106 protein-coding genes and 6 rRNA genes (2 of these 112 cut by a window edge) are annotated in these 113,816 nt (G+C 63.5%); 37 read left to right on the top strand and 75 right to left on the bottom strand.

Annotated elements, in window-relative coordinates:
- The 15 genes from QN084_RS11575 to lysS all read right to left on the bottom strand — a co-directional run.
- Positions 1–68, bottom strand: the 5' portion of a protein-coding gene (locus tag QN084_RS11575) for a VOC family protein (protein WP_069695986.1). 295 nt of this gene lie to the left of the window's left edge; 68 of the gene's 363 nt are visible here — the first part of the coding sequence; it begins with the start codon at positions 66–68; the stop codon falls past the left edge of the window.
- Between the two features lie 4 nt (positions 69–72).
- The gene (locus QN084_RS11570) at positions 73–333 is read right to left on the bottom strand and encodes a DUF4235 domain-containing protein (protein WP_021471348.1); all 261 of its coding nucleotides are present in this window, start codon (positions 331–333) and stop codon (positions 73–75) included.
- 84 nt (positions 334–417) lie between these two features.
- Positions 418–594: a CsbD family protein gene (locus QN084_RS11565; RefSeq protein ID WP_069695985.1), complete on the bottom strand. Its 177-nt coding sequence runs from the start codon at positions 592–594 to the stop codon at positions 418–420.
- An 89-nt stretch (positions 595–683) separates the two neighbouring features.
- Positions 684–1,358, bottom strand: a complete 675-nt coding sequence (gene dhaM / locus QN084_RS11560; protein WP_021471350.1) for a dihydroxyacetone kinase phosphoryl donor subunit DhaM — start codon at positions 1,356–1,358, stop codon at positions 684–686.
- Positions 1,355–2,008, bottom strand: a complete 654-nt coding sequence (gene dhaL / locus QN084_RS11555) for a dihydroxyacetone kinase subunit DhaL (RefSeq protein ID WP_069695984.1) — start codon at positions 2,006–2,008, stop codon at positions 1,355–1,357. Before dhaL ends, dhaM begins: the two co-directional genes overlap by 4 nt.
- Positions 2,009–2,011: 3 nt before the next feature.
- Positions 2,012–3,013, bottom strand: coding sequence for a dihydroxyacetone kinase subunit DhaK (gene dhaK / locus QN084_RS11550; protein WP_069695983.1), 1,002 nt, complete (start codon positions 3,011–3,013; stop codon positions 2,012–2,014).
- Between the two features lie 86 nt (positions 3,014–3,099).
- A complete protein-coding gene (locus QN084_RS11545) occupies positions 3,100–3,285 on the bottom strand; it encodes a hypothetical protein (RefSeq protein WP_021471353.1) in 186 nt (61 codons plus the stop codon).
- 9 nt (positions 3,286–3,294) lie between these two features.
- A complete protein-coding gene (locus QN084_RS11540) occupies positions 3,295–4,683 on the bottom strand; it encodes an FAD-binding oxidoreductase (protein ID WP_264398791.1) in 1,389 nt (462 codons plus the stop codon).
- A gap of 206 nt (positions 4,684–4,889) precedes the next feature.
- Positions 4,890–5,399 carry an amino-acid N-acetyltransferase gene (locus QN084_RS11535; RefSeq protein WP_021471355.1) on the bottom strand — a complete coding sequence of 170 codons (510 nt, stop codon included), beginning with the start codon at positions 5,397–5,399 and terminating at the stop codon, positions 4,890–4,892.
- A 252-nt stretch (positions 5,400–5,651) separates the two neighbouring features.
- Positions 5,652–7,754, bottom strand: coding sequence for a S9 family peptidase (locus QN084_RS11530; protein WP_170828574.1), 2,103 nt, complete (start codon positions 7,752–7,754; stop codon positions 5,652–5,654).
- Positions 7,755–7,819: 65 nt separating this feature from the next.
- Positions 7,820–9,034 (bottom strand): glycosyltransferase, encoded by a 1,215-nt coding sequence (locus tag QN084_RS11525; RefSeq protein ID WP_069695980.1) that lies wholly within the window; start codon positions 9,032–9,034, stop codon positions 7,820–7,822.
- Positions 9,035–9,150: 116 nt separating this feature from the next.
- Complete coding sequence (locus QN084_RS11520) at positions 9,151–11,643, bottom strand: ATP-dependent Clp protease ATP-binding subunit (RefSeq protein WP_021471358.1); 2,493 nt, start codon at positions 11,641–11,643, stop codon at positions 9,151–9,153.
- A 175-nt stretch (positions 11,644–11,818) separates the two neighbouring features.
- On the bottom strand, positions 11,819–12,145 hold the full coding sequence (locus QN084_RS11515) for a histone-like nucleoid-structuring protein Lsr2 (protein ID WP_062094561.1): 327 nt from the start codon (positions 12,143–12,145) through the stop codon (positions 11,819–11,821).
- A 127-nt stretch (positions 12,146–12,272) separates the two neighbouring features.
- On the bottom strand, positions 12,273–12,446 hold the full coding sequence (locus QN084_RS11510; protein ID WP_168529695.1) for a hypothetical protein: 174 nt from the start codon (positions 12,444–12,446) through the stop codon (positions 12,273–12,275).
- 2 nt (positions 12,447–12,448) lie between these two features.
- Positions 12,449–13,978: a lysine--tRNA ligase gene (gene lysS, locus QN084_RS11505; protein ID WP_062094559.1), complete on the bottom strand. Its 1,530-nt coding sequence runs from the start codon at positions 13,976–13,978 to the stop codon at positions 12,449–12,451.
- A gap of 56 nt (positions 13,979–14,034) precedes the next feature.
- Here lysS and QN084_RS11500 point away from each other — a divergent pair, with 56 nt between their 5' ends.
- Genes QN084_RS11500 through QN084_RS11490 form a run of 3 tightly spaced genes read left to right on the top strand, consistent with a single transcriptional unit; the run spans position 14,035 to position 16,682 of the window.
- Positions 14,035–14,925 carry an alpha/beta fold hydrolase gene (locus tag QN084_RS11500; RefSeq protein WP_062094557.1) on the top strand — a complete coding sequence of 297 codons (891 nt, stop codon included), beginning with the start codon at positions 14,035–14,037 and terminating at the stop codon, positions 14,923–14,925.
- Positions 14,926–14,935: 10 nt separating this feature from the next.
- A complete protein-coding gene (locus QN084_RS11495) occupies positions 14,936–15,790 on the top strand; it encodes an alpha/beta fold hydrolase (RefSeq protein WP_069695979.1) in 855 nt (284 codons plus the stop codon).
- A 58-nt stretch (positions 15,791–15,848) separates the two neighbouring features.
- Complete coding sequence (locus tag QN084_RS11490) at positions 15,849–16,682, top strand: alpha/beta fold hydrolase (protein ID WP_062094554.1); 834 nt, start codon at positions 15,849–15,851, stop codon at positions 16,680–16,682.
- Between the two features lie 120 nt (positions 16,683–16,802).
- Here QN084_RS11490 and rrf (QN084_RS11485) read toward each other — a convergent pair.
- From rrf (QN084_RS11485) to QN084_RS11470, 4 genes are all read right to left on the bottom strand, one after another.
- Positions 16,803–16,919: ribosomal RNA gene (gene rrf, locus QN084_RS11485) — 5S ribosomal RNA — on the bottom strand.
- A gap of 141 nt (positions 16,920–17,060) precedes the next feature.
- A 23S ribosomal RNA gene (locus tag QN084_RS11480) occupies positions 17,061–20,222 on the bottom strand.
- A 561-nt stretch (positions 20,223–20,783) separates the two neighbouring features.
- Positions 20,784–22,312, bottom strand: a 16S ribosomal RNA gene (locus QN084_RS11475).
- Together the 16S, 23S and 5S rRNA genes form the textbook arrangement of a ribosomal RNA operon.
- A gap of 405 nt (positions 22,313–22,717) precedes the next feature.
- A complete protein-coding gene (locus tag QN084_RS11470) occupies positions 22,718–23,611 on the bottom strand; it encodes a helix-turn-helix transcriptional regulator (RefSeq protein ID WP_021474818.1) in 894 nt (297 codons plus the stop codon).
- A 130-nt stretch (positions 23,612–23,741) separates the two neighbouring features.
- Here QN084_RS11470 and QN084_RS11465 point away from each other — a divergent pair, with 130 nt between their 5' ends.
- From QN084_RS11465 to QN084_RS11450, 4 genes are all read left to right on the top strand, one after another.
- Positions 23,742–25,115, top strand: a complete 1,374-nt coding sequence (locus QN084_RS11465) for an MFS transporter (protein WP_069695445.1) — start codon at positions 23,742–23,744, stop codon at positions 25,113–25,115.
- A gap of 29 nt (positions 25,116–25,144) precedes the next feature.
- Positions 25,145–25,576, top strand: coding sequence for a (R)-mandelonitrile lyase (locus QN084_RS11460; protein ID WP_021474816.1), 432 nt, complete (start codon positions 25,145–25,147; stop codon positions 25,574–25,576).
- Positions 25,577–25,584: 8 nt separating this feature from the next.
- Positions 25,585–26,442, top strand: a complete 858-nt coding sequence (locus QN084_RS11455) for an aldo/keto reductase (RefSeq protein WP_069695444.1) — start codon at positions 25,585–25,587, stop codon at positions 26,440–26,442.
- A 90-nt stretch (positions 26,443–26,532) separates the two neighbouring features.
- Positions 26,533–26,856 carry a carboxymuconolactone decarboxylase family protein gene (locus QN084_RS11450; protein WP_128397145.1) on the top strand — a complete coding sequence of 108 codons (324 nt, stop codon included), beginning with the start codon at positions 26,533–26,535 and terminating at the stop codon, positions 26,854–26,856.
- Positions 26,857–26,987: 131 nt separating this feature from the next.
- Here QN084_RS11450 and rrf (QN084_RS11445) read toward each other — a convergent pair.
- The 14 genes from rrf (QN084_RS11445) to ftsH all read right to left on the bottom strand — a co-directional run bounded on the left by rrf (QN084_RS11445) (position 26,988) and on the right by ftsH (position 43,722).
- Positions 26,988–27,104: ribosomal RNA gene (gene rrf / locus QN084_RS11445) — 5S ribosomal RNA — on the bottom strand.
- Between the two features lie 141 nt (positions 27,105–27,245).
- Positions 27,246–30,407 (bottom strand): 23S ribosomal RNA (locus tag QN084_RS11440).
- Between the two features lie 561 nt (positions 30,408–30,968).
- Positions 30,969–32,497, bottom strand: a 16S ribosomal RNA gene (locus tag QN084_RS11435).
- A 725-nt stretch (positions 32,498–33,222) separates the two neighbouring features.
- Positions 33,223–34,701, bottom strand: a complete 1,479-nt coding sequence (locus QN084_RS11430) for a DHA2 family efflux MFS transporter permease subunit (RefSeq protein ID WP_062094552.1) — start codon at positions 34,699–34,701, stop codon at positions 33,223–33,225.
- 102 nt (positions 34,702–34,803) lie between these two features.
- Positions 34,804–35,706: a pantoate--beta-alanine ligase gene (gene panC, locus QN084_RS11425; RefSeq protein ID WP_021474244.1), complete on the bottom strand. Its 903-nt coding sequence runs from the start codon at positions 35,704–35,706 to the stop codon at positions 34,804–34,806.
- A 5-nt stretch (positions 35,707–35,711) separates the two neighbouring features.
- Entirely contained in the window at positions 35,712–36,638 is a 927-nt protein-coding gene (locus QN084_RS11420; RefSeq protein WP_021474243.1) for a Rossmann-like and DUF2520 domain-containing protein, read from the bottom strand.
- Positions 36,631–38,172: a PH domain-containing protein gene (locus QN084_RS11415; RefSeq protein WP_069696654.1), complete on the bottom strand. Its 1,542-nt coding sequence runs from the start codon at positions 38,170–38,172 to the stop codon at positions 36,631–36,633. The genes QN084_RS11420 and QN084_RS11415 overlap by 8 nt, the downstream gene beginning before the upstream one ends.
- Entirely contained in the window at positions 38,169–38,681 is a 513-nt protein-coding gene (locus QN084_RS11410; RefSeq protein ID WP_069696653.1) for a PH domain-containing protein, read from the bottom strand. Before QN084_RS11410 ends, QN084_RS11415 begins: the two co-directional genes overlap by 4 nt.
- Positions 38,662–39,186: a DUF3180 domain-containing protein gene (locus QN084_RS11405; protein ID WP_021474240.1), complete on the bottom strand. Its 525-nt coding sequence runs from the start codon at positions 39,184–39,186 to the stop codon at positions 38,662–38,664. The genes QN084_RS11410 and QN084_RS11405 overlap by 20 nt, the downstream gene beginning before the upstream one ends.
- A 3-nt stretch (positions 39,187–39,189) precedes the next feature.
- Positions 39,190–39,729 (bottom strand): 2-amino-4-hydroxy-6-hydroxymethyldihydropteridine diphosphokinase, encoded by a 540-nt coding sequence (gene folK, locus QN084_RS11400; RefSeq protein WP_021474239.1) that lies wholly within the window; start codon positions 39,727–39,729, stop codon positions 39,190–39,192.
- The gene (gene folB, locus QN084_RS11395) at positions 39,726–40,085 is read right to left on the bottom strand and encodes a dihydroneopterin aldolase (RefSeq protein WP_021474238.1); all 360 of its coding nucleotides are present in this window, start codon (positions 40,083–40,085) and stop codon (positions 39,726–39,728) included. The genes folK and folB overlap by 4 nt, the downstream gene beginning before the upstream one ends.
- 11 nt (positions 40,086–40,096) lie before the next feature.
- Positions 40,097–41,002: a dihydropteroate synthase gene (gene folP, locus QN084_RS11390; RefSeq protein ID WP_021474237.1), complete on the bottom strand. Its 906-nt coding sequence runs from the start codon at positions 41,000–41,002 to the stop codon at positions 40,097–40,099.
- A 7-nt stretch (positions 41,003–41,009) separates the two neighbouring features.
- Complete coding sequence (folE, locus tag QN084_RS11385; protein WP_062098928.1) at positions 41,010–41,642, bottom strand: GTP cyclohydrolase I FolE; 633 nt, start codon at positions 41,640–41,642, stop codon at positions 41,010–41,012.
- Between the two features lie 10 nt (positions 41,643–41,652).
- Positions 41,653–43,722 carry an ATP-dependent zinc metalloprotease FtsH gene (ftsH, locus tag QN084_RS11380; protein WP_021474235.1) on the bottom strand — a complete coding sequence of 690 codons (2,070 nt, stop codon included), beginning with the start codon at positions 43,720–43,722 and terminating at the stop codon, positions 41,653–41,655.
- A gap of 484 nt (positions 43,723–44,206) precedes the next feature.
- Between ftsH and QN084_RS11375 the strand changes: the two genes are divergently transcribed.
- Positions 44,207–45,220 (top strand): type IV toxin-antitoxin system AbiEi family antitoxin domain-containing protein, encoded by a 1,014-nt coding sequence (locus tag QN084_RS11375; protein ID WP_069696652.1) that lies wholly within the window; start codon positions 44,207–44,209, stop codon positions 45,218–45,220.
- A gap of 146 nt (positions 45,221–45,366) precedes the next feature.
- On the opposite strand, the gene hpt is transcribed toward QN084_RS11375, so the two are convergent.
- From hpt to dacB, 4 genes are all read right to left on the bottom strand, one after another.
- Complete coding sequence (gene hpt / locus QN084_RS11370; protein ID WP_021474233.1) at positions 45,367–45,918, bottom strand: hypoxanthine phosphoribosyltransferase; 552 nt, start codon at positions 45,916–45,918, stop codon at positions 45,367–45,369.
- A 29-nt stretch (positions 45,919–45,947) separates the two neighbouring features.
- Positions 45,948–47,006, bottom strand: a complete 1,059-nt coding sequence (gene tilS, locus QN084_RS11365) for a tRNA lysidine(34) synthetase TilS (RefSeq protein WP_069696667.1) — start codon at positions 47,004–47,006, stop codon at positions 45,948–45,950.
- Between the two features lie 80 nt (positions 47,007–47,086).
- The gene (locus QN084_RS11360; protein ID WP_069696651.1) at positions 47,087–48,208 is read right to left on the bottom strand and encodes an Rv3626c family coenzyme F420 biosynthesis-associated protein; all 1,122 of its coding nucleotides are present in this window, start codon (positions 48,206–48,208) and stop codon (positions 47,087–47,089) included.
- Between the two features lie 95 nt (positions 48,209–48,303).
- On the bottom strand, positions 48,304–49,749 hold the full coding sequence (dacB, locus tag QN084_RS11355; protein WP_069696650.1) for a D-alanyl-D-alanine carboxypeptidase/D-alanyl-D-alanine endopeptidase: 1,446 nt from the start codon (positions 49,747–49,749) through the stop codon (positions 48,304–48,306).
- Between the two features lie 212 nt (positions 49,750–49,961).
- Here dacB and QN084_RS11350 point away from each other — a divergent pair, with 212 nt between their 5' ends.
- The 5 genes from QN084_RS11350 to QN084_RS11330 all read left to right on the top strand — a co-directional run bounded on the left by QN084_RS11350 (position 49,962) and on the right by QN084_RS11330 (position 53,732).
- Positions 49,962–50,450 (top strand): inorganic diphosphatase, encoded by a 489-nt coding sequence (locus QN084_RS11350; protein WP_021474229.1) that lies wholly within the window; start codon positions 49,962–49,964, stop codon positions 50,448–50,450.
- A 247-nt stretch (positions 50,451–50,697) separates the two neighbouring features.
- Positions 50,698–51,678 (top strand): hypothetical protein, encoded by a 981-nt coding sequence (locus tag QN084_RS11345; protein WP_069696649.1) that lies wholly within the window; start codon positions 50,698–50,700, stop codon positions 51,676–51,678.
- Positions 51,675–52,445 (top strand): hypothetical protein, encoded by a 771-nt coding sequence (locus tag QN084_RS11340; protein ID WP_069696648.1) that lies wholly within the window; start codon positions 51,675–51,677, stop codon positions 52,443–52,445. The genes QN084_RS11345 and QN084_RS11340 overlap by 4 nt, the downstream gene beginning before the upstream one ends.
- A complete protein-coding gene (locus QN084_RS11335; RefSeq protein WP_069696647.1) occupies positions 52,442–53,023 on the top strand; it encodes a hypothetical protein in 582 nt (193 codons plus the stop codon). The genes QN084_RS11340 and QN084_RS11335 overlap by 4 nt, the downstream gene beginning before the upstream one ends.
- Positions 53,024–53,132: 109 nt before the next feature.
- Positions 53,133–53,732 carry a MarR family transcriptional regulator gene (locus QN084_RS11330; protein ID WP_021474225.1) on the top strand — a complete coding sequence of 200 codons (600 nt, stop codon included), beginning with the start codon at positions 53,133–53,135 and terminating at the stop codon, positions 53,730–53,732.
- Between the two features lie 87 nt (positions 53,733–53,819).
- On the opposite strand, the gene QN084_RS11325 is transcribed toward QN084_RS11330, so the two are convergent.
- Genes QN084_RS11325 through QN084_RS11315 form a run of 3 tightly spaced genes read right to left on the bottom strand, consistent with a single transcriptional unit; the run spans position 53,820 to position 55,887 of the window.
- A complete protein-coding gene (locus tag QN084_RS11325) occupies positions 53,820–54,395 on the bottom strand; it encodes a DUF3618 domain-containing protein (protein WP_021474224.1) in 576 nt (191 codons plus the stop codon).
- A complete protein-coding gene (locus QN084_RS11320) occupies positions 54,392–54,823 on the bottom strand; it encodes a phage holin family protein (RefSeq protein ID WP_021474223.1) in 432 nt (143 codons plus the stop codon). Before QN084_RS11320 ends, QN084_RS11325 begins: the two co-directional genes overlap by 4 nt.
- The gene (locus QN084_RS11315; RefSeq protein WP_069696646.1) at positions 54,820–55,887 is read right to left on the bottom strand and encodes a hypothetical protein; all 1,068 of its coding nucleotides are present in this window, start codon (positions 55,885–55,887) and stop codon (positions 54,820–54,822) included. Before QN084_RS11315 ends, QN084_RS11320 begins: the two co-directional genes overlap by 4 nt.
- A gap of 176 nt (positions 55,888–56,063) precedes the next feature.
- Here QN084_RS11315 and QN084_RS11310 point away from each other — a divergent pair, with 176 nt between their 5' ends.
- On the top strand, positions 56,064–57,143 hold the full coding sequence (locus QN084_RS11310) for an FUSC family protein (RefSeq protein ID WP_210731047.1): 1,080 nt from the start codon (positions 56,064–56,066) through the stop codon (positions 57,141–57,143).
- Positions 57,144–57,202: 59 nt separating this feature from the next.
- On the opposite strand, the gene QN084_RS11305 is transcribed toward QN084_RS11310, so the two are convergent.
- Together QN084_RS11305 and rfaE2 (QN084_RS11300) are read right to left on the bottom strand one after the other, a co-directional pair.
- Entirely contained in the window at positions 57,203–58,237 is a 1,035-nt protein-coding gene (locus QN084_RS11305; RefSeq protein WP_069696645.1) for an NAD-dependent epimerase/dehydratase family protein, read from the bottom strand.
- A gap of 14 nt (positions 58,238–58,251) precedes the next feature.
- A complete protein-coding gene (rfaE2, locus tag QN084_RS11300; RefSeq protein ID WP_069696644.1) occupies positions 58,252–59,790 on the bottom strand; it encodes a D-glycero-beta-D-manno-heptose 1-phosphate adenylyltransferase in 1,539 nt (512 codons plus the stop codon).
- Between the two features lie 167 nt (positions 59,791–59,957).
- Between rfaE2 (QN084_RS11300) and QN084_RS11295 the strand changes: the two genes are divergently transcribed.
- Positions 59,958–61,109, top strand: coding sequence for a glycosyltransferase family 9 protein (locus tag QN084_RS11295; RefSeq protein WP_259362778.1), 1,152 nt, complete (start codon positions 59,958–59,960; stop codon positions 61,107–61,109).
- Here the strand turns inward: QN084_RS11295 and QN084_RS11290 are convergent.
- The 7 genes from QN084_RS11290 to QN084_RS11260 form a co-directional block, all read right to left on the bottom strand.
- Entirely contained in the window at positions 61,078–61,773 is a 696-nt protein-coding gene (locus QN084_RS11290; RefSeq protein WP_069696642.1) for an SDR family oxidoreductase, read from the bottom strand. The two genes, QN084_RS11295 and QN084_RS11290, sit on opposite strands and share 32 nt — an antisense overlap.
- Before the next feature lie 33 nt (positions 61,774–61,806).
- Positions 61,807–63,288, bottom strand: a complete 1,482-nt coding sequence (gene rfaE2, locus QN084_RS11285; protein WP_069696641.1) for a D-glycero-beta-D-manno-heptose 1-phosphate adenylyltransferase — start codon at positions 63,286–63,288, stop codon at positions 61,807–61,809.
- Positions 63,285–63,911, bottom strand: coding sequence for a D-sedoheptulose-7-phosphate isomerase (locus QN084_RS11280; protein ID WP_259363028.1), 627 nt, complete (start codon positions 63,909–63,911; stop codon positions 63,285–63,287). The genes rfaE2 (QN084_RS11285) and QN084_RS11280 overlap by 4 nt, the downstream gene beginning before the upstream one ends.
- 68 nt (positions 63,912–63,979) lie before the next feature.
- Positions 63,980–65,248, bottom strand: a complete 1,269-nt coding sequence (locus QN084_RS11275; protein WP_069696640.1) for a glycosyltransferase — start codon at positions 65,246–65,248, stop codon at positions 63,980–63,982.
- A complete protein-coding gene (locus QN084_RS11270) occupies positions 65,245–66,309 on the bottom strand; it encodes a glycosyltransferase (RefSeq protein WP_069696639.1) in 1,065 nt (354 codons plus the stop codon). Before QN084_RS11270 ends, QN084_RS11275 begins: the two co-directional genes overlap by 4 nt.
- Positions 66,306–67,391, bottom strand: coding sequence for a glycosyltransferase family 9 protein (locus QN084_RS11265; protein ID WP_069696638.1), 1,086 nt, complete (start codon positions 67,389–67,391; stop codon positions 66,306–66,308). The genes QN084_RS11270 and QN084_RS11265 overlap by 4 nt, the downstream gene beginning before the upstream one ends.
- Complete coding sequence (locus QN084_RS11260) at positions 67,388–67,987, bottom strand: D-glycero-alpha-D-manno-heptose-1,7-bisphosphate 7-phosphatase (protein ID WP_069696637.1); 600 nt, start codon at positions 67,985–67,987, stop codon at positions 67,388–67,390. The genes QN084_RS11265 and QN084_RS11260 overlap by 4 nt, the downstream gene beginning before the upstream one ends.
- An 87-nt stretch (positions 67,988–68,074) precedes the next feature.
- On the opposite strand from QN084_RS11260, the gene QN084_RS11255 reads away from it, so the two are divergent.
- Positions 68,075–69,025, top strand: coding sequence for a glycosyltransferase family 9 protein (locus QN084_RS11255; protein WP_069696636.1), 951 nt, complete (start codon positions 68,075–68,077; stop codon positions 69,023–69,025).
- A 73-nt stretch (positions 69,026–69,098) separates the two neighbouring features.
- Here QN084_RS11255 and QN084_RS11250 read toward each other — a convergent pair whose 3' ends face one another.
- Positions 69,099–69,890, bottom strand: coding sequence for a sigma-70 family RNA polymerase sigma factor (locus QN084_RS11250; RefSeq protein WP_069696635.1), 792 nt, complete (start codon positions 69,888–69,890; stop codon positions 69,099–69,101).
- Between the two features lie 165 nt (positions 69,891–70,055).
- On the opposite strand from QN084_RS11250, the gene QN084_RS11245 reads away from it, so the two are divergent.
- Positions 70,056–70,796: a GAF and ANTAR domain-containing protein gene (locus tag QN084_RS11245; RefSeq protein WP_069696634.1), complete on the top strand. Its 741-nt coding sequence runs from the start codon at positions 70,056–70,058 to the stop codon at positions 70,794–70,796.
- A gap of 21 nt (positions 70,797–70,817) precedes the next feature.
- Here the strand turns inward: QN084_RS11245 and QN084_RS11240 are convergent, their stop codons facing one another.
- The 4 genes from QN084_RS11240 to serS all read right to left on the bottom strand — a co-directional run bounded on the left by QN084_RS11240 (position 70,818) and on the right by serS (position 74,438).
- On the bottom strand, positions 70,818–71,213 hold the full coding sequence (locus tag QN084_RS11240; RefSeq protein WP_069696633.1) for a DUF1761 domain-containing protein: 396 nt from the start codon (positions 71,211–71,213) through the stop codon (positions 70,818–70,820).
- Between the two features lie 110 nt (positions 71,214–71,323).
- Positions 71,324–72,163, bottom strand: coding sequence for a helix-turn-helix domain-containing protein (locus QN084_RS11235; protein WP_069696632.1), 840 nt, complete (start codon positions 72,161–72,163; stop codon positions 71,324–71,326).
- A 49-nt stretch (positions 72,164–72,212) separates the two neighbouring features.
- A complete protein-coding gene (locus tag QN084_RS11230) occupies positions 72,213–73,058 on the bottom strand; it encodes an HAD family hydrolase (protein ID WP_069696631.1) in 846 nt (281 codons plus the stop codon).
- Positions 73,059–73,148: 90 nt separating this feature from the next.
- On the bottom strand, positions 73,149–74,438 hold the full coding sequence (gene serS, locus QN084_RS11225) for a serine--tRNA ligase (RefSeq protein WP_069696664.1): 1,290 nt from the start codon (positions 74,436–74,438) through the stop codon (positions 73,149–73,151).
- Positions 74,439–74,493: 55 nt separating this feature from the next.
- Here serS and QN084_RS11220 point away from each other — a divergent pair, with 55 nt between their 5' ends.
- Positions 74,494–75,552, top strand: a complete 1,059-nt coding sequence (locus QN084_RS11220) for a diacylglycerol/lipid kinase family protein (RefSeq protein ID WP_069696630.1) — start codon at positions 74,494–74,496, stop codon at positions 75,550–75,552.
- Here the strand turns inward: QN084_RS11220 and QN084_RS11215 are convergent.
- From QN084_RS11215 to QN084_RS11205, 3 genes are all read right to left on the bottom strand, one after another.
- Complete coding sequence (locus tag QN084_RS11215) at positions 75,549–75,779, bottom strand: hypothetical protein (protein ID WP_062094487.1); 231 nt, start codon at positions 75,777–75,779, stop codon at positions 75,549–75,551. The two genes, QN084_RS11220 and QN084_RS11215, sit on opposite strands and share 4 nt — an antisense overlap.
- A gap of 132 nt (positions 75,780–75,911) precedes the next feature.
- Positions 75,912–76,844, bottom strand: coding sequence for a prephenate dehydratase (gene pheA / locus QN084_RS11210; protein ID WP_069696629.1), 933 nt, complete (start codon positions 76,842–76,844; stop codon positions 75,912–75,914).
- 26 nt (positions 76,845–76,870) lie between these two features.
- Complete coding sequence (locus tag QN084_RS11205) at positions 76,871–77,197, bottom strand: rhodanese-like domain-containing protein (protein WP_062094484.1); 327 nt, start codon at positions 77,195–77,197, stop codon at positions 76,871–76,873.
- A 194-nt stretch (positions 77,198–77,391) separates the two neighbouring features.
- Between QN084_RS11205 and QN084_RS11200 the strand changes: the two genes are divergently transcribed.
- The 3 genes from QN084_RS11200 to QN084_RS11190 are packed head-to-tail and all read left to right on the top strand — an operon-like array spanning position 77,392 to position 81,115.
- Positions 77,392–78,135, top strand: a complete 744-nt coding sequence (locus QN084_RS11200) for a Type 1 glutamine amidotransferase-like domain-containing protein (RefSeq protein WP_069696628.1) — start codon at positions 77,392–77,394, stop codon at positions 78,133–78,135.
- On the top strand, positions 78,128–79,561 hold the full coding sequence (locus QN084_RS11195) for an amidase (protein WP_083262020.1): 1,434 nt from the start codon (positions 78,128–78,130) through the stop codon (positions 79,559–79,561). The genes QN084_RS11200 and QN084_RS11195 overlap by 8 nt, the downstream gene beginning before the upstream one ends.
- 54 nt (positions 79,562–79,615) lie before the next feature.
- A complete protein-coding gene (locus QN084_RS11190; protein WP_069696627.1) occupies positions 79,616–81,115 on the top strand; it encodes a peptide MFS transporter in 1,500 nt (499 codons plus the stop codon).
- Positions 81,116–81,195: 80 nt separating this feature from the next.
- Here QN084_RS11190 and QN084_RS11185 read toward each other — a convergent pair whose 3' ends face one another.
- Positions 81,196–81,822: a DUF4190 domain-containing protein gene (locus QN084_RS11185; protein WP_069696626.1), complete on the bottom strand. Its 627-nt coding sequence runs from the start codon at positions 81,820–81,822 to the stop codon at positions 81,196–81,198.
- 222 nt (positions 81,823–82,044) lie between these two features.
- Here QN084_RS11185 and QN084_RS11180 point away from each other — a divergent pair.
- Together QN084_RS11180 and pgm are read left to right on the top strand one after the other, a co-directional pair.
- A protein-coding gene (locus tag QN084_RS11180; protein WP_206599970.1) for an IS5 family transposase occupies positions 82,045–82,939 on the top strand; the annotation gives its coding sequence in 2 pieces (ribosomal slippage) (positions 82,045–82,389 and positions 82,391–82,939; 894 coding nt in all).
- 40 nt (positions 82,940–82,979) lie between these two features.
- Complete coding sequence (gene pgm / locus QN084_RS11175) at positions 82,980–84,593, top strand: phosphoglucomutase (alpha-D-glucose-1,6-bisphosphate-dependent) (protein ID WP_285751778.1); 1,614 nt, start codon at positions 82,980–82,982, stop codon at positions 84,591–84,593.
- Positions 84,594–84,785: 192 nt separating this feature from the next.
- On the opposite strand, the gene QN084_RS11170 is transcribed toward pgm, so the two are convergent.
- Positions 84,786–85,391, bottom strand: coding sequence for a malonic semialdehyde reductase (locus QN084_RS11170; RefSeq protein ID WP_062094476.1), 606 nt, complete (start codon positions 85,389–85,391; stop codon positions 84,786–84,788).
- 257 nt (positions 85,392–85,648) lie between these two features.
- Between QN084_RS11170 and QN084_RS11165 the strand changes: the two genes are divergently transcribed.
- Positions 85,649–87,004 (top strand): uracil-xanthine permease family protein, encoded by a 1,356-nt coding sequence (locus QN084_RS11165; protein ID WP_069696624.1) that lies wholly within the window; start codon positions 85,649–85,651, stop codon positions 87,002–87,004.
- Between the two features lie 251 nt (positions 87,005–87,255).
- Here QN084_RS11165 and QN084_RS11160 read toward each other — a convergent pair whose 3' ends face one another.
- The 3 genes from QN084_RS11160 to QN084_RS11150 form a co-directional block, all read right to left on the bottom strand.
- On the bottom strand, positions 87,256–87,624 hold the full coding sequence (locus QN084_RS11160) for a nucleotidyltransferase domain-containing protein (protein WP_285751776.1): 369 nt from the start codon (positions 87,622–87,624) through the stop codon (positions 87,256–87,258).
- Between the two features lie 321 nt (positions 87,625–87,945).
- On the bottom strand, positions 87,946–88,167 hold the full coding sequence (locus QN084_RS11155; protein ID WP_021473232.1) for a helix-turn-helix domain-containing protein: 222 nt from the start codon (positions 88,165–88,167) through the stop codon (positions 87,946–87,948).
- Entirely contained in the window at positions 88,167–88,658 is a 492-nt protein-coding gene (locus QN084_RS11150; RefSeq protein WP_069696623.1) for a DUF2975 domain-containing protein, read from the bottom strand. Before QN084_RS11150 ends, QN084_RS11155 begins: the two co-directional genes overlap by 1 nt.
- A gap of 225 nt (positions 88,659–88,883) precedes the next feature.
- Here QN084_RS11150 and QN084_RS11145 point away from each other — a divergent pair, with 225 nt between their 5' ends.
- The 3 genes from QN084_RS11145 to QN084_RS11135 all read left to right on the top strand — a co-directional run bounded on the left by QN084_RS11145 (position 88,884) and on the right by QN084_RS11135 (position 90,526).
- Entirely contained in the window at positions 88,884–89,450 is a 567-nt protein-coding gene (locus QN084_RS11145) for a type 1 glutamine amidotransferase domain-containing protein (protein WP_062094461.1), read from the top strand.
- A gap of 186 nt (positions 89,451–89,636) precedes the next feature.
- Complete coding sequence (locus QN084_RS11140; RefSeq protein ID WP_069696622.1) at positions 89,637–89,963, top strand: hypothetical protein; 327 nt, start codon at positions 89,637–89,639, stop codon at positions 89,961–89,963.
- Positions 89,964–89,974: 11 nt separating this feature from the next.
- Positions 89,975–90,526, top strand: a complete 552-nt coding sequence (locus QN084_RS11135; RefSeq protein WP_062094457.1) for a dihydrofolate reductase family protein — start codon at positions 89,975–89,977, stop codon at positions 90,524–90,526.
- 261 nt (positions 90,527–90,787) lie between these two features.
- Here the strand turns inward: QN084_RS11135 and QN084_RS11130 are convergent, their stop codons facing one another.
- Positions 90,788–90,922, bottom strand: coding sequence for a hypothetical protein (locus QN084_RS11130; protein WP_021473227.1), 135 nt, complete (start codon positions 90,920–90,922; stop codon positions 90,788–90,790).
- A gap of 272 nt (positions 90,923–91,194) precedes the next feature.
- Between QN084_RS11130 and QN084_RS11125 the strand changes: the two genes are divergently transcribed.
- On the top strand, positions 91,195–91,431 hold the full coding sequence (locus QN084_RS11125) for a DUF2630 family protein (protein WP_069696621.1): 237 nt from the start codon (positions 91,195–91,197) through the stop codon (positions 91,429–91,431).
- 3 nt (positions 91,432–91,434) lie between these two features.
- Here the strand turns inward: QN084_RS11125 and QN084_RS11120 are convergent, their stop codons facing one another.
- Together QN084_RS11120 and QN084_RS11115 are read right to left on the bottom strand one after the other, a co-directional pair.
- Positions 91,435–92,577 carry a glycerate kinase gene (locus tag QN084_RS11120; protein WP_069696620.1) on the bottom strand — a complete coding sequence of 381 codons (1,143 nt, stop codon included), beginning with the start codon at positions 92,575–92,577 and terminating at the stop codon, positions 91,435–91,437.
- 219 nt (positions 92,578–92,796) lie between these two features.
- On the bottom strand, positions 92,797–93,759 hold the full coding sequence (locus QN084_RS11115) for a D-2-hydroxyacid dehydrogenase family protein (RefSeq protein ID WP_259362777.1): 963 nt from the start codon (positions 93,757–93,759) through the stop codon (positions 92,797–92,799).
- 151 nt (positions 93,760–93,910) lie between these two features.
- On the opposite strand from QN084_RS11115, the gene QN084_RS11110 reads away from it, so the two are divergent.
- Positions 93,911–95,749 (top strand): glycoside hydrolase family 2 protein, encoded by a 1,839-nt coding sequence (locus QN084_RS11110; protein WP_069696618.1) that lies wholly within the window; start codon positions 93,911–93,913, stop codon positions 95,747–95,749.
- 25 nt (positions 95,750–95,774) lie between these two features.
- On the opposite strand, the gene QN084_RS11105 is transcribed toward QN084_RS11110, so the two are convergent.
- Positions 95,775–96,554 (bottom strand): glycerophosphodiester phosphodiesterase family protein, encoded by a 780-nt coding sequence (locus QN084_RS11105; protein ID WP_083262019.1) that lies wholly within the window; start codon positions 96,552–96,554, stop codon positions 95,775–95,777.
- Positions 96,555–96,612: 58 nt separating this feature from the next.
- On the opposite strand from QN084_RS11105, the gene QN084_RS11100 reads away from it, so the two are divergent.
- On the top strand, positions 96,613–97,464 hold the full coding sequence (locus QN084_RS11100) for an SDR family oxidoreductase (RefSeq protein WP_069696617.1): 852 nt from the start codon (positions 96,613–96,615) through the stop codon (positions 97,462–97,464).
- 4 nt (positions 97,465–97,468) lie between these two features.
- On the opposite strand, the gene QN084_RS11095 is transcribed toward QN084_RS11100, so the two are convergent.
- Entirely contained in the window at positions 97,469–98,278 is an 810-nt protein-coding gene (locus QN084_RS11095; RefSeq protein ID WP_168529561.1) for an HAD family hydrolase, read from the bottom strand.
- Between the two features lie 78 nt (positions 98,279–98,356).
- Here QN084_RS11095 and QN084_RS11090 point away from each other — a divergent pair, with 78 nt between their 5' ends.
- Positions 98,357–99,412 (top strand): glutathione S-transferase family protein, encoded by a 1,056-nt coding sequence (locus QN084_RS11090; protein WP_069696615.1) that lies wholly within the window; start codon positions 98,357–98,359, stop codon positions 99,410–99,412.
- Positions 99,413–99,415: 3 nt separating this feature from the next.
- Here the strand turns inward: QN084_RS11090 and QN084_RS11085 are convergent, their stop codons facing one another.
- Both QN084_RS11085 and QN084_RS11080 read right to left on the bottom strand, forming a co-directional pair.
- Positions 99,416–100,345: a carbohydrate kinase family protein gene (locus QN084_RS11085; RefSeq protein ID WP_069696614.1), complete on the bottom strand. Its 930-nt coding sequence runs from the start codon at positions 100,343–100,345 to the stop codon at positions 99,416–99,418.
- Positions 100,346–100,384: 39 nt separating this feature from the next.
- The gene (locus QN084_RS11080; protein WP_069696613.1) at positions 100,385–101,206 is read right to left on the bottom strand and encodes an alpha/beta hydrolase; all 822 of its coding nucleotides are present in this window, start codon (positions 101,204–101,206) and stop codon (positions 100,385–100,387) included.
- A 111-nt stretch (positions 101,207–101,317) separates the two neighbouring features.
- Between QN084_RS11080 and QN084_RS11075 the strand changes: the two genes are divergently transcribed.
- The 3 genes from QN084_RS11075 to QN084_RS11065 all read left to right on the top strand — a co-directional run bounded on the left by QN084_RS11075 (position 101,318) and on the right by QN084_RS11065 (position 105,355).
- A complete protein-coding gene (locus QN084_RS11075) occupies positions 101,318–102,424 on the top strand; it encodes a GTP pyrophosphokinase (RefSeq protein WP_062094430.1) in 1,107 nt (368 codons plus the stop codon).
- Between the two features lie 6 nt (positions 102,425–102,430).
- Positions 102,431–103,927: a SulP family inorganic anion transporter gene (locus QN084_RS11070; protein WP_069696612.1), complete on the top strand. Its 1,497-nt coding sequence runs from the start codon at positions 102,431–102,433 to the stop codon at positions 103,925–103,927.
- A gap of 174 nt (positions 103,928–104,101) precedes the next feature.
- On the top strand, positions 104,102–105,355 hold the full coding sequence (locus tag QN084_RS11065) for a D-arabinono-1,4-lactone oxidase (RefSeq protein WP_069696611.1): 1,254 nt from the start codon (positions 104,102–104,104) through the stop codon (positions 105,353–105,355).
- Between the two features lie 17 nt (positions 105,356–105,372).
- Here QN084_RS11065 and QN084_RS11060 read toward each other — a convergent pair whose 3' ends face one another.
- From QN084_RS11060 to QN084_RS11045, 4 genes are read right to left on the bottom strand one after another with little or no spacing between them, the layout of a single operon-like run.
- Positions 105,373–107,130 (bottom strand): acetyl/propionyl/methylcrotonyl-CoA carboxylase subunit alpha, encoded by a 1,758-nt coding sequence (locus tag QN084_RS11060; protein ID WP_069696610.1) that lies wholly within the window; start codon positions 107,128–107,130, stop codon positions 105,373–105,375.
- Between the two features lie 7 nt (positions 107,131–107,137).
- Positions 107,138–108,787: a 5-oxoprolinase subunit B/C family protein gene (locus QN084_RS11055; RefSeq protein ID WP_069696661.1), complete on the bottom strand. Its 1,650-nt coding sequence runs from the start codon at positions 108,785–108,787 to the stop codon at positions 107,138–107,140.
- 18 nt (positions 108,788–108,805) lie between these two features.
- The gene (locus QN084_RS11050) at positions 108,806–110,143 is read right to left on the bottom strand and encodes an MFS transporter (RefSeq protein WP_062094420.1); all 1,338 of its coding nucleotides are present in this window, start codon (positions 110,141–110,143) and stop codon (positions 108,806–108,808) included.
- Positions 110,144–110,179: 36 nt separating this feature from the next.
- On the bottom strand, positions 110,180–110,938 hold the full coding sequence (locus QN084_RS11045) for a LamB/YcsF family protein (RefSeq protein ID WP_082694602.1): 759 nt from the start codon (positions 110,936–110,938) through the stop codon (positions 110,180–110,182).
- A 108-nt stretch (positions 110,939–111,046) separates the two neighbouring features.
- Here QN084_RS11045 and QN084_RS11040 point away from each other — a divergent pair, with 108 nt between their 5' ends.
- Positions 111,047–111,745: a GntR family transcriptional regulator gene (locus QN084_RS11040; protein ID WP_069696609.1), complete on the top strand. Its 699-nt coding sequence runs from the start codon at positions 111,047–111,049 to the stop codon at positions 111,743–111,745.
- A gap of 1 nt (position 111,746) precedes the next feature.
- Here QN084_RS11040 and QN084_RS11035 read toward each other — a convergent pair whose 3' ends face one another.
- On the bottom strand, positions 111,747–112,466 hold the full coding sequence (locus QN084_RS11035; protein ID WP_069696608.1) for a LysR family transcriptional regulator substrate-binding protein: 720 nt from the start codon (positions 112,464–112,466) through the stop codon (positions 111,747–111,749).
- Positions 112,467–112,499: 33 nt separating this feature from the next.
- On the opposite strand from QN084_RS11035, the gene QN084_RS11030 reads away from it, so the two are divergent.
- The gene (locus QN084_RS11030) at positions 112,500–112,946 is read left to right on the top strand and encodes a DUF5997 family protein (RefSeq protein ID WP_062094416.1); all 447 of its coding nucleotides are present in this window, start codon (positions 112,500–112,502) and stop codon (positions 112,944–112,946) included.
- A gap of 47 nt (positions 112,947–112,993) precedes the next feature.
- Here QN084_RS11030 and QN084_RS11025 read toward each other — a convergent pair whose 3' ends face one another.
- Entirely contained in the window at positions 112,994–113,374 is a 381-nt protein-coding gene (locus QN084_RS11025) for a VOC family protein (protein WP_031216767.1), read from the bottom strand.
- A gap of 137 nt (positions 113,375–113,511) precedes the next feature.
- On the opposite strand from QN084_RS11025, the gene QN084_RS11020 reads away from it, so the two are divergent.
- On the top strand, positions 113,512–113,816 hold the 5' portion of the coding sequence (locus QN084_RS11020; protein ID WP_069696607.1) for a hypothetical protein. It continues 256 nt past the right edge of the window; the window shows 305 of its 561 coding nt (coding positions 1–305); the start codon lies at positions 113,512–113,514; its stop codon lies beyond the right edge, outside the window.

The following is a 113,816-nucleotide window of genomic DNA, read 5'->3' as shown; positions in this document are numbered from 1 at the left end:
TAGAAGTTGGCCAGGGCGCGCGCGTCCGGGCAATCGATAACAACACTGGGATGCTTCGCTATAGCCATTTCGCTAGACCTCATCTGCGGTTTTCTTCATGCGCTCAATAGCGCTCTTGGTACCTCGCTGGGTAAGGACGTGGACCACGGCTCCTACTGCGGCGGAGGCGACGGCAAAAACAAGAACGCCCGGAAGTGCATCGTCCAGGTCGGTTCCGTCCTTGGGAGCAGGCCTGCCCGTTTTCTTCTCCCAGAGTCCCTCAAGGGTTTTGTTCGCAAGCGCACCGGCTCCGAGGCTGATCACCAGGCCGAAAAGTTTAACCAGAAAGTTCACGGAATCTCCCTCGGGTTCAAAGATCGTCAATGCGTAGAAACACGTCAGGGCCGCTGTGACACAGCGGCCCTGACGATATGAAAATTAGTCCTTCTTGAAGGCGTCTTTTACCTTCTCGCCGGCGCCCTTGAGGTCGCTCTTGACCTGATCGCCCTTGCCTTTGGCTTCGAGGCGCTCGTTGTCGGTCAGCTTACCGGCGGCTTCTTTTGCCTTGCCTGCGATCTTGTCGCCAGCGTTCTCCATCTTGTCATCGGCACCCATGCTTGCACCTCTTTCTTGTAGTGAACCTGTACTACTACAACATCACTAATCAGGATACTTATCAATCTCTTGGCGCAAAATGTCGCGAATTAGAGTTCGCCGAATCCGTCCGCCACCAAGCCACGGACGTAGTCAACGGCCTTCTGCGCATCCTCGCCGCGCGCCTCAACATGGAGCGTGGCACCCTGCCCTGCAGCCAGGGTCATGAGTTCCATGATCGATGCTCCATCGGCGCCGTTGATGGTCACCTCTGCGTCCATCCCGGAAAGTCCTCCGGCGATCTTCGCAGCAGGCCGGGCGTGCATTCCCAGCGGATTGATGAGCTCAAAATCGGCCGTTACGTCCGGTTCCTGCACTCCCGCTGCCTCCGGCGCAGCGACGGCACCTCCGGCCGCTTCAGCGGCCTTCCGCACCTCCTCGACGCCGGCACCGCCCTGGGCAGCGACGGCCGCGGCAACGAGTCCCTCGACAAGGGGCGCGTCAGCCAGGTGCACCGCGTCCGGTTCGCTGGCAAACTCCTTCACCGACTCCGCGGTCATCACCGCCGAACCCAGATCCGTCAGCACCACCACGCCGTCGCCTGCGGCTTCGGCAAGGGACTGCTCGACGGCGGCCAGCACCTTCTCGAAGCTGGTGCCGATCCGCCCGTCGTCAGTTCCCCCGGCGGCGACGAGTCCGACGTCGGACGCCATCTGGGTGGCCAGCTCAACCGCACCCTCAGCGATCTTGCTGCTGTGCGAGACGACCACGATCCCAACCGTCATCCGCCGGTACCGCCGGATGCGCCGTCCGCCGCCGTCGCAGCCGCCCGGAGCAAAAGCGCCGTGGACGCAGCCCCCGGGTCCCGGTGTCCTGCGCTGCGTTCACCCAGGTAGCTGGCCCGGCCTTTGCGGGCGACGAGCGGGTCGGTTGCCGCGGCACCTGTTTCCGCAGCCTCTGCGGCCGCCTGCAGGGCGGACAACGCGTCGTCGCCGTTATCCGCAGCCTTTTGGGCTGCTTCCACGGCCGGCGTCCAGGCGTCCAGCATGGTCTTGTCACCCAATTCGGCCTTTCCGCGCGCCACCACTCCGTCACGGGCAGCCGCCAAGGCGGACGCCACTGCTCCGGCGTCGAGCTCGAACGCATCCCCCAGCGAGGTGGCGGCACGGAGGTAGGCAGTCCCGTAAAGCGGCCCTGCGGCGCCGCCCACCTTGGACATCAGCGCCATGGCCGCAGCCTTCAACGCTGCCCCGGCCGTTTCCGGTGGTGACTCGTTGAGTTTCTGCAGGACTGCCTGGAAGCCGCGGTCCATATTTTCGCCGTGGTCCGCGTCCCCGATTGCCCGGTCAAGTTCAATCAGTTCCACACGATGTTCGGCCATGGCCTCAGCTGAGAGATTCAGCCACTTCACAGCCCAATCAACACCCAACCCCACGTCTCACACTCCCCAACGGAGGGCCGCAGTATGGACGGGAGCGTCCCAAAGGGTGGTCAGTTCATCGTCCAGGCGAAGTACCGACACGGAGCATCCCTGCATCTCCAGGGAGGTCACGTAATTGCCAACCAGCGAACGCTCCACAGTGGCACCCCGTTCGGCGAGCACCTGCGCCGCCCGGCGGTAGACGATGTACAGCTCACTCAGGGGCGTGCCGCCCATGCCGTTGACGAACAGCAGGACCTTGTCCCCGGAGGCGATGGAAAGATCCTCCAGCACAGGTTCCAGCAGCCGGTCGGTGATGGCATCCGCGGGTTCCATGGCAATCTTGTGCCGGCCTGGTTCGCCGTGGATGCCGATTCCGATCTCAATCTCGTCATCAGCGAGTTCGAAGCTCGGCGTGCCCGCGTGCGGGACCGTGCAACCGGAGAGTGCCACGCCCATGGTCCGGACGTTCGCCACCACGCGCTCGGCGATGGCGGCTACGGCATCAAGGTCGTCGCCCCGTTCGGCGGCGGCCCCCGCGATCTTCTCCACGAGGACCGTCCCGCCGACGCCGCGCCGCCCGGCCGTGTACAGCGAGTCCTCCACGGCAACGTCGTCGTTCACGAGCACCGAGCGGACGGCCACGCCTTCGGCCTGGGCCATTTCCGCTGCGGTCTCGAAGTTCAGGACGTCACCGGTGTAGTTCTTCACGATGTGTACGACGCCGGCACCGGAGTCCACCGCGGTGGTCGCCGGGATGATCTGGTCGGGTGTGGGTGAGGTGAACACGGCTCCCGGCACTGCGGCGTCCAACATGCCGAGTCCAACGAAGCCTGCATGCAGCGGTTCGTGGCCGCTGCCCCCGCCCGATACCAAGGCGACCTTTCCCTTCACCGGCGCACCCTTGCGGACGACGAATTTGGGGTCGGGGTGGACGTCCACGAGGTCGGCATGCGCCATACCGAAACCCTCGACGGATTCGTCCACCACCGCACGTGGATTATTGATGAGCTTTTTCATGGTCGATGCTCCTGAGCCTGCAGTGGTCTGGTGCTCTGACCCTACTACCGGCAGCCGCGGCCATGGTAGGCCTCCAAGGGGTCCTCTTAGCCGCCTTGTTTGGCAACGTCGGAGGGCTCCCGATCATGGCTGGCCTGCACGTCGGGCCAGAAGTCGGAGGAGATCTCGTGGGACGGGTGCCCTCCGGACCATCCCGACTCGTGGAGCCAGGAACCGTAAGGGATCTCAATCTGGAACGCGGAGAAGTCCGGGAACGTTACTCGGTCTTGCACGGCGTGTTCCTAGTTGCCCGGCACGGCGTCGCCGCCGGTCGTGACAACGTCCTCGAGCAGTACGGTCTGATCGATGACCGGCAGCCCTACGACATGTCCGAAGCTGAACATGTTGTTCGGGTCGACTTCCGCTTTGGCCCTCTTCAGGCGCTCCCGGATGCGTGGAGCCCAAGCCCGGTCGCGGTCCTCGGCATCAACAAAGTGCCCGTGCAGGTTCACGAAAGTCGAACCGCTGGAGGCCTCGCGCAGATCCTCCTGGACGGCGTCGTACACCTGCGGAAGCAGCTCCGCCAAGGGCGGGACGGCCATCCCTGCCATGAAGAAACTGAATGCCGCGTCGCGGCCGCTGACGCTGTCCTCACCGTCGGCCGAAACCGCCAGGGCACCGCCGAGGAGGCGAAGCTCCGCCATGAGAACGGGACTTTCGACGCCGGGACCGAAGTGCCGCAGGATGGCCTCCTTGACCTGGTGATCCAGCCGGTCCAGCAGGAAACCCCGCTCACGGGCCGGAACCGGTTGGTCCGGGTCCTGGTGGATTGAATCGAACTGCGTGGACTCAAGCGGACCCGTGGCATCCATCATGAAGGGGGCGCACTGGCGCATGGGCTCCAGAAGTTGGGTGGCCACTGCGGCATCACCTTGGTACGCATAACGGAGGTGCACCACGAACTTCCCGCGGAGTGGTTCCGGGATGATGTCCATGTCCGGCAGCCGCAGGAAAGCCAACGACGCCGATGCTTCCGTTGGAAGGGTGTCCACCCACCGGCTGAACTGATCGAGGACTGTTGCCGCATGCTGGCCGTCAAAATAGACGCCGCCGGCAAAGATGTCTTCGCTGGGAAACAGGTGGAACTCGATTGCCGTGACGATCCCCAAGTTGCCCTTTCCTCCCCTGAGGAGGAAGAACAGTTCCGGGTTCTCGTCCTTGGACACGCGTCGTTGGGTGCCGTCGGCCGTGACGAGTTCGAAGGCGATGACGTGGTCGGAAGCGAAGCCGTACTTGCGGCCCATGATCGGCAGGCCGCCGCCAAGCGTGTAGCCCACCACGCCCACGTCCGTGGTGGAACCGCACAGACCCATCAGGCCGAAGGTTGCAGCGTGGTCAACCACCGCCTTCCATCGGACGCCCGCACCAACGCGGGCGGTCCTTTCGACGGGATCTATGCTCAGTTCCAACATCCGGCGGGTGCTGATCAGCAAGCCGCCCTGAATTGCATTGGAGGCACCGTGGCCGGTGGACTGGACGGCAACGGGCATGCCCTGCTCCGCTGCCCATTTCACCGCGGTTGCGACGTCCTCGGCGTCGAGGGCGCCGAACGCAACATCCGGCTGGTGCTGTGTTGAAAGGTTGAAGGCCGCTACTTCTTCAGCGAACCCTGGATCGGTAGGCGTGAACACTGGACCGCGCACGCTGAGTTTGAGTTCTGAAACGCTTGAAATGCCTAGAAAGGACGCGTGGGACTGCATGATCTTCTCTCGATGAACCGATGTGGCGGAAGCTCCCCAGCAAGCCTGAATCAGTTTATCCATCAAATTTAGATAAGAGAAGATACTTTAAATCACCCATAATTCCGGCGCCTGTCCGGGAATTGTTGGAGGTGGGGCTAGAGGTGCTTGATCATACGGGTGTTGCCCAAGGTATTTGGTTTTACCCGGGCAAGATCAAGGAACTCCGCCACGCCTTCGTCATGCGAGCGCAGCAGTTCCGAATACACCTCGGGATCCACGGCGGACTGGTCGGCCATGACTTCGAATCCATGGCGGACGAAGAAGTCCACCTCGAACGTCAGGCAGAATACGCGGCTGACGCCGAGGGTCCGCGCCTTTTCCACGAGGCTTTCCACCAGGACGTGGCCCACGCCTTTGCCCCGCCAGGAGTCGGCGGCCGCGAGAGTGCGGATTTCGGCGAGGTCTTCCCACATGACGTGCAGGGCGCCGCAACCAATAACTTCGCCATCGTCCGACTCGGCGATCTGGAACTCCTGGAGGCTTTCGTAATACGCCACGGTTTCCTTGGAGATCAGGATCCTCTCCTCGGCCAATGGAGCCACGAGCCCCTTGATCGCCGCGACGTCGCTGGTGCGGGCAGGGCGAATGCTGAAGGCGGAATCCACTCCACCATCCTAGCCAGCCGCACAGGTGCCTGTTTCCGCCGCCCGTCATCGGCTGTCATCCGTAACTTAGGCACGACCCAACCAACACTTATGCGGCTAAGTGTTGGTTAGACCCTGATTAACCAACACTTAGGGCCGTAAGTGTTGGTAAATCAGCCTACTCATGAGGCAGCACCCCGGCATCCTTGAGGTCCTCGACGCCTACGCTGCCGGCATTCGCCGCATGTCGCAGGGCTGAGTGCCGGCAGCTCCTTACAGCCCGAGCTCCTCCGGCAGCTCCACGTCGAAGCCCAGCACCTGCTTGGCCAGGAAGTGCTCAACCACCTCGTACCAGATCTTCGTATGCCGGGGTTGGAGTACCCAGTGGTTCTCGTCCGGGAAGTACAGGAAGCGGTGCGGGCTATGGCCATTCCCGTCGGCCGGAAGCTGCGAGGAGGACAGCAGCTCGTACCAAAGCCGCAGCCCTTCCCCGATCGGCACCCTGTAATCCTTGTCCCCGTGGATCACCAACATGGGCGTCTTGATGTTTCCCACGTTGAGGTGCGGCGAATTCTCCATCGCCATCTCCGCCGTCATTTCCTTGAGCCAGTACTGGGCAGCGTCGGTGGTAGGGCCGAATTGGTCCAGTGCCCAGAGGCTTGCGTGGGTAACGATCGCTTTGAACCGATCCGTTTTCCCCGCTACCCAGTTCGCCATGTATCCACCGAACGAGCCACCCATGGCCGCGGTCCGCGTTTCATCGATGTCCGGCCGTGCCACCACGGCATCGGTGATGGCCATCAGGTCCTCGAACGGCCGTTTGCCCCATTCACCCCATCCGCGCTGGATGAAGTCCTGCCCGTAGCCGGTGGACAATGCCGGGTCGGGAAGCAGCACGGCGTACCCCTTGGCCACCATCAGCCACGGGTTCCAGCGCCATGTCCAGGCGTTCCAGGAATTGAGCGGACCGCCGTGGATCCAGAGGAGAAGGGGTACGGGCTGATCACCGGAGGCGTGATCCGGCAACGCAAGATACGCCGGCACCCGCGAACCGTCGGCAGTGGTTGTTGCCACCCGCTCCAGGCGGCCGGGATGCACGGGACGTTCCGCCGGGGCAGGCAGGCGGACCACATCGCCGGTGGCACCATCGATCCGGACTGCTTCGGCCGGGAAGTCATAGGAACTCCGGAGCGCAAAGACGCTCACCCCGTCCGGCGAGGCCACTACGTCCGTGTAGGCCGCTGCGTCCTTCGTCAGGCGCGTCACCGCACCGTCAGCGACGTTGATTCGGAAAACCGGCGACGCGCCGTCGTCGTCCGCTGTCACCAGGACCGCGCTGCCGTCCGGAAGCCAGGCGACCGGGTGCGCCCAGCGGTCCCAGTCGTGGGCAAACGGGATCAGCTCCGTGGTTTCGCCACCTGAAACGTCCAGCAGGTGCAGTTTGACCTGCGGGGCCTGGGTGGGCGTGGTGTCGCTTTCGCTCTGCACAACCAGGGTGCGGTTGTCCGGGCTGACCGGCCCGGGGAAGTAGCTCATGCCTTCGCGGTCCAGCAGTACCTTCACGGCTCCGGTGGCGACGTCGACGGCGGCGAGCACCTCGCGACTGTCGGCCTTGGCGAGCGCCTTCGTGAGGCTCGTGTAGATGGTCTTCCCATCGGGGCTCACCACGGTTTGTGCTTCCCGGAGCGAACCTCCGACGCCGGGGGTCAGGTTCCGCAGTTCGACCGGCGGTTGGGCGTCCACGGTGGAAGGCTTTCCGGGCTCGTTCTGTTCGCCGGGTTCCACAGCGAAGATGCGCGGTTGCGACGGGCCCAGGTCCGCGTCCCAGTATCGGACGGGGTAGCCGCTGTGCAGGATCGCCGAAACTTTGTTGTCCTTGCGGGCTTTCCGCCGCTCCTTGTCATTCTCTTCGTCGGTGGAACCGGCCAGGACATCCCCCACAACGAACGTCGCATCGGCGTCCTTGGCGGCGAGGACTGCATTGACTCCGCCTGCCCGCGAGTGCACCACCCGGGCCTCTCCCCCGTCCGCCGGCAGCAACCACAGGGCGCTGACAGGGTCCTCATCGGGGGTCTCCGGGTCGGGGCGTGCGGACGTGAAGTAGAGGTCGCCGTTGGCTGCGAAGGCGGCGCCCGCCTCTCCCTTGGCACTCCTGGTGATGCGCCTGGCCTGCTTCTCCCCGGCAGGGTCCAGCTCCCACAGAGCCGTGACGTATTCGGTTCTCTTGCCATTGAGGGTGGCAACGGTGGTGACCAGCCGCCTGCCGTCGGGGCTGAGGGTGAGTCCGCCCACGCGGGGAACTGAAAGATAGTGCTCCAGATCATGGAAAGGCGTCTCCGGTTGCGTGCCCGGGGTGTCAGAGTCAGTCGAGTCCATGCTCTGATTCAACAGGGAATGTGCCGCGCATCACAGGGTAGTTCACTAAGAGTGAAACAGTGCTTTCACATACTTTGGACTCTCCGGAGTGCATCCAGCACCGGCGCCACGCCGTCTTCCGCGACGATGCTGGCGGCCAGGACCCGCGCCCGGTCAGCGTACGACGGCGTGCTGACCGCGGCTTTGATTGCCGCTGCGAGGCGCGCCGCTGTCAGTCGCTTGAAAGGGATGGGTCCAGGGCCTGCACCAAGGGCGGCCACCCGGGAGGCCCACAAGGGCTGGTCCGTGAAGACCGGCACGCAGACGGTCGGGACCCCGGCGAGGAGGCCAGCCGCCGTCGTACCTGATCCGGCGTGGTGCACAACGGCCGCCATCCGGGGAAAGAGCCACTCATGGGGCACATCCTCGACGCTGATGGCATCAGGCTCCTGCACGCCCCCGCCCTGCAAGACGGCGCGCGCTCCGGCGAGCCTGACGGCTTCCAGCGCCAGGTCTGCGTCCAGCTGCGCGCCGCTGCCAAATCCCACGTAGACAGGAGGCGGTCCGGCGGCCAGGAAATCCACCAATGAGGAGTCCGGCTTCCACTCCGGCCTTGCCGGCGGCCACCAGTAGCCGCCCATCGTCAGGCCGTCGTGCCAATCCGCCGGGCGCGGCAGGACTGTGGGACTGATGCCATGGAGGATGGTCGCCTTGGTGCGCCGCCGACGTCGGTCAGCGGCCTGGCGCGACAGTTTTGGAAGCCCCAACTCCCGGCGTATGCGAGCACTCGGGGCGTCGTACGGCGCGGGCCCGGAAGCCACCCGTTCACCAATCAGCCTGTTGCCCAGCCGTCCGAGGTGACGTGCGGAGCCCAACATCACCGGCGGATACGCAGCACTTGGCTCAACGGGCTGCAGGTGGGCACCGATGACCGGAATGCCCAGCGCTTCGCCGACGTCATAAGCGTAGGGCGCCACGGAGTTGGCCATGATGAGGTCCGCTCCACGTTCCGCCGCAGCCAAAGTTCCCGTGGCTGCCTGGTCCATGTAGGTGCGCAACCCACGCCAGGATTCAATCAGCCCGCTGACGGCCGGCTCCGCTCCCGCCGCACCGCGTTGGATAATCCGGGTCAGGCTGCCAGGGAGTTCCCTGTACTCGCATCCGGCCGACACCACCACCGATTCGTAGGCAGGATTGCCGGCCACGGCAACCTCAAACCCGCGCTCCTGCAGCTTGCTGCCCAGTCCCGCCATGGGAGCCACATCTCCCCGCGTTCCCGGGGCCACCATCAATACCCGCATCAACCCTCCTGCTGCCTGTTACCCGGGCCCGTTCACTTCTGGATCCCAAACAAGCAAGTGCCCCGCACACTCCTAGGAGAATGTGCGGGGCACTCTGCTTTATGGCGCTTCCACCTTTACGCGGACGGAGCGATCTCCGGGATCCGCGGCTTGGCGTTGCCTTCGAACGTGAACTTGGCGTCGTCACCTTCACCCTCGACGTCCACCACAACGATGTCGCCGGTGTGGATGTCGCCGAACAGGATCTTCTCGGACAGCTGGTCCTCGATCTCGCGCTGGATGGTGCGGCGCAGCGGCCGGGCACCCATTGCGGGGTCGTAACCACGGGTGGCGAGCAGGACCTTGGCGGCCTTGGTGAGCTCGATGCCCATGTCCTTGTCCTTGAGGCGACGCTCCAGGCGGGTGACGAACAGGTCCACGATCTCGATGATCTCGTCCTGCGTCAGCTGCGGGAACACCACGACATCGTCAACACGGTTGAGGAACTCGGGACGGAAGTGCTGCTTCAGCTCTTCCGTGACCCGGGCACGCATCCGGTTGTAGCCGGTCTGGGTGTCCGTGCCGGACTGGAAGCCCGTTGCGACGCTCTTGGAGATATCGCGGGTACCCAGGTTGGTGGTCATGATGATCACGGTGTTCTTGAAGTCCACCACGCGGCCCTGGGAGTCGGTCAGGCGGCCGTCTTCGAGGATCTGCAGGAGCGAGTTGAAGAGATCGGCGTGCGCCTTCTCAACCTCGTCAAACAGCACCACGGAGAACGGACGACGACGGACCTTCTCGGTCAGCTGGCCGCCTTCTTCGTACCCGACGTAGCCCGGAGGGGCACCGAAGAGGCGCGAAACCGTGTGCTTCTCGGAGTACTCGGACATGTCCAGCGTGATGAGGGCGTCCTCTTCACCGAACAGGAACTCCGCAAGTGCCTTGGCGAGTTCGGTCTTTCCGACGCCGGTGGGGCCGGCGAAGATGAACGAACCACCCGGACGCTTGGGGTCCTTCAGGCCTGCACGGGTACGGCGGATGGCCTGCGACAGGGCCTTGATGGCCTCGTCCTGGCCGACGACCCGCTTGTGCAGCTCGTCTTCCATCTTCAGCAGGCGCGAGGACTCTTCCTCGGTGAGCTTGAAGACCGGGATGCCCGTGGAGTTCGCGAGGACTTCTGCGATCAGGTCCTCGTCAACCTCGGAGATGTCGTCCATGCCGCCGGACTTCCAGTTGCGCTCCTTCTCTGCGCGCTCGGCAATGAGCTTCTGCTCCTTGTCGCGCAGCGAAGCGGCACCTTCGAAGTCCTGGGCGTCAATAGCCGATTCCTTCTCCAGCTTCACGTCGGCGATGCGCTCGTCCATGGCCTTGAGCTCCGGCGGAGCGGTCATGCGGCGGATGCGCAGGCGGGCGCCGGCTTCGTCGATGAGGTCGATCGCCTTGTCCGGCAGGAAGCGGTCCGAGATGTAGCGTTCGGCCAGCTGCGCTGCGGAGGCGAGGGCGCCGTCGGTAATCGTCACGCGGTGGTGTGCCTCGTAACGGTCCCGCAGGCCCTTCAGGATCTCGATCGCGTGCGCAACCGAAGGTTCCTTGACCTGGATGGGCTGGAAGCGGCGCTCCAGCGCAGCATCCTTCTCGATGTGCTTGCGGTATTCGTCAAGCGTGGTGGCACCAATGGTCTGGAGTTCGCCACGGGCCAGCATCGGCTTGAGGATGGACGCGGCGTCAATGGCGCCCTCTGCAGCACCCGCACCAACCAGGGTGTGGATCTCATCGATGAACAGGATGATGTCCCCGCGGGTGCGGATTTCCTTGAGGACCTTCTTCAGGCGCTCTTCGAAGTCACCACGGTAGCGGGAACCTGCAACCAGGGAGCCAAGGTCCAGCGTGTAGAGCTGCTTGTCCTTGATGGTCTCCGGAACGTCCCCGCGGACGATCGCCTGGGCAAGGCCCTCGACGACGGCGGTCTTGCCGACGCCGGGCTCACCGATCAGGACCGGGTTGTTCTTGGTGCGGCGGGAGAGGACCTGCATGACTCGTTCCATCTCCTGCTCGCGGCCGATCACGGGATCGAGCTTGTTTTCGCGGGCAGCCTGCGTCAGGTTGCGGCCGAACTGGTCCAGGACCACGGAACCGGCAGGGGTGCCTTCCTGCTGGCCCTGGCCGGATCCCGCACCGGCGGTTTCCTTGCCCTGGTAGCCGGAGAGCAGCTGGATAACCTGCTGGCGCACGCGGTTGAGGTCCGCACCGAGCTTCACCAGCACCTGGGCTGCCACGCCCTCGCCCTCACGGATGAGGCCGAGGAGGATGTGCTCCGTGCCGATGTAGTTGTGTCCGAGCTGAAGGGCCTCGCGAAGGGAAAGCTCCAGCACCTTCTTTGCACGCGGGGTGAAGGGGATGTGACCGGACGGAGCCTGCTGGCCCTGGCCGATGATCTCCTGCACCTGTTCCCGGACGCCGTCGAGCGAAATGCTCAAGGACTCAAGCGCCTTGGCGGCAACACCTTCACCCTCATGGATCAAACCCAAGAGGATGTGTTCAGTACCGATGTAGTTGTGATTGAGCATCCGTGCCTCTTCTTGGGCAAGGACGACCACGCGACGGGCACGGTCCGTAAATCTCTCAAACATTTCGCCACACTCCTAGCTACGACGTACTTTGATGCTACGTGCCGAAGCGGGACTTTTGGAGCGTGTTCGCCACAGGGGAAACATGGACCCCCGCTCCCGCCCGGGAAGCGGGTTCTTGAACGTCCGCGTTAAAGACCAAAGCCCCGGCACTCGGCCGGGGCTTTGAGGCGACGAATCAGGAATTCGCCTTCTGGTACGCTTCCTGAATTTCAGCTTGAATACGTCCACGGCTGTTTACCGTGTAACCGTTGTCACGGGCCCACTGGCGGATCTGCGCGGAATCCTGGTTGCGGGTGGTAGCTGTGCGGCCCCTCGTTGCGCGTCCGGAAGAGGTCTTCCGGGCTTTCGCGACGTAAGGCTCCAAGGCTTGACGCAGGGAAGCAGCGTTGGCCGAGGACAAATCCATCTCGTAGCTCACGCCATCCAGGCCAAAACGGACAGTTTCATCAGCTGCCCCTTCATCCAAGTCATCGACCAGGATGATTTTTACTTTTTGTGCCATGAGTAGCCTCTCTTTTGGAGGGTTGATAATCAGAAATCCCCATGTTGTATTTCTGATTATCGTTCACAGCGAGCATGCGCGTCAAAGGCATATGTGGATAAAACCCCAATGCCGGCCAATTCAGAGGCTATTTAGCCGCGTTGCCTTCGGCATCAGGACCCGAATTACGCAGATTTGCTTCCGTCTGCGCCCGGGCTTCAGCCTCACGCTCGGATTTGTCCGCATTGAATATGGACTTCATGGCAAACCAGAAGATCAAACCAACTACAACAGAGGGCGCCAGGACGGCAATGTACTCCATGATCAGTGCCCCTCAGGCTTCAGCAACGGGAACAGGATGGTCTCGCGGATGCCCACGCCGGTAAACATCATCACAAGGCGGTCGATGCCCAGGCCAATGCCGCCCATCGGCGGAGCGCCGTATTCCAGGGCGCGGAGGAAGTCCTCATCCAACTGCATGGCTTCGTCGTCGCCGGCCGCCGAACGCCGGGACTGCTCCATGAGCCGCTCGCGCTGGATCACCGGGTCAATCAGCTCGGAGAACGCTGTGCCGCGCTCCATGCCGCCGATAATGAGGTCCCAGGCTTCGATCAACCGGCCGTCCTCACGGTGCGGACGGGCAAGGGGCTGCGCCGACGGCGGGTAATCATAAACGAACGTCGGGTTCAACAGGGTCGGTTCGACGATTTCCCCGAACAATTCCACCGCGAGCTTCTCGGCATCCCACTTGGGGTCCACCTTGACGTCGTGCTTGGCAGCAATGTCCCGCAATTCCTCCACCGTGGTGTCCGGGGTAATTTCGACACCCACTGCTTCGGAAAGCCCCGGGTACACCGCAAGCCAGGACCATTCGCCGTCGAGGTTGATCTCGCCGGCTTCCGTCTGAATGGTGCGCGTCCCCACGACGTCAGCCACATTCAGGATGATTTCCTTCATGCGCTCGGCCATGACGAATTGGTCCGCCCAGGCTTCGTAGCATTCCAGGGTGGTGAATTCCGGGCTGTGCGTCGAATCCACGCCTTCGTTGCGGAAAACCCTGCCCATGTCATAAACGCGGTCAATACCGCCCACCACAGCGCGCTTCAGGAAGAGCTCAGTGGCAATGCGCAGCGTCATCTTCTGGTCAAAGGCATTCATGTGGGTTTCGAAGGGGCGAGCCGTTGCGCCGCCATGCACCAATTGCAGCATGGGGGTTTCGACTTCCACATAACCGCGGCGGTCCAGGGTGTCCCTGATGGAACGGGTAATTGCCGCACGCGTGTAAACCATTTCACGGGCTTCGTCGCGGACCATCAGGTCCACGTAGCGCTGACGGACCCGGGTCTCCTCGTTGAGTTCCGCGTGGAGCACCGGGAGGGGCCGGAGGGCCTTGGACGCCATGGACCAGGACTCGGCCATGACGGACAGTTCGCCACGGCGGGAAGAGATCACTTCGCCCTTGATGAACACGTGGTCGCCCAGGTCAACCAGGGCCTTCCACTCGGCCAGGGCTTCCTCGCCGACGTTCGCCAGGCTCAGCATCGCCTGCAGGCGCACGGCCTTGCCGTCCACGCCGCCTTCCTGGAGGGTGGCGAAGCACAGCTTGCCGGTGTTGCGGATGAACACGACGCGTCCGGTCACACCGACGACGTCGCCGGTGGTGTCGTCCGCCTCGAGGTGGGCGTACTTTTCACGGATTTCAGCAAGGGAATGAGTCCGCTCAACGCCCACGGGGTAGGCCTCCGAACCACGCTCAATCAGCTTGGCGCGCTTCTCCATACGGATGCGCATCTGTTCGCTGGCATCGGCAGGCTCTGCGGAGGTGTTCAGGGCGGGGGTGTTTGCGGAAGTCACAGTCCTTAAGTTTACCGCTGATTACGGGCCACTACTTCCGGACATAGACTCGGGCTGTGGAGACGTGGACTGTTGAAACGAACGACGGCGGTGGGCAGCTTGAGGTGCACACCTTCCGACCCCTGTCGAATGCCGCCATTCCGGGCTCGCAGGCACCCGCTGAACCGTCCGGCGTCGTCATGATCCATGGCACCCTGGTGACCGACTCCCTGTACTGGCCGTTCGCGCGGAACCTGAGCCGCATGCTGGGCCGCCCCGTTCACTGCTACAACCGTCGCGGCCGCGGGAGGTCCGCGCCCCAGCCACCGGACTACTCAGTGGAGACTGAGGTAGCCGATCTCGGTGCAGTGATGGACAAGAGCGGTTCCACTGACGTGGTGGCTCACAGTTATGGCGGCTTCGTTGCCCTGAACGCGGTGCTGAAGTCGAAGATAAACCGCTTGGTGACCTACGACGCCGCGGTGTCCCTGTCCGGCAACCTCCACGGCCGGTGGCGCCCGGAGCTGGAAGAAGCCGTCACGGCAGGGCGGCTGGACCAAGCCTGGGCCCATCTGGTCCAGGGCCTGGGCACCGCAGGACCCATTTCCTACCTGCCCATGGGCGCATTGCGAACACTCAGTATCATCTCCGCCCAGACCCGGCTGGGGTTCGAGATGCGCTCGCTTCTGCCCACCGCGGTGACCGAGATGCGCGCGGTCCTGGCAGCGGACGTTTCACTCGACGATTTCCGGTCGCTGCACACACCGACACTCATGTTGAGTGGAGGGTGGAGTCCCTCCTACTTCGCCGAAACCGGGAGAACCCTCGCCAACGCCGTTCCCGCTATCGACTTCGCAATCGTCCCCCTGCAATTCCACGAAGGTCCGCTGCGTCCGGGCCGGCGGCTGGCCTCACGGGTGGCACGGTTCCTCTCCGGAGGTCACGTCCCCGCACCCGTAGGCGCCTAGGATAATCCGGATGAGGGAACAGGACGTCAGAACGCACGACGGCGGCAAACTCGCCTTATACAGCTACGGGACGGTGGACGCGCCCGGGGAACGGCGCGTGATCCTGATCGGCGGGGCGTTCCTGACAGCTTTGATTTACCGCCCGTTCTCCGTGGCCTTGGCGAAGGGACTCGGCGAGGGCTGGGCCGTGGACGTCTATGACCGCCGCGGCCGGGGCAAATCCACAGACCAGCCGCACAATTACTCCATGGCCACGGAGATCGCCGACGTCCGGACCATCATGGACGCCACCGACGCCCGGAACATCCTTGGCCACAGCCTTGGCGGGGCGGTCGCCCTCAACGCTGCACAAGCCTTTGCCGGTACGCGCAATGAGCCGGCCAAGCTCGCGGTCTATGACGCCGCCGTGAACATCGACGGAAGCATGGACACGGACTGGCTGGACGGCTTTGCGGATGCCGTGAATAAAGGCGACGTCAGCCGCGCCATGGCCCGCATGAAGCGGGGAATGAATCCCGGAACCGCGCTTTCCCGCGTGCCCGAGCCCATCCTCGCAGGACTCATGGCAGTGGTCTCCAGGACCAAGGTCAACAAACTGTTCCGTGATCTCCTGCCCTCGGGAGTAGGAGAACTCAAGGCTGCCTTCGAAGCCGACGCCACGCCCCGGGACTTCTCCGTACTCCCGCCCACGACGCACTTCATGGTGGGCAAAAAGAGTCCGCAGTTCTACAAGGTGGCTGCGTCCCGGCTCAACAGGGCGGTCCCGGGCAGCACGCTTGAGGTCTCGCCCAAAGGCTTCCATGGTTCGGTCCCCGCGGCCGTCAAGGAACTGGTCAGCGATATCTCCGAGTACTTCAAGAAGTAGGTTTCAGCGGTCGGTGGACACAGTGTTCGTGTTCAGGTGCCTCAGCTAGGCTCGGTTCATGACGCGCGAGATTATCACCACACCTGACGGCGGACACCTCGAACTCTTCACCACGGGCGGTGACCTGGCAGCGAAAGGGTCCGGCGTCGTCGTCGTGCCCGCCTCCATGGTGACGGCCTCGGACTACACCCGGTTCGCGCAGAAGCTGAGCGAATCCCTCGGCCGTCCCGTTCATACGTTCAACCGCCGGGGGCGCGGCGACTCGTCTCCGCAGCCGGAGGATTACACCCTCGAGGCGGACATCCGGGACCTGGATGCCGTCATGAAGCACACCTCCAGCACCGATGTGTTCGGCCACTCCTTCGGCGGCGCAGTGGCGTTGCACGCCGCTCGGACCCTACCCGTGGAGCGATTGGCCGTCTACGACCCCGCAGTTTCCGTCAACCACAGCGTCAAGGCGGACTGGACACCGGAGTATGAACGCGCGACGGCGGCCGGCGACTATGACCGCGGCCTTGCCGTATTGATCAAGGGAGTTGAGACCGGCGGCGCCTTCTCGCGCATGCCGTTGTCCATGCTGACACTGGCCACCAAGCTGACGGCCGGCACTCCACTGGGTAAGCAAATGCGGGAGTTGATGACCTGTGGCGTGCGCGAGATCAAAGCAGTGATCGCGGCGGACATGCCGGCGGAGCCGTTCCTGGAGTTACCGCTGGAGACGCTCATTGTGGTGGGCGAGAAGAGCCCGGCCTACTTCGGGGTGGCCTGCGGCCAGATCCACGACGTCCTGTCCGGCTCCAGCTACACCATCCTGCCGGGGTTCGGCCATGACGGTCCGAACAGGGCTCCGGACAAGCTGATCACGGAGTTGTCGGAGTTCTTCGCGGGGTAGCCCGTCCGGGTGGTTAAACGTTGAAAGCCCCGTCTGTTGGCGGGGCTTTCGTGGTGTTTTGGTGGTTGATGTGGGAGACCCCCCGACCCGTGTGGGTTGGGGGGTCTCGACCTAATGGTTGTCCGGCGGTGTCCTACTCTCCCACACCCTCCCGGGTGCAGTACCATCGGCGCTGTGGGTCTTAGCTTCCGGGTTCGGAATGGGACCGGGCGTTTCCCCCACGCTATGACCGCCGTAACCTTGTTACCCGTCCCCCCTGTGTGGGGGTGGGAAGTGTGTGTGGTTACAACTGTGGTGCTTGTTTAGTTGTGTTGTTGTGTTGTTGTTCCCGGGTTGTTGGTTGGGAACCACATAGTGGACGCGTGCAGTGTGTTGTGTGTGGTGTAAGTTGTTGGCCTATTAGTACCGGTCAGCTTCACGAGTCTTTAGTCCTCGCTTCCACATCCGGCCTATCAACCCAGTGGTCTGGCTGGGGGCCTCTCACACATAATGTGTTTGGAAATCTCATCTTGAAGCGAGCTTCCCGCTTAGATGCTTTCAGCGGTTATCCCATCCGAACGTAGCTAATCAGCGGTGCACTTGGCAGTACAACTGACACACCAGAGGTTCGTCCGTCCCGGTCCTCTCGTACTAAGGACAGCCCTTCTCAAATTTCCTGCGCGCGCAGCGGATAGGGACCGAACTGTCTCACGACGTTCTAAACCCAGCTCGCGTACCGCTTTAATGGGCGAACAGCCCAACCCTTGGGACCTACTCCAGCCCCAGGATGCGACGAGCCGACATCGAGGTGCCAAACCATGCCGTCGATATGGACTCTTGGGCAAGATCAGCCTGTTATCCCCGAGGTACCTTTTATCCGTTGAGCGACGGCCATTCCACAATGTACCGCCGGATCACTAGTCCCGACTTTCGTCCCTGCTTGAGATGTCTCTCTCACAGTCAAGCTCCCTTGTGCACTTACACTCGACACCTGATTGCCAACCAGGCTGAGGGAACCTTTGGGCGCCTCCGTTACTTTTTAGGAGGCAACCGCCCCAGTTAAACTACCCATCAGGCACTGTCCCTGACCCGGATCACGGGCCGAAGTTAGATGTCCAAAGTGACCAGAGTGGTATTTCAACGATGACTCCACCCGAACTGGCGTCCGGGTTTCAACGTCTCCCACCTATCCTACACAAGCCACTCCGAACACCAATACCAAACTATAGTAAAGGTCTCGGGGTCTTTCCGTCCTGCTGCGCGTAACGAGCATCTTTACTCGTACTGCAATTTCGCCGAGTTTATGGTTGAGACAGCGGGGAAGTCGTTACTCCATTCGTGCAGGTCGGAACTTACCCGACAAGGAATTTCGCTACCTTAGGATGGTTATAGTTACCACCGCCGTTTACTGGGGCTTAAATTCCCAGCTTCGCCCGCAAAGGGGCTAACCGGTCCTCTTAACCTTCCAGCACCGGGCAGGAGTCAGTCCGTATACATCGTCTTGCGACTTCGCACGGACCTGTGTTTTTAGTAAACAGTCGCTTCCCCCTGGTCTCTGCGGCCCACACCCGCTCCACAAAGCAAGTCTGTATCACGGGGCAGGCCCCCCTTCTCCCGAAGTTACGGGGGCATTTTGCCGAGTTCCTTAACCATAATTCTCTCGATCGCCTTGGTATTCTCTACCTGATCACCTGTGTCGGTTTGGGGTACGGGCGGCTAAAACCTCGCGTCGATGCTTTTCTAGGCAGCATAGGATCACCGGATCCCCCCATGCGGGAGTCCCATCAGATCTCAGGATCGTGCTCGAAACACACAGGAACGGATTTGCCTATCCCTGACCCTACATCCTTGGACCGGGGCTACCATCGCCCGGCCCGGCTACCTTCCTGCGTCACACCTGTTAATACGCTTGCCTCCCGGGATCAGGTCCCAGCACCAGCCCAACCATCACACCACAAGTGGCGCAACAAGAAAGACCGGCGGTGGTTAGTATCCCCCGTTCAACATGGGCGGTTTTTCGCCGGTACGGGAATATCAACCCGTTGTCCATCGACTACGCCTGTCGGCCTCGCCTTAGGTCCCGACTTACCCAGGGCAGATTAGCTTGACCCTGGAACCCTTGATCATTCGGCGGACGGGTTTCTCACCCGTCTTTCGCTACTCATGCCTGCATTCTCACTCGTGTAGGCTCCACCGCTGGTTTACACCGCGACTTCACCGCCCACACGACGCTCCCCTACCCATCCACACCCCTGAACCACGAAGGCTAGGGTAATGCGTGAATGCCACAACTTCGGCGGTGTACTTGAGCCCCGCTACATTGTCGGCGCGGAATCACTTGACCAGTGAGCTATTACGCACTCTTTCAAGGATGGCTGCTTCTAAGCCAACCTCCTGGTTGTCTAAGCAACTCCACATCCTTTCCCACTTAGCACACGCTTAGGGGCCTTAGTTGGTGGTCTGGGCTGTTTCCCTCTCGACTATGAAGCTTATCCCCCACAGTCTCACTGCTGCGCTCTGACTTACCGGCATTCGGAGTTTGGCTGACGTCAGTAACCTTGTAGGGCCCATCGGCCATCCAGTAGCTCTACCTCCGGCAAGAAACACGCAACGCTGCACCTAAATGCATTTCGGGGAGAACCAGCTATCACGGAGTTTGATTGGCCTTTCACCCCTACCCACAGCTCATCCCCTCCATTTTCAACTGAAGTGGGTTCGGTCCTCCACGACGTCTTACCGTCGCTTCAACCTGGCCATGGGTAGATCACTCCGCTTCGGGTCTAGATCACGCCACTGAACACGCCCTGTTCAGACTCGCTTTCGCTACGGCTTCCCCACACGGGTTAACCTCGCGACGTAACACTAACTCGCAGGCTCATTCTTCAAAAGGCACGCCATCACACCCATACAACCCCGAAGGGCTGCAGATGCTCTGACGGATTGTAAGCACACGGTTTCAGGTACTGTTTCACTCCCCTCCCGGGGTACTTTTCACCTTTCCCTCACGGTACTGGTCCGCTATCGGTCATTAGGAAGTATTTAGGCTTATCAGGTGGTCCTGACAGATTCACACGGGATTTCTCGGGCCCCGTGCTACTTGGGATCCTCTCCAAAGGCGGTGCCACACATTACGGTTACGGGACTCACACCCTCTCTGGCCGGCCTTTCAAGACCGTTCACCTATACGCGCACCCACACCCCACCGGTCCGGCAGAACCAGCACGGAAAGTCCCACAACCCCGCCCACGCAACGCCCGCCGGCTATCACACATGGAACGGTTTAGCCTCATCCGCGTTCGCTCGCCACTACTAACGGAATCACTCTTGTTTTCTCTTCCTGCGGGTACTGAGATGTTTCACTTCCCCGCGTTCCCCCCACGCACCCTATGAATTCAGGCACGGGTCACACAATCACCTTGCAGCGTTGTGCGGGGTTTCCCCATTCGGACATCCTGGGATCACCGCTCGGTTATCAACTCCCCCAGGCTTATCGCAGATTCCTACGTCCTTCTTCGGCTCCTAATGCCAAGGCATCCACCGTGCGCCCTTAAAAACTTGACCACACAAAACCACAACCCAAACAGGCCGCGGCTGATGCACTCAATCAATTCGAGAGAACCACGACCACAAAAGGGCCAGGTTCATTCATCAAAGAAATTGCTAGAACACACAACCCACACCCCCAAAAAGAGTGCAGGACCATGTGTCCAGATGCTCGCGTCCACTATGTAGTTCTCAAACAACAACCCCGTCAACCACACCCACCCCACACAAACACGAGGGGGTGCCGGCCGCAGGAACAACAAGAAACACCAAGGATTCCCTGCATTGCTGCAAAAAGGCCCTGTTGCCTCAGGACCCAACAGTGCGCCAAACACAACCCGGCAACCAACACCCCGGACCGCTTTCCCAACAACCCCCCCCACACACAAAAGTGCGAAAAGAGGGCCGCCGTACTCACGCCAGGACACCACCACCAACAGGCCATGCCAAAAAACTTGATTTGCTGATATTCCACCCATGAGCACCCACCGCAGAACAGACGCCTGCGCAATGGGCAACACTGACAACCCCGGAACCCGCCCATGCAGGCAGACCCGGACGCCGTTAGCAGCTCCTTAGAAAGGAGGTGATCCAGCCGCACCTTCCGGTACGGCTACCTTGTTACGACTTAGTCCCAATCGCCGGTCCCACCTTCGACGGCTCCCCCCACAAGGGTTAGGCCACCGGCTTCGGGTGTTACCAACTTTCGTGACTTGACGGGCGGTGTGTACAAGGCCCGGGAACGTATTCACCGCAGCGTTGCTGATCTGCGATTACTAGCGACTCCGACTTCATGGGGTCGAGTTGCAGACCCCAATCCGAACTGAGACCGGCTTTTTGGGATTAGCTCCACCTCACAGTATCGCAACCCTTTGTACCGGCCATTGTAGCATGCGTGAAGCCCAAGACATAAGGGGCATGATGATTTGACGTCGTCCCCACCTTCCTCCGAGTTGACCCCGGCAGTCTCCTATGAGTCCCCGGCCGAACCGCTGGCAACATAGAACGAGGGTTGCGCTCGTTGCGGGACTTAACCCAACATCTCACGACACGAGCTGACGACAACCATGCACCACCTGTAAACCGGCCGCAAGCGGGGCACCTGTTTCCAGGTCTTTCCGGTCCATGTCAAGCCTTGGTAAGGTTCTTCGCGTTGCATCGAATTAATCCGCATGCTCCGCCGCTTGTGCGGGCCCCCGTCAATTCCTTTGAGTTTTAGCCTTGCGGCCGTACTCCCCAGGCGGGGCACTTAATGCGTTAGCTACGGCGCGGAAAACGTGGAATGTCCCCCACACCTAGTGCCCAACGTTTACGGCATGGACTACCAGGGTATCTAATCCTGTTCGCTCCCCATGCTTTCGCTCCTCAGCGTCAGTTACAGCCCAGAGACCTGCCTTCGCCATCGGTGTTCCTCCTGATATCTGCGCATTTCACCGCTACACCAGGAATTCCAGTCTCCCCTACTGCACTCTAGTCTGCCCGTACCCACTGCAGAACCGGAGTTGAGCCCCGGTCTTTCACAGCAGACGCGACAAACCGCCTACGAGCTCTTTACGCCCAATAATTCCGGATAACGCTTGCGCCCTACGTATTACCGCGGCTGCTGGCACGTAGTTAGCCGGCGCTTCTTCTGCAAGTACCGTCACCCCCAAAGAGGGCTTCTTCCCTACTGAAAGAGGTTTACAACCCGAAGGCCGTCATCCCTCACGCGGCGTCGCTGCATCAGGCTTTCGCCCATTGTGCAATATTCCCCACTGCTGCCTCCCGTAGGAGTCTGGGCCGTGTCTCAGTCCCAGTGTGGCCGGTCACCCTCTCAGGCCGGCTACCCGTCGTCGCCTTGGTAGGCCATTACCCCACCAACAAGCTGATAGGCCGCGAGTCCATCCAAAACCACAAAAAGCTTTCCACCCCCCACCATGCGATGAGGAGTCATATCCGGTATTAGACCCAGTTTCCCAGGCTTATCCCAGAGTCAAGGGCAGGTTACTCACGTGTTACTCACCCGTTCGCCACTAATCCCCGGCGCAAGCACCGGATCATCGTTCGACTTGCATGTGTTAAGCACGCCGCCAGCGTTCATCCTGAGCCAGGATCAAACTCTCCGTTCAAAAACAAAAAACGAAACACAACCACCCCCACCGGAAATCACGGCAAGAAGCAGCTGCAAATCTGAAACCAGCTGAAAACCAAACCACCACACACGGGGGTGCGCAATGGCCCGGCAAAAATTCAACCAATCAAAAAACAATCGGTATCAACAAACTTGGCACACTATTGAGTTCTCAAACAACAGACCCTCCAAAACATCACCCCGAAGCCACACCACACACAGCAGCGGAACCCAACCAGGGCCATTGGAAAAGAAGAGTTATTTTTGACCGCCTGCCCGAACCGTACACACCTTCCGGCTTTCCGTTTCGCTCCCGGCGACTCAGAAAACAATACACGCCCCCAACCCCCAACGCAAATCCACCCCCAAACAGCCAAACGAGGGCTGAAATCACCCCCTGGTACTACGGGCTGTCGCGGCCATTTGGCTCTGCGGGATGGCGCGCAGCGATGTTCCCGTTGCCGGCAGACCAACTGGCGAGGAAGTCGAGTTGGTCCTGGGCGTGGCTGCCCGGCTCGGCTGAGTAGGCGATCAGTATCAGCCCTTCGCCAGGGAGTTCCAGCGCGTCTCCGGTAAGTTCAATCTCTCCGACGAGGGGGTTGCGCATGGTCTTGCGGGCGGTACGGTGAAAGCGGACATTATGGCGCGCCCACCGGGTGGAGAATTCAGTGCTGCCCGCAGCCAGGTCGCCGATAAGGCTGTTGAGCGCGCGGTCGCGGGGGTTCCTGCCGGATTCGGCGCGCATGGCCGACGCAAAGTCATCGGCGAGAGTATCCCAGTCCACAAAGAAGTCCTTGGACCGCGGGTCCAGGAACATGAACCGTGCAAGGTTCACAGGAAGCATCCCGGGGCTGAGGATCCCGGTGTAGAGGGCGAAGCATAGGTTGTTGGCAGCGAGCACGTCGGTGCGGGCGTTCCGGACGTAAGCCGGTGTCCCGGTCATTCCGGCGAGGACTCTTTCGATGCTGGGGCGAACCTCCGCCCGTGCCCGCCGTGGTCCGGACGCGCGGTCTGGCGCGGCGGCCTTGGCCAGATCGAACAGGTGGGCGCGTTCTGCCTCGTCGAGCTGTAGTGCCCGGGCGAGGGAGTCAAGAACGGAGTCCGACACTCCCCGGAGGTTGCCGCGTTCGAGCCGGGCGTAGTACTCGGTACTGACGCCGGTGAGCATGGCGACTTCCTCGCGTTTGAGCCCGGAAACCCTTCGGGTTCCTCCATAGTCGGGCAGCCCTGCCTGGGTCGGGGTGATGCGGGACCTGCGGCTCATAAGGAACTCGCGGACGTCGTTGGTGGTGTCCATGGCTTCTAGGCTACGGCGGGGCGTGATGGTCTAACAGGAACTGCCAGTACACCGCACAACAGACACTCCCGCGCGAATGAGGGGGCTGGTTTTCTTGAATCAGACCGTCCCCCCTCATCGAAAGGACACCATGTCCGTGTCTACCGACAACCGCCCGGCAGTGGATGCCCGGCCCAGGGCCTCCCTGGCCGTGGCGATGCTCGGGTTCTTCGTTGTCGCCCTAGATGCCCAAATCGTCAACGTCGCACTGCCCGCGATTCGCAACGACCTCGGCGGGGGCCTGTCAGGTCTGCAATGGGTCGTGACCGGTTACACCCTGATGTTTTCCGCCCTCCAACTGTTCGCCGGAACATTCTCTGACAGGGCCGGCGCGCGACGCGCCTACGGGATAGGCATGATCGTCTTCGTGGTTGCTTCCGCTGCCTGCGCGTCAAGCCCTTCGCTCCCGGTACTTGTCGGAGCCCGCATTCTGCAGGGCATTGGCGGGGCGATGATCACCCCGGCGTCCCTGGCCCTGATCCGGGAAGCACACCACGACGCCGCAGCCCGCGGCCGCGCCATCGTGTACTGGGGGCTGGGCGGTTCCGTGGCCGCTGCAGCAGGTCCGGTACTGGGCGGGATACTCACGCAGCTCGACTGGCGGCTGATCTTCTTCGTCAACCTGCCCGTCGGAGCCGTCGCCCTGGGAGCCCTCTCGCGCGTCGCAGTATCGCCCCGCCGGCCGGCACCCTTCGACTGGGCCGGACAGATCAGTGCCGTCGTCGGGCTCGCAGCCGTGACCTATGGCATCATCGAAGGCGCCGAGTCCGGGTATGGAAGTACTGCCATTGTTCTCATGTTCGCCCTCGCCGTCGTGTCCCTTGCCGTTTTCGTCATCGCGCAGACCCGGGGGCAGCATCCGATGATTCCGCTGGACCTGTTCCGCCCCCGCGCCGTGTCCACCGCACTGATCATCGCGGTGGTCACGATGGCCGGTTTCTACGGACTCGTGTTCGTTCAAAGCCTCTACTTCCAGCAGGAACGCGGGGCGTCCGCCCTGGAAACCGGGCTGCTGTTCCTCCCGATGACGGCCCTTGTCGCCATCCTGAACCCTTGGGTTGGCCGTCTCATGACCAGGTACGGGCATGTGGCCATGATCGCCGCCGGCCAAGTGATCATGGCCGCAGGCCTGATCGGACTGTGCCTGCTGCCAGCGGACGCTCCGGTGCTGCTGGTAGCAGCGCTCATGGTCCCGGTCGGGGTCGGCGGGTCCTTCACCGTCCCGTCCATCATTTCCCAGGTCATGGACAACTTCCCTGCCGAACGGGCCGGCACCGCCAGCGGAGTGGCCAACACCGCCCGGCAAGTTGGCGGCTCCCTCGGCGTGGCCATCTTCGGCGCGGTACTCGCCAGCGGCGGGTTCATCACCGGGTTGCGCGCCAGCCTCGGCGCAACCGCGGTGGTCCTCATCGTCCTCGTCACGGCATCCCTGGCATTGCAGCGGCGGCGGCACACAACCGCCTAACAGACCCAACCAGAAGGAAAGGAACAGGCATGCGCCTCGCAGTTCCCGGACCCACGACCAAGGGCCCGGCCGAAAAGTTCACCGGCAACGTATACCTCAACCCACTGCACTCAGCTGCGAGCCCCTCCCGGCTAGGGTTCGCGATGGTCCAGTTCGCCCCCGGCGCCCGGACCCACTGGCACTCCCACCCGCTGGGCCAAACACTGCACTGCACCGGCGGAACAGGACTCGTGACCACCAGGGACGGCAAAGTCATCCTCATGCGCGCCGGAGACACCGTGCATACCCCTCCCGGAGAAGAACACTGGCACGGCGCGACTTCGGAATCCCTGATGTGCCACTTGGCCCTGGTCGAACACGACGACGGCCATACGGCAACGTGGCTCGAACCCGTCAGTGACCAGGACTACCAAGCCGCACACTCCAAAACCCACCCACAACCCACAGCAGAACAACGCTAAGGAAAACCATGAAAAACGTCACCCTCAACAACGGCGTCGAAATGCCGATCCTCGGCTTCGGTGTCTTCCAGATCCCCGAAGAAGAAACCCAGGCCGCCGTCGAAGCAGCCCTCGCCACCGGCTACCGGCACCTCGACACCGCCGCGTCCTACGGCAACGAAGAAGCCGTCGGCGCCGCGATCAAAGCCAGCGGCATCAACCGCGACGAACTGTTCATCACCACCAAGCTCTGGATCCAGCACGCCCCGACCGGCAACGTCTACAACGACACCAAGGAGTCCTTCCAGAACTCCCTGAACCGGCTCGGACTGGACTACCTCGACCTCTACCTGATCCACCAGCCGCTCGGTGACTATTACAGCGAATGGCGCGCCATGCAGGACCTGAACAGGGAAGGCCTTTCCCGGGCCATCGGCGTCTCAAATTTCCACCCGGACCGACTTGTGGACCTCATCGGCCACAATGAGATCGTCCCGGCCGTGAACCAGATCGAAACCCACCCGTTCCACCAGCGTGCCTCCGACCAGGAACTCATGCGCGAACGCGGCGTGCAGATCGAATCCTGGGGGCCGTTCGCCGAAGGCAGGAACAACCTGTTTACCGACCCGGTCCTTAGCGTCATCGCCGACGAACAGGACAAGTCCGTCGCCCAGGTCGTGCTCCGTTGGCTCATCCAGCGCGACGTCGTCGTGATCCCCAAGTCAGTCCGGCCCGAGCGCATGGCCCAGAACCTTGACGTCTTCGACTTCACCCTCACCGAAGAGCAGATGAATCAAATCGCGACACTGGACACCGGCGCCAGCCTCTTCTTCGACCACCGCGACCCCGCCATGGTCAGCTGGCTTGGCAACCGCCGCTACAGCTGAGCACCGCAGGAACCACAGCCTCGGCGCCCGCCCCGTGAGCGGCCTGGGCAACGCAACACTGCACAACAACTCCCTTAGGAAGGACAACCCATGACCGCCCCGCAACAGACCAGGGCCCAACAACTCATCGGCGACTTCGCCCCCAAGCTCGTCGAACTGACAGACGACGTTCTCTTCGGCGACATCTGGGAACGGGCAGAACTCTCCCCCCGCGACCGCAGCCTCGTAACGGTGGCCAGCTTGGTCACCAACAGCAGCACTGACCAGCTCCGTGGACACCTCGCCCGCGCACGAGCCAACGGCTTGACCGAGGCTGAACTCAAAGAAGCGATCGTCCACCTGGCTTTTTACGCCGGATGGCCAAAAGCCATGTCAGCAATCACGGTTGCCAGGGAAGTTTTCGCAGGACCCTGACTGGAGGGTAGCCCGTCCGGGTGGTTAAACGTTGAAAGCCCCGTCTGTTGGCGGGGCTTTCGTGGTGTTTTGGTGGTTGATGTGGGAGACCCCCCGACCCGTGTGGGTTGGGGGGTCTCGACCTAATGGTTGTCCGGCGGTGTCCTACTCTCCCACACCCTCCCGGGTGCAGTACCATCGGCGCTGTGGGTCTTAGCTTCCGGGTTCGGAATGGGACCGGGCGTTTCCCCCACGCTATGACCGCCGTAACCTTGTTACCCGTCCCCCCTGTGTGGGGGTGGGAAGTGTGTGTGGTTACAACTGTGGTGCTTGTTTAGTTGTGTTGTTGTGTTGTTGTTCCCGGGTTGTTGGTTGGGAACCACATAGTGGACGCGTGCAGTGTGTTGTGTGTGGTGTAAGTTGTTGGCCTATTAGTACCGGTCAGCTTCACGAGTCTTTAGTCCTCGCTTCCACATCCGGCCTATCAACCCAGTGGTCTGGCTGGGGGCCTCTCACACATAATGTGTTTGGAAATCTCATCTTGAAGCGAGCTTCCCGCTTAGATGCTTTCAGCGGTTATCCCATCCGAACGTAGCTAATCAGCGGTGCACTTGGCAGTACAACTGACACACCAGAGGTTCGTCCGTCCCGGTCCTCTCGTACTAAGGACAGCCCTTCTCAAATTTCCTGCGCGCGCAGCGGATAGGGACCGAACTGTCTCACGACGTTCTAAACCCAGCTCGCGTACCGCTTTAATGGGCGAACAGCCCAACCCTTGGGACCTACTCCAGCCCCAGGATGCGACGAGCCGACATCGAGGTGCCAAACCATGCCGTCGATATGGACTCTTGGGCAAGATCAGCCTGTTATCCCCGAGGTACCTTTTATCCGTTGAGCGACGGCCATTCCACAATGTACCGCCGGATCACTAGTCCCGACTTTCGTCCCTGCTTGAGATGTCTCTCTCACAGTCAAGCTCCCTTGTGCACTTACACTCGACACCTGATTGCCAACCAGGCTGAGGGAACCTTTGGGCGCCTCCGTTACTTTTTAGGAGGCAACCGCCCCAGTTAAACTACCCATCAGGCACTGTCCCTGACCCGGATCACGGGCCGAAGTTAGATGTCCAAAGTGACCAGAGTGGTATTTCAACGATGACTCCACCCGAACTGGCGTCCGGGTTTCAACGTCTCCCACCTATCCTACACAAGCCACTCCGAACACCAATACCAAACTATAGTAAAGGTCTCGGGGTCTTTCCGTCCTGCTGCGCGTAACGAGCATCTTTACTCGTACTGCAATTTCGCCGAGTTTATGGTTGAGACAGCGGGGAAGTCGTTACTCCATTCGTGCAGGTCGGAACTTACCCGACAAGGAATTTCGCTACCTTAGGATGGTTATAGTTACCACCGCCGTTTACTGGGGCTTAAATTCCCAGCTTCGCCCGCAAAGGGGCTAACCGGTCCTCTTAACCTTCCAGCACCGGGCAGGAGTCAGTCCGTATACATCGTCTTGCGACTTCGCACGGACCTGTGTTTTTAGTAAACAGTCGCTTCCCCCTGGTCTCTGCGGCCCACACCCGCTCCACAAAGCAAGTCTGTATCACGGGGCAGGCCCCCCTTCTCCCGAAGTTACGGGGGCATTTTGCCGAGTTCCTTAACCATAATTCTCTCGATCGCCTTGGTATTCTCTACCTGATCACCTGTGTCGGTTTGGGGTACGGGCGGCTAAAACCTCGCGTCGATGCTTTTCTAGGCAGCATAGGATCACCGGATCCCCCCATGCGGGAGTCCCATCAGATCTCAGGATCGTGCTCGAAACACACAGGAACGGATTTGCCTATCCCTGACCCTACATCCTTGGACCGGGGCTACCATCGCCCGGCCCGGCTACCTTCCTGCGTCACACCTGTTAATACGCTTGCCTCCCGGGATCAGGTCCCAGCACCAGCCCAACCATCACACCACAAGTGGCGCAACAAGAAAGACCGGCGGTGGTTAGTATCCCCCGTTCAACATGGGCGGTTTTTCGCCGGTACGGGAATATCAACCCGTTGTCCATCGACTACGCCTGTCGGCCTCGCCTTAGGTCCCGACTTACCCAGGGCAGATTAGCTTGACCCTGGAACCCTTGATCATTCGGCGGACGGGTTTCTCACCCGTCTTTCGCTACTCATGCCTGCATTCTCACTCGTGTAGGCTCCACCGCTGGTTTACACCGCGACTTCACCGCCCACACGACGCTCCCCTACCCATCCACACCCCTGAACCACGAAGGCTAGGGTAATGCGTGAATGCCACAACTTCGGCGGTGTACTTGAGCCCCGCTACATTGTCGGCGCGGAATCACTTGACCAGTGAGCTATTACGCACTCTTTCAAGGATGGCTGCTTCTAAGCCAACCTCCTGGTTGTCTAAGCAACTCCACATCCTTTCCCACTTAGCACACGCTTAGGGGCCTTAGTTGGTGGTCTGGGCTGTTTCCCTCTCGACTATGAAGCTTATCCCCCACAGTCTCACTGCTGCGCTCTGACTTACCGGCATTCGGAGTTTGGCTGACGTCAGTAACCTTGTAGGGCCCATCGGCCATCCAGTAGCTCTACCTCCGGCAAGAAACACGCAACGCTGCACCTAAATGCATTTCGGGGAGAACCAGCTATCACGGAGTTTGATTGGCCTTTCACCCCTACCCACAGCTCATCCCCTCCATTTTCAACTGAAGTGGGTTCGGTCCTCCACGACGTCTTACCGTCGCTTCAACCTGGCCATGGGTAGATCACTCCGCTTCGGGTCTAGATCACGCCACTGAACACGCCCTGTTCAGACTCGCTTTCGCTACGGCTTCCCCACACGGGTTAACCTCGCGACGTAACACTAACTCGCAGGCTCATTCTTCAAAAGGCACGCCATCACACCCATACAACCCCGAAGGGCTGCAGATGCTCTGACGGATTGTAAGCACACGGTTTCAGGTACTGTTTCACTCCCCTCCCGGGGTACTTTTCACCTTTCCCTCACGGTACTGGTCCGCTATCGGTCATTAGGAAGTATTTAGGCTTATCAGGTGGTCCTGACAGATTCACACGGGATTTCTCGGGCCCCGTGCTACTTGGGATCCTCTCCAAAGGCGGTGCCACACATTACGGTTACGGGACTCACACCCTCTCTGGCCGGCCTTTCAAGACCGTTCACCTATACGCGCACCCACACCCCACCGGTCCGGCAGAACCAGCACGGAAAGTCCCACAACCCCGCCCACGCAACGCCCGCCGGCTATCACACATGGAACGGTTTAGCCTCATCCGCGTTCGCTCGCCACTACTAACGGAATCACTCTTGTTTTCTCTTCCTGCGGGTACTGAGATGTTTCACTTCCCCGCGTTCCCCCCACGCACCCTATGAATTCAGGCACGGGTCACACAATCACCTTGCAGCGTTGTGCGGGGTTTCCCCATTCGGACATCCTGGGATCACCGCTCGGTTATCAACTCCCCCAGGCTTATCGCAGATTCCTACGTCCTTCTTCGGCTCCTAATGCCAAGGCATCCACCGTGCGCCCTTAAAAACTTGACCACACAAAACCACAACCCAAACAGGCCGCGGCTGATGCACTCAATCAATTCGAGAGAACCACGACCACAAAAGGGCCAGGTTCATTCATCAAAGAAATTGCTAGAACACACAACCCACACCCCCAAAAAGAGTGCAGGACCATGTGTCCAGATGCTCGCGTCCACTATGTAGTTCTCAAACAACAACCCCGTCAACCACACCCACCCCACACAAACACGAGGGGGTGCCGGCCGCAGGAACAACAAGAAACACCAAGGATTCCCTGCATTGCTGCAAAAAGGCCCTGTTGCCTCAGGACCCAACAGTGCGCCAAACACAACCCGGCAACCAACACCCCGGACCGCTTTCCCAACAACCCCCCCCACACACAAAAGTGCGAAAAGAGGGCCGCCGTACTCACGCCAGGACACCACCACCAACAGGCCATGCCAAAAAACTTGATTTGCTGATATTCCACCCATGAGCACCCACCGCAGAACAGACGCCTGCGCAATGGGCAACACTGACAACCCCGGAACCCGCCCATGCAGGCAGACCCGGACGCCGTTAGCAGCTCCTTAGAAAGGAGGTGATCCAGCCGCACCTTCCGGTACGGCTACCTTGTTACGACTTAGTCCCAATCGCCGGTCCCACCTTCGACGGCTCCCCCCACAAGGGTTAGGCCACCGGCTTCGGGTGTTACCAACTTTCGTGACTTGACGGGCGGTGTGTACAAGGCCCGGGAACGTATTCACCGCAGCGTTGCTGATCTGCGATTACTAGCGACTCCGACTTCATGGGGTCGAGTTGCAGACCCCAATCCGAACTGAGACCGGCTTTTTGGGATTAGCTCCACCTCACAGTATCGCAACCCTTTGTACCGGCCATTGTAGCATGCGTGAAGCCCAAGACATAAGGGGCATGATGATTTGACGTCGTCCCCACCTTCCTCCGAGTTGACCCCGGCAGTCTCCTATGAGTCCCCGGCCGAACCGCTGGCAACATAGAACGAGGGTTGCGCTCGTTGCGGGACTTAACCCAACATCTCACGACACGAGCTGACGACAACCATGCACCACCTGTAAACCGGCCGCAAGCGGGGCACCTGTTTCCAGGTCTTTCCGGTCCATGTCAAGCCTTGGTAAGGTTCTTCGCGTTGCATCGAATTAATCCGCATGCTCCGCCGCTTGTGCGGGCCCCCGTCAATTCCTTTGAGTTTTAGCCTTGCGGCCGTACTCCCCAGGCGGGGCACTTAATGCGTTAGCTACGGCGCGGAAAACGTGGAATGTCCCCCACACCTAGTGCCCAACGTTTACGGCATGGACTACCAGGGTATCTAATCCTGTTCGCTCCCCATGCTTTCGCTCCTCAGCGTCAGTTACAGCCCAGAGACCTGCCTTCGCCATCGGTGTTCCTCCTGATATCTGCGCATTTCACCGCTACACCAGGAATTCCAGTCTCCCCTACTGCACTCTAGTCTGCCCGTACCCACTGCAGAACCGGAGTTGAGCCCCGGTCTTTCACAGCAGACGCGACAAACCGCCTACGAGCTCTTTACGCCCAATAATTCCGGATAACGCTTGCGCCCTACGTATTACCGCGGCTGCTGGCACGTAGTTAGCCGGCGCTTCTTCTGCAAGTACCGTCACCCCCAAAGAGGGCTTCTTCCCTACTGAAAGAGGTTTACAACCCGAAGGCCGTCATCCCTCACGCGGCGTCGCTGCATCAGGCTTTCGCCCATTGTGCAATATTCCCCACTGCTGCCTCCCGTAGGAGTCTGGGCCGTGTCTCAGTCCCAGTGTGGCCGGTCACCCTCTCAGGCCGGCTACCCGTCGTCGCCTTGGTAGGCCATTACCCCACCAACAAGCTGATAGGCCGCGAGTCCATCCAAAACCACAAAAAGCTTTCCACCCCCCACCATGCGATGAGGAGTCATATCCGGTATTAGACCCAGTTTCCCAGGCTTATCCCAGAGTCAAGGGCAGGTTACTCACGTGTTACTCACCCGTTCGCCACTAATCCCCGGCGCAAGCACCGGATCATCGTTCGACTTGCATGTGTTAAGCACGCCGCCAGCGTTCATCCTGAGCCAGGATCAAACTCTCCGTTCAAAAACAAAAAACGAAACACAACCACCCCCACCGGAAATCACGGCAAGAAGCAGCTGCAAATCTGAAACCAGCTGAAAACCAAACCACCACACACGGGGGTGCGCAATGGCCCGGCAAAAATTCAACCAATCAAAAAACAATCGGTATCAACAAACTTGGCACACTATTGAGTTCTCAAACAACAGGTCACTAATCCAAAGCAGTACCACCACCAACCACAACGGCCAGCAGATCGCTCCGGAGCAACTTTTCAAACTTACCCGAACCAGCCACACAAAGCAAACCAGCCCGGAACCCCCCACCAGCACCAACAGCGCACCAAAGCACCACCGGAAGCCGGCCATTCGAAAGGGAGAAAGTCACCGTCAAACCCGCATCAGCGGCGGCAACTCGAATAACTTTACACACCCCCAACCTCCGAAATAAATTCAAGAGCCGTGAAGCCCGTCACACGAGAAAGTCCCTCGAATTATGAAATCAATGCAGCTTGGACCGCAATTGGAAAAACCGGGAACTGCACGTGGGAGCCCCAGCAGGAATTCCAGACTTTCGCATGCTGGCAAGAGTCGACGGGAAGTGATAGAGCAACGCCGGGAAACCAACGGGATGTGGCAGAGCAACGCCGGGAAGGGGGCGGGAGGTGATAGAGGAACGGGAGGGGCATGCGGAAGGCCGGCAACCTTGTCGGCTGCCGGCCTTCGCGGGACTTGATAGAAGGTCCGGGGTCAGTGGCCTCCGTGGGCTGCCGAGCCTTCGGTCCGGCGCATCATGGCACCCAGCACAACTGCGGCCAGGGCGATGACGGTGGCTACCAGGAATGCCGACTGCATACCGGCAACCAGTCCGGACGATGCAGACACCACGGCAAAGACGGACACCAGCAGCGCGGTTCCCGCAGCGCCTGATACCTGCTGCGCCGTGCTCATGATGGCCGACCCGTGGGAGTACAGGTGCGGCGGCAGCGGGTTCAGGCCCGTTGTGAACGCCGGGGTGAAGAGCAGCGCGAGGCCAAGGCTCAGCAGCACATGCAATGCGATGACCCAACCGAGCGCACTTGCCTCGTCCAGGCGGGAGAACTGCCACAGTGTCAGGACCATCAGGATGGAGCCGGACAGCGTGAGCGGCAGCGGGCCGACTTTGTCGAAGATCCGGCCAATGACGGGACCCAGCAGCCCCATGGCCAGCCCGCCCGGAAGCAGGGCCAAACCGGTTTGCATCGGTTCCAGGTGCAGGGTGTTCTGCAGGTAGAGCGGCAGCAGGATCACGCCGCCGAACAGTGCCATCATCGCCACGACCATGAGCAGCGTGGACACAGTGAACATCCGGAAGTTGAACGCACGGAGGTCCAGCAGCGGTGAATCGGAGCGCTGGAGCCGCAGTTGGCGGAACACGAACAGTGCCAGGGCGAGTACGCCCACAACCAATGCGATCACAGGGACGATTCCCGCCTCGGCGCCACCGATCTGGCTCAGGCCGTAAACCAAGCCACCGAAGGCAGGCACTGTCAGGATCACCGATGCGACATCCAGGGTGGTCTTGCCCCGCTCCCCTACGTTGGTGAGGAACTTGGCGCCGATCGCGAGGGCAGCCAACGCGACAGGCAACACGAACACGAACATGAAGCGCCACGAGAAGTGGTCAAGGATGATGCCGGAAACCGTGGGCCCCATGGCCGGGGCCACCGAGATGGCGATGCTGACGTTGCCCATCACGGCACCGCGACGGGACATCGGTACGAGCGTGAGGATGGTGGTCATCAGCAGCGGCAGCATGATGGCCGTACCGCCGGCCTGGACAATGCGCGCCAGCAACAGCACCGTGAACCCGGGAGCCAGCGCGGCCAAAAGCGTCCCGCCGCTGAACAGGCCCATTGCGAGCATGAAGGAAGCGCGGGTGCTCAACTTCTGCAGGATGAACCCGGTGGTCGGGATTACCACGGCCATTGTCAGCATGAAGCCGGTGGCCAGCCACTGAACGGTGGGTGCATTGACGTTGAGGTCGATCATGAGCCGTTGCAGGGCAACGTTCATGATGGTCTCGTTGAGGATCACCACGAACGTGGCAACCAGCAAAGTGACAATGACGGTGACCGACTCGCGGGACATCTTGCCGGACACCGGCGCCTGCGGCCTCACCGGCTCCTTGGAAGCGAGAGCGCCGGAAACAGATTCGCCGGAGGCGCCGGGCGTGACGTCGGTAGACATGAGGATCCCTCAGGTAGGAATGTGGATTCCGGCGATCGTTGCCGGTGAAGACAGCAACAGTCTAAACTCCTCCAGCATTCCCGTCAGCGGAAAATTAATGCCTCAGGAGTCCAGCGGGATGTTGTCGATCAGGCGCACGGGGCCTACCTTCGCCGCGATGATGGCAAGCCCTTCGCCGCGGAACGGCGTCTCTTTGCAGTTCTCCGCCAGCGGTTCGAGTGTGGTGGGATCGACCACATCGAAGTAGTCCAGTTCCACCAGCGGCTGGGAGTCAACAAGCGCGACGGCGGAATCCAGGTCCAGCGGTTGGTGCGCGTTGGCGCGGGACTCGATGAGGCGCAGGGCCCTGGACAGGACGAGCGCAGCTTCGCGTTCCTGGTCCGAGAGGAAACGATTGCGGCTGGACAGGGCGAGGCCGTCTTCGCTGCGGACTATAGGAACGGGCACAATCTCCACGGGGAAGTTGAGGTCGGCCACCATCCGCTTCACCAAAGCCAACTGCTGCGCGTCCTTTTGCCCGAAGTAGGCGCGGTAGGCCGCCGTCGTACCGTCTGCTGCCGGGCCGCCGGGCAGGCCGTAATGCAGCAACTTGGCGACCACCGTCAGGGCGCCGTCAAAGTGGCCTGGACGTGAAGCGCCCTCCCACTTTTCGCCCAGTGGCCCCGAGGTCACCCGCACCAGCGGCTGGCCGCCGGGGTAGACCTCGTCCACGTCCGGCGCGAAGACGAGGTCCACGCCTTCTGCATCCAGCAGCGCCATGTCCGCCTCAAGCGTCCGCGGGTAGCGGTCAAGGTCTACGGCGTCGCCGAACTGCAGGGGATTGACGAAAATAGTGGCCACCACGACGTCGTTTTCGGCAACAGCGGTCCTCGCCAAGGACGCGTGGCCCGAATGCAGCGCCCCCATGGTGGGCACCAGGCCTTGCGAGCTGCCTCCCTTCTCCGCCAGGAGACGCGCGCTCTCTTTGCGGAGTTCAGCCACAGTGGTGACGAGCTTGATGGCCATGGTGTTCAGTTTCCTTCCGAAGACGAAAGCCCGTTGTGCGGTTGGGACCCGCTTTCCAGCGCCTCGTTGATGTCGTTCAGTTGTTCCTGCCGCAGGAGTCCACGGTTTCCGGCACGGCGTGCAGTGGCCATGGCCATCGCCTGGTAGGCCTCAAGGACATCGCCGCCGGCACCGGCGTCGTACTCCCTCAGCGCCTGCGCGTGCGCCGAAACGGTGCCCACGTCCCCACGGGCCACCGGCCCGGTCAGGGCGGACTCCCCTGACGCCAGCGCGTTCTCAAGGGTCGCCCGAAGCAGCGGACCGAGCATGGACTCGGGCGATTCGACGCCGATCTCCCGCAGGAGCTGCGACGCCTGGGCCACCAAGGTGACCATGTGGTTCGACGCGTGCGCCAACGCCGCGTGGTAAATGGTGCGGTCCGCCTCCGCTATGGCAACAGGCTCTGCGCCCATCTCCACCACCAGGGCCTGCGCGATCGGGAGCATGGCCGCATCGGCGGTAACGCCGAAGGTGCAGTCCAAGAGCCGTGTCAGGTCCAGGCTCATGCCGGTGAACGTCATGGCCGGATGCAGTGCCAGCGGAATCGCACCTGCAGCGCGCACTGGCTGGAGGATCCCGACGCCGTACCGGCCGGAGGTGTGCGCCACCAGTTGGCCCGGTTGCCAGGCTCCCAGCTTCGCCAGGCCCTCCACCAACTCGCCGAGTGCGTCGTCCGGAACAGCCAGCACGACCAGTTCCGCCCGCTCCACGATGTCCTGGATCTCGAGGACCGGGACGCCCGGCAGCAGGGTTTCGGCCCGCTCCCGGCTCGCCTCCGACACAGCGGAAACCCCGACGACGGCGTGCTCGGCAGCGCGCAAAGCGGCGCCCAGGACGGCACCCACCTTGCCGGCGCCGATGATCCCGACGCCGAGTCGTCCTGGCCTAGCCATGATGGCGGTCCTCCTGGTTTGCGGTGGTGGGAGTGGATTCCGGATGTTCTTCCAGAGTGGGCACTGGCGGCGGCGTGGCAGGTCCGCGCTGCAAGGCCAACTCGGCCAGCCATTGCTCGCTGGTCTGGCGTTTCCTGGCCTCGCGGGCACGTGCGGCTTGTTCGTCGAACAGTTCCACTGCTTCCCGGACCCCCGCTTGGTACAGCCGCGGGGCGACCGGACCGACAGTGGTATGGAGGACAAGATCAGTGACGCCGAACCATCGCGCCAGCGGCCCCTGCTGCAGGGCCATCGACTGCGTGCGTTGGTGCGGTACCAGGACCAATGCACGCCACCAGCGTCCGGAGCGGAGCAGGAGCGCTGTTCGGGTGGCCAGGTATCCGTTGCGGCGCCAACCGAGCGGCGCCAGCAGGCGGGCCCGCCGGGGTGTGGTGACAAAGCCGTCAGCACTGCCCGAAAGTGGCGAAAGGCCTTCCAACCCGGCCGTGAAAACACGTTGGGGGTCGTCGACGCCGGGGTCCGGGAGAACCAGCGAGAGCATCATCATGACGTCGGCCTTCATGCCAACAGGAAGGAGCGTGGTCCGGGCCGCGTTCTCGTTACCCGGGGTTCCGCCATAACCGGCAACGTTGACGTGCATGCGATACCACCCGAAAAGGCGCCACAACGGCGGCTGGGTAATCTTCAGGGCCTGGATCCGCCCCGGCGGCACGGTCTGCGCCTGGGTGTCGAGGAGTCCGTACCGGAGCCGGATGCCGTCCGGAGAGATCGCGGCCGTGAAGTTGTAACCCTTGTTGAAGGAACTCCAATACGTGGCCGCGATACCCACGATGGCAGGGATCAGGGCGAGGAAAATGGTGCTGTTCTCCGTCAGGACGGACACTGTGATCGACGCTGCCGCTGCGAGGATGATGCCCACGGTCTGCTCACTGAACAGCAGGGCTCCAATGAGCCGGCCCGGGGGAACCGATAACACATGTTGCTCAGGTGCTTCGGGTATTTCCTCCACGGTTTCCGGGCCGGTTACGACGCCCGCGGCGCGAGCCAGGATGGCCGCCCGCAGTTGCTTGGCCTGGGCGAGCGGAAGGTAAGCCAGCCGGACTGCCGACTCCCCGGCGTCGGCCACCTCGAACTTGAGTTCAGCGAGGCCAAATATGCGGGCCAGCAGCGGCTGCACAATGTCGATCGCCTGGACGCGGTCCAACCGTGCCTGGCGTTGCTGCTTGAAAAGGAAGCCGGTATTGACGCGAACATACCCTTCGGCAACCTGGTAGCGGGTGAAGTACCAACTCAGAATGAACCCGCCCACAGCCAGCATGAGGACGATGCCACCGCCGGCCAACAACCACAGCACCCTGCCGTTGAGGGGGTCCACAATGTCCCGGCCCTGCAGCACACGCTCGAAGGCGTCCCTTCCGAAGAAGTAGAGGACGGCCGCCAACGCAACCCAGCCACGTACGAACGGTGAGGCAGGATGGACCCGCCGCCAGTCGCCGTCGACGGCTTTGCCGGGAAGGGCCACGTCCGGGCTCACAGCCCGGCCAGCCTGGCTTCTCCGCGGGCAGAGAGTTGCTCCCGCAGCCGCGCGCCCTCGGCGGCTGGCAGTCCGGGCAAGTACGCGTTGGTTCCCGGCGACGCCGTGTGGAGTTTCAGGGTGCACAGCCCGAGGCTCCGCTCCACCGGGCCCACCGCAACGTCCACATATTGCATCCGGCCGTACGGGACAACCATGGTGCGCTGGAAGAAGATGCCCCGGCGGATGAGGAGGTCGTCATCCCGCTCGGCGTAGCCGATGGCCCTGACCTGGCGCGGAATCAACACCAAGCGCCACAGAGCAAGGACCAACATGGCCGCCGGAACCGCGATGGCAAGCCAGACCGGAGGCCATCGCCACCAACCCAGCTGCACAAAGACCAGCGGCAAGCTCAGAAGGCCGATCATGATGACGTTCCCCAGCGCCCACTCCACCAAACGGACGGTCACGTACTTCGGCGAGACCCGCAACCACTCAATACCGGGAGGATCAATCGGCTCGGTAAGCATACTCGCCCTCCCCCTTGGTCTCGCCCCGGCGCTTTTCCTGCCCGCCGGGCGCTCCACCTTCAAGATCCTCGGGCGGTATGCGGCAGAACCTCTCCACCACGAGCCCGACGACGACCATCACCACACCGCCGCCGCCCATCAGCAAGGCGTTCCAGAGAACGCCCTCGCCCGTCCGCAGGGTTCCGATCCGCAGCAGGTCCAAGGCGATTCCGGCATGCCAGCCCAGCAAAAGCGTGCCTGCATAAGCACAGGCCTGGGCAAGGATGAGGGTCCGCGCGGCCATGATGGGGTCCAGCATGGCCTTCTTCTTGCCGTTCCTCCACCGCAGCACGCGGACACCCATGACCAGCGTCAACAACGCAATCACGCCCATGGTTACCAGCGCGGACTCCGGCAGCACCGGCGTAGGCATGCTGAAGCGGTTGGTCGCCGACGTTGCCAGCCAGCCCACCAGGGCGGCGGCGACGGCGATGACCACCAGGATCAACGGGCGCATGGCTTTCATAGGCTACTCAACAGCCCCCTTGGCGGGAACGCCGGCAGTATCGCCGAAGCCGTCAAAACCGCGGATGTCCGGCATGTCATGCGCGACGGCGGCCAGTTCGGCAACGCTGCGACCGTTCAGTTTGGCGTTCGGATCCAGCAAAGACCATGGGTAGAGGACGAAGGCACGCTCCGCAGCCCGGGGATGGGGCAGCGTGAGGACGGGGTCGTCACTGATCAGGTCCCCGTAGGCAATGATGTCCACGTCCAAAGTCCGGGGACCCCAGCGCACTTCCCGTGTCCTGTGATGTTTCTGCTCCACCTGGTGGCAGTGTTCCAGCAGCTCCAAGGGAGCCAGCGTGGTCTCGACCGCCATGACCATGTTGAGGAAATCGGGCTGCCCCTCGGGGCCGCCAACAGGCTTGGTCTGGACAACCGGGGAGACGCCAAGCAAGCGCACCTCCGGGGGGTCCACCAGATCCGCGACGGCGGTGGTGAGGGTGTCGTTGCGCTCCCCCAGGTTGCTGCCCAGCGCCAGGATTACCTTGGTGTAACCGGCGGTCATGTCCGCTCCCGATGCACGCTGACAGCGACGTCCCCGAACGGCACCTCAATGGGCGCCTTGGGCTTATGAACCGTCACGTCGACGGCGGACACACCGTAATTGGCCAGGATGTCCTCCGCGATGCGTACGGCAAGGCCCTCAATCAGGTTCAACGGCTCACCCTCGATGTGCTTGGTGATGAGCCCGGCCACCTCGCCATAATGCGCTGTGAACTGCAGATCGTCCGTCTCGGCGGCCTTGGTGAAGTCCGTGTAAAGCACCGCATCCACCACGAATGGCTGGCCCTCACGGCGTTCGAAGTCGAACACTCCATGGTGGCCGACGGCGGTGACACCGGTCAGCGTGATCCTGTCCACAGCGTCTCCGATCAGCGCGCGATGCGCGCGGCGACCTTGACCGCATCAAGGCTTGGTCCGACGTCGTGCACCCGCACTGCCCAAGCGCCCTTGGCGGCGCTCAAGGCAGTAATGGCGGCCGTTGCGGCGTCCCGCTCCTGCGGGGCTGCGGCCTTGCCGGCGACTGTCAGCAGCGAACCGAGGAAGCGCTTGCGGGAAGCAGCCACCATGACTTTGTGGCCCAGCTCGAACAGCCTGTCCACGTTCTTTAAGAGCTCCCAGTTCTGGGCCTCGTTCTTGGAGAAGCCGATGCCCGGATCCACGATCACCTGCTCCGGCGACACTCCAGCCGCGTACAGCTTGTCGCGGACACCCTTCAGTTCGGCAATGACGTCTTCCGTCACGTCGTTGTAGTCCGTGAGGCTGTCCATGGTGCGGGCGTCGCCGCGGCGGTGCGTGAGGATGTATGGAACCTTGGTACGAGCCACCAGCTCGGGCATGCCCTCTTCGATGGTGAGGCCGGAAACGTCGTTGATGATCGCCGCCCCGGCTTCGACGGCGGCAGCGGCCGTGGACGTGTGCATCGTGTCAATGCTGACCAGGGCACCCGCCTTGACCAGTGCTTCCACCACGGGAATGACGCGGCGCTGCTCCTCCGCCGGGTCCACGGGTTCCGCGCCTGAACGCGTCGACTCCCCGCCGACGTCGATAATGTCAGCCCCGGCATAGAACATCCGGAGGCCCAGGGCGATCGCTGAATCGGCCGTGGGGTGCTTGCCGCCGTCGCTGAACGAATCCGGGGTCACATTCAGAATTCCCATGACCAAGGTCCGGTCCGTCGGGAGATCCGCGAACCTGGCCGCCGGCCGCGGCTTGCGGAGAATCGGCAACGGGCTTGTGGCCGGGCCGGTTCCGGGTGCTGCTGCGAGGGAATCCATATATTGCTTACCTTCCGAGTATGAGGCTCATGGCCTCGGCGCGGGTGGCCGGGTCATGGAGCTGACCGCGCACCGCACTGGTGACGGTCTTTGCGCCGGGCTTGCGAATGCCGCGCATGGACATGCACATGTGTTCACATTCGACGACGACGATCGCCCCGCGCGGGTTGAGGTGCTCTACCAGCGCCTCAACGATCTGCGTGGTGAGGCGCTCCTGCACCTGCGGGCGGCGGGCGTAGATATCTACGAGCCGGGCGAGCTTGCTGAGGCCGGTCACCTTACCGTCATGGGACGGAATGTAACCGACGTGGGCCACGCCATGGAACGGAACGAGGTGGTGTTCGCACGTCGAGTAGAAGGGGATGTCCTTGACGAGGACAAGCTCTTCATGGTCGAGGTCGAACGTTGTGGACAGGACATCCACGGGGTCATGGTGAAGGCCCGCGAAGACCTCGGCGTAGGCCTTGGCCACGCGCTTCGGCGTGTCCTTGAGGCCACCGCGATCGGGGTCTTCGCCAATGGCAAGCAGGATCTCACGAACCGCTGCTTCAATGCGGGGGCGGTCCACTTTGTGGCCCCCCTTGGAGTCGCCGGCTGGGCCGTGGGCGGCGGCGAGGTCTTCGTCGTCGAAATGAGTCACGTCAGAAAGCTTAGCCGTGAAGCGGAGAGTCGTTGCCGCCGTCGGGTCCCGGTGCATGGAAGGTTTCCTGGCTGCTGACACCCTGGGCGTGCGGAGCAACGGTGTCCAGCGGCTCATCCAGGCGGGCCTTCTTCGCTTCCTCCTGGGCCTCTCGCTCGGCCCGCTCCGCGCGGGTTTCCACCGGCGGGATGGTCTGGACGGGACGGGACTCCTTGGACAGCCAGATCTCCCGGAAATCGCGCTTGCGCACGTCACGGAAGATGTCGGCAATCTCTGCCTGGTTCAGGGTTTCACGCTCAAGCAATTCGAGGGCGAGACGGTCCAGGATGTCGCGGTTTTCAGTCAGGATGGCGTAAGCCTCGTCGTGCGCCTGGTCGATGAGGCGGCGCACTTCCTCGTCCACCACATAGGCAATCTGGTCAGAGAAGTTACGTTCCTGAGCGGCATCGCGGCCAAGGAAAGGCTCGCCGCCGCCCTGGCCCAGCTTCACGGCACCAACACGCTCGCTCATGCCGTACTGGGTGACCATCTTGCGGGCCGTGGACGTTGCCTTCTCAATGTCGTTGGAAGCGCCGGTGGACGGATCATGGAACACGATCTCTTCGGCCACGCGGCCACCCATCGCGTAGGCCATCTGGTCCAGCAGTTCGTTACGGGTCACCGAGTACTTGTCGTCATCGGGGACCACCATGGTGTAGCCAAGGGCACGGCCGCGCGGCAGGATGGTGATCTTCGTGACCGGAGCCGAGTTCCGCAGGGCAGCAGCCACCAACGCGTGGCCACCCTCGTGATAAGCGGTGATCTTGCGCTCAAGTTCCTTCATGACCCGGCTGCGCTTCTGCGGGCCGGCCATGACACGGTCGATTGCCTCATCAAGTGCGCGGTCATCAATAAGGTTGGCGTTGGAGCGGGCCGTCAGCAGGGCGGCCTCGTTGAGGACGTTGGCGAGGTCCGCGCCGGTGTAGCCCGGGGTCTTCTTTGCAACGGCCCGCAGGTCGATGCCCTGGGCCATGGGCTTGCCCTTGGCGTGCACATTCAGGATCTGCTCGCGGCCCACGAGGTCCGGGGCTTCGACTGTGATCTGGCGGTCAAAGCGGCCCGGGCGCAGCAGCGCGGGGTCCAGCACGTCCGGGCGGTTGGTGGCTGCGATCAGGATAACGTTCGTCTTGACGTCGAAGCCGTCCATTTCAACTAGCAACTGGTTCAAAGTCTGCTCGCGTTCGTCATTGCCGCCGCCGATGCCGGCACCACGGTGACGTCCAACGGCGTCGATCTCATCCACGAAGATGATGGCCGGCGAGCTGGCCTTCGCCTGCTCGAAAAGGTCGCGGACACGGGACGCGCCGACGCCCACGAACATCTCGACAAAGTCCGAACCGGAGATGGAGAAGAACGGAACGCCTGCCTCGCCGGCGACAGCACGGGCCAGCAGGGTCTTACCAGTACCAGGAGGGCCATACAGCAGCACACCCTTGGGGATCTTGGCGCCAACGGCCTGGAACTTGGCGGGCTCTTGGAGGAACTCCTTGATTTCCTGAAGTTCTTCCACGGCCTCGTCAGCACCGGCAACGTCGGCAAACGTCACCTGCGGCATGTCCTTGTTGACCAGCTTGGCCTTGGACTTGCCGAACTGCATCACCTTGGATCCGCCGCCCTGCATGCGGGAGAGCAAGAACCAGAACAGGACACCCAGCAGCAGCACCGGGATGAGGAGGGAGAACAGGCCGGAGAACCAGTTGTTCTCGACGGGCTGGTCCGTGAAGCCCTTGTCCGGGTTGGCGTTGGTGACGGCCTTGACGACGTCCGGACCACGGTCCGTGACGTAGAAGAACTGGACGTTCTTGCCCTTGTCCTGGCCGTCGATGTTCAGGTTGTCCTTGAGCACCAGGTCGACGCGGTTCTCGGCGTCGAAGATCTTGGCCTGCTCCACCTTGCCGCCCTGGGCGAGGAGTTCAAGACCGTCCTTGGTGTCAATCCTCGTAGAGCCGCCGGGAGCCAAAGTTGCGAATGCCACCAGGAGCAAGCCAACGACGACAACAATCCAGATGCCCGGGCCCTTGAAGAAATTCTTAGCTTTCATCTGATCGGGGTTGTGCCCCGTCCCTCCTGGTAGTGCTGCAACGCGCAACCTCTGCGCGCAATGGTGCTGCTTCAGTTTCTAGCTATACACCGTTCCCCGTAATTCACGCACTGGAAAGCACAAAAGTTCCCTCTGGGCGTACAGCCGCGCGCCGGGTTTCCGCCGTTGGAGCCGCGGCTGGCTCGATCGTTCGCGGAGCACCGCACCCCTACGCGCCAAATGCCCCCGCTCCGGCCAACACCCCCGGAGCACCGCGCCCGTTCCCGCCAAATGCCCCCGGTGTTGCGGGTGCGCGAGGTGGAAGCGGATGCGATGACCACGCCGCAAGGGTGCGCGGGGCGGAAGCGGCTGCGGCGTTCCCTTGACTTAGTACGGACTCCGGTTTTCGGGCGATACGCATTTGGCGACCCGGATCGAGTGAATTGTCCACATACAGGTCATCAGGCCTGTCTATGGGCCCGGACCGGCCAGCACCGTTAACCGCATGCCTTCCTCAAAACTGATCTTCAGCTCTGACGCTACCCGGATCGGGCAAGACCCGCGTCTTCTTGCCAAGCGGGCGCAGCGGGGTGAGCTCATACGGGTGCGCAGAGGAGCCTATGTTCCGGCAGGGATCTGGGCTGCCCTTAACGAGCGCCAACGGCACGGAGTGTTAGCCGCGGCTTTGGTCCACACCACCCTCAAATCTCCGGTGTTCACTATGAAAACGGCAGGACTTCTGTGGGGACTGGGTGTGGTTGGGGTTCCACGGCAACTACAGACGCTTACCGATGATCCTCGCGGGGGACGATCCAAGAACGGAGTCCACCGGACACTGGGGTCCCTCGATCAGGGTGTCTGCCAACTCGGCGGATTCCAGGTCACCGATAAGGCCCGCACAACAATCGAACTAGCAGGCAAACTGAATTTTGGTGAGGCCTTGGCCGTGGTCGACTCGAGCCGCCGGGATCTATCAGTTCGGACGGGTCAATATCCTTGGTCCGGGCTGACTGCTCCATCCCCGGCTGACGCTGCGGACTGGGACAAGGAAAGCCCTTGGGGTCCGGCACTCCAACTCGAAGCCCTTGAGGAGGCGGTGTCGAACATTGCAACCACATCCCGGCAGCGACGTGCTTCGAAAATCATCGAGTTCTCGGCCGCCGACTCAGAGTCCCCCGGTGAGTCCATCAGTCGGGCAAACATGATTCTTCAGGGTTTTCCGGCGCCCCGGCTTCAGGCCACCTTCACTTTGAAGAATGGGAAGACCGCGCGGACCGACTTCTGGTGGCCCGAGTTGGATTTGGTTGGAGAATTTGATGGCCAAGGGAAGTACTTGCGGAGCGAACTGCGCGGCGGCAAGACGATCCAGCAGGTAGTCATGGATGAAAAGGCCCGCGAAAACGCATTGCGTGCACTCGGTTTGACCGTCATCCGCTGGGATTGGGGAGAGATGATGAACCCGAGGGCATTCGCCAACATCCTCATCGACGGCGGATTGCGGTCCAGCCGCACCCCTTAAGCACACACACCGCAGCCCTTCGCGCCGCATGCGCCCGGTGTTACGGGTGCGTCGTGCGGGAAGGGGCGCGGCGGTGACAGCACGCCCGCGGAAACGGGTGCGCGTGGCGGAAACGGGTGCGGCGGTGACCGGAAGCGGGAAGCGGCTTACTCGTAAACGTGCGGAGCCAGCGTGCCCACGAAGTCCAGGTTGCGGTACTTCTCGGCGTAATCGAGGCCGTAGCCGACCACGAATTCGTTGGGAATGTCGTACCCGACGTACTTGACATCGATCTCCACCTTGGCGGCGGCCGGCTTGCGGAACGCCGTGCAGATCTCGACGCTGGCCGTGCCGCGGGATTCGAGGTTGGACTTCAACCAGGAAAGGGTCAGGCCGGAGTCGATGATGTCCTCGACAATCAGGACGTCCTTGCCCATGAGGTCGGTGTCGAGGTCCTTGAGGATACGGACAACACCGGAAGACTGGGTACCCGAACCATAGGAAGACACTGCCATCCAGTCCATGCTGACGTGGCTGTGCAGGGCGCGGGCGAGGTCGGCCATCACCATGACGGCACCCTTGAGGACCCCGACCATCAGGATGTCGCGACCCTCGTAGTCCTTGTCGATCTGGGCCGCCAGCTCAGCGATGCGGGATTGGATCTGCTCTTTGGTGTAAAGAACGTGCTTGAGATCTGCCTGGACGTCGTTTGAATCCACCAATGGCTCCTGTTAAATGCTCGGTGCGGCTACTGTTGGGACGATTTGTGATGCCGGAATACTAGCTTCCCACAGCGCGTGGCTTCCCGGGGAACGCCGTCGGGGGTTCCGGCACCGGGAGAAGCATCCGCAGTGGCCCGTTCCTGCTCCAGATCGCTGAGGGAGAGCCGGTACACGCTCACGTGGCCGGGAAGTTCAACGGGCCCTGCCGAACCCTTCCTGCGAAGCAGCGCTTCCGCGGCTTGAAGGCGCCCGTAGCCGGGTTGTTGGCCTCCGACGTCGGCGGCCGCCTTCGCGATAACGCGGAACCGGAGCGCGGGAGGCAGGTCCCGGACGGCATCTTCAGGCAGCCAGGCGCCGTCGGAAGTTTTTTGCACGAGCGAGAGATACGTCTCACTGGCAAGGTCCTCAAGGAAATCGGCGTCCTGCTGCAGGATCGCCGCGGTACGGGCCAGGGATTCGGCGACGCCGGGCCCCAGTTTTTCCTCAAGAACCGGCATGACTTCCACACGGGTCCGGGACCTGGCGAACGACGGATCGGAGTTGGTGGGATCATGCCAGGGTTCGAGTTCCTCGACCGCGCAGATTTCCAAGGTCTCGGCCCGTCGAAGGCCAAGGAAGGGGCGCAGCAAACGGCCGCGCGCCGGGCGCATCCCGGCCAACGACCGCGTGCCGGAACCACGGGCGAGCCCGAGGAGCACCTGTTCGGCTTGGTCGTCCAGGGTGTGGCCCAGCAGGATCGCTTCGCAGCCAAGGTCATCTGCTGCAGCGTTGAGGGCGGCATGGCGGGCATCACGGGCCGCCGCTTCCGGCCCGAAGCCGGTGGATGCCACCTCCACAGTCCGCACTTCAACGGAAGAAAGACCCAGTTCGCGCAATGCCGCGGCCGCCTTCGCGGCAACCTCCGCAGACCCAGGTTGCAGTTGGTGGTCAACAACGACGCCGGCCACGGACACCGGGTGCCCGTCAACGTGGCCGCGGCGTGCAAAGTAGGCGGCTACCGCGGCCAACGCCATGGAGTCCGGCCCACCACTGCAGGCCACGAGTACCCGCGACGGGTATCCGGCGTCGGCCAAGGCGTCCTGCAACAACCTGCGCGCTTTGCCGACGACCGGAGCCAAACGGCCGGGCCCGCGTCGTCCTTTACCCGGCAGGACAGCAGGTGAACTCAAAGTCCCATCCGCTCAAGCCAAAGCTTGGAGTCATGGATTTCTTCTTCCGTGGGCAGGTTCCCGGCGTGATCCCAGACCTTGTTGAAGCCGTCCATTCCGGCCACATCCACCACGCCGCGGACGAACTTGGCGCCGTCGGTGTACTGGCGCATCTTGGCATCGAGGCCAAGGATGTTGCGGATGAACTTCTCTATGATCCCGCGGTCCTTGCCGCGATCGTTGAACCGCTGGCGAATGGTCTTCACGGACGGAACGATGCTGGAATCGACGGCATCCATGACCACGTTCGCGTGGCCCTCGAGCAGGCTCATGACGGCCGTGATGTGCGAGATCGCTGCTTTTTCCTCGGGGTCCTGGAGCAGGTCCAGGATGGCACCGCGGCCCGGAACGTTGCCCGAAGCCGTGCGGTCCTTGAGTGACTTGGCCACTGCACTGGCCCGTTCCACCAGGGAATCCATGTTCCCCAGCAGGTGCGTGCTGAGCTTCTCGATCTCCTCCAGCATGTGATGGCGCAGCCACGGCGCCGCGGCGAACTGCACGCGGTGTGTCTGCTCATGCAGGCAGACCCACAGGCGGAAGTCGTCAGGGTGGACATTCAGTTCGCGTTCCACGGAGATGATGTTCGGCGCCACAAGGAGGAGGCGTCCACCCGGCGGCACGATGGAACCGGGCGCCATGGCGGCAAAGGGATCGTACTGGCCAAGGACCTTGCTGGACAGGAAGGCGAGGATGGCACCGAGTTGGCTTCCCGTGATGGCGCCGCTGGCGTTGGCCGCCGCGGGGCTCATGGATGACCCGTGCCGGTGTTCCAACATCTTCTGCAGGGCCGGCTGCAGCATGACGGAGAAACTTTGGGTGTTCGCCTTCGACCAGGACGCCCGGTCCACCACCAAAACATGGGAGTCGCGGAGGTCCCGTGCGGCGTCGAGGCCCGTGATGTCATGGACATGCGGCACCGAGACATCGGCGTTGAACCGGAGGTTCTCCACGGCTTTGCCGATCTCCCCGGCACTGAGCGCCGGGCCTGGAGGGGCCAGCCGGGCGGCCGTGGAGGCAGCCAGGTCCCAATTGATCAGGGAAGGTGTCCCTGCTGACGAATCACGGGCGGAAGTCACCATAGGGTCCATCACACCACACCTGGCTGACAGCCAGCCCTTAAGTTCGCTCCACGCGGAGCTTCTAGCCCCACCAAAGGCCAGCAAGAGCAAACCCCTCAGCGGCAACCGCACGAAGCCAACACCGACGCCGAACGGTCCATAGCCACCTTGTTCCCTGCAGCGCCCGGCTCCAGCCCGTTGCCAATGAAGGAGAAGACCAAGAGCCGGCCGTCGGCGTCCACAACATAGCCGCTGAGGGCGATCACCGTATTAAGGGTGCCGGTCTTGGCCCTGACCAGCCCGGCCCCTTCGGCTGTGCCCGCGTCGATGTACCTGTCATCCAGCGTGCCCGTCAGCCCCGCAACGGGAAAGCCATCAAGGGCCGCCCGCAACGAAAGCTCGGAACCGCTGGTGATGGCCCGGACCACCTCGGCAAACTGCCGTGCACTGACCTTGTTCTCCAAGGCAAGGCCGGACACATCGGCCAACTCCATCGAATCCGTGGTGATTCCCAACTCCCCCAGCCGTTGCCGCACGGCCGCAGTGGCGCCGTCGTACGTTGGTTCCTGCCGGGACGCGGCGGCGGTCAGTCGGCCCAACGCTTCGGCGAGGAAGTTGTCCGAGACTTCCAGCATCAGATCCACTTGCTCGCTGACCGTGGCTGATTCCGCGCTGGCCAGCACCCTTCCGGGAACCCCTTTTCCGCGTTCGACGCCGGGCGCCACCTTGACGCCCGCGGCCGCCAGCTGCTCGGCGAACGCCTGGGCTGTGGTGGCGGCGGAGTCCTGCGGCCGCGGCCCGGTGGTGACTGTGGGCGAATACCGTCCGGAGTTGAGGGCCAGCGGATAGAGGGGCGCCGTTTCACCTGCGGCGACGTCGTCCAGGCTCCATGCGGGGTTCAACGCGGGACCGGAAAACAGGGAGTCGTCCACCTTCACGGTCACGGGTCCCGTCACCTTGGAAGCTGCCAAGGCCGAGGCGGTATCCGCGGCCAGCGACGCCAGCCCCGCCCGTCCCATGACCGCGGAGGGATCAGATTCGCCGGCACCCAGCAGGACATCCCCGCCACCGGTGAGCACCACGGTGGCGGGATCGTCGGCACCCACTACGCGGGTGGTCAGTCGCGTGTCCGGGCCCAAGGCTTTCAAAGCAGCGACGGCGGTCAACAACTTCATGTTCGACGCCGGGATCCGGTTGGCGTCCGCTTGGCGGTCAAAAAGGACCTCGCCGGTGGCGGCATCGAGCACTACGCCCGTCATGGATCCCTCGCCGTCGGGCTGCAGCGTGGTCTCCAGGAGACGTGTGAGCTCAGCCTTGGTGGGTTTGGGGGCGTCCTTGTCCAAGGGGAGAACGGATTTTGTGGTGGCCAGGCTGGTGGGTTGCTGTTGCCACGCGGGAACAGGGGGCGGCGGTTTGGGCGCATTCCAGAGCCCGGGCGCGAGTCCGGACCCGATCAGCACCGCGGCACACAACAGGACGACGGCCAACAGCAGGGGCCATTTAAGGCGCCCCCACGCCGCGGACAACCCCCTGCGGGCAGCCCCGTTTTCAACGCCCTTCATGCAGTTGCTTGGTCCTGTCAGTCTTGAAATGTCCCCCGCCGGTTCAAGAAACCCGGGTGTCTCCCTATATCCTCAATAGTAGTCGGCGGCGTCGGCTGTACTTTTGCCTGCCGCCAGCCCTGGACTGAGCAGACTGCCTGGGGGCTGCCGGTTTCCGGCGGTCTCCGTTACAGGCGAAGCCAGCCCCACCCACACCCGTCAAGGAGCATTCCATGAAGCACGACGTGACCATCGAGATCCCCAAGGGATCGCGCGTCAAGTACGAAGTCGACCACGAAACCGGCCGTGTCCGCCTGGACCGCGTGCTGTTCACCTCCATGCAGTACCCCACGCACTACGGCTTCTTCGAGAACACGCTGGGCGAAGACGGCGACCCGCTGGACGCACTGGTGCTCCTGCAGGACTTCGACCTCCACCCGGGCGTCATCGTTGAATCCCGCCCGATCGGCGTCTTCAACATGACGGACGACGGCGGCGGAGACGCCAAGGTTCTCTGCGTTCCCGCGGATGCACGCTTCGACCACATCCAGGAAGTCAGCGACGTCAACGAATTCCTGATCAAGGAAATCGAGCACTTCTTCACCCGCTACAAGGACCTCGAGCCGGGCAAGTGGGTCAAGGCCGAGGGTTGGGGCGACCGTGCCGCCGCCGAAGCCGAGCTCGAGGCTTCCATCAAGCGTTTCGCAGCAGAAGGCCACTAGTCCTTCCCCATGTAGGTCGCAGCAGTGCGCGTTTTGAAGCTTCCAAACGCGCACAGCTGCGACTCAGTTGGGTTGCGACGGCGGGTGGTGCGGTTCTGAAGGGAACCCCACCACCCGCCGTCGTACTTTAAGCGCTGCCCTTTAAGCGCTGCCGCGATGGGCACCGCTCCCCATCGCAGCGTTGGCCCGCCCCGCCTAGGGTGGGACGAGACTCTCATCGACTCATGCAACAAAAAAGGGGTTCCACATGGCCGGGTTCTATGGCGCCGACATTGCGCAGCTTCGCAGTCTGGCCGGCGTGATGGGTAAAGCGGCGGACACGATCACCATGCAAAGCGCCCAGCTGTCCAACGCCATCAACTCGGCCACGGCCTGGCAGGGCCGTGACGCCACCATGTTCAAGAACGACTGGAACAGCCAGCACCGGCAGAGCCTGGTCAAGGCCGCCACCATGCTCCGGGACAACGCGAGCCTGCTGAAGAAGAACGCCAACCAGCAGGAATTCGCCAGCAACAACGACGGATCCCGGAGTTCCGTGGGTGTCCTCAGTGACGTCTACGGCACCGGGATGGGCGTCAAGGACCTCGCGGCCCAGCTCTGGACTGCCTACAAATACGGAAACCTCGGCCACGCCGAATGGGTCAAGACCCGCGAGGTGCTCACCAACTGGCGTGCCGGCGGCAGCGTCATCAAGGACGCGTTGACCGCACTGCGCAACGGCGAAAAGGTCACCGACGTCATCACGGACCTCAAAGCCAACATCCCGTTCAGCCAGGCGTTCCAGGATGCCAGCCGCCTCTCGAAGGGCCTCCGGGTGGCAGGCGCCCTCGCGGCCCCGCTCAATATTGTTGGCGGCATCAGCGACATGATCAGTCCCGAGCACACCGGCTGGCGCGGCACAGGCGACCGTGTTGCCGGCGGTCTCACCGTGGTGGGCGGCGTCGGCAGCGTCATGCTGATGACCGCCGGCGGCGCGGCCTTGCTGGGACCGGTGGGCGCCCCGATCGTGATCGGGGCGGGCATCGTTGCCGGGGCCTGGGCACTGGGCAACCTGGTGGCCGACAACTGGTCCTCCATCACCAATTTCGCCCGCAATCCGGGCAGCTACCTTGCCGACGGCGCCAGGGAAGTGGGCAATTTCGCCAAGGATGTAGGCAGTAAGGTGGCAGACGGGGTTAGTGATGCCGCCAAGTCAGTCGGAAAGTTTGTTGGAGGGATATTCGGATGACAAGCACCACCATGAAATGGACCGCCAGGGACATCGAATCGGCAGCGAAAGTCCTTGCCTCGGCCACCTCGGAGGGGGCGGCCCTGCCCACGCTGACGGACGAGGAAGTAGTGGCCCTCGACGGGGTGCAGCACGAGCAGATCGTGGCGCTCCCTTGGCTGAGCTCGCAGGACGCCAGCAAGGATCTCATGTGCGCGGTGGCCTTGCGCGGGCTGCTCGCCAAGGAACTGGTGTACCCGGTGGTCTTCGAAGGCGAGACCGAACCCTCGCGCCTGCACGCCACTGAAGAAATCACAGGCGCCCTCACCCTGCGCCGCAGCGGTAACAGCGTGGTCTCCGTGGAGCGCACCGTTTCCACCGGAAAGCGCTGGCTGTATGGCTATGTGCACGACGACGGCGTCCTCATCGAGGAAGTGGACGAGGGCGGGCTGCACGGCTTCACGGTTGTCACCCGTGATCAGCTGGTCCCCCGCCTCGCCGAGTTCGTGGACCCCAAGAACGCTGCCCGGCAGGACACCGAAGCCACCGCCTACACGGAGGCGAAGTTCGAGGAGTACGCTGCAACCGCCCTCGCTGACACCGAGGCAGCCAGCAACATTGTGGCCTTCAATACCGAGTCCAACGACTTCCCCACCATCACCGTGTACACAGGTCCGTCCGGTGTCCACGTCCTGACTCCACAGGTGGAGGGCGACGCAGTCTCGCTCCAAATCAAGGAAACGTCGGCGGCCGGCCTGGCCCGCATCCTGGCTGGCCTCGCCTCATGAGCAATTCGCCGTCGCAGACCGCCACCGGACTCGTGGACGCGGCCAACGGCCGGCAGGTCCGCCGCCACACCGAGTCCGGAGCCTTGTACGTCAAAGCCTCCGGTGCCGCCCATTTCTGGGGCCGGGTGCTGGACGCGTTGGTGTTCGTGGTGGGCTACTGCGTCATCGCCGTCATGGTGGCGGTCGCCAGGAATGCCATGATGAACAGCGGCTCACTGCTTGCCTTCAACGACGGTTTCTGGCTCGCGCTCTACGTCGTCCTGTGGTTCGTCGGGCTGTTCGTGTACGGCATGATCTGGGGAACGGCGGGCAGCGTCGGTGACGCCGCAGCGGGTATGCGTTCGGTGCTCATCAAGAACGGCACGACGGCGGGAGCCTGGTTGGGCGGTTGGCGCGCGGTCTGCTGGTCCTTCTTCCCGTTCTACCTGTTCATGATGATCGCCTCTGCGCTGAGCGGCGGTTCCGGCGACACCTGGGATCCGAAATTCGTGGCCATCGACCGCCGCTCGGGCCTGGCGCAGGGACAGCAGCCGATCGCCGATCCAAAGGCGGCACCAGCCAGCCAAGCCGGGCAATAACCGGAAGGTCCGCCCCCCGTCGTGCTTTTCAGCCAAACCGCACCGGACCAGGTAACAGTGAATCCGCAGCCTTGCGGAGCAGCTACCAGCCGGTAGCATGTGATCCACTATGTTCACGCTGACCATCAACCAACGCGACAGTCGACGCGACGGCGATCTGGTGCCGAAGCTCCTGAAGGACCTGCGGCACATACCGGCGCGCATCGACTTTGACCGTTCGGTTGAGGATGAAGTGCAAGGCATCGTCGACTCGAGCCACCAAGCCGTTGAATCGGCCCTGATAGCCCTGCGCAGCGGGCAGTGGTACGTGGGAATCGGCGTTGGACCCATCAATGAACCCCTGCCGAACCTGGTGAAGGATGCCTCCGGCCACGGCCTGGTGTACGCCCGGCGGGCTGTTGAACGCCTCCGGTATGGAAAAGAGCGCGTGCCGGTAGCGGTCGACGGACCGTATGCGGACCAAGCCGCGGAAGCCGAGGCGGTGCTGCGGCTGCTCGGACATATAGTGCAGGAACGCAGCGTGGCGGAGTGGCGGGTGCTGGACCTGTTGACGCCGGGCGTTCGGGGGCAACAGAAAGCCGTGGCCCAGGAACTGGGCATCAGCACGCAGGCCGTGAGCAGGGCCGTAGCGCGGGCGCAGTGGGCCGAGGAGCACGCTGCCCGCCCGGCCGCGGCCCGGTTACTGCAGCTGATTCTCGAGGTGCGCTGAGGTTTTAACCCAAACTGAGTCGCAGCTCTGCGCGTTATGGACGTTCTAAACGCGCGGAGCTGCGACTCAGTTGGGTGAAGCGGGCAGTTACTGGTTGCCCAGGTTGTCCTTCGCGGTTGTGGCACGGTCCTGGACATCGGCGGCCGCAGCCTGGCCTTCGTCCCTGACGTGACCGGCAGCCTCGGTGGCGGTTTCCTTGACGTTCTGCACAGCCTCGGTAGCCGGTTCCTTGAGGTGTTCGGCGACTTCCTGGGCGGCGTGGCTCAGCTCGTCGGTCAAGGGCTGCGCGGCTTCCTTCACAGCCTGGGCGGCTTCCTTCTCCTTCTCCGACGGCGGGAACAGAGCCGAAACGAGGAGACCCGCACCGAAAGCGATCAAGCCGGCTGCCACAGGGCTGCCCTGGGCTTTCCGCGTGATGGCCTGCGGCGCGTCACCGATATCGGAAACCACACCGGAAACGGCGTCGTGAGCCTGGTGCGCGGCATTGCCCGCAGCATCCTGGACATCGTCGCGGGCGCCGAACACGGCCGTCTTGATCCGGTCCACACGCCTGTTGACGATGTGCGAGGGGGTGACCTTGTCCGCCACGGCGTCAACGTTGGTGCTGAGCCGCCTGCGGGTTTGTTCGATGTCGGCGCGCAGGGCGTCGGGATTCTGCGTCATCGTGTCTCCTCAGTGTTCGGTTTGAAGGTTGGAGGTATTTCCTTGACTGTCTCAGCGGTACGCGGCATGCCGTTGATGGTCTTCAGTTCCTTCCGGCCGATGCTGGCCAGCACTGCCGCGACGATGCCCCAAATAACGGCAACGATCACGGCCGACCATCCCAGGCCAACCAGCTGGCCCAGGGCCCACCACAAGGCGAGGGAAAGGAACACGACAGCGAGGTGCCCGGCCCATGCGGCTCCGGCCAGCATGCCGGCGCCCTTCCCTGCCTTGGTGGCGGACTCTTTGAGTTCGGCCTTGGCGAGTTCGACTTCCTGGCGCATCAACGTGGAGACGTCGCGCGTCAGGTCGCCCAGCAATTCCCCGAGGGGTACGGTTTCCGCTTTGAGGTGGGCTTCCGTGGGAGGAAGGTCAGCGGGACTGGTCATCGGGAACCTCCATAGGAGGGGTCATCGGGATCCAGGGGTCCGGCCAGCGGGTCACCCTGCGCCTTGGTTCCACCATCGGTTTCCGGGTAGGCGGCCGTGGAGCCCTCCAGCCCACCGGTAGTTCCGGCGTCGTAACCACCGGCTTCGTAGCCGTCGGCGCGGTAGCCATCGGCGCTGTACCCTTCGGCACCTGGCTCGAGACCGGACGTACCGGCTCCGTAGCCGGCTGCTCCTGCAGCTCCGCCGGCAGCCGTAACTCCGGCGGTAGTGCCGTAGCCGGTGGTGGGCGTGGTGCCGTAGCTTGCCGTGGTGGCATCCGGACCCGGGAGGTCGACGGCGGGTGGCGGCACTGCGCCGCCGGAGCTCGGGTAGTACTCGGCCCTGGGTGCGGAAGTGGCAGTGGCCCCGGCGCTTTCAGCGGCGGCGTTGTCTGCCATGCCGCGTCCCAGACGGCCGGCGAGGACACCGGCTCCTGCTGCGAGCAAGAGGAAGGCACCCGGCCGACGGCGGGCGAAGCTCTTGACTTCGTTCAGCAAGGACCCGGGATCGCGGTTCTCAAGCCACTGGGCAACCGACGATGAACGGTCGGCGGCTTGCTGGACGAGGTCCGCGGCCACGCCGCCGTTGTTCGACGCACCTGCCATGGTGGACAGTTCATCGGAGATGGACCGCAGCCCTTCGGCGACGCGCTGCTGCTGCGTAGCGGCTTGGTCGGTCAACTCGCCCTTGGTCTGCGTCAGCAGTTGGCGGGCATTGAGTTTGACTTCCTGGGCCACGTTCGCGGCCTCGCCCTTGGCGGTATCAACCACGCCACCGGCGGCGTCCTTGGCTGTACTGGCCACTCCTGCAGCTTCCTGCTTGGCGGCATCAACAGTGCCGGACCCCGAGTGGGAGCCGGATCCCGACGCGCCGCCCTGGTATCCGGCCGTGCTGGTGGTGGCGGTGTCGGCCTCGGTTTCAACTGGCGAGTCCAGGTAGCTTCCGGAGTAAGGTTCGGTCCCGGCGGGGACCCCGTTTCGAGGCGCCGCGAAGCTTCCGTCCTGCGGCGATTGGCTCTCAGTCATTGTCGCTCTCTTTCCACAGTTGGCAGGCTGCGGACAGCAGCCGGGATAGTAAGTATCGTTACTATCAATGGGGTGTGTACCCGCTGTCCGGGGATTCAATCGCACGAATCAAAAAACATTTGCTTCCCTTTAGCGCCGGTTCGACACACCATGCAAGACCTGCGAATCTTGGGAAGATGCGCCTTATCCCCAACAGGCGACGGCTGATCTCCGCGCTCCGAAGGACTTTTACCCGCCACAGATTGCTGTTTGCCGCCAAAACCGCCCTCGCTGCAGGACTGGCGTGGTACCTGGCCCCGTTCATGCCCGGACCGGCTGCCGCCTACCCTTACTACGCGCCGCTGGGTGCCTTGGTGAGCATGCACCCAACGGTGGCCGACTCCGCCAAGCACGGGTTCCAGAGTTTGCTGGGATTGTCCCTGGGCATCGGCATGGCGTTTGCGGTGACCACCTTCGCCGACCCCTCCAGTTTCTCCGTGGCACTGGTGATCGGCCTCGGCGTGCTCATTGGCGGCCTCCCCCGGCTGGGCACGGCTTCCGAGTGGATCCCCATGGCCGCGCTCTTTGTGCTGTTACTGGGTGATTCCAACGCGGAGAATTTCTCCTTCGGATACGTCCTCCAGATGGCCCTGGGCGTAGCGGTGGGATTGACAGTGAACTGGCTGATCATCCCGCCGTTGCACCTGGAACAGGTAGACCCTGCCTTGGAAGGGCACCGGAACGCACTGTCCCACCAACTGAGGGACATGGCACAGGCGATGCAGGAATCGTGGCCGCCAAACCATGAGGCCTGGGCCAGCCGCAGCGACCTGCTGGACACAACTGCAGCGGGAGTGCGGACTGCCGTGTACCAAGCGGAACTGAGCGCGAAAGCGAATCCCAGGTCCCGCCGTCGCGCCACCCGCCTCCCCCAAGACCTTGCCGGCTTGCGGACCGTGGAGAGGCTGACCTTCCACGTGCAGGACATCACCGACGTGCTGCAAAGCGTGATCTGGGAGGAAGGGGCCGGGACCGTCATCCCGGACAGCGTCCTCAGCAACCTCTCCGAAGCCCTGGAATCAGTAGCCGACGTGATCGACCGGTGGCGCAGCGACGAAGAGCCCGAACTCGAGCCCGCTTTGTCCGAAGCGCGGGACTGCGTGGCCGGGCTGGGCGATGCCATCAACGAAGCAGCTGCCGGCCAGGCATCCGTGAACGCGGCAGCATCCGTGGCCATGAGCCTCCGGCGCATGATCACCGTGCTGTCATCCAAGTAGCACCCGAACAAGTCGCTCCCGAACAAGTAGCACCCGAACGCCACCTGCAGCAATACGGGTTAACGGGGTGTCAGCGGCGGTGAAGCTTTCCGGCCTTTCCCCTCGCCCAGTCCGTCGACGATCTCGGTCAATGCCTCCAGCGACGATTTGTGGGGCATCCACCCCAGAATGGTCCGCGCCCGGCTTGTGTCCATGATCGGCGCGCCCGCAGCCATGTCCACCCAGCCGGGGTCCGTCACCTGCATCCGCAGCCGCCATGTAGCGCTGACGACGGCGCGCAGCAACGACACCGGGATGGGCAGGTGGCGCCGGGCATGGAGGATCCATGCGAGCGCATTGGGATCCAGCACGGGTTCGGCGGCGATGTTGAAGGCTCCTTCGGCACGTTCCCTGAGGACCCGCCAATAAGCGTCGGCCACATCATCTGCGTGCACGGCCTGGAAGATCAGGTCCTTGGGGACCGGAAGGACGGGGAGCCAGGGCCGGCGGGGAATCAGTCGCGGGAGGACCCTGCCCAGGAAATAGCGTCCGATTTCGCTGCCGGCTTCCGAGGTAAAGATCAGCCCGGGCCGCAGCCGCGCAACCACCACCTCCGGGTTTGCCTTGGCGAAGTTGTTCAGGAGCCGCTCCTGCGCGGCCTTGTCCACGCTGTAGTGCGAGCCCTTGATTCCGCCGGCAGGCCAGTTTTCCTTGGTTCTCTGGTCCTTCGGCGCTGCCGAGTACGCGCCCACGGAGGAGGCGCAGACGACGTGCCCCACCCCTGCCCTGCGGGCAGCCCCGAGGACGTGGGCCGTGCCCGCAACGTTGGTGCGTCGCAGAAGCTTGCGGTTGTGGTTCGGCTGGATAGCCCACGCCAGGTGCACCACGGCATCCGCCCCGGCCATGACTTTGTCCAGGGCCTCACGGTCCCTGTGGTGTCCGATGTCCAGGCTGTGCCATTCGACGCCCTGGTAAGGCGCGGCGTCCAGGTCCGGTTTCCGCCGGGCAATGCCCACCAGTTGGAGGTCGGCCCCCTCCTCGGACCGGGCCTTCTGGAGCCGCTTCAGCAGGGCGGTGCCCGCGTTTCCCGTAGCCCCGGTGATGACGATGCGCATGGACTCTTCTTCCCTCAGCTGGTGGTTTCGCCTGTGGAGCGGATGCGTTGCAGGACGGCCGTGGTGGAGTGTTCCGGTACGTAGTCCAGAATAGTCACCGTGCCTCCGTAGCTTTCCACAGCAGCTGTTTCGGCGAGCATTTCCGGCGTGTAGTCGCCGCCTTTGGCGTAGACGTCCGGCTTGAGGAGTTCGATCAGCGGGATGGGCGTGGGGGTGTCGAACACGGTGACGTGGTCCACGCAGCTCAGCGCGGCGATGACGGCGGCACGGTCGGCCTCGTGGTTGACGGGACGGTCCGGTCCTTTCAGTTGCCGGACCGAGGAGTCGCTGTTGAGGGCCACCACCAGCACGTCACCGAGTTGCTTGGCTTGGTTGAGGTAGCGGGTGTGGCCCCGGTGCAGGACATCGAAGCAACCATTGGTGAGGACGATCCGCCGCCCTTCCTGCCGGTGCGCCTCCACCTGCTTGGCCAATTCGGTTGCGGTCAGCGCGGTGTCCGCGAACTCCCGGAGATGGTGGGCCAGTTCTTCGGTGCTGCACACGGAGGTGCCGGGCCGGTGGACCACAACGTCGGCGGCTGCTTGGGCAAGGTCAACGCTGGTGGTCAGGGGCAGCCCGGCTGCGCGCGCCAGGCTCAGCGCGGCAACAAAGGTATCGCCGGCGCCGGAGGCCTGCTTCTCCGCTTCCGGCCGCGCCCAGGTGCGGTGGGTGGCCACCTCGCCGTCGCTGCCTTGGCGCACGGTCAGCGTGCCGTCCCGGTCCAGGGTTACGACGACGGCGGCCGCACCGGAGGCGGCCATGAGCTGGGCAGCGTGGGCCTCCACGAAGGGGCACCGCGCAGCACCACCGGGCAGCTCAACGCCGAGCAGCAGGGCAGCTTCCTGGGCGTTCGGGGTGGCCAGGTCCGGTGCCAGCTCCGCCCACTGTTCGGGGTGGTGGGCATCCACTACCACCAAAGGACTGCCGCTCCCTGCGGGTTTCTGCCTTCCCGGTGATCCGGGACCCAGTTCCCGCTGCAGCGCTTCGCGGACCGGACCAACCAGTGCGCCTGCGCCGTAGTCGCAGAGGATCACCGCGTCCGAACCCGCCAATGCTCCTGGAATGAGGGCCGCCAGTTCCAGCAAACCGTCCTCAGGCACTGACGCCGATTCATCGTCCAGCCGAAGCATGACCTGTCCGCCGCTGCTGACGCGGTTCTTGGTGGTGGTGGTCATGCCCGGGTGCGACAGTACGCCGTCCACATCGATCCCGGCGGCTGCGAGCCGTTGCCGGAGCTGCCGGCCGGCTGTGTCCTCACCGACCATGGAAACAAATCGAACACGGGCACCCAAGGCAGCCAGGTTCATGGCCGTGTTCGCTGCGCCGCCTGGAGCGTAGTCACGGCGCTTTACCTGCACCACGGGAGCGGGCGCTTCCCGGCAAAAACGCTCAATCAGCCCGTCCCACCAGCCATCCAGGATGGCGTCGCCGATGACGGTGATAACGGGTTCTTCTTCGGCCAGGCGGCCTGGCAACCATTCGGCCAGACCTTCTTGATTGGAGAGGCGTGCCATGGGGTACCTTCCGGTTGAGGCGGCAAGTTCCTGCTCTCCCTCAGGTACCCAACGGCCCGCCCTTCACACACCTGCACAGCAGTTTTCCACACCGGGTCCGCGGCCGGTGCCGCAAGAGCCGGCAAGCGCTGCGGGACCCCCGATTTCCTCTCGAAGGGATGTACCACATGGACACTTCTCCGGCTTCTGCCATCTCGCTCGAATCAGGTGTTGGCCCCGTACTGGCGAAGTTCCAGGATGTGCAGCGGATCGCCGTATTGCGCGGCGGCGGGCTGGGCGACCTCATCTATACCTACCCGGCGTTGTTTGCCCTTAGGCGCGCCTACCCGGAAGCCCGCGTGACCCTGCTGGGAACACCCATCCATGCGGCGTTGGTGGCCGCAACGGAAGGCCCCGTGGACGACGTCGAGATCCTTCCGTTTGCAAAGGGCGTCCGCGACGGCGACGAAGATCCGGAAGCGCTTGAACGGTTCCTCCAGGACATGCAAGGCCGGAACTTCGATCTGGCTGTCCAGATGCACGGCGGCGGCCGCTTCTCCAACCCGTTCCTGCTGAAGCTGGGGGCGAGGCACACCGTGGGAACGCGGACTCCGGATGCCGAACGGCTGGAGCGGAACCTGGACTACATCTACTACCAGAACGAGCCTGACCGCTGGCTTGAGACAGTGGGACTTGCGGGCGCGCCCACCATCATTGCGCCCCTGCTGCGGCCAAAACCGGAGTACCGGCAGGACGTAGCGGGGTTGAAGGACCAGGCCCGTCACTCCCTGGTGGTCATCCACCCTGGTGCCACCGATCCCAGAAGGCGCTGGCCGGCGTCGTACTTTGCTGACGCAGCCGCGAGCCTCGCAGCCGAAGGTGTCCAGGTACTGGCGGTCGGCGACGAATCGGAGAAGGCACTGGCCCAGGAAGTCGTCGGACTCGCGCAGTCAAAGATTCCGGAACGGGACCGTGAGGCGGTGCGTTCGGTGGCCAGCGAACTGGACCTCGGGCAGTTGGCAGCCCTGTTGGACGAGGCGACGGTGATGCTCGCGAGCGACAGCGGGCCCCGGCACCTGGCCCAGGCCTTGGGAACTCCCACCGTGGGCATTTTCTGGGTGGGCAACGCCTTCAATGCGGGGGCGCGGGGCCGGAGCATGCATCGGATCCACATGTCGTGGGTGACCAAGTGCCCCCGCTGCGGCGCGGACGTCACCCAGGTTGGTTGGACCGCTCCGCACTGCGGCCACGACGACACCCTCATTGAAGGCATCGCCGTGGCCGACGTTGTTCAGGACGTGCGGGACCTTACGGCCACGAGCCTTCTTCTGCGGGGGTAATGAGAAGTTCGCGGACCTCGCAACCGAACGGTTGCGAGAGCGCGAACACCACAGCCTGAGCCACATTCGCGGGATCGTTGAGCTTTGAGTCGTCCTGCGGCTTGTACTGCTCGTCGCGGTCGTCGAAGAAGTGGGTCTTCATGCCACCCGGAATGATGGTGGTGACGCCGATGACCCCGCCGGTTTCGGCCGCGAGCGCGCGGCTGAAGCCGATCACGCCGAACTTGGAGGCGCAGTAGGCCGTTGCATCCGGGAGGGCACGCAAGCCCAGGGTGGAGGCGATGGTGATGGCCCGGCCCTTGGATTCCTTCAGATAAGGCAGAGCGGCCCGGACCGTGGAAACGGTGCCCAGGAGGTTCACCCCAATGACCTTTTCCCATTCGTCGGCAGCTACGTCGCCCAGCTTTCCGCAACGGTCAATGCCGGCAGCGGTTACGACGCCGTCCAGGCCGCCGAGGCTTTCCGCGGTTTCCTTCACAGCGGCTTCCACGGCTTCCCGGTTGGAGACGTCCACTTCCAGGGCCTTCACGCCGGAGACGTTGCTGACGTCCCGGTCGAAGACGACCGGCGTGCCGCCGGCGTTGCTGATCGCTTCCACGATCGCGGCCCCCAGGCCGGAGCCGCCTCCAGTAACGATGACGCGGCCAGGTGTTTGCGTGTTCATGCGGTTCCTTTCGTTAGGCGGTTCTGTACAGGTTCAGCCGACCTTGGCGAGCGCTTCCGCCAGGCCGCTGGTCGATCTGGCCGGGTGGAAAGGCACGGTGACGCATTGCCCTCCCCACGTGGCCAGCAGCCGGGCTTCCGGCAGTTCATCGGGTTGGTAGTCGCCGCCCTTGACCCAGATATCGGGCCGGATGAACTCGAGGCAGTCCTCCGGCGTGTCCTCGTCGAAGACCACCACGGCGTCCACGCATGAGAGCGCGAGCAGCAGCTCTGCCCGGTCTTCCATGCTGACGATCGGCCGGTGCGGGCCCTTGAGGCGGCGGACGGACTGGTCCGAATTGAGGCACACGATCAGGCAATCCCCCATGGCACGGGCAGCGGCGAGCGTCCGCGCGTGCCCCGCGTGGAGAAGATCGAAGCATCCCCCCGTTGCGATGACGGTGCCGCCCTGCGCCCGCACTTCTGCGGCGAGTTGGACGCCGTCGGGACGGCTTGGCTGGTTGCCGAAAAGTTCGACGACGGCGCCGGCATCGGCGTGCGGTCCGGCCGCGCCGGGACCGGGTTCAACCGCATCGGCGGGGTCGGGTCCAGCCGCGGCGGGGCCGGGTTCAACCGCACCGGCGTCCACCGCGAGCGATGCGGCCCCACCCTCTGAGAGGAACGCTGATGCGTCGGCGACGGCCCGGCTGGCAGCTTCGGGCAATGCGACGCCGAGGCCGAGGTAGGCAGCCAGGCTCCCTGCGAGGCGGTCCCCGGCTCCACAGGGATCAGCAACGCTGGTCCTGGGCGCGGGAATGTCGGTAGCAGGTCCCGTCGCTTCGACCAGGACTGCCCCTGCTTCGCCCTTGGTCACCAGGACGGCGCGGCTGTTCCAGTGTTCCAGCAGTCGGGTCCCGGCTTGGGCAGTTCCGGCGCCGGGATCCACCACCGGTTCCAGCCCGGCCGCTTTCGCGAGGGTCCTCGCTTCGGCAAGGTTGGGGGTTACCACCGACACTCCGGAAACGGGCTGCGAACCGGAAGGATGCGGATCCCACACCACGGGAATCCGGCGCGCCGCCGTGGTGAGGGCGTCGCGGATGTCCTCGTTGAAGGTGATCCCCCTGCCATAGTCAGCCACCACGATCACCTCTGCCGAGTCGATGGCCGCCCGCATGTCCCCGGTACAGTCCGGAGTTGGCGCAGGGGCACAGCCTTCATCGAACCGGACTACGGGATGCGAACCGATCCGGACCCGCGTCTTGGTGGGGGTAGGGGCAAGCGGGGCTCCGGTGAGCAGCTCCATGCCGGACAGTGCGCGCCTGAGGTGGGCGGCGCCGTCGTCGTCGGACACAGCGGTGACCAAAGTGACGTCATGGCCGTCGCGCATGAGGAGGGTGGCTACCAGCCCGGCACCGCCTGCCCGACGCCGGACGCCTCCTACGTCAACCACGGGAACCGGCGCGTCCGGGCTCAGCCGGGTGGCGGTTCCGTTGATGTCGACGTCCAGGAGGAGGTCGCCCACCACGGTCACTTTCATGGCTGGACTCCCCTGCCCGAGGTTCCGGTCCGCCGGGCAACCTCCGCGTCGAAGGCCCTGCAGACCGCGTGGACGGCGATCAGATGGCCCTCCTGCGCGTTGGCCGCAATGGCTTCCACCGTGACGGCCTCGTCGCACGCGGTGGACAGCGGGTTGGGGCCCGGCCCCGTGAGGGCCCACGTTGCAATCCCGCGTTCATTGGCTGCCCGGACCGCCTTGAGGAGGTTGGGGCTGCGTCCGCTGGTGGACAGGAGGACCAGGACGTCGCCGGCACGACCGTGCGCCCTGACCTGCCTGGCGAAGACTTCGTCGTACCCGTAATCGTTGGCCAGCGCCGTGACTGCCGATGTTTCAGCATGCAGGGAGATGGCTGAGAACGGGGCCCGCTCCGAGTCGAAGCGACCCACGAGTTCGGCGGTCAGGTGCTGGGCTTCAGCGGCGGATCCGCCGTTGCCGGCGGCAAGCAACCTTTGGCCGGCCAGCAAGCGGTTGGCAAGCTCGGTACCCCATCCGGAGAGCCGGCCTGCCTGCGAGCGCAGCGATTCGAGGGCCGGAAGAACGTTGTCCAGATGCTTGGTTACCTCGGTGTCCGCGGCGCCGGATCCGGTCCACCCCGCGGGGATGGTGTCCGGGACTGACTTGAGTTTCGCCGGACTCTTGACGGTGGTGTTCGTGGTGTGGCTGTTGATGGTCACAGTGCCGTTCCTTCCAGGGGTTCAAGAGCTTCCCCGGCCTGGCGGGAAAGCCCGGCGGCGAGGACGGATCGGTACGCTTTTTCGGTGTCAGCGGCAATGCGGTCCCACGAGTAGCGCGAGCGGGCGCGGCGCAGGCCGGCCCTGCCCATGTCGGCACGCAGGGCGGGGTCGCCCAGGAGCTGCCCAACGGCGTCGGCGATTGCCTCCGGGTCCCGCGGCGGGACCTGCAGGCCGGTCTTGTGGTCAACCACTGTTTCGCGCAAACCCCCGACGGCGGCGGCCACCACGGGCACGCCGCTTGCCATCGCTTCCAGCGGCACAATGCCGAAGGGCTCGTACCAAGGGGTGCAGATGACCGCGTCAGCGCTGCGGAGGATGCCCGGCATTGCGTCGCGCGGCACCTGGCCGCGCATGGTGACCTTGTCTTCTACGCCCAGTTCCTTGGTGAGCGCCCGGAGCCTCTGGGCTTCCGGGTCTTCCTCGAGGGTCAGGGCATCGCCGGAACCGCCGACGACCAGGAGTTCGACGTCGTCGAAGCCTGCCTGTTCAAGATGCGGCAGGGCCTGGATGATGAGGTCGACTCCCTTGCGGGGAACCAGCCGCCCGACGCTGAGGATCCGGTGGGTGCGCGGCTTCGGTTCGGGTTCGGCCGTGCCGTCAAAGAGTGCGAGGTCCACGCCGCAAGGAGCGATTGAGACCTTGGATTTGCTGATGCCGAGCGCCTTCAGTTCAAAGACCTCGTCCGGGCACGTGGCGATGACCCAGTCGGCCGTCCGGCCAACCCAGGGTTCCAGCCAGGCGCGTGCCGCCGGGCTGGTGTCCGCGCTGCCCTGATGGCGCCGCTTGACGGAGCCCAGGGCATGGAAGGTCTGCACCACGGGTACGGGATCGGCCGCGCCGGCCCGCCGGGACGCCTGGATTGCAGCCAACCCGGACATCCAGAAGTGCGCGTGAACGACGTCCGGAAGATCGCCGGCCCAGTCCTCGCAGATACCGTCCGCCAAGGCACCCATGAACGGCAGGAGTTCGTCCTTGGGGATGTGCCGGGCGGGACCGGCGTCCACGTGGACCACGGTGAGTCCCGGTGCCACCTGCACCTTTGCAGGCAGCTCCGGATCGTCACGGCGTGTGTACACGGTGACTTGGTGGCCACGTTTGGCCAGGCTCGAGGAAAGTGCGGCGACGTGGACGTTCTGTCCCCCGGCGTCCACTCCTCCCAAAGCCGCCAGCGGACTGGCGTGTTCGGAAACCATGGAGATCTTCATGGGTGTGTCCTCTCTGCATCATGGCTTGGCGGTGCCGATCGGGGCGCCCCACCGGCCGCTGTTGCGGTTGGTGCGGCGCTCCCCCGTGTTCTCAAGTCCCCGAGGAGCTCATCCCAGGCCCGGAGGAATGCGTCCAGCCCGTAGCGTTCCAAGGCAGCTTCGCGGGCCCGAAGGCCCATGGCGTAAGCGTCGTCCGGGTCATTGAGCAGCCGGCGGGCGAATCTCTGGAGTTCATCGACGTCGGTAGAGACCAGCCCTGCGCCGCGGGGAACGGCGCGGTAGGCTTCCGTGGTCCCGAGCGCCAGCACGGGCATGCCCAGATGCATCGCTTCCAACAGTGCAAGGCCCAGCGACGTCCAACGGAGCGGATGCACGTAGAGCCGGCAACGGGCCAGCTCGGCGTGGAGCTGCGACGCCGGAACGTCCCCGGCAATCCTCAGCCGTTCCTCGCCAAGACCCAGCCCCTTCAGGTTCAGGGCTCCGGGCAAATGCTCCGTTCCCATCCCGAACACCCGCAGCGGACCCACTCCGGCGAAGCCCGGCAGGAGGTCGGTGCCGGTGACACGCCCGCGCCGCACCGGCTCGTTGACCACGATGCCCATTTCTTCCCGCTCACCGGTATAGAGGCGGCCGGGATCCGGGATGCCGTGTTCGATCACTACCGTGGCGGCCGAACCGGTGTCCCAGAAGAGCTGGTTGAAGTGGGTCACGTGCACTACGGGGATAGTGCGCTGGTCAGCCATCGGGTGCACAGTGAACGGCACGTCTCCCTTGGGCGTATTGTGCTCGAGGTAGACGGCAGGCAGATCCACGCCGGGCTTCCGCCCCAAGGAACGGGCCACTGCGGCGATCTCCTCCGGCCGTTGCAGGACTACTGCGTCCACGCTGTCCGGGTCCAGTGTGGCCAGGTCCACTTCCACGGCGTTGTCCGGCCAGTTGCGGCCACCGCGCCCCAGGCCCCAGGGGCCGCCGTCGGGTTCTACCGGAAGCAGGTATTCATGGCGTCCGCGGACGAATGCCTCCATCCATCCTCCGTGGACGTGCCACACCAGGATTCTCATGGTTTCCACACCTTTCGTCGGGTAGCCAGGGAAGCCACGCCACCCAGCAGGCGTTCCACGGCTTCGAGGACCTGTTCGGGCGTGACGGAACTCAGGCAGGGATGGCCGGGAACGGGACAGTTCCGGGCACGGGTGTTCTTGCACGCCGCTTCCTGGTCGCCCAGAAGTTCCAGCGGCACCCCGTACGGCGCCCAACGGATGGCAGGGACCACGGGGGCGAACAGGCAAACCACCGGCGCGCCCACCGCGGCGGCCAGATGCGCGGGTCCCGTATTGGCGGTGATGACGACGGCGGCCCGCTCAAGAACCGCTGCCAGCGTGCGGAGGTTGGTCTTGCCGCCGAGGTTCTGCGCGGAAGGACCGGCAACCGTTGCGGTGAGCGAGGCCTCGGAAGGCCCTCCGGTCACTACGACACGGTGTCCATAGGCCTCCAGGAGTTCCACGGTGGCGGCGTGGTGCAGCGCGGGCCATTCCCGGGCGGGGGCTGCTGCGCCGGGATGCACCACAATGTAGGGGCCCTCGTCAGCGAGCTTGTTGGCGAATTCGTCATCTGCAGCGGTGTTCACGCGCAGTTTGCCGTCGTCGCCCTGCGGAAGGACAAAGCCTCCCGCATGGGCGATACCAAGGGCACGTACTGCTTCCGGCTGATCCTCGGGGAAATCTTCGCCCGGCCTGAGCCGGACATCCAGCAACGAACCCGCGTAGTCGGTGGAGGCGCCCGTAATCCTCTTTACCCCGGCCAGGCGCAACAGCATTGCCAAGGGCAGCGGGGATTGGTGGAAGGACGTCAGGATCACGGCTTCCTCAATCCGGGAACTACGGACAAAGTCCACCAAGCCGCGGGTGGATTCTTCGGTAACGGGCGGGGCCGGATTGACGATCCAAGGACACTGCCAGGTGTGGACTTCAGTGACGCCGGGAAGCATTTCCGCCGCACCGGTCCCTTCCGGACCGCACAGCAGTACGACGTCGTTGGGCCGGCTGCCGTCGGGCCTGCTGCCGTTGGCCACGGCACGTATTGCCGGCCCTGAAACGAGGACGTCGCCCATGCTGTCCAAGCGGGCTACCAGGACGCGGCTCATGCAGGTGCACCTTGGGTAGGGTTGCCGCCGGTCCGGACTGCCGGCCCGGCGGAAAGAGCCGCATCTTCGGGCACTGCCAGCAGCAGCTCCACGGCGTGCCACAGATCGTTCGCCACCAGGTCCGCCGCAACGATCTCTTCCTCGCGGGTCACCGGCGTGGGGACCAGGACAGCCCGGGCACCAGCAGCCTTTGCGGCCCCAAGGTCCGCCCCGATGTCACCTATCACGGCCACCTCCGACGGTTCCACGCCCAACGCCTCGCAGGCCCTGTGGATGAGGCCCGGCGCGGGCTTGCGGCATGGACAGCCATCCTCCGTTCCGTGCGGACAGAATTCCCACACGTCGAACGGCCCCAGCAGCTCATCGACGCGCTGGTTCACGGCTTCCACCTGGGCCGGCGTTATCAGCCCCCTGGCAACTCCCGACTGGTTGCTGACCACACCTGTGGCCAGTCCGGCCTCGCGCACCCTCGCAACTGCCGAACGGGCACTCTCCATGGGCCGCACCAGTCGCGGGTCGCCGTTATAGGGCACGTCTACGACGAGCGTTCCATCGCGGTCAAACAGGACCGCCTTCAACGTTCCGGTTCCTCCCATACCGGCAAAGTTCCCCAGTTCTCCGTGCCCTAAACAGCGCGACGAGGAGAAGTTTCCTGCCGCTAGACTCCTAAGCGGGAGGCCACCTTGAACAACATTGAAAGCAATGGACAGCCCATACTGCTCGCCCTGCGCGCACTGAAACTGGGGGACCTGCTGGTTGCGGTTCCTGCCTTGCGCGGCCTGCGCCGGGCGTTTCCGGAACACCGCATCCTCTACGCCGCACCCACGTGGGTGGCGGAGGCAGTGGAGCTTGTAGGTGGCATCGACCACCTGCCCACCCCCGGGCTGGACGATCCACTGACCATCGCCCCGGGCGTGGTGGACGTTGCCGTGAACCTCCACGGCAACGGAGCCGAGAGCCGGCAGCGCATCGAGGAGCTGCAGGCCAAGCGGGTAGTGGCGCACCGGTCTCCCGGCGTGGACGGACCCGAATGGACCACGGGACTTCCCGAACGCGAGCGCTGGACCAGGCTGCTCGCGTGGCACGGCATCGACGCCGATCCCCTGGATTACCGGCTCAACAAGCCCCGGGCGGCTTCCCCCCGCCCCGGTGCCACCGTCATTCACGTCGGAGCCGCGTACGGGAGCAGGTTGTGGCCGGTGGAGCGGTTCGCGGAAGTGGCCGTGGAACTCACCAAGGCGGGACACGACGTCGTCTTCACCGGTGGCGCGTCCGAACGCGAACGGGCCGAAAAGACGGCCGTTTTGGCCAAGCGCCAAGGAGCAAACCTCGACGCCGGTGTGCTCGCCGGACGTCAAGGGCTCGCCGAGTTCGCCGCGACAATCGCCGAGGCGCGGCTGGTTGTTTCCGCCGACACGGGTGCCGCGCACCTGGCATCCGCCTATGAACGCCCGTCAGTTGTCCTGTTCGGTCCTGCGCCCGCTGAGGAATGGGGACCGCCGCCCGGGCCGCACGTGGTCCTCACCGCCGTCGAACTCCGCCGCGGCGACGTCTTCGCCGCTGATCCCGACCCCGCACTCCTGGCAGTCACGGTGCGCGACGTGCTGGATGCAGTGGACGGACTCCGCTGCTGAGTTGGCGCCGGCGTGGCCCGGGGCGGCGGCATTGGCCACCGCCCTGCGGGCGCTCTCTGGTACCCCCGGCGGATTAGAGAGCAGTGTTCCTTGAAGGGGCAGCCGAGCCGTCCCGTAGTTCGGCTTGGCCCTCGAACAACTGCGCCTGCAACGTCACCAGGATCTTGGACAACCTCCGCGATACCTGCATTTGCGACATTCCGAGGGCCTCGGCGATGGTCGACTGGGTTTCCTCGCGGTAGTAGCGCCGGTACAGAAGATGGCGGTCCTCGGGGCTGAGGGTTCTGATGGCGTTCCGCAGGGCGAGGACGTCTTCCAGTTTGTCCGTGGGGCAGCCGGCACTGGAGAAGGACCCCTGGAGGCCGTCGCCGCCGGCCACGGCCGGAGCGTCCAGGGAATCGGGGCGCTTGCTGGTTCCCGCCATCAGGGCTTCACGTACTTGGCACGGCTCCAAACTGAGGTCCTCTGCGACCTCTTCCGGGGAAGGCGTGCGTTGCAGGGCCTGGGTCATTTCTTCTGTCCTGGCGAGGACCTGGCGCCGCATGTCCTGGATAGGACGCGGGGGACGCACCACCCAGCAATGGTCCCGCAGGTACCTCTTAACCTCACCGGCAATGGTGGGGGCTGCGTAGGCCGGGAAGCTGACGCCCTTGGCCTCGTCGTAGCCACGGGCGGCCTTGATGAGGCCCATGAACGCGACCTGACGGACGTCGTCCAGATCATGGGTGTGGGCGGAGTACCGGGCGGCAATGGACTTCGCCAGGTTCAAATGGTCCAGGACCAAGCCGTCCTGAAAACTTTGCCGGAGGCTGCTTTCCGGCGCATTCGCGTGATAGGGGTTTTGGAAGGGTCGAGCTTGCCGCATCGGCTTCAATCCTTAGACCTGCTTATTGGGGGATGAGCCCGCTGCAAGACTCTTAAAAAGAGAAGCATACTTATCATAAAAAGAGAAGCATCCTTATTATTAGCTTCGGTGGAACTTCGGAGCTACCCTCAAAGAAGAGCTTCTGTCCAAGGTTCGGAGGTCCCAATGGAAGACCAACAACAAGCCGCGCCCCACCTGGTGGCCGGCGAAATCCAGGACCTGCTCCTGGATAATCCTGACGTCGAGGCATTCCTCACCGAGCTGACCCGGCATTCCGCTGCGATGTTCAGCACTGCCGATGCCGACGTCTTTTGTGGGGTCACCCTGCTCCGCCACCGCACCGCTGCGACGGTCGCCAGCAGCGGAGAACGCGCCCTCCTGCTTGACGAACTCCAGTACCAGTTCGCCGAGGGTCCGTGCCTGCTGTCAGCCAGGAAAGGCGTCCAAGTACACGTCCCTGACCTTGCGGCCGACGACACGTGGCCCGATTACAAAGAGGTGGCCCTGGCTCAAGGCATACGCTCGATCCTTGCCCTGCCGATTCCGCTTCCGGACGACAGCGCCAAAGCCAGCATGAACCTCTACTCCGAACGTACAGCCGGATTCGACCAAGCGACGGTGCAGCGGGCCACGGACTACGTGCAGCAGGCTGCGAAGGGGCTGAGCCTGGCCGTCATGATTGCCCAACACAGCCAGACTGCGGCCAACCTGCGCGCCGCCATGGCGTCACGCACCGTCATCGACGTAGCCACCGGCATCATCATCGCCCAGAACCGTTGCACCCAGGCCGAAGCGGTGGAGCTCATCAAGAGGGCCTCCAGCAACCGGAACGTCAAGCTGCGGGAGGTTGCCGAGGCGATCGTCAAGGCCGCGGGCGGCGGAAACGTGGAGACCCACTTCAAGTAGGCCCCCACACGCGAAGACGACTCAGGCCTGCAGGGTTCCCACGATGGCTCCCATCACTGCGAACGTCACCACGTTGTAGCTGGCGTTGATCGCGAAAAGCACCGGGCTGCGGCGTTCGAACAAGTAGTTGACGCCCAAAGCCGTTGCCACCCAGCCAATGCCTGCGGCCAGCCCGGCCACGATGCCGAAAACAAAGCCGCCACGGCCGATGAACGCGGCCAGGAACACGGCCATGATCGCGGCAAGTACGAAGGACCCGGCAAAGACCCTCGCCGTTCCGGACTTCAGCTGCTGGTCACTCACGCCTGCTGCCTTTTGCCAGGGCTTGGCGAAGAGCACGGAGTACCACAGCCCGCCTACGACGAACGTGGCCAACGCTGCCAACAGCACTGCGAGCCAATTGATATGGATTTCCACGGCCTTCCCTTCCTGGTGGTTCCCTGAGGAGAGGGTAGGCGGCGGGACGTGGGGCGGTCTTGTAAAAAACCCGCAACCTGCTGCCGAGAGTTGGCCGGACTGCGGTTCGTTCAGGCGAGTTCCTCCACGGGCACGAACGTGGCGTACTCGGGACCGTGCGTCTGGATCACGCGCAGGTATTCGGTGGGTGTAAAACCGCTGAACCGTCGGAACGCACGGATCAGGTGCGGCTGGTCGTAATAGTCCGCCAGGCCCAGGAGTTCACGGCCGGGCGCCGAACCCGCCGGCATGAGGGCGGCTTGGTTGACGAACCTGAAGAAACGGCACACATCCGAATACACCTTGGCCCGCAGACCGCAATCCCTCATCATGATCCGCTCCAGGGTCGAGGAGCTGATGCCCAACCGTCCGGCCAGAATTCCGACCTCTACGTCCTCTTCAGCAAGGGTTTCCACGGCTTCCATGGTCCTGGGATCGGCCTCGTAGCCAGCACTCAGATGCCCCAGCAGGAACGATTCCAAGGCATCGAAGGCCTGCTCCGGCTCCGCATCGAGCAACTGGCTCCGAAGGTCCGCGAAACCCGGGAAGACGTACTGCGCATCCACCACATTGCCCTGAAACTCCGACGGCAGCTGAGATGTGAATGCCGCGAGGGCGAAGGGCGCCAGGCGCACCCCCACGTTGTGCAGGCGCTCCGGATTCTCGCTGATCAGGTAACTGGACTGGACGCCGGCGTAAAACCCGGCGGCAACCTCCGCCGACGCCCGATCCATACCGGTTGCCTCCCGTGGCCTGATCAGCCGGTAAGGCTCTGACAAGTTCAGGATCAGGTGCGCCGACGGGCCGGGCAGGATCTTCTCATACCTGGCCTTCGGCTCGGCCCGCAGGAACCAAAAGCCTTCCACGAAGGGACGCAACGCCGCCGGGGCAGGAATTTCTGCATACTCCACGCAGCCAGTCTAGAAGCGCCGGGCGCCCGTCGCAGTTGCCGCGCGGCAGCTACAGCACGCTGCGCAACACCAGGGCGGCACCGTCGTCGAGCACTGACCCGGTGACCTCGTCCGCCACGGCGAGCACCTCGTCGGGGGCTTGGCCCATGGCTACGCCGCGGCCCGCCCACGTGAGCATTTCGATGTCGTTGCGGCCATCACCGATCGCGAGCGTGTTCTCCTGATCGATGTCGAGTTGAAGGCGCAAGGCTTCCAAAGCGCTGGCCTTCGTGACACCTTCGGCGGCGATGTCCAGCCACGCCGTCCATCCCACCGAGTACGTCACCCCGGACAAGCCGATGTGCCCGATTGCGGTGTTGAACTCCTCCGAGGTGTTTTCGGTGCTGAACACCACGACGCGCACTGCGGTGGAATCCAGCAACGTCCGGAAGTCGACGGGGATCGATTCGACCCCGAAACTGACATCGTGGAAACGCTCGGTGGACAAGAAGTTGCCGGCTTCGTCCTCCAGTGCGTACTTGGCGCCGGGCAGCCGCTCGCGGAGTGCTTCCAGTGCGGGAGCGGGATCGAACGTGGCTTTGTGGACGATCTCGTAGCCGTCCTCCAACGAGGGGTCGAGCCGCAAGGTGACGCCACCGTTGCAGCACACCACATAGCCGCGCTCCAAGCCGATCAGCTCAACAATGGGCAACGCGGCATTCAGCGAGCGGCCGGTAGCGATGATGACGTCATGGCCCTTGGCTACGACACCTTGGGCGGCTTCCCTGACCGCCGGGGACATATGGCCGTCGTGGTCCACGAGGGTGCCGTCAACATCCAGCGCGATCATGAGTTTGTTCTTGGGATCGGGCTGGTCATCGATGCCAGCAACTGCAGTATCAGTCAAAATAGTCATGGTTCCAGTAGAACAGACTCAGATGAACTCTTTTCCAACTGACTCCCAATAGTGGTTGCTCTGAGAGCTCAGAACAACCACTAATGCCAGCTACTTGGGCTGCAGGACCGGCAAGACCTCGAGGCCGCCAAGGTACTTCTGCAGCGCCTTGGGAACATTCACGGAACCGTCCGCATTCTGGTGGTGCTCAAGGAGCGCAACGATCCAGCGCGTGGTGGCCAGCGTGCCGTTCAAGGTGGCCACGGCACGGGTGCCCTTGGCAACGCCTTCCTCGTTGACCACGCGTTCGCGGATGTTGAGGCGGCGGGCCTGGAACGTGGTGCAGTTGGACGTGGACGTGAGCTCACGGTACGCGTTTTGCGTGGGAACCCAGGCTTCGCAGTCAAACTTGCGGGCCGCGGACATGCCCAGGTCTCCGGCAGCGGTGTCGATCACGCGGTAGGGAAGCTCGCACTTGGCCAGCATCTCCTCTTCCCAGGCGAGCAGGCGCTCATGCTCGGCCGCTGCTTCCTCAACCGTGGTGTAGATGAACATCTCCACCTTGTTGAACTGGTGCACGCGGATAATGCCGCGGGTGTCCTTACCGTGCGAACCCGCCTCGCGGCGGTAGCAGGAACTCTGACCGGCGTAACGGATGGGGCCGGCGGAGAGATCCAGGATCTCGTCTGCGTGGTAGCCGGCGAGGGCCACCTCCGAGGTGCCCACAAGGTAAAGGTCGTCTTCGGCGAGACGGTAGATCTCGGCGTCGTGCTTTACATCGAAACCGGTGCCCTGCATGGTTTCCGGACGCACCAAAGTAGGGGTGATCATGGGGACGAAACCAGCCTCGATGGCCTGGTCCATGGCCATCTGCAGGAGAGCCATCTCCAGGCGGGCTCCAACACCCTTAAGGAAGTAGAACCGGGCGCCGGAAACCTTGGCGCCACGCTCCATGTCGATCGCGCCGATCAGCTCGCCGATCTCCAGGTGGTCCTTGGGCTCGAAGTCCGGGAACTCCCGCGGCGAGCCGACGGTCTTGACCACCACGTAGTCGTCCTCGCCGCCCTCGGGCACGCCGTCAACAACAAGGTTCGGGATGATGCGGAGGAGCTCCTCCTGCTTGGCCTGCGCGGCGTCAGCCTCGGCGGAAGCGGCCTTCACCGAATTCGCGAGTTCCTTGACCTCTGCCAGCAGGGCCTGCTTCTCCTCGCCCTTGGCCTGCGCCACCTTCTTGCCGAAGGCATTCTGCTCGGCGCGGAGGGTTTCGTAGCGGATCAGCGCTGCGCGGCGGTCGGAGTCTGCGGAGATGATCGCGTCCACAACGGACTCGTCGGCGCCACGGGCGCGCTGGCTGGCACGGAACTTGTCCGGGTTTTCGCTGAGGTCTTTTACGTCGATCACCACACAAGAGTATCGAATCGGACGTGTGCCCCCATGACGATAGGGTTGGAGCACAATGAGCGACTGGATCCTGTGGGTGATTCTGGCTGGATGCGTGGTGTTTGCCGTCTCCAGTTGGTGGGGCGTGCGCCGACTTAAAGCCAGGCATATACGGAGCGCCGTCGCGGCCGATCCGCACAAGCCGGACCCTGGCTACCAAAAGGTGGCCGTGGTCCTCAACCCGGTCAAGAACAAGTCCGCCGAGACCCGTGCTGCGATCACCGAAGCCTGCGACCTGGCGGGCTGGGACGCCCCAACGTTTTACGAGACGACCCCCGAGGACCCGGGCTACGGCCAGTCGCGCCAAGCGCTGCAGTCCGGAGCCGACGTCGTTCTTGCCTGCGGCGGCGACGGTACCGTCCGCGCGGTAGCCGAGTCACTGACGCACCAGCGCGTAGCCATGGGCCTGATTCCGCTGGGCACGGGCAACCTGCTGGCCCGGAACATCGAGTTGGACGTCTATGACGTTGCCGATTGCATCCAGGTGGCCCTGTTCGGCCACCAGCGCTACATCGACACCGCCACCATGGGCATCCAGAACAGCATCACCGGAGAAGCGTCGAGGCACACGTTCCTGGTGATCGCCGGCATGGGACTCGATGCCGAGGTAGTGGGCGACACCAAGGAAGACCTCAAGAAATCCGTGGGCTGGCTCGCCTACACGGAAGCCGGAGTGCGGCACTTGCCCGGCCGCCGGAAACGCGTATCGATCACCATGGATGACGAGCCCGAACAGTCCCGCAAGATCCGGAGCGTCCTGTTCGCGAACTGCGGGCTGATCCCCGGCGGCATCGACTTCATCCCACAGGCAATGCTTGACGACGGCATGCTGGACATCGTTGTGATGAGCCCCCGGAGCGCCGTTGGCTGGCTCGCCATGTACGCCAAGGTACTTTTCAAGCACAAACGGAACCTGCCGGTCATGAACTTCTACCGCTCGCGGAAGGTCACCATCCGGAGTCAGGAACCTATGGCAACCCAGATCGACGGCGACCCCATGGGCGCAGCGACCAAGGTCACCGTGCAGATGGAACCGGGGTCGCTGCTGGTCCGGGTAGCCAAGGCAGTCGCTTAGACAGCGCCCTTGTCTGGTTGGGCGGCATTGTCTTCCGCCTCTTCCATGGCAGCCTTGGCCGCGGCATGGGCCTCTGCCTGTTCGCGGATCATCGCCTGTTCTTCTTCAAAGCGAAGGCGATCGGCACGGTCGGCATCGTCACCGTCCCAGTCGTCTTTGTTGTCTCCGGAGGGCTTCGGATTCACAATCATGCCCTGGCCGTCCTGATCGTCGCGGTGTGCAGTCATGACCGCTCCCTTCGTTTGGGCATTTGTCCATCGTCTATGGATCAGGCAAGCATACGCAGACTTAGGTTCCGGCGAAAGGGGCTTGAAACGTCAATCAATTTTCCTGATTGTCCTGGTCGCGGGGAAGCTGAGTCAGCCCTTCAGGATGGCCTCAACCCACGCATGCGCAGCGGCAAAAGAGGCATCCGAGGTGTGCGGTGCCACCACGGCCGCCTGCTTGTCGGCACGGGCATAGGAACCCAGGAAGCGGGTGGCGGGGCTGATCCGGTGGAGTCCGGCGAGGGCATCCGCCACCCTCGCATCTGAGATATGACCGTCGGCGTCGATGCTGAAAAAATACTGGCCAAGGTATTGGCCGGTGGGTCGAGACTCGATGCGGCTCAGATTCACGCCCCGCGAAGCGAACTGGTCCAGGATGCCCATCAGGGCCCCGGGATGGTCCTCCGGGAGCGGAACCACCACCGTGGTCTTGTCCGCGCCGGTCCGCTCCGGCAAGGGCCCGGGCCTGCTCACCAGGATGAAGCGGGTGACGGCGTCCGGGTTGTCGCCGATGTTGCTGGCCAGTACGTTCAAGCCCGGTTGCTCCGCTGCCACCAACGGCGCGCAGATGGCGGCGTCGTAATGGGCATTGTCCTCCAGCAGGCCCATGGCGGCCGCGGCTGTGGACGAGCCCGGAACGTAGTCCGCGTTCGGAATATTCGCCTCCACCCACAAGCGGCACTGCGCCCACGCGTGCCCGTGCGTTGAAATGCGCTTGATGTCCGAAATTTCGACGCCGGGCCTCGCCACGATCACGAAGACGATGGGAACCAGCGCTTCGCGAATGATGCGGAGTTCCGTGCCGGTGGCGATGGCGTCAAGGGTGGCCGTAACGCCGCCTTCCACGGAGTTCTCGATGGGCACCATGGCGGCGTCCGCGGCGCCGGCGCGGACGCGGTCCAGTGCCGTATTCACGTTGGTGCACGGAATCCGGGTTGCGTGGGCAGCGCCGGGTACCTGCATCAAGGCAGCCTCGGTGAAGGTGCCCTCGGGCCCGAGGAACGTGAACGTGGGGACTGCGGACATCTATATATTCCTTATGAGGTATGTGACTACAGGACGACGGGTTTGAGGCCGTTGTCCGAAACCATCGGCTTCCCTGCCTCCAGCCACATGTCCATGCCTCCGGCAACATTCACGGCGGAATAGCCCTGACCAACCAGCCACTGCACAGCGCGGAATGAGCGCCCGCCCGTACGGCAAATGACGAACAGGTCATCGTCGGGGTCCAGCTCGTCCAGACGGGCCGGCAACTGGTCCATGGGGATGTGGCGCGCGCCCTCGGCATGGCCGGCTACCCACTCGTAGTCTTCGCGAACGTCGAGGATGCTGGCACCCTCAGGGATATCCCCCACAGTTACAGTTTCGAAGTCGCTCATAGCGGTCCCTTCCATCGGTTCAGGAGTCTCCATCAAGCCTAGTCCCCGGAGCCGACAGCCATGGTCTGCGGAGGTCCGGCGTCTGACCCGCCCGTGGACATTGCTTGCATGCTGCGGTCCCGCCGCGAAGACTGGGTGCCAAAGCAAACCGGACCACACAGCAACCGGACCACACACCGGTAAGGAGAAGCGCCATGGCTGCAGGCCAGCCCACCATCCTTGCAACCTCGGGCGGATACAAGCCCGGAAGCCGCACCCGGATCGAGTTCGACTCCGTGATGCACTACGCGGTGGAACTCGCGGGTGTCACCGGCCGGGCACCGCGCGTAACGCACATCGGGACCGCTTCCGGCGATCAACGATGGTGGGCCGCCGAGATGGACCAGGCCGCGCGCATTGCGGGTTTCGATTTCAGCCACCTGAACCTGTTCACCATGCCCAACGTCGAGGACCCGGAAGCCCACCTTCTTGAACAGGATGTGGTGTGGGTCAACGGCGGCTCCGTGGTGAACCTCCTCGCGGTGTGGCGGGCGCATGGTCTGGACCGGCACCTCCGGAAGGCCTGGGAGAACGGAGTGGTCCTTGCGGGCGTATCGGCCGGGTCCATCTGCTGGTTCAAGGGAGGGGTGACCGATTCCTTCGGACCGGAACTCAAACCGGTGACCAACTCGCTCGGCTTCCTGCCCTTCCATAACGGCGTGCACTTCGATTCGGAGCTGCGCCGCCGGCCCTTGGTCCACAAGCTGGTGGCCAATGGAACGCTCGGGGAGACGCACTGTACGGACGACGGCGTTGGGCTGGTTTATCACGGCACCGAACTGACGGAGGTGGTCTCCTCCGTCAAGAACAAGGCGGGCTTCCGGGTCACCGCGGGCGCCGGCGAGAGCGTTGACGCGATCGCAGTGGAGGAACGACTGGAGTCACGCTTCCTTGGCTGATTCCACCAGCACTTCCACCGACTCCATCGCCGCCCTGACCGCCGTCGGGCTTCGGGACGCGCTGGCCGGCGGCGAACTCTCGGCGGTTGAGTCCACGGAGCATTTCCTGTCCGTCATCGAGGCGCAGAACAAGCATTTGGGCGCCTTCATCACCGTGACTGCCGACCAGGCACTTGAGGACGCGCGGGCCGCGGACCACAGGTATGCCTGCGGCAGGCGGGAAGACCTCCCCCTGCTCCACGGAATGCCTGTGGCCTTCAAGGACCTGACCGATGTGGCGGGTGTGCCCACAACCCACGGTAGCGCCGCCCTGGAGCACAAACCCGCCCCGGAGGATGGCGCACTCGCGGCAACGCTGAAGACCCAGGGCGTGATTTCGTTGGGCAAGACCCAAGTGCCGGAGTTCGGGCTCACCGCCTACAGCGAGAACCGCGTTGCGCCGCCGTCGCGCAATCCGCATTCCCTGGCGCGCAGTTCCGGAGGGTCCTCGGGCGGAAGCGCTGCTGCGGTGGCGGCGGGCATGGTGCCGTTTGCTCCCGGGACGGACGGCGGCGGTTCCATCCGCATCCCGGCGGGCGCCTGCGGCTTGGTCGGTCTGAAGCCCGGCCGCGGCCTTGTACCGTCGGGGGCGAGCGCCGGGGATGCGGCGAAGTTGGTGGTTGCCGGGCCGCTGGCGCACACTGCGGCGGATGCCGCGTTGCTGCTGGACGCGTTGGTTCCGGAGCAGGACAGGCCCGACGGCGGCTACCTCGCCAACGTTGACCGGGCGCCGGAGCCGCTGCGCATCGGGATGTCGTTGGACAGTCCGTGGTCGCGCATCTATCCGTTCCACATCGAACCGGAAGCGATGGATGCCTTGGAGCTGGGACGGAGCCTGCTGGAAAAGGCCGGCCACAGCGTCCACGAGGCCGACGTCCGTTACGACAATCGCTATCCGGAAGCCTTTACCGCTGCCTGGACCGCCGGCGTCGGGAGTGCCCGGATAGCACCCCGGCGGGAAGCCCTGCTGACCCCGTTGACCCGCACTTTCCGGCGTCGGGCCCAACAGCGGAGTGCGGCGAAGGTCAATGAGGCCCTTCGATTCCTGCGCGGGTTCGAGCACGACACCGTTGCGCAGTATTCGCAGTGGGACCTCATTCTCATGCCGACCCTTGCGCAGACGCCCCGTCCCATCGGCTGGTTCACCGGCGGTGGCCACAGCAGCGGGCAGTGGCCGAGCGAGTGGACCGGCGATGCCGATGAGGACTACAAGCGGCAGTGCGAGTACGCGCCGTGGAGTTCCATGGTGAACGTGTGCGGGCTGCCTGCCATCAGCATCCCCGTACACACCACGGAAGGCGGATTGCCGATGGGAATCCAGCTGATCGGCCGCATGGGGGCTGAACTGCAACTCCTCCAGCTCGCGGCGGCTTTGGAGGCCGTTTAAGCCGGGTGTCTAACATATGGAATGCGGTTGCCATGGGTATTGCCCGATGTGACAATGCCCGCAGTCAGTGCCAGCATTGAAGAAATGAGCACACCTCAAACCACGGCTCCGCCCGCCAAAACTCCGGCCGATACGTCATTCTTCGGCCACCCAAAGATGTTGGCCAGCCTTTTCTCCGTGGAAATGTGGGAGCGATTCTCCTTCTACGGCATGCAGGGCATCCTGCTTTACTACATGTACTTCACTGCCGATCAGGGCGGTCTTTCCATCGACAAGGGCCTCGCTGCAGGCCTCGTGGGTGCCTACGGCGGCGGCGTCTACCTGTCCACCATCCTTGGCGCCTGGCTCGCAGACCGCGTCTTCGGTTCCGAAAAGGTCCTGTTCGGCTCGGCCATCATGATCATGACCGGCCACATCGCACTCGCGCTGATTCCCGGAATCCCGGGCCTGATCGCCGGATTGGTGCTTGTGGGCATCGGCTCCGGAGGTCTGAAGGCGAACGCCACGGCCTTGGTGGGCACCCTGTACGGCGAAAAGGACGAGCGGCGCGATGCCGGCTTCTCCATCTTCTACATGGGCATCAACATCGGCGGCCTCATCGGCCCCCTGGTGACCGGGTGGTTGCAGGAGAGCCGCGGGTTCCACTTTGGCTTCGGCGCAGCGGCAGTCGGCATGGCCATCGGCCTGGTGATCTACGCCCTCGGCCGCAAGCGGCTTCCGGAGGAGGCGCACCGCGTCCCCAACCCGCTCCCGGCATCGGACCGGACCAAGTACGGCCTGATCTTCCTGGGCATCCTGATCGTCATCGGCGTGCTGCTTGCTACGGGCATCGTCAACGCCAACAACCTGGCCAGCAGCATGGCTTACGCAGCCATCGGCGCCGCGGTGATCTACCTCTTCCTGATCTTCCGCAGCCCGCTGGTGTCCGGCGTGGAGCGTAAGCGCGTCCTCGCTTTCATCCCGCTCTTCATCGCGTCGGCGGGTTTCTGGGCACTGTTCCAGCAGCAGTTCACTTTTATCGCCGTGTACTCCGAGGAAAAGCTGGACCGGAACCTCTTCGGCTGGGAAATGCCCGCCGCCTGGGTCCAGTCCATCAACCCGGTGTTCATCATCATCTTCGCCGGCGTCATGGCCGCCCTGTGGACCAAGCTTGGCTCCAAGCAGCCGAGTTCGCCGCTGAAGTTCTCCGCAGGCCTGCTCATCATGGGACTGGCGTTCCTTGCGTTCATTCCATTGGCCGGCGAAGGCAAGACCCCCTTGCTGGCCTTGGTCGGGATTCTGTTCCTCTTCACCCTCGCGGAACTGTTCCTCTCCCCCATCGGCCTGTCCGTGAGCACCAAGCTCGCGCCCAAGGCTTTCCACACGCAGATGGTGGCTCTGTTCTTCCTGTCGGTTTCGCTCGGCACCACCTTGGCCGGCATCCTCGCGGGGCTCTACAACCCCGAGGATGAGCTCCCGTACTTCCTGGGCATCGGCGGCGTGGCCGTGGTGCTCGCGGTGGCCCTCGCCGCCGCGACTCCCGCGATCAAGAAGCTGATGGCAGGCGTGCGGTAAAAACCAGTCCTTAAACGACGACGGCGGCCCTCGCCTCCGGTGGATTTTCCACCCGGGGCGAGGGCCGCCGTCGTTCGCTTTTAGTAGCGGTAGCTGCTGGTTGAGGCGCCGATCGCTGCGAAGAAGAAGATGGCGAAGATGATGGTCAGCGCGATGCCGATGTAGCCCATCACCAGGCCGGCGATTGCCATGCCGCGGCCCGCAGGCTCGCGGTTCAGGGCGAGGTGGCCCAGGATGACGGCCGCGATCTGGGGCAGGATGAAGAACCCGAAGCCAACAAAGATCGCGATGCCGCAGCACATGCTCGCAATGCTCAGGCCCTTGGGTTGGGACGGCATGGCGTAGTACGCGGGCTGTCCGTACGGGCTCGGCTGGCCATATGGCTGCTGGTACGGGCTCGGCGGCTGGCTCTGCTGGCCGTACGGAGACGGCGGCTGCTGGCTGTAGTCCCCCGGCGTGTAGCTGGACTGGAAGTCGTTCTGGCCCTGCACGTTCCGGGTGTAGGCGCTTTGGTCGTACGGCGGGAGCGGTTGCGTGGCGCCCTGGGATGAAGAATCGTACGACGGCGGTGGCGGTACGGAACCGCTCTGGCCGCCGGATTGGCTGCCGCTCTGACCGGGCGAGGTGAATTCTGCGGGCGGCACGTATTGCGGCGGTTCGTAGCCTGCGGGCTTGTCTTCGTTGCCCTTGTTTGGTTGCTCTGACATAGGTTTCCCCCTGTGAATGGTCTTTGAATCCCACACTACCGCCGTGGGGTGCAGCGCATAAGGAGGCTGTTGCGTGGCATGGGCGCTTGTCCGCCATTCGGAGTCACAGCGCCCGCATCACGGACATTTCCCCCACGGGCGGGCGGGGGTCTGGCATGCTGGTCCAATGGCTAGGCCGTGTTGATCAAGTGGTTTCGGTGGTCGATGGGCGAGTCTTGAGGGATGACGCGTCGCGAGGTCTCTGACGAGGTGTGGACCGTTCTGGAGCCGTTGATGCCGACGGTGACGGGGAGGTCGCGGCCGTGGACGGATCATCGTCTCGCGGTTGAGGGGATGGCGTGGAAGTACCGGACGGGTGCGCCGTGGCGTGATCTGCCGGAGCGGTTCGGGAAGTGGAACTCGGTCTATAAGCGGTTCACCCGGTGGGCGCACGACGGCACCTGGGACAGGCTGCTCGCCGAGGTGCAGCGGCAGTCCGACGCGGCGGGCCGGCTCGATTGGGTGGTGTCGATCGACTCCACGATCACCCGCGTGCATCAGCACGGTGCGACCCTCGCCCGGGACACAGGGGGCTCCACCGAATCACAAGAATCCGTGGTTCGAGCCGCCTGACCACGCGATTGGCCGGTCCCGTGGCGGGTTGACCTGCAAGATTCACCTGGTCGCCGATGGCAAGGGGCGGCCGCTGGGATGGGTGCTCACCGGCGGCAACATCAACGACACCACGATGCTGGCGACCACCCTCGAACACATCCGTGTCCCCCGCCCAGGCGTCGGAAGACCACGAACGCGACCAGATCGAGTCCTCGCCGACAAGGGCTACCCGTCGAAGACGAACCGTGCCTGGCTGCGTCAGCGAGGGATCGCCGCGACCATCCCGGAGCGTGACGACCAGATCGCTCACCGCCGCAAGAAGCCGGGACGCCCGATCGACTTCGGCGACGAGCAGAAGCTCCGCTACCGCGGCCGCAACGTCGTCGAACGCTCCTTCAACAAGCTCAAACAGTGGCGCGGCATCGCCATGCGATCAGACAAGACCGCCCGCAGCTACCGAGCCGCCATCAGCCTCGCCACCACCCTGATCTGGATCAAAAGCGACTTGATCAACACGGCCTAGCCGAGCGGGCACAGTTGCCCTTCCCCAGGACCTTGTTGACATTACTGCCCTGCTGGACGCGTACTTCGACGTCACCCCGGATCCGGGCGACCCATCACAGCGCGTGGCATTCGGAACGTCGGGCCACCGTGGTTCCAGCCTGAAGGCTTCCTTCAACGAAGCCCACATTCTTGCCATCACGCAGGCGATCGTTGAATACCGGGGCCGCCAGGGCATCACCGGGCCGTTGTTCATTGGCCGCGACACCCACGCCCTGAGCGAGCCCGCGCAGAACTCCGCGCTGGAGGTGCTGGCTGCCAACGGCGTTACCGTCCTGGTTGATGCCCGCCACGGCTACACGCCAACGCCCGCATTGAGCCACGCAATCCTCAAGTACAACCGCGAGGCAGCGCCGGGCACACCCCAGGCAGACGGCATCGTAGTCACCCCCAGCCACAACCCGCCCGCCGACGGCGGGTTCAAGTACAACCCGCCGCACGGCGGCCCTGCCGACACCGATGCCACCGGCTGGATTGCCGAACGTGCCAACCAACTCCTGGAAAACGGCCTTCGCGGGGTCAAACGCATCCCCCTGAACGATGCCCTGGCTGCTGACACCACGGGCAAGTTCGACTTCCTCAGCAGCTACGTCGACGATCTCCCTTCCGTGTTGGACCTGGACGCCATCCGCAACGCAGGTGTCCGGATCGGCGCGGACCCCATGGGCGGAGCCTCCGTGGACTACTGGGGCGAGATCGGCGAGCGCCACCAGTTGAACCTGACGGTAGTGAACCCCACGGTGGACCCGCAGTGGGCCTTCATGACCCTCGACTGGGACGAGAAAATCCGCATGGACTGCTCGTCGCCGTCCGCCATGGCTTCCCTGATTCAGCGGATGTCCCTGGGTGCTGATGGCAAGGCTGCCTACGACGTCGCAACCGGTAACGACGCCGACGCCGACCGCCATGGCATCGTCACCCCTGATGGTGGCCTGATGAACCCGAACCATTACCTCGCCGTCGCCATCGACTACCTTTACCGCAACCGCAGCGGCTGGAACCCGGATTCCGTGGTGGGCAAGACGCTGGTTTCTTCATCCATCATTGACCGGGTTGCTGCCGGGCTTGGCCGCAAGCTGGTGGAGGTGCCGGTGGGCTTCAAGTGGTTCGTGCCCGGCCTCCTGTCCGGTGAAGGTGCGTTCGGCGGCGAGGAATCGGCAGGCGCTTCCTTCAACAAGCGCGACGGCAGCGTATGGACCACGGACAAGGACGGCATCCTGCTGGCACTGCTGGCCTCGGAGATCACTGCGGTTACCGGCTCTTCGCCCTCCCAGCTGTACAAGGGACTGACCGACCAGTTCGGCGCCCCCGTCTACGCCCGTATCGATGCCGCTGCCACCCGTGAGCAGAAGTCCAAGCTCGGCAAGCTCTCCGCAGCCGACGTCACCGCCACCACACTGGCCGGCGAGGAGATCACCGCCAAGCTCACGGAAGCCCCCGGCAACGGTGCGTCCATCGGCGGCCTGAAGGTCGTCACGGAGAACGCCTGGTTCGCAGCCCGCCCCTCCGGCACCGAGGACGTGTACAAGATCTACGCCGAGTCCTTCAAGGGCGCCGATCATCTGAAGCAGGTCCAGGAAGAAGCCAAGGCCCTGGTAGACGCAGTCATCGCCTAGCTGCGGCAGGTGAGCGGGATGTGAAGGAGCGATCCTAAAAGCGCAACGGGACGTGATAGAGCGACCCTCCAGTCCGGTTCCTCTATCAGATCCCGGCCCCTTTCCCCCATCGCTCTATCACATCCCGGCCCTTAAACGCCGATGCTCCTGCACTTTCGGGTGCAGGAGCATCGGCGTTTAACCGGGACCAGATTAGACCGTGCGTACCACGTCGTCGTAGTCGAACTTCGGCTTGGCTTCGCCCCAGGCGTCCGGTCCGGGCTGGCCGATGTTCACGATCAGGAAGCTCTTCTGGTCGCCGGCGGGGAAGAATTCGGCGTCGATGGCACTGAAGTCCGCACCGGTCATCGGGCCGGCGGCGAAACCGAGCGAGCGGACAGCCAGGATGAAGTAGCCGGCCTGCAGGTGTGCATTGTTGTTGCCGGTGGCGGCGGCGAGTTCGGCGTCGCCGTCGTACATTGCCTTGGGCGCGCCGTAGGCGGGGAGGAACTTATCCCACTGACCGTGCCAATCGGTGTCGTAAGACAGAATGGCCACCAGCGGAGCGGAAGCGGTCTTGGCCTGGTTGCCGCGGGAAAGGTGGTCCACCAACTTGGCGCGGGCCTCGTCCGAGCGGACGTAGGTCACGCGGAGCGGCTGGGAGTTGAAGGCAGTAGGACCATATTTGGTGAGCTCGTAGATGGCGCGGGCCTGCTCGTCCGTGACCTCACCGGAGAAGGTATTGGCGGTACGGGCTTCGGCAAAAATGGCGTCGACTGCTGCGGCGTCAATGACTGCTTCTTCGTGTGCAATCGTCATGGATGAACCTTTCGCTGTGTCCTTGCCTTGCGGTGCGGCCCGGACGCTTCTGCTTTCCATGGTTGCAACGGGGGCCTCGGCTGTCCTCTTCCCATGACGGCCCGTGACGTTGGGCACAGTTGGCGACGCCGCGTGTCGTGCCGTAGCGGGACAGGACGACCTTCCGGCCCCAACCGCAGATACGGCGCCTAGGGCAAGCCACGCAACGGCGGTAATGTTGCACCGAACCCAAAACATTCTTCTGAGGAAGGCCTGCCATGAGCATGCGCGGCATCAAATGGAAGCTCCACGGCGACGGCAAGACCATTCGGCCAGGTCACGTGGTGTCCCCCGACGAGCGGCTCGCGTGGCCCCTGACCATCGGCATCGGCATGCAGCACGTCGTAGCGATGTTCGGCGCGACCTTCCTCGTACCGATCATCACCGGCATGCCCCCGGCCACCACGCTGTTCTTCTCCGGCGTCGGCACACTGTTGTTCCTGGTGATCACCAAGGGTCGGGTGCCCAGCTATCTGGGGTCGAGCTTCGCATTCATCGCACCCATCATGGCGTCCCAGCAGCAGTACGGCGTTGCCGGCGCCTTGGGCGGCGTGGTGCTTGCCGGCGTCGTACTGGCGCTTATTGGCGCCGTGGTGCAGAAATTCGGTGCCGAATGGATCAACCGGCTGATGCCGCCGATCGTCACCGGTGCCATCGTGGCGCTGATCGGCTTGAACCTCGCGCCTGCAGCCAAGAACAATTTCGACCTCGCCCCGGTGACGGCGCTGATCACCCTGGTGACGATCATCCTGGTCAGCGTCCTGTTCCGTGGGATCCTGGGCCGGCTCAGCATTCTGGTGGGCGTCGTGGTGGGCTATCTCGTGGCGATGATGCGCGGCGAAGTCAGCTACGAAAAGATGGACGCCGCCGCGTGGATCGGCCTCCCGACGTTCCAGACGCCCGAGTTCCACCTCGGCGTGGTGGGCCTGTTCGTCCCCGTCGTCCTTGTGTTGGTGGCTGAGAACGTCGGGCACGTGAAATCTGTAGCTGCGATGACGGGGCAAAACCTCGACGGCGTCTCCGGACGCGCGTTGATGGCCGACGGCGCCGCGACGGTACTTGCCGGATTCGGCGGCGGCTCCGGCACCACGACGTACGCGGAAAACATCGGCGTTATGGCCGCTACCAAGGTCTATTCGACGGCGGCCTACTGGGTGGCTGGTATCTTCGCGATCCTGCTGAGCTTCTCACCGAAGTTCGGTGAACTGATCGCAACCGTGCCCCCGGGCGTCCTGGGCGGTGCCGCCACCATGCTGTACGGCATGATCGGCATCCTCGGCGTGAAGATCTGGGTCCAGAACAAGGTCAACTTCTCCAACCCGATCAACCTCACCACGGCTGCAGTAGCCTTGATCATCGGCATCGCGGACTACACATGGACCATCGGCGAACTGAAGTTCACGGGCATTGCCCTTGGCTCTGCTGCTGCCTTGGTGATCTACCACGGCATGAAGGGCCTGGCCCGTTGGCGCGGGACCGTGGCCGAACCCGAAACCGAGACTGAGGGGCTGCCGCCGGCAGTGAAGTCGGCGATGAACGCCGCAGCGAAGCGCAGCGGGAAGAAGGGGAAGTAGGAGGCTGGGACCACTTTCGTGGCCTCCTTACCGCGACCCTGTCCTCGCTTCCGGCGACCACTCGCATCTCATGATGCGGCGAACTTCAGTTCAGCAGCTACTAACAGCTTGTGCGCCCACTCGACGCACTTGGATGACTTAGCCCGCGTAAGACTTGAGACGTTATACGGCGATTCCTGCATGCACCTCCGCCGCTTCCAAGAAGACCCGCGCGTCCTCCAAGCGCGCCTGCGCATCAGTAAGTGCACTCACTAGGCCGCCGTCTTACCGGCAAGCCGTCGCCTGAGCCAACCTTCGTCGCCATAGACATGAATTCCTTCGCTTGTGATGGAATCAAAGATTGGCGCAACGTGTACTTCTGCGGCCTCATAGGTCATGGGCCGCACATCGTTGCCCGTGAGGCCGTATGCTTCCACAGCCAGGTCAGCAATCCTCTCGTAAAGGTCATCACTGGCGCCGTCCGGAATGATGAACAGCAGGTCGATGTCGGAGCGATTCCCCATGTCCCCGCGAGCAGCCGACCCAAAAAGCGTGACCTGCAGAGGACTCAAAGGCCACAGACCTATCCTCTGTGAAAGGAACTCGATGAAAAGATCGGTCCCCTTTGCCGCTTGGATCACCAAGTCCGCCAACATATGGCGTGGGTTCAGTGCGAACTTGGTGCGGTTCCCCACGTGAGTCGCAACGACGACACCGTTTTCTTCGAGCCTCTCCAGGCATCGACGAGCACCCGAGACTGAGGCCTGGATCGCACGTTCGCGGACGAGCTCTCCGGGTGTGCTCGGGTGACCGTCCGCAAGCGCCACCAAGACATCTGCCTCCAGGGTGGGGCATATGGCACGCAGAGGGTTGTGAAGTTGCATCGACTACCTCCCAATCGCTTCTAATTGTACGCGATTTCTCACTCCTTGCAGTCAGCCGCGGGGCCGAAGGCCAAGGCGTCACCGGTTGGCCGGGACCTCAGCCTCCCAGCGCAACAAATCCCCCGGCTGGCACTCCAGCACCTCGCACAGTGCTTCGAGGGTGGTAAACCGGACAGCCTTCGCACGCCCGTTCTTCAACACGGCAAGGTTGGCAGGAGTAATCCCAACCCGCTCCGCCAAGACGCCGGCAGGCATCTTCCGCTTGGCCAGCATGACGTCAATGTCCACGACGATCGGCATCAGATCACCTCGTCGAGTTCAGCGCGGAGACCGGTAGCCTCGACGTCTCGCGCTACAGCCTGGGCCAGCAGGGTCCGCAGCACCAGAATCACCAAGGCGACACCGCCAACCATGAGCGCTGCACCGCAGATCAACAACACGACCCCCGGGGCTACGTCACCCGGAGCCAGCAGAACGGCGATGGAAAACACCAACCCCGCCGCTGCTGAAACAGCCCAAAAGATGATGTCCACGAATTTGAAGGCCCCGTTCGAGAAGACCGTGCCGCGGCGCACCATTGTCAGTAGCCTCCAAACACATACGGCCACTACCTGCACGCACAGGATTCCCAGGACAACGATCACCAGGAAGGCTATCCGTGCTGCCTCCGGCGCGCCGGCCTGCTCCAGATCTGCTGAAAGCAATGGAACCATCCACACCTGAACAAACAGCGACCCCGCCAACACAACGCCGATCACCAACCGGAGCGCCAGCACTGCCAGCTTTCCCATAGCTACCCTTCCTATCGAACAACAATCAAATGTTATCGTTAAGCGATAGACAGGGTAAGCGGCTGTGCCACAGAACTTAATAGTCAGCTTGCTTATTAGTTTCGGTTTTCCTAGGCTGGATCAGGTCAGGCAAACAACTCTCAGAGCAACGGCAGCACCTTGTGCCAGCCGGGGTTTCGGACGCCACAAGCGTTCGAGACCTAGCAGCAAACAGGAGGAGGAAGAATGTCAGAACACAACATTGCAGGCAAGAAGGTCGCCTTCCTGTTGACGGACGGCGTGGAGCAGGTGGAGCTCACCAGCCCATGGCAGGCCGTTAAGGACGCCGGAGGCGAACCCACCCTCGTCGCCCTCGAAAAGGGCAAGCTCCAAGGCTTCAACGGCGTGGATAAGGGTGACACCTTCGATGTCGACCTCGCCATAGCAGACGCCGACGCATCAGACTTTGACGCCTTGGTCCTCCCGGGCGGCGTGGTGAACGCCGACCATCTCCGCGTCGACAAGGACGCGCAGAACTTCACCCGCGCTTTCTTCGAGCAGCACAAGCCGGTGGCATCAATTTGCCACGGCCCGTGGATCCTCATTGAAGCCGGCGTCATCAAGGGACGCAACGTCACGTCGTACCACACGCTCCAGACGGATCTCCGCAACGCCGGCGCCAACTGGAGCGACGAGGAAGTCGTCGTCGATCAGGGCCTGGTCACCAGCCGCAACCCTGACGACCTCCCGGCCTTCAACAGCAAGCTCGTCGAGGAAATCTCCGAGGGCCAGCACGCTGGCCAGACAGCGTAGCGCTACCCGCGCACGACCCACACACGGCAAGTGCCGCCGTCATAGTTCACAAGACTTACGACGGCGGCACTTGCCTCCCCCACGCACCGCACCAAACAGCAAATGCAGGACCAGCTTCTCGTCGTAATGTTGCGTAGATCACATTCGATGCTTAGGCTGGGGAGGCTGCAGCGTGGCAGCTACCCAATGAAAGGCAACACATTGACCAGCGAGAAGCTCTCCGTAGTTGTTCGCGTCGACGTTGACGGCGAACAGATCCAGATCGCAGCGACCGGTCGCGTTACCCTCACCAGCCTGCAGGGCCTCTACCCCGTGGTTCAGCGCACCAAGAGCCTGGGCAGCGGCCTGGACGTTCGGATGGATCTTTCGGAAGCCACAGTTGATGCCGATGCACTGGACGAACTGCAGCTTTACGCGGGCCTTTGCGAGATTCCCGTTTTGCTCAGCCCGGAGAAGAGCAACGTAACAGCGCTCCCCTCCCGCGCACCGCGACTGACGACCGCCGCCGCCTAGCGGAGGCATTCATGCGCAAAGTCACCGCCGGGCTCTTCCACTCCGTGGACGGCGTGGTTCAGGACCCTTTCAAGTTTCAGTTCGACAGCTTCGATGCGGAGCTCGGTCAGGGTCTTGGCAAGATGATCACCACAGTAGACACCGTGGTGTTGGGGCGGGTGAGCTACCAGGAATGGGCCCAGTACTGGCCCAACGCGTCACAGGATGACGACTTCGCGAACTTCATCAACCCCGTCGAGAAGTACGTCGCATCGCGGACGTTAACCGAGCCGCTGGAATGGCAGAACTCGCACCTGATCGACGGCGACGTCGAGGATTTCGTCACGGAACTCAAGTCCCGTGACGGCGGGGAAATCGCAGTCTGCGGGAGCATCTCCCTGGTCCGGCAGCTATTCTTCGCCGGCGTCCTGGACGAATTGACCCTCATGACCCATCCCGTGATTGCCGGGAGCGGCCGCCGTCTCTTCGAGGAGGGCGACCCCCTCAACCGGCTGCTACTCAAGGACCAGTACGCCACCTCAAAGGGCAACGTCATCACAACTTACAGTCTGCGCAAGGACTGAAAGCCCGACGCCAAAATCACCTACGGCGGGCAGCGAGCCGAATCGGCGCCAAAAGGGACCCAAAATTTCCCTTGGAATCTAGAAAAAGAGGCCGGGTCCACCTTAAGCGGACCGCTCCTCGGAGCTTTTAGTGCCGCGCTTTAAATCCGCTCAAATAAATAGACAAGCAGGCTTTACTAAACACATCAGAAACTCTGCATCTACCGCGAGCCGCAAGGAGGGCCCCGTCGCGGCTAGGAGTCCGGACGGGGCCAGCTCTTGCTAGCGCTGGTTCTTGCGCGGCTTGGTGAAGATGTTGCCGCTGCTTTCAGCCTTTGCCCTTTTTTCGGCGCGCTTTTCCAGGATGGTCTTTCCAGCCTTCTTGGCAGCACCGCCGCCAGGCGTTTTTCTGGCCATGGATAATTACTCCTTTCAAACTCGCAGTAACTTCACCATACCGACTTTTAATTTTTTATCCAGTCCGCTCATTTTGCATGAAAAACTTTTGCCCAGAAACTCACCAGGCGGACCCGCTTGACCGCCCAAGCACCGAAGCACAGGCCCACCCTTGCCCGCAAATACTAAGGATGCTTATGGTAGGAAATGATCTGAGGTTCGCGCGGCGGGTGCCCTCATCGCAAAACCCCTGAGCACTAACCGAAGAAAAGCAAGCAACAGAGGAGACAGTCATGGAGAACCAAGACATTCTGGAACGCATTCAGTCGCTGGTGGAAGAAGAACACCGACTTCGCGACGAAGCAGTGGACGACGGCGATGACAACCGGGCACGGCTTGCCCAGGTAGAGGCCCAGCTGGACCAATGCTGGGACCTCCTGCGCCAGCGCCGCGCGAAGCGGGATGCCGGTGAGGACCCGGACGAAGCCGAAGCCCGCCCCATCAGCGAAGTGGAGGGCTACCGCCAGTAGCTCCTAAGCGCCCTCAAGCACCTGGCTCGTGGCCCACGCAACGTACTTTCCGGCGTTGGCCACCGCATCCGCAACATCGGGAAGTCCGTCCTTGCGCTGGGCTACGTCCAGCAGCTGGGCGGCAGCCACGATTCCGTGTTTTGCCAAGTCCTCGGGCGTGACCGTGATGCGGCCGGCAACAGCCACCACCGGGATGCCGTGCACGCTGGCAGCGTCGGCCAGTGCGATCGGGGCCTTACCCGTGAGCGATTGTTCATCCATGGACCCCTCGCCCGTGATCACCAGATCGGCCTCAGCCAAGTGCTTCGCCAAGCCCGTCAGGCCCGCCACGAGGGCGAACCCGCCTTCCAGCGCGGAATCGGTGAAGGCAAGGAACGACGCCGGGAAGCCACCTGCCGCCCCCGCACCCGGAACGTTCACGTCGCGGCCCGTGGATTCCCGCAGGAGCGATGCCCAGTTGCGGAGTCCGGCGTCGAGCTTTTCGACAGCCTCTTCATCGGCACCCTTCTGGGGGCCGAAAACATGGGCGGCGCCTTCGGTGCCGTACAGCGGGTTTTGGACGTCGACGGCGATCCGGAACTTGACGCTGGACAGCCTCGGGTCGAGCCCGGATACGTCCAAGGCGACGACGTCGACCAAGGAACCTCCGCCAAGCGGCACTACGTTGCCTGCCGAGTCCACGGGCTTGAGCCCCAGGGCACGCAAGGCTCCGCTGCCGCCGTCGGACATTGCCGAGCCGCCCAAGCCCAGCACTATCTCGGTGGCACCGGCGTCGAGGGCGGCGGCGATGAGCTGGCCGCAACCGTAGCTATGGGCGTGCAGGGAGTTCTCCGGGGTGGGTTCCATGTGTGCGAGGCCGGAGGCCTGGGCAGTCTCGATGACCGCTGTCGCTCCACCGAAGGAGTTCTTTTGAATGGCCCACGAGGCGCCGACGGGTTTGAGGATCGGGCCAACAACGGCGTTGTTCCGCTCTTCGTAACCAGCGGCGATGGCGGCGTCGAGGGTGCCTTCGCCGCCATCGGCTACGGGGAATTGGGTAGTGACGGCGTCCGGGTAGACGCGGAGGGCACCTTCTGCCATGGCTGACGCGGCTTCGGCGGCGGTCAGTGATCCCTTGAACTTGTCAGGGGCGATGAGGATACGCATGGATCTATCTTGCCAGCCCTTTGTGGGAAAGCGCTTGCCGATCGCGTAATGAGTCGCATAATGAGACGTGTTTCGGCGCCGGGTTAGTTGGCGGCGAGGGCGTCGCATCCTTTTCCGCCAACCGCTACCGTAGCAACGGGAGCGATCAGCGCGAAGGGGTGCGCCGTCGCGTCGCAACGGGTGCGATCAGCCCTAACGGGTGCGCCACAGCGCCCTGGCTCAGCCGTTCAACACCCGGACAGGGGTGTCCGCCAGCCAGCCCTTGACGTCCTCGAACGCCCCTCCGTAGAACTGGCGGTAGCTTTCGTGCGTCACATAGCCGATGTGCGGTGAGAGGACCGTCCTTGGAGAATGCAGCAGCGCATGCCCTGCGGGGAGCGGCTCATCGTCGAAAACGTCCAGCGCAGCCCCGCGGATCCACCCCTCCTCCAGCGCCCGGATCAGCGCAGCCTCGTCCACCAAAGGTCCGCGGGCGGTGTTGACCAGCAAACCTTCGGGACCAAGGAGGCGCAGCTCGTTGGCTCCCACAATCCCCCTGGTACGCTCCGAAAGCCGCAGGTGGAGCGTGACGACGTCGGACTCGCGGAACAGCTCCTCCTTAGTGACCTTTCGGGCACCGGCAGCCTTCGCGGCTTCAGACGTAAGGTTCTGGCTCCAGGCCAGGACGTCCATGCCGAACGCCTGCGCGTACCGGGCGATCCGGGAGCCGATCTTGCCGAGGCCAACAATTCCGAGCGTCTTTCCTTCGAGTTCAAACCCGACGACGGACTGCCACCCGCCTGCCCGGAGCGAGTTCTCCTCCGCCACGAGGTTGCGGGCGAATGCCAACAAGAGGGACCAGATCATCTCCGGAGCTGCTGCCGGGGACCCGGCCGTACCGCACACCACGATGCCACGCTCGGATGCGGCATCCATGTCGATCGCCGCGTTGGCCATCCCCGTGGTGACCAGGAGTTGCAAGTTGCCCAGCTCTTCGAGGACATGACGCGGGAATCGGGTGCGTTCGCGCATGGCAACGATGATGTCGAACGGCGCCAATGCCGCCACCGCCTGCTCCTCCGACACGAAAGGTGCGCTGAAGACCGTGACCTTCACGCCGTCGTCGAGCAGTGAATCCCACGGAGCGTAATCGCTGGAGACCTGCTGGTAGTCGTCAAGGATGGCCAAGCGGTACTGGGTCACGTCAATCTCCTTGCGGCGGCTGGACTGTATTAACCAGACTCTCATGCCACGACTTTCCTCGCGGATAATCCACATAGCCGTCCAAACCCTCGCATCCGGACGCGAAAGATTCTAACGTTGTAAAAACGAGCCTGCCTTCTAAGGAGCTGCCTTGACAGTCGCCAGCAACCACGCCCTTCCCAAACCTGAGCATCCGCGGCCGCAACTGGTCCGGGACACCTGGTTGAACCTCAACGGCACGTGGGGATTCGAGATCGACGCCGGTGACTCAGGATGGGAGCGCGGCCTCACCACACGGGAGCTCACCGGGGAGATCCTGGTTCCCTTCGCTCCCGAGTCGGCCCTGTCCGGCGTCGGGCACGTGGACTTCATGGAGGCCGTCTGGTACCGGCGCACCATCACCGTTCCCGGGGAATGGGCCGGGAAGAAGGTCCTGCTCCACTTCGGCGCCGTGGATCACGATGCCACGGTATGGGTCAACGGAGTGGAGGTGGCCCGGCATCGCGGCGGCTTCACCCCCTTCACGGCAGATCTCAGCGGATTGGCCGAACCCGGCGAGGACGCAGTGCTGGTGGTGCGGGCCAGGGACTCCCGGCATGAGATGCAGGCACGCGGCAAGCAAGCCACCTGGTACAGCAACACCCACTGCCAGTACACGCGCACCACGGGGATCTGGCAGACGGTGTGGCTTGAAGCCGTTCCCGAGGTCCACATCAAGCACCTCCGGATCACTCCCAACCTTGCCGATTCCAGTCTGGCTCTAGAGGTGCCCCTCTCGCAGAACCGTGCAGGCCATACCATCAAGGCCATCCTCAGGAACGCCGGCACCACCGTAGCGGAAGCGTCGGTGCGGGCGGACCTGGACCTATCGCCATCGCTCCGGCTCGGCATACCGCAGGATGAACTCCGGCCGTGGTCACCCGAGGATCCCTTCCTATATGACCTTGAGGTGGCCATCGAGGACGCCACTGGTTCGCCGGTGGACCAGGTGGCCAGCTACGCCGCCGTCAGGTCCGTGGCACTGGACGGCAAAGTGGTGCGCATCAACGGCAAGCCCGTATTCCAGCGGCTCGTTCTGGATCAGGGCTACTGGCCGGACTCACTCATGACGTCGCCGGACGATGCGGCGCTGGTCAAGGACATCGAACTCTCCATGGCCGCAGGTTTCAACGGTGCCCGGCTCCACCAGAAGGTCTTCGAAGAGCGTTTCCTCTACCACGCGGATCGCTTGGGCTACCTCGTCTGGGGCGAGTTCGGGGACTGGGGCGTGTCCGGCGGAGGAACGGTCGGCCACAACCAGAAGCCCACTGCGAGCTTCGTTGCCCAGTGGTTGGAGGTGCTGCAGCGCGACTTCAACCATCCGTCCATCATCGGCTGGTGCCCGCTCAATGAAACACACCAACTCCTCCATGACCGCATCACCGTGCTGGACGACGTCACGCAGGCCATGTTCCTAGCCACCAAGCTGGCCGATCCCACGCGCCCGGTGATCGATGCCTCGGGCTACTCCCACCGCGTCCGCGAGACGGACATCTACGATTCCCACTCCTACGAGCAGGATCCGGACAAGTTCCGCCTCCAGCAGGAGGGCCTCGCCGACGGCAAGCCTTTCCTCAACCGCACCCCCGACGGCGGGGATTACTCGGTCCCCTACGCCGGCCAGCCCTACTTCGTCTCCGAGTTCGGGGGTATCTGGTGGAACGAGGAAGAGGCCAGGCAGGCCGCTGAAGCCGGCAATGATGTGGCAAGTTCCTGGGGCTACGGTCAGCGCGTGGCCAGCGAAGAGGAATTCCATGAACGGTTCGAAGGCCTGTGCCGCGTCCTCCTGCAGAACGCGGATATGTTCGGGTACTGCTACACCCAGTTGACGGACGTCTTCCAGGAGAAGAACGGCATCTTCACGTTCGATCGCGGCCCCAAGTTCGACCTTGAGCGCATCCGGGCAGCACAGCTGCGCCCTGCGGCCATCGAGGGCGAACAGGATCTCTGACTCGACTAACGGGTGGCCAAGTTCCTCATACCCAGTCGTCCCGCTCAATCAGCACTTGTTTGAGCAGGTCCAGCCGGTCGGACACAATTCCATCCACGCCCAGATCCAACAGCCGCTCCATCTCCGCCCGCTCGTTGATGGTCCATACGTGGACGAGGCGGTCGATGCGATGTGCGCGGCGAATAAAGCCTTCGCTTACTACGCGAAAGCGGCCGTAACGGACGGGCACTTGGAAGACATCGACGTCGGCAAGCAGCCTACGCGCCAACGCAGCCGGAAGTATTGGGCCCAGGAAGACAAAAAGGGCCGTGAGGGTAGAGCCTGCCGAGGACGCAACCCGTTTGTCCAGGCGCTTCAGGACGGCCCGTCTGCGGCGGTCCGAGAAACTGGTGACGAGGACCTGGCTGTGGATGCCGTGCCGTTCGATGGCTTCCGCCATGGGACCCACCGAGTTCCAGTCCTTGACGTCCAGATTCAGTTTCGCGCCGGGAAGGGCTGTGACGAGCTGGTCGAAAGTCGGTACAGGTTCGATGCCGCCGATGCGGGCTTGGGTCACCTCGTCACCGGTCAGCTCGGCGATCCGTCCTGCAGCATTCGTCACCCGGTCCAAAGACGCGTCATGGAAAACCACCAAAAGCCGGTCCGCTGTCGTGTGCACATCGGTCTCAACGTGGACGGTCCCCAGCTCAACAGCCGCGTGGAAGGCTGCCATCGAGTTCTCCAACCCGTCCAGGGAGAAACCTCGATGGGCCAGTGCCAGAGGACCGGAAGAACCGTCCTTGCGAAGAAAGTAGGGCAGCGTCACACGGGTAGCGTAACTGAGGGATCCGGCCGCCCGCGGTGACGGCTGGCAGACTATTGGGATGACTGTGTTGATTGCCGGTTGCGGCGACCTCGGAACTGAAGCAGGCCTGCGGTTCGCGGCGGCGGGACATGAAGTGATCGGCCTCCGGCGTTCACCGGAGAAGCTGCCGGGGGAAATACGCGGCGTCCGCGCCGACTTGTCGCAAGAGGTACCAGCGCTGCCGGCAGATGCCGGAACCGTAGTGATTGCCCTGGCCGCTGATGCTTCCACCGAGGAGGCCTACCGGGCAGCATACGTGGACGGGCTTTCCCACGTCCTGGATGCCGTGGACCGCCAGGCTGTTCCGCCCCGGCGCATCTTGCTCATCTCCTCGACGGCCGTCTACCCGGACGCAGGTGGAGCCGTGGTGGACGAATCGACCCCCACCAAACCAACCCGTTTCAGCGGAAAAATTCTCCTGGAGGCGGAGGAGTTGCTCTTTTCCCGCGCCGGGGAATCCCAAGCTGTGGTCCTGCGCCTTGGAGGGATCTATGGCCCTGGAAGGACCCGGCTCATTGACCAGGTCCGCTCCGGCAAGGCCGTCATCCCGTCCCAGCCCAAGCACACCAACCGCATCCACCGCGACGACGCCGCTGCCATGATCGTCCATTTGGCCACCATGGAACAGGAGCCGGATGCGGTCTACGTGGGCGTGGACAACGAATCGGCTGAACTGGGCGACGTTTTGCGCTTCCTCGCCAAGGAACTGCAGTTTCCGGAACCTCCGGCAAGGCCTGCCTCCGACGACGGCCCAGGAGACAAACGCTGTTCGAACCAGCGGCTCCTGTCTACCGGCTTTACCTTCACCTACCCGAGCTACAAGGAGGGCTACCGGGCAATCCTCGCCGGTGAGGGCGTGCGGCACCCTTGAGGGCTTAGACCTTCTCCCCGGCCAACTTCGCTTCGAGTATCTGGGCCACACCGTCGTCGTCGAAATGCGGAGCCTGCTGCCCGGCAGCGAGGATCGCCTCCGGATGTCCGCTGGCCATGGCATAACCGTGGCCGGCCCAACGCAGCATCTCGATGTCGTTGGGCATATCCCCGAAAGCCACGACGTCAGCCGCTTCAATGCCCAGCGACTCGGCATACTTTGCGAGCGTCACGGCTTTGTTGATGCCTGGCACGGACATCTCCAGCAAAGCGGTCCGGGGCGCAGAGTGCGTAGTAGCCACCAGGTGCGCGACGGCGGGTCCCACTTCCGCGAGGAACTCGTCCGGGGTGCCTTCCCGGGTGATGGCCAGGAACTTCACCACTGCGTCAGCGGCCGTCAGTGTCCGATCCAAGGGGGCGGGAGTGAATTCCCCGAGCAGCTCGCTGGTTTCGTTTTCGATAAAGCCGGGTTCAAGGTGGAAGCCGTGGAGGGTCTCCGCCCCGAACAGAGCGTCAGGCCTGATCGACTTGATGATTCGCCGCGCTTCAAAGACAGCGGTGATGTCCAGCGCCGTCGACGAGATGGGCTTCCCGGCAGCAGGGTCCCAAACAACGGCGCCGTTGGAACAAATGACGACTCCGCTGTGGCCGAGCTGCTCCTCTAACGGGTACAGCCAGCGCGGCGGGCGGCCGGTGACAAAAACGAGTTCCACCCCGGCGTCGCGGCAGGCCTGGAAGGCCCTGATGGTCCTGGCGCTGATTTTTCCGTCGTGACCGAGGATGGTGCCGTCAATATCACTTGCTACGAGCCGCATCATGCCAGTCTACGTGGGTAGCCCCGGCGTTTCCCCCGGCCCTCGCCTGCGGAGAGAAGCACAACATAGTGTGGGTCCATGAGTGAGAAAACGACCCAGGAGTACAGCACAAAAGGCGCATACGTCACCGGCGGCGAGTTCAACCGGGACACCAACTACATCGAGGACCGCATCACCCGGGACGGCACGCAGGGACCAAACGGCGAACCCGGCTGGCCCGTGGAAGCCGGGCGGTACCGCCTCATCGCTGCCAGGGCGTGCCCGTGGGCCAACCGCACAGTCATCGTGCGCAGGCTCCTGGGCCTTGAGGATGCCATCAGCCTCGGCCAGCCCGGCCCGACTCATGACGCCCGTTCCTGGACGTTCGATCTCGACCCCGACGGCAAGGACCCGGTGCTGGGAATCGAACGTTTGCAGGAAGCTTTCTTCCGTCGTTTCCCGGACTACCCGCGGGGCATCACGGTCCCCGCGCTTGTGGACATTCCCAGCGGCGCCGTAGTCACCAACAACTTTCCGCAGATCACCCTGGACTTCTCCACCGAGTGGACGGAATTCCACCGCCCCGGAGCTCCCAAGCTGTACCCCGAGCACCTGCGGCAGGAAATCGACGAGGTCAACAAGCGGGTCTTTACCGAAATCAACAACGGCGTCTACCGCTGTGGTTTCGCGGGGTCCCAGGAAGCATATGAAGCCGCCTACCAACGGCTATGGACGGCGATGGACTGGTTGGAACAACGCCTTTCCCAGCAGCGCTACCTTGTGGGAGACACCATCACGGAGGCCGACGTCCGCCTCTTCACCACCCTGGCAAGGTTCGACGCTGTCTACCACGGCCACTTCAAGTGCAACCGGAACAAGCTCACCGAGATGCCGGCATTGTGGGCCTACGCACGGGACCTGTTCCAGACGCCCGGGTTCGGGGACACCATCGACTTCGTGCAGATCAAGCAGCACTATTACATCGTCCACGAGGACATCAACCCGACGCAGATCGTCCCGGCGGGGCCGGACTTGTCCGGATGGTTGACTCCGCACGGCCGGGAGTCCCTCGGCGGGCGTCCCTTCGGTGACGGCACACCCCCGGGACCGGTCAAGGCGGGAGAAGAAGTCGCCGAAGGACACGGCGCCGTCTGAGTTCTAGGCGTGGTTCAGTTCAGCCCTCGACGGCGGATTGGCTCCGGCGCGTGAAACGGTGACGGCCGCAGCCCTCGCCGCGTGGTCCATGATGGCGGCGAGGGTTTCAGCCGGCATGGCGCGGAGTTCATCGCGGTTCTGGGCGCCGTCCAACCCGCGGTCCACAATGGCTGACAACAGACCGGCCATGAACGAGTCACCGGCACCCACCGTGTCCACCACATCTACCAGCGGTGCCGGAAGCTGGGTTTCGCCTGCACGCGTGATCCCCCAGGGGCCCCGTGCTCCGCGCGTCACCACCACCATGGCGGGCCCCTCATGGCCGCCCAATGCCATCCAGCGACGGGCCGAGTCCAAGACATCTTCGCCCGGGTAGAGCCATTCAAGGTCTTCGTCCGATGCCTTGACCACGTCCGCGAGGCTCACGAATCGTTCGGCCTTCCGGCGGGCATATTCCCTGTCAGTGATGATGCTGGGGCGGCAATTGGGGTCGAAGCTGACGGTGCATCGTGGGTGGGCGAACTCGACGGCGGCCAGCACTTCCCCGGCCCCGGGTTCCAGGAAAGCGGCGATGGATCCCGTGTGCAGCAAAGTGGCACCTTGCAGCATGAGGGGCAGCCGCCCGATGAGTCCGGGGACGTCCCAGGCGAGGTCGAACGTGTAGGTGGCGGCGCCGTCGTCGTCCACCAGGGCGGTGGCCACGCTGGTGGGCTTGTCATCGGGCGGGAGCGGAACCATGACTGAACTGGACCGCAGGTGGGCGCCCACGGAGTCCCCGTAAGCGTCCTTTCCGTACCGGCCCAGGAATTGGACGGGATGATCCAGCCGGGCCAGGCCCACGGCAACGTTGAGCGGGCTGCCGCCAACGTGGGCCTCTATCCCGCTGGAACGCTGGACGACGTCAACAAGGGCCTCGCCAATAACAGTCAGCATGGGACAACTCTGCCAGAGGACGTTGGGCTGAACCAGCGGTCAGGAGAGCAGGCGCTGGACCAGTTCGCGGCACTTCTTGTAGGCCACGGCCTTCGGGTCGATGAGGTCGAAGTGGTCCCCCGGAACCCTCAGGAGTTGTGCCGAGCCACCGGATGCGTTGCTTGCTGCGACGTAGGCCTCGGACTGGCTCGCCGGAACATCCTCATCATTCATGGCGTGAACGGCATATACGGGAACGTCGATCGGGAGGGACGTCATGGGGTCTGCGTATTTATGCCGTTTGGGGTATCTTGCCGAATCTCCGCCCATCAGGTTGCAGACCGCGCCGTTGCTGAGGTTCAGGCGTTCGGCCGCTGCAAGGTTCAGGAGACCGGACTGGCTCACGACGCCGGTCAGGTGCACGGCTTCTTCTTCCGGTCCGCGCTCCAGCTGCCGATCGGCGTCGGGCGTTCCGATGGAGGACAACCGGCCACGGCCGGCGGCCCATACCGCAAGGTGCCCGCCGGCGGAGTGGCCCAGTGCCACCACCTTGCCGAGCTGGAGGTCATGGTTGCCGGCGATCTGTGCCAGATAGTCGATGCCGGCAAGGATGTCTTCGAAGGTATGCGGCCAGCCGCCGCCGTTCCCGGCCCTCCGGTATTCAAGGTTCCAGGCGGTGATGCCATGGGCCGCGAGGTCGCGGGCAAGAGGTTCACCCAGCTCTGCGCCGTACTGGGAGCGCCAATAGCCGCCATGGATCACGACGGCGACACCTCCCGCCACGGCCGCCGGGCCCCGGTGGTTTCCGTTGTGTGGTTCAGGTATGAAGAGTTCGCCCCACTGACTGGGGTGTTGGCCGTAGCTGTACTTGTGCCGCAACATTGCGCCCTCCTTTGTATCGAGCCTATCGCGAGCGGCCGCCGGTTTGGCTAGCAGCAGTTCGACGGCGGGGCGTCCGGCTTCGCTGTCAGGGCCGCACCGTAAGCTGGAACCATGGCAAGCAACTGGGACAGCTTGGACCTCAATCAGCGCAAAGCGGTGGAGGCCAACGTCCAACTTTACGAGCGGGTGCGCCCTGCACTTAAGCGTGTTACCCGTGACGTTTTGCTGACCCTTAGGGACTTGCTCAACGACGCCGAGGTGACGCCGTTGTTCGTTACCGGCCGCACCAAGACCGTCGATTCGTTCCGCGAGAAGATCTCCCGGACGGAGGAACCCCTGGAGCCGGGTGGCCCCCGCGTGCTCAAGTTCCCGGACCCGTTCCGGACGCTGAATGACATGGTCGGCATCCGGGTCATCACCAAACTGCCCGCAGAGAACGCCGCGGTAGCCAACATCATCAAGCGCCAACGCCAGCTCTTCGATTGCCGCGGGGACCGGGAAAAGGACATCGGCTCCATCGAGTCCGGAACGTACGGCTATTCCAGCAGGCACCTCATTTTGCGGACCATCCAGAACGAGACCGTGAAGGAGTACCAGCAGGTCTTCAATCCGGATCTGCCCGCCAACGGCAGCTACTTCTTCGAATGCCAGATCCGCACGGTGTTCGCCCATGCGTGGAGCGAGATCGAACACGACATCCGCTTCAAGGCGGAGGACCCCCGGGCCTGGACCCCGCACTTCGACCGTCAATTCACCGCCACGGCCGCCATGCTGGAAACCGTGGAGACCGCGTTCGCAGATCTCCACGAGCGGTATGAGGAAGTTCGTGGCTACTGGGACCTCGAAGGCGAGGGTGCCTCGCCGCTCACTCCCAACCGTGTACGTGACGTCTGGCGTACCCTGCTGCCGCACGTAGACCGTAAAGTAGATGACGACTGGGGATGGGCCGCCGAACTCCTTGCAGCCCACGGACTCACCAAGACCGTGGAACTCGCCGGGCTGCTCAGCGCCAACCGGATTACCGAGGTCCGCAAGGCCTTGGACCACCGCTACTCCCCCGGCCCGGACCGCCTCTTGGACGACCTTCTGCTGTGGCAGTACGGGACCGAACACATTGATCTCACCGCTGAGGCGCCCGACGTCGTTCCGCACCCGCGGCGCGACAGCCTCCTGCGGCGTCTTAAGCAGATTGAGCGCTACCGCCAGACTGCACTTTAAGGACTCATGACTCCGGAGCAACTCATGTCCCTGCGGGCGACTTTCCGCTCGCCCCGCCGTCTCTTGACCGAATCCTTGGCCGGGTTGGTCGTGGCATTGGCGCTCATTCCGGAAGCAATTGCGTTCTCGGTGATCGCCGGGGTGGACCCTCGAATCGGGTTGTTCGCGTCCTTCACCATGGGCGTGGTCACGGCAATCGTCGGTGGACGCCCGGCCATGATCTCGGCTGCGACCGGCGCCGTTGCACTGGTCATTGCACCGGTCATGAAGGAACACGGCCTCGACTATCTGATTGCCACCATCATCCTGGCGGGGGTCTTCCAGATCATTCTCGCTGCCCTGGGCGTCACGCGGCTCATGCGGTTCATCCCGCGATCCGTGATGATCGGCTTCGTCAACGCCTTGGCCATCCTGGTGTTCATGTCCCAGATGCCCGAACTCTTCGGGGTGCCTTGGATGGTCTATCCGATCGTCGCCGTCGGGTTGTTGATCGTGTTCGGCCTGCCACGGCTGACAACGGCAGTGCCCGCACCCTTGGTGGCCATTGTCCTCATTACGCTGGTCACGGCCCTCGGACATATTGATGTTCCCACCGTGAGCGACAAGGGCGAGTTGCCGGACAGCCTGCCCGGGTTCTTCCTGCCTAACGTGCCCTTGACCATGGAGACCTTCCAAATCATCGCGCCGTTCTCCTTGTCCATGGCGCTGGTCGGCCTGCTTGAGTCGCTCATGACGGCCAAGCTGGTTGATGACATCACTGATACGCGGTCCAACAAGACCCGGGTCTCCTGGGGGCAGGGAGCAGCGAACATCGTAACGGGCTTCCTGGGTGGCCTGGGTGGTTGCGCCGTCATTGGGCAGACCATGATCAACGTGAAGGGATCCGGCGCCAGGACACGGCTGTCCACGTTCCTGGCCGGCGTCTTCCTGCTGGTCCTGGTGGTGGTCCTTGGCGACGTCGTGGGGATGATTCCCATGGCCGCGCTCGTGGCCGTGATGATCTTCGTTTCGCTGATTACCTTCGACTGGCACTCCATCCGCCCATCCACCTTGAGGCGCCTGCCCAAGTCTGAGACCGCCGTCATGCTCCTCACTGTTGCTGCCGTTGTGGCCACCCATAACCTGGCAGTGGGTGTCGGCGTCGGCGTCTTGACCGCCATGGTGCTGTTCGCCCGGCGGGTGGCCCACTTCGCCACGGTGGAGCGGACGGAACTGGAGCTCAACGGCGGGACTGTTGCGACCTACACAGTGGACGGTGAACTCTTCTTCGCCTCATCCAATGACCTGTACACCCAGTTCGACTACGCAAAAGATTCGGCAGAAGGCATAGATCGCGTGGTGATCGATCTGCACAACTCGCATTTGTGGGACGCGTCCACCATTGCCGTGCTGGATTCCGTCACCGAAAAGTACCGGAACCATGGTCGCGAGGTGGAGTTCATCGGCCTCAACGAGGCGAGCATCCGGATGCGCGAGCGTATGGCAGGCAAGCTCAACGGCTAGTCCCGCCCAACTAAGTCGCAGCTGAGCGCGTTCTGACCCCTGTAAACGCGCACAAATGCGACCCACTTGGGAGCCGAGGGGGCCGTCCCACCGGAATGGACTCCCCTTGACGGCACCTTTGTGAGCGCAAACAATCGACGGAGTGAGTTCGCTAAAGCAGAGGAAGATCAAACCATGAAGAACTGGGCCGGAAACCTCCAGTACTCGTCCGCAGCCGTGCACCGCCCGTCTTCGGTAAGCGAGGTCCAAGAGCTCGTGGCCAATGCCTCGCGGGTCAAGGCACTTGGGTCCCGGCATTCGTTCAACACGGTGGCCGATACCAGTGGCACCCATATTCTGCTGGATGCGCTCCCCCAGGAGATCACGCTTTCCGAGGACCGGAAGACGGTCAAGGTGAGCGGCGGCATCAGCTACGGCGCCCTGTGCCGGGCGATTGAAGAGCAGGGCTATGCCATCCACAACCTTGCCTCCCTGCCCCACATCTCAGTAGCCGGAGCTATCCAGACGGGCACGCACGGCAGCGGCGTCAAGAACCCGTCCCTGGCTGAAGCGGTGGTGAGTTTGGACGTGGTCCGAGCTTCCGGCGAACTGGTGACGCTCACCCGGGATGACCCTGAATTCGCTGCAACAGTAGTCGGGCTGGGGGCGATGGGAATCGTCACGGGCCTTGAGTTGGCAGTCCGCCCGAGCTTCGGGATGCGGCAGCGCGTGCTCACGGGGCTGCCTTGGGACCGGGCACTGACGGATTTCGAAACCATCGCATCAAGCGCCTACAGCGTCAGCTTCTTCACCGACTACACCGGAGACTCGATCCCGCAGGTTTGGTTGAAGGCGCTGGGAACCGAAACTGCGCTGCCTGATCTTTTTGGCGCCACGGCTGCCCCGGCCGCGCTTCATCCCCTGCCGGGAATGTCCGCGGAGAACTGCACCATCCAGCTGGACGAGCCCGGCAAATGGCTGGACCGCTTGCCCCACTTCCGCCACGAGTTCACGCCAAGCAACGGGGAAGAACTGCAAAGCGAGTTCATCCTCCCGTTGACGGACGCCCCTGCGGCCCTCCAGGCCGTTCGTGCCCTGGCGGACAAGCTTGCTCCGCTCCTCTTTGTTTCCGAAATCCGTACCATTGCGGCGGACGAGTTCTGGCTCAGCCCCTTCTACCAACAGCAAAGCGTTGCCCTGCACTTCACGTGGAAGCCGCTCCAGGACGACGTCGAAGCTTTCCTTCCCGAGCTCGAACGCAGCTTGCAGCCGTTCGGTTCCCGCCCCCACTGGGGCAAGCTCTTCACGCCGTCGCTTTACGACTTCGCTGCGCTGTACCCGAGGTTCGAGGACTTCCGCGCCCTGGTGGAGGCCAATGACCCTCAGGGCAAGTTCCGGAATGGCCTCTTGGACAGCGTGCTGGGCGTGGCCGCTCCCGCAGGCAAGTAGCCAACCGCGGGAACGAACTACTCGATGTGAGCCAGGACCGCACCCGTGGCGACTACTCCACCCGGAGCCGAGAGGACTTCGGTGAGTGTGCCTGCCCGGTGTGCGGAGACCTGGGTCTCCATCTTCATGGCTTCCAGCACCACCAGGGGATCGCCCTCGGCTACTTCGTCACCGGGTTCGGCCAACCACTTGACCACTGTGCCGGACATCGCAGCTACCAGTGCAGACCCGGCGGGTGCTTCCCCGGTGACAGAACCCGGCGTATCGGCCAGTCCCGATACCGGAGGCAGACCCTGTCCGGAACGGGCCCAGCCCTCAAGAAGGTCTGCCGGGAGGCCCACAGCGAGTCGCTTTCCGTCAACATCCACGGTGATGGTCCGACGCTCACCGTTGAAGGCAACCACGGAGTAATCCGGATCGTTGGGAATCCGGTCCGCGAAGTCGGTCTCAATCCAACGGGTGTGGACGCGCAGGGCATCCGCTGCAACAAAGTCTTCGGCTTCAAGGACTGCCCGGTGGAACGGCACAACGGTAGGGAGACCCACGATCTTCAGTTCCGCGAGGGCACGGCGAGCCCGGCGCAGGGCTTGCTGGCGGTCAGCACCCGTGACGATCAACTTGGCCAGGAGGGAATCGAACTGCGGAGCCACAACTGACCCTGCGCGCACGCCCGAGTCCCACCGGATGCCCGGCCCGGCCGGAATTTCAAGGGACGCGACGGTACCCGGCGACGGGAGGAATCCCCGGCCCACGTCTTCGGCGTTGATGCGGAACTCGAAGGAATGGCCACGGGCGGAAGGGTCCTCAGTGATGCTTAGCGGCAAGCCTGAAGCAATACGGAACTGTTCCTGGACAAGGTCCACACCGGCGGTCTCCTCGGTGACAGGGTGCTCCACTTGCAGCCGGGTGTTTACTTCGAGGAAGGCCACAGCGCCTCCTGCGGACACCAGGAACTCCACGGTTCCGGCGCCGTAATACCCGGCCTCGCGGACGATCGCCTTTGAGGCCTCGTAGATTTGGTGCCGCTGTTCTCCGCTCAGGTACGGAGCGGGTGCCTCTTCAACCAGCTTCTGGTGCCGGCGCTGCAACGAACAATCCCGGGTTCCCGCCACAACCACGTTCCCGTGCTTGTCGGCGATGATCTGCGCCTCCACGTGCCGCGGCCGGTCGAGATACTGCTCCACAAAGCATTCGCCGCGACCGAACGCCACCACGGCTTCACGGACGGCAGAGTCGAACGCTTCCTCGACCTCGGCCAGCTCACGGACCACCTTCAGTCCGCGACCGCCACCACCAAAAGCAGCCTTGATGGCGATCGGCAGGCCATGCGCTTCGGCAAAGGCACGGGCCTCGGCAGCCGAAGCCACCGGGCCATCGCTTCCCGCAACCAGGGGCGCACCGGCCCGGACGGCGATCTCCCTGGCCGTGATCTTGTTGCCAAGCTGGCGGATGGACTCCGGCGAGGGTCCCACCCATTCAAGTCCCGCATCGATGACCGCCTGCGCGAAGTCGGCATTCTCGGACAGGAAGCCGTAGCCGGGATGGACGGCGTCCGCTCCCGACTTGGCGGCCACATCCAGCAGTTTGCCGATGTTGAGGTAGGTGTCGGCCGGGCTGTTCCCGCCCAAGCTGTACGCCTCATCAGCAAGGGCGACGTGCATCGCGTCGGCGTCAATGGCCGCATAGACGGCGACGGAAGAGATGCCTGCATCGTCACAGGCTCGGGCCACGCGGACGGCGATTTCGCCGCGGTTGGCAATCAGGACCTTACGCATTAAAAACTCACTTCTCCGGGGTTTGGAAGTCTGGTGAATCCGGGACCAGCCGGAAACGGATTTTCCCGCCGACCGGGACTTGGGCGGCGCGGTCAAGGTGCTCGTCGCGCACTACGCCGATCACCGGGTAGCCGCCCGTAATGGGATGATCCGCGAGGAACAGCACAGGCAGGCCTGCGGGAGGTATTTGGAGCGCTCCGGCCATGGTCCCTTCGCTGGGGAGTTCGCCGTCGCGGGTTCGCACCAAGGGCTGCCCGTCCAAGCGCATTCCCACACGGTTGGACTGCGGCGTGACCACCCAATCCTGGCTTGCCAGCGAGTCCAGGGCCGACTGGTCGAACCAATCTGCGCGGGGTCCGGGCACCACATCCAGCACGGTCACGGTCTCCGCACCTGGAAAGTCAGGCTGCAGTTCGGGACTGCCCACCGCGGTGGAAACAGTGTCACTGCCGGCCCGCAGTTCCTTGCCGACCGTCAAAGGCGCCGGCCCGATTCCGGACATCGTGTCAGCAGAGCGGCTGCCCAGGACCGCCGGAACATCTATGCCGCCACGGATCGCCACGTAGTTCCGGAATCCGGATTCAGGCACTCCAAGGCTGAGGACTTCACCATCGAGCAGTGCGAACGGTGCGGCCATGCCGACGGTTCGCGTCGCGCCTGGCTGTGGACCGCCGTCGTGATTCACTGAGTCAACCCACGACGGCGACTGGACGCTGAGCGTCGTCGGCGCACCGGTCACCGCAATCACCTGATCGCCGATGGCCTCGATGGAAAGTCCACCGCCCACTGACTCAATGGCGGCTGCCGTCGACGCGTTGCCTACCAGGCGATTGGCGCGACGGATGGAAGCGCGGTCCAGGGCTCCCGCAGCCGAAACTCCCAGAGGGCCATGGCCTCTGCGGCCCAGGTCCTCGATGAGGCTTTGGACTCCCGGGCTGACGATGCGCAGACCGGATTCAGTGTGGTGCTCCGAATCCGATTCGGGCTCATGGGCCGAGGCGGTGACAACTTCCCGGACAGCCCGGTACTGCACACGGTCGCCCGGGCGCACCAAGGCGGGCTTGGGACGTTCCAGATCCCACATGCGGGCTCCCGTGCGGCCGATCAGTTGCCACCCACCCGGGGAACGGCGGGGATAGACGGCGGAGTACTCCCCGCCGAGGGCCACTGACCCGGCCGGAACAGCCGTCCGGGGGGTGGCCCGTCGGGGAACCGTCAAGGCATTGTTCTCGCCCACCATGTAGCCGAATCCAGGCGCGAACCCGGCGAAGGCGACCGTCCAGGTCTGGCCTGTGTGCGCAGCCACCACACCGTCCACGCTCAGGCCGGTGAGTTCCGCGACGTCAGCCAGGTCCTCGCCGTCGTACACCGTCTCGATCACTACCAACCCGGAGTCGGTGACGTCCGGAGCTGTCAGTTCGAGCTGCAGGAGCCGGGCGCCGATGGCCCGTGTCGCGGAGGCTGACTCGCCAACCACCATGACCGTTTCCGCAGCTGCCAGCACGTCCACTTGGCCGGGAAGCGGCTTCCTGTTGAGCAGGTCCTGCAAGGCCAGTACCTCGGCAAGGCCGTCCAACTCCGCGAGCACGGCGCGCGTGCCTACCGGCCTCACGGCGCGGACCTTCTTGCTGGTTACGGTTTCCATCACGGTATCCATCATGTGCTTCGCAGCCGATTAGGCGTGCGAACCCTCCAGGAGGCGGGCTTCCTCTTCCGGCTTGGGATCACGGCCCAGGAGCATGCCGACGATCGTGACGATGGCTGTCAGCAGGAGGTAACCGGCAATCAGCCACCAGCCGCCGGACGCTGCCCCGTACAGGGCCGTGAAGATGAGCGGTGCGACGGCTCCACCGACGACCCCGGCCAGCGTGTAGGCCAGGGAGCTGCCGGCATAGCGCAGGCGGGCGGGGAACTGTTCGGTGATGAAGGCGGCCTGCGGACCGTACATGAAGGCGTGGAGTGCCAGGCCGATCACGACGCCGATAGTCAGCATCACTACCGACTTGCCTTGGATCATCAGGAAGAAAAGCGGAATGAAAACGGCGGTAGCTGCGGCCGTCACGCCGTAGACCAATCGACGGTTGATGCGGTCGGTCACTGCCCCGGCAAGCGGGATGAGGAACAACTGGAACGCAGAACCGATGAGAATGGCGGCGAGGACGTTGCCGGTGGTCATGCCCAGTTCTTTGGTTGCGTAAACAGCCACGAAGACGGTGAAGAGCGCATACAGAACGTCCGGGCATACGCGGGAAAGCGCTGCGGAGACCAAGGCCTTGGGCTCGGTGGTGAAGACTTCCTTGATGGGAGCCTTGGGACGCTCACCGTGGGCCTGGATTGCCTTGAAGACAGGGGTTTCTTCCAGCTTGAGGCGGATAATCAGGCCGAAGGCCACCAGAAGCGCCGACGCCAGGAAGGCTACGCGCCAGCCCCAGGACAGGAATGCCTCGTTGCTCAACGTTGCGGCCAGGACGGCAAGCACGCCGTTGGCCAGGAGGTTACCGGCCGGCGGACCGATCTGGGCGGCGGAGGACCAGAATCCGCGCTTGTTCGGGTCACCGAATTCGCTGGAAAGCAACACGGCGCCGCCCCACTCACCACCGACGCCGATGCCCTGGGCCAGGCGGAGGAGCACCAGAATAGTCGGTGCGGCCACGCCGATCACGGAGTAATCCGGCAGGGCGCCGATCAGGACAGTCGCGATGCCGATCAGCACCAGGGTGAAGACCAGGACGTATTTACGCCCGACCTTGTCCCCCAGGCGCCCGAAGACGACGCCGCCGATGGGGCGTGCCAGATAGCCCACGGCAAAGGCCGAGAAGGACAGGAGCAGTGCAACGAACTCATCCCCTGCCGGGAAGAAGATCTTGGGGAACACGAGTGCGGACGCTACCGAGTAGATCGCAAAGTCGTAGTACTCGAGCGACGTGCCGGTGAGGCTGGCGACGTACGCCTTGAGGGCGCCGGCCGGTGGCTTCCTTGTCACGGCCTTGGCTGCCTTGTTGGTGCTGGTCATGGTTTCCTCCGGAGGGGATGAAGAGGGGCTTGATGGCTAGAGGAACGAGCCGATGCTGACACCGGCGTCGATCAGTGCGGACTTCACTTCAGTGGCCATGGCAACGGCCCCGGGTGAGTCTCCATGGACGCAGATGCTCTCTGCGCGGATGGTGAGGACGGAACCATCAATGGTCCGTACGGATTGTTCGGTGGCCATACGCAGGACGTGTTCGGCCACCTCTACGGGATCATGCAGCACTGCGCCGGGTTGCGAGCGGGAAACCAGCGTGCCGTCCGGGTTGTAAGCGCGGTCGGCGAAAGCTTCAGAGACGGCGCGCAGTCCGGCTTCCTCGGCCAGGCGCAGGACCTCCGATCCCGGCAGGCCGAGTATCGGCAGGTTGGGGTCCACCGACTTGACGGCCTCCACTACGGCGCGGGCCTGCGCCGTGTGCTTCACGATCGTGTTGTAAAGCCCGCCATGCGGCTTCACGTATTCAACGCGACCGCCTGAGACAGCGGCCAGCGCCTGCAGCGCACCGATCTGGTACACGACGTCGTCCGCGAGTTCCTTGGGGTCGATGTCCAGGAAACGGCGGCCGAAACCTGCAAGGTCGCGGTAGCCCACGTGGGCGCCGATGACGACGCCGGCCTCCACCGCCTTCTCGCACGTGGCGCGAATGACGCCGGGGTCACCGGCGTGGAATCCACACGCAACGTTGGCACTGGAGACGGACCGGAAGATGGCTTCATCGTCACCAAGCGTCCAGCGTCCGAAGGCTTCTCCGACGTCGCTGTTCAGGTCAATGATTGCCATGCTGTGATCCCTGCCTCGTGATGTGCGTTACATCAAGAATGCACCAGATCGCCGGATTGTTCAACAATCCAGCGATCCTAATTTTCGGCAATCGTGTAATTTTGGTCTATGGCCGGAGCAGAGCAGCAAACGAATGAGCACCCCGGCCTGGACAGTGCCCGCGCACGGGTCCGGATGCGGGTACCGTCCGTCGCGGAGCGCGTGGCCGAAGAACTCCGCTACCAATTGGCTGAGGGCTTCCTGGTTCCGGGAGCGAAACTGACCGAGGCAACCGTTGCCGAAGACCTCGGCGTCTCCCGCAACACTGTCCGTGAGGCCTTCGCCGAACTGGCCAGTGAACGCCTGCTCATCCGGCAGCCCAACCGTGGGGTTTATGTGGCGACGCTGGAGCCTGGGGACATCCATGACGTTTACACAGTCCGCCGCGCGATCGAAGTCAGTTCAATCCGTGCGGGCGGTTCACCCGAGCGCATAGCTGCCGTCAGGGCCGCCGTCGAAGAGGGAAAGCGCGCGGCAGCTGCGAATGACAACGACGGCCTGGGAAGCGCCAACCAGCATTTCCACGGAGCGATCGTGGCCCTGGCCGAAAGCGCCCGCCTGAACGCGATCATGAAGCAGGTGCTCGCAGAGATGCGGCTGTACTTCCACAAGGCAACAGTCGACGCGAATTTCTACAGCGACTGGCTCGAGGAAAACGAGAAAATCTGTTCAGCCCTGGAGCACGGCGACCTGGAAAAAGCCGGCGATCTCCTGCTTGCCTACCTCAACCGCTCGGAACAGCAGCAGGCATCAGTCCACGGCCAGTAGATCAGCGCTTCCCCTTCTTGCGTGAACCCCTGCCCCGGCCCTTATCCGGATTGGGTGCGTAGCGCTGCGCAACGGCCGGTTTCTTCCCGGCCGAAGACCCGCGACGATCGGGCTTGGGAGCTTTCTTGGGCTTTTCCTTCTGCGCCGACGGCTGCCGCGAGCTTTGCGCCGTCCGGCCCCTCACGATGCCAATGAACTCCTCGACCTCTTCACTGTCAGTACCCGCAAGCCAGGCGAGACCGATCTGCGTGCCCGGAGCTCCGGAGAGCCGTCGACTCACCGTTTGCTTGTTGTTCAAGTGCCTGGCCACGGGCATGGGAAGGATCACCAAGCCGACCCCTGACGCCACCACCTGGAGGGCCATCTCCGGCCCGCCCATCTCAGCGACGTCGAGGAAGTTCTCCTCTGAAAGGTCCTCCAGCGCGACCTCCTCGAACACCGAGATTTCGTGGCCTTTCGGCGCCACTACCGCTTGCTGCTCCTCATACAGGGGAATGAGGTTCAGGCCTTCCCGGTCCACGGGCAGGCGAACAAAGCTCAGATCCGCTGAACCGTCACGCAGCACCGAAAGCTGGGTTTCGTCGTCGGACATGAACGAGTGCAGCGGGACGTGCGGCATCCGCTCTTCCCACCGCCGGATCCACTTGCCCGGTGTCACTCCCGCCACATAGGCGAATCGGAGCTCTTTGGTTTCGGGGGACTCTTCTTCAGGGGCTGGCACACACTCACAGTACCGGCCAGATACCCTTGAAGCATGACTCCCAAGAACTCCCAGACCATGAAGCCGGCAACAGCTGCCAAGAAACTCGGCATCTACCTGCCCGCTGCACCCCAGGAGTTCCAGGACTCGCCCGTCACCCGCGAGGCATACGCCGAACTCCAGGCCAACCCGCCCGAGTGGCTTGCCGAACTCCGCCGCAACGGACCGCACCCGCGGCCGGTTGTTGCGCAGAAACTCAACGTCTCCATCAGCGGCCTCACCCGCGGCGGCATCACCGAACCGCTGACGACGGCGGAAATCGCCGAGCTGCTCCAGTCCCCGCCTCAGTGGCTGGTAGTCGAGCGTGCAACCCACGCCGCCGTGCGCGCCGAAACGCTGCGCGTCAAGGAAGAGAAGCGAAAGAAAGCGGCCACCAAGGAAGCCCGGGAGAACGCTGCCGCCAAACGCGAAGCTCCCAAGGGAACCAAGCGCAACTCGTAGCACCAAGCAATGGCCGGGACTCCAGCGTCCCGGCCATTGCTGTGCAACTAGTCCTGATGCAGCTGCACGAAGTTCCCGCAGCCGTCGTCGAACACTGCACTGATACCGGATGGATCCTCGGCAGGCTCGCCCTTGAACACCACGCCAGCGGCCAACAGACGCTCGTACTCGGCCCGGACGTCGGGCACCCCCAGCACCACAGCCGGCATCCCGGCGTCGTACACGGCATTCATGTAGTTGGCACCGATCGGGTTGTCGCTGGGTTCCAGCAGGAGGCCCGTTGCGGTGTCATCAGCGCCGGGGTTCTTGATGATGAACAGGTTGTATTCGGGCATCGCCATGAGGGTGTCGAAGCCGAGTGTCCCGGTGTAGAACGCGTGGGCAGTGGCGGGATCTTTGACGTGGATGCTGCACATTTTCAGTCTCATGGGCCAAGGCTACGCGCCAGGTCTGACACTAGGAACGGCGGCCCCGGGACTCGGGTCATTGCCCCCGCACCCGTACCCAAATTCCACGGCGCACCGCATACTGAAAACACAGCCTTTTGCGTCCGGGAGGTGCTCCGATGATGGTCATGTGGGGCTTGGCTTTGGTCCTTGCAACCGTGGCGACCACAATTGTCCTGCAACGAAAACTGACCCGTGGCCGCGGGCCGGAGCCGGACACCATCTTTTGGGATGCCTTCGCCGGGCTCGTTGTGGTGGTACCGGCGATTGTGGTTCCGGCCGTGCAGTGGGCACCGGCCGGGTTGGTGATGCTTGCCCTCACGGCCGCGACGGTGGCGGCAACGTTGGCGGCCATCCGCAAAGTCGAGCGTATCCGCGCTGCCGAGCCCCGCCGTCGTACGGGTTTCGCAGATGATGCCACCTG

It is taken from the genome of Paenarthrobacter sp. R1, assembly GCF_030264015.1.
Taxonomy (GTDB): Bacteria; Actinomycetota; Actinomycetes; order Actinomycetales; family Micrococcaceae; genus Arthrobacter; species Arthrobacter ureafaciens.
This window is presented reverse-complemented; position numbering and strand designations above follow the sequence as displayed.

Excerpts from the sequence above, each read along its gene's own strand:
- QN084_RS11410 (WP_069696653.1), bottom strand. The coding sequence starts at position 38,681 with ATGCTTACCGAGCCGATTGATCCTCCCGGTATTGAGTGGTTGCGGGTC.
- QN084_RS11405 (WP_021474240.1), bottom strand. The coding sequence starts at position 39,186 with ATGAAAGCCATGCGCCCGTTGATCCTGGTGGTCATCGCCGTCGCCGCC.
- QN084_RS11515 (WP_062094561.1), bottom strand. The coding sequence starts at position 12,145 with ATGGCACAAAAAGTAAAAATCATCCTGGTCGATGACTTGGATGAAGGG.
- QN084_RS11490 (WP_062094554.1), top strand. The coding sequence starts at position 15,849 with ATGACGCGCGAGATTATCACCACACCTGACGGCGGACACCTCGAACTC.
- QN084_RS11120 (WP_069696620.1), bottom strand. The coding sequence starts at position 92,577 with ATGCGTATCCTCATCGCCCCTGACAAGTTCAAGGGATCACTGACCGCC.
- QN084_RS11070 (WP_069696612.1), top strand. The coding sequence starts at position 102,431 with ATGACTCCGGAGCAACTCATGTCCCTGCGGGCGACTTTCCGCTCGCCC.
- QN084_RS11080 (WP_069696613.1), bottom strand. The coding sequence starts at position 101,206 with ATGTTGCGGCACAAGTACAGCTACGGCCAACACCCCAGTCAGTGGGGC.
- QN084_RS11350 (WP_021474229.1), top strand. The coding sequence starts at position 49,962 with ATGAAGCACGACGTGACCATCGAGATCCCCAAGGGATCGCGCGTCAAG.
- QN084_RS11230 (WP_069696631.1), bottom strand. The coding sequence starts at position 73,058 with ATGACTATTTTGACTGATACTGCAGTTGCTGGCATCGATGACCAGCCC.
- QN084_RS11330 (WP_021474225.1), top strand. The coding sequence starts at position 53,133 with ATGTTCACGCTGACCATCAACCAACGCGACAGTCGACGCGACGGCGAT.
- QN084_RS11205 (WP_062094484.1), bottom strand. The coding sequence starts at position 77,197 with ATGAGCGACTTCGAAACTGTAACTGTGGGGGATATCCCTGAGGGTGCC.
- QN084_RS11245 (WP_069696634.1), top strand. The coding sequence starts at position 70,056 with ATGGAAGACCAACAACAAGCCGCGCCCCACCTGGTGGCCGGCGAAATC.
- QN084_RS11165 (WP_069696624.1), top strand. The coding sequence starts at position 85,649 with ATGAGCATGCGCGGCATCAAATGGAAGCTCCACGGCGACGGCAAGACC.
- QN084_RS11420 (WP_021474243.1), bottom strand. The coding sequence starts at position 36,638 with ATGGCTAGGCCAGGACGACTCGGCGTCGGGATCATCGGCGCCGGCAAG.
- QN084_RS11510 (WP_168529695.1), bottom strand. The coding sequence starts at position 12,446 with ATGGAGTACATTGCCGTCCTGGCGCCCTCTGTTGTAGTTGGTTTGATC.
- QN084_RS11455 (WP_069695444.1), top strand. The coding sequence starts at position 25,585 with ATGAAAAACGTCACCCTCAACAACGGCGTCGAAATGCCGATCCTCGGC.
- QN084_RS11260 (WP_069696637.1), bottom strand. The coding sequence starts at position 67,987 with ATGGGAGGAACCGGAACGTTGAAGGCGGTCCTGTTTGACCGCGATGGA.
- folK (WP_021474239.1), bottom strand. The coding sequence starts at position 39,729 with ATGACCGCCGGTTACACCAAGGTAATCCTGGCGCTGGGCAGCAACCTG.
- QN084_RS11325 (WP_021474224.1), bottom strand. The coding sequence starts at position 54,395 with ATGACGCAGAATCCCGACGCCCTGCGCGCCGACATCGAACAAACCCGC.
- QN084_RS11135 (WP_062094457.1), top strand. The coding sequence starts at position 89,975 with ATGCGCAAAGTCACCGCCGGGCTCTTCCACTCCGTGGACGGCGTGGTT.
- QN084_RS11320 (WP_021474223.1), bottom strand. The coding sequence starts at position 54,823 with ATGACCAGTCCCGCTGACCTTCCTCCCACGGAAGCCCACCTCAAAGCG.
- dhaM (WP_021471350.1), bottom strand. The coding sequence starts at position 1,358 with ATGACGGTTGGGATCGTGGTCGTCTCGCACAGCAGCAAGATCGCTGAG.
- QN084_RS11360 (WP_069696651.1), bottom strand. The coding sequence starts at position 48,208 with ATGGTGACTTCCGCCCGTGATTCGTCAGCAGGGACACCTTCCCTGATC.
- QN084_RS11060 (WP_069696610.1), bottom strand. The coding sequence starts at position 107,130 with ATGCGTAAGGTCCTGATTGCCAACCGCGGCGAAATCGCCGTCCGCGTG.
- QN084_RS11345 (WP_069696649.1), top strand. The coding sequence starts at position 50,698 with ATGGCCGGGTTCTATGGCGCCGACATTGCGCAGCTTCGCAGTCTGGCC.
- QN084_RS11085 (WP_069696614.1), bottom strand. The coding sequence starts at position 100,345 with ATGCTGACTGTTATTGGCGAGGCCCTTGTTGACGTCGTCCAGCGTTCC.
- QN084_RS11295 (WP_259362778.1), top strand. The coding sequence starts at position 59,958 with ATGGACACTTCTCCGGCTTCTGCCATCTCGCTCGAATCAGGTGTTGGC.
- QN084_RS11265 (WP_069696638.1), bottom strand. The coding sequence starts at position 67,391 with ATGAGCCGCGTCCTGGTAGCCCGCTTGGACAGCATGGGCGACGTCCTC.
- ftsH (WP_021474235.1), bottom strand. The coding sequence starts at position 43,722 with ATGAAAGCTAAGAATTTCTTCAAGGGCCCGGGCATCTGGATTGTTGTC.
- QN084_RS11090 (WP_069696615.1), top strand. The coding sequence starts at position 98,357 with ATGAGTGAGAAAACGACCCAGGAGTACAGCACAAAAGGCGCATACGTC.
- QN084_RS11200 (WP_069696628.1), top strand. The coding sequence starts at position 77,392 with ATGGCTGCAGGCCAGCCCACCATCCTTGCAACCTCGGGCGGATACAAG.
- QN084_RS11030 (WP_062094416.1), top strand. The coding sequence starts at position 112,500 with ATGACTCCCAAGAACTCCCAGACCATGAAGCCGGCAACAGCTGCCAAG.
- QN084_RS11290 (WP_069696642.1), bottom strand. The coding sequence starts at position 61,773 with ATGAACACGCAAACACCTGGCCGCGTCATCGTTACTGGAGGCGGCTCC.
- QN084_RS11130 (WP_021473227.1), bottom strand. The coding sequence starts at position 90,922 with ATGGCCAGAAAAACGCCTGGCGGCGGTGCTGCCAAGAAGGCTGGAAAG.
- QN084_RS11430 (WP_062094552.1), bottom strand. The coding sequence starts at position 34,701 with ATGTCTACCGACGTCACGCCCGGCGCCTCCGGCGAATCTGTTTCCGGC.
- QN084_RS11340 (WP_069696648.1), top strand. The coding sequence starts at position 51,675 with ATGACAAGCACCACCATGAAATGGACCGCCAGGGACATCGAATCGGCA.
- QN084_RS11220 (WP_069696630.1), top strand. The coding sequence starts at position 74,494 with ATGAGCGACTGGATCCTGTGGGTGATTCTGGCTGGATGCGTGGTGTTT.
- rfaE2 (WP_069696644.1), bottom strand. The coding sequence starts at position 59,790 with ATGGCACGCCTCTCCAATCAAGAAGGTCTGGCCGAATGGTTGCCAGGC.
- QN084_RS11100 (WP_069696617.1), top strand. The coding sequence starts at position 96,613 with ATGACTGTGTTGATTGCCGGTTGCGGCGACCTCGGAACTGAAGCAGGC.
- QN084_RS11520 (WP_021471358.1), bottom strand. The coding sequence starts at position 11,643 with ATGTTTGAGAGATTTACGGACCGTGCCCGTCGCGTGGTCGTCCTTGCC.
- QN084_RS11250 (WP_069696635.1), bottom strand. The coding sequence starts at position 69,890 with ATGCGGCAAGCTCGACCCTTCCAAAACCCCTATCACGCGAATGCGCCG.
- QN084_RS11170 (WP_062094476.1), bottom strand. The coding sequence starts at position 85,391 with ATGACGATTGCACACGAAGAAGCAGTCATTGACGCCGCAGCAGTCGAC.
- QN084_RS11075 (WP_062094430.1), top strand. The coding sequence starts at position 101,318 with ATGGCAAGCAACTGGGACAGCTTGGACCTCAATCAGCGCAAAGCGGTG.
- pheA (WP_069696629.1), bottom strand. The coding sequence starts at position 76,844 with ATGTCCGCAGTCCCCACGTTCACGTTCCTCGGGCCCGAGGGCACCTTC.
- QN084_RS11125 (WP_069696621.1), top strand. The coding sequence starts at position 91,195 with ATGGAGAACCAAGACATTCTGGAACGCATTCAGTCGCTGGTGGAAGAA.
- QN084_RS11495 (WP_069695979.1), top strand. The coding sequence starts at position 14,936 with ATGAGGGAACAGGACGTCAGAACGCACGACGGCGGCAAACTCGCCTTA.
- QN084_RS11145 (WP_062094461.1), top strand. The coding sequence starts at position 88,884 with ATGTCAGAACACAACATTGCAGGCAAGAAGGTCGCCTTCCTGTTGACG.
- QN084_RS11140 (WP_069696622.1), top strand. The coding sequence starts at position 89,637 with ATGAAAGGCAACACATTGACCAGCGAGAAGCTCTCCGTAGTTGTTCGC.
- QN084_RS11305 (WP_069696645.1), bottom strand. The coding sequence starts at position 58,237 with ATGCGCATCGTCATCACCGGGGCTACGGGAAACGCGGGCACCGCCCTG.
- QN084_RS11065 (WP_069696611.1), top strand. The coding sequence starts at position 104,102 with ATGAAGAACTGGGCCGGAAACCTCCAGTACTCGTCCGCAGCCGTGCAC.
- QN084_RS11565 (WP_069695985.1), bottom strand. The coding sequence starts at position 594 with ATGGGTGCCGATGACAAGATGGAGAACGCTGGCGACAAGATCGCAGGC.
- QN084_RS11460 (WP_021474816.1), top strand. The coding sequence starts at position 25,145 with ATGCGCCTCGCAGTTCCCGGACCCACGACCAAGGGCCCGGCCGAAAAG.
- QN084_RS11530 (WP_170828574.1), bottom strand. The coding sequence starts at position 7,754 with ATGGACTCGACTGACTCTGACACCCCGGGCACGCAACCGGAGACGCCT.
- dacB (WP_069696650.1), bottom strand. The coding sequence starts at position 49,749 with ATGAAGGGCGTTGAAAACGGGGCTGCCCGCAGGGGGTTGTCCGCGGCG.
- QN084_RS11525 (WP_069695980.1), bottom strand. The coding sequence starts at position 9,034 with ATGCGGGTATTGATGGTGGCCCCGGGAACGCGGGGAGATGTGGCTCCC.
- QN084_RS11335 (WP_069696647.1), top strand. The coding sequence starts at position 52,442 with ATGAGCAATTCGCCGTCGCAGACCGCCACCGGACTCGTGGACGCGGCC.
- QN084_RS11470 (WP_021474818.1), bottom strand. The coding sequence starts at position 23,611 with ATGGACACCACCAACGACGTCCGCGAGTTCCTTATGAGCCGCAGGTCC.
- QN084_RS11275 (WP_069696640.1), bottom strand. The coding sequence starts at position 65,248 with ATGAAGATCTCCATGGTTTCCGAACACGCCAGTCCGCTGGCGGCTTTG.
- QN084_RS11095 (WP_168529561.1), bottom strand. The coding sequence starts at position 98,278 with ATGCGGCTCGTAGCAAGTGATATTGACGGCACCATCCTCGGTCACGAC.
- QN084_RS11155 (WP_021473232.1), bottom strand. The coding sequence starts at position 88,167 with ATGCCGATCGTCGTGGACATTGACGTCATGCTGGCCAAGCGGAAGATG.
- QN084_RS11450 (WP_128397145.1), top strand. The coding sequence starts at position 26,533 with ATGACCGCCCCGCAACAGACCAGGGCCCAACAACTCATCGGCGACTTC.
- QN084_RS11045 (WP_082694602.1), bottom strand. The coding sequence starts at position 110,938 with ATGGCAATCATTGACCTGAACAGCGACGTCGGAGAAGCCTTCGGACGC.
- folP (WP_021474237.1), bottom strand. The coding sequence starts at position 41,002 with ATGGATTCCCTCGCAGCAGCACCCGGAACCGGCCCGGCCACAAGCCCG.
- QN084_RS11055 (WP_069696661.1), bottom strand. The coding sequence starts at position 108,787 with ATGGATACCGTGATGGAAACCGTAACCAGCAAGAAGGTCCGCGCCGTG.
- dhaK (WP_069695983.1), bottom strand. The coding sequence starts at position 3,013 with ATGAAAAAGCTCATCAATAATCCACGTGCGGTGGTGGACGAATCCGTC.
- rfaE2 (WP_069696641.1), bottom strand. The coding sequence starts at position 63,288 with ATGAAAGTGACCGTGGTGGGCGACCTCCTCCTGGACGTCGACATCAAC.
- QN084_RS11270 (WP_069696639.1), bottom strand. The coding sequence starts at position 66,309 with ATGAGAATCCTGGTGTGGCACGTCCACGGAGGATGGATGGAGGCATTC.
- QN084_RS11215 (WP_062094487.1), bottom strand. The coding sequence starts at position 75,779 with ATGACTGCACACCGCGACGATCAGGACGGCCAGGGCATGATTGTGAAT.
- panC (WP_021474244.1), bottom strand. The coding sequence starts at position 35,706 with ATGGCCATCAAGCTCGTCACCACTGTGGCTGAACTCCGCAAAGAGAGC.
- QN084_RS11185 (WP_069696626.1), bottom strand. The coding sequence starts at position 81,822 with ATGTCAGAGCAACCAAACAAGGGCAACGAAGACAAGCCCGCAGGCTAC.
- QN084_RS11375 (WP_069696652.1), top strand. The coding sequence starts at position 44,207 with ATGCCTTCCTCAAAACTGATCTTCAGCTCTGACGCTACCCGGATCGGG.
- QN084_RS11190 (WP_069696627.1), top strand. The coding sequence starts at position 79,616 with ATGCCCGCAGTCAGTGCCAGCATTGAAGAAATGAGCACACCTCAAACC.
- QN084_RS11150 (WP_069696623.1), bottom strand. The coding sequence starts at position 88,658 with ATGGGAAAGCTGGCAGTGCTGGCGCTCCGGTTGGTGATCGGCGTTGTG.
- QN084_RS11040 (WP_069696609.1), top strand. The coding sequence starts at position 111,047 with ATGGCCGGAGCAGAGCAGCAAACGAATGAGCACCCCGGCCTGGACAGT.
- QN084_RS11465 (WP_069695445.1), top strand. The coding sequence starts at position 23,742 with ATGTCCGTGTCTACCGACAACCGCCCGGCAGTGGATGCCCGGCCCAGG.
- QN084_RS11025 (WP_031216767.1), bottom strand. The coding sequence starts at position 113,374 with ATGAGACTGAAAATGTGCAGCATCCACGTCAAAGATCCCGCCACTGCC.
- QN084_RS11315 (WP_069696646.1), bottom strand. The coding sequence starts at position 55,887 with ATGACTGAGAGCCAATCGCCGCAGGACGGAAGCTTCGCGGCGCCTCGA.
- QN084_RS11310 (WP_210731047.1), top strand. The coding sequence starts at position 56,064 with ATGCGCCTTATCCCCAACAGGCGACGGCTGATCTCCGCGCTCCGAAGG.
- QN084_RS11050 (WP_062094420.1), bottom strand. The coding sequence starts at position 110,143 with ATGACCAGCACCAACAAGGCAGCCAAGGCCGTGACAAGGAAGCCACCG.